Raw genomic sequence first — 113,962 nt, 5'->3', positions numbered from 1 at the left:
TGAGCTCCGCGGCCAGGATGACGGAGAAGGTCAGGAAGAACACGGGCCAGGTCGAGGCGGGTTTCCCGAACGCGGCCGCGCCCAGGTACACCACCGCCGAGGCGGCCAGCACCTTCGCCAGTTCGAGGCCCGTGGCCAGGTCCAGGATCATGAGTACGGCGGTCCCGACCCCGACCAGAACCGGCCAGTGCCGCAGCACCCGGCCGCCGAGTGGCGGGATCGTCTGTGTCGTCATCGTCGTTTACCGCCTCGGGGGATCGCGCAGTTGCGTTCATCCTCTATCCCGGCGAACTATCGGGGCCAGGACAGCAACCGGACATTTACCGGACATTGGGCCCGGACGTTTACCGGGCATCGGGCGGCATGCCCGGGAACGGGGGCGGGGTCGGGCTATGCGTCGTCGGCCATCGGGCTGAACTGGATGCCCGCCAGCCGCCACGAGCCCTCCTGCCTGACCCACGTCTGGGACACCCGTACCCGCAGCGCGACCGCCCGGCCGTGAGAGGTCGCCTGGTTGCTCTGCACGTTGCGCACGATGGCGGCGTCACCGTACATCCGGATGTCGATCTGGCTGGTGTCCAGGGCGTGGTACTGGAATTGGGCGTGGCGCCCGATCCACTGCTCCTTGTCGAGCACGTACCCCTTGGGCCCGATCGACTGGAAGTCGTCGGCCAGTAACTCGCGCAGGCGTCCGGCGTCGGCGGCCAGCTCTGCCGCGTCGAACTGCCGCTGAAGGCCGAGAACCGTCTCTTTCACCGTGGCCTCCGTGGTCTCCACGTTCTCCATGAGAGCAGAGCATAGGCGGGAGGACCGGAATGGTCACCGGACAAAATGCCCTCCTGAATTGTCCGGTTAATGTCCTGGACTACCTTCCTGGCGATGGCCGAAAATTGGCGCGCGTAACGTGCGTCAACCGAGGTCTCCCTGACCACCGCATCCCTGGCTGCGAGAGCCCCACAGCGTGCCGTAAAGTGCCACATCATGGTGGATTGGGGTATTCGGCGGGCTTTGGCGGTGGACATCGAGGCGATGGTCGAGCTACGCGCCGTGGTGATGCGGGCGGATCTGGAGCGGCTCGGCCGGTACGACGAGCACCGAGTACGGCAGCGAATGCGGGACGCCTACGAACCGTCGCACACCTGGGTGATCGAGGTCGGCGGCGAGTTCGCCGGCTGCGTGGCGCTACGGGAAGCCGAGGACACTCGCTGGCTGGAGCACTTCTACCTGGCCCCGCACCTACAGGGTTCCGGCATCGGCTCGGGCGTCCTGCGCGAGCTGTTGGACCGGTGCGACCGTGACGGTGTCCCTGTCCGGTTGAACGTCCTGCAGGGAAGTCCTGCCCGGCGGCTGTACGAGCGGCACGGGTTCACCCTGGAGTCCGAGGATCCGGTGGACGTGTTCATGGTCCGCGGCGTGTCTTGAGATCGGTGGTTCGAGCCACCGGCTGAGTCGTGATCATAGGTTGGCCTGATCGTGAGCATGCCCGTGTCCAGCGTCGGTAGGGCGCGTTTTCGTTGGGACACGCCAATGTCAAAACTGCGCGAAAACGGGGGCTCGTACGGCAAGGCCCCGTATCGTGCCAGGTAGAGGGCCTTCTCCTACTGGATCCACCCCGGACGGCGTCCACTGCGCACAGCGCGCATGGAGCCTGCTTCGGATGGGGTTCTTCGTCGGATAGGAGTTGGTTCGTATGGACTTGCAACGTGCGCTTCTTATAGCGCTCGCGATAGTCGCCTCCACCAGCATCGCGACCGCTCTCATGCTCGCGGACGGCTCCACGTGGCCCGCCGCACTCCTGACCGGTCTCGCCGCCGGCGGCGCCGTTCTGTGGGGGCTGCTCGGCTGTTTCAGGCACCACCTATAGACACGAAGGAAGGGACCCAGCCCTTCTCCAGGTTGGGCCCCTTTCTCGTCACCACAGCACGATTGGGGCCACCACGAACAGCCCTCTCCGGCAGTCGTCCTCAGCGGTGGCAGGACGCGGCCGACCGGCCGGTACCTTCGGCCGGCGGGTGACGCCGCAACGTCTATCACGCTGGATCGCCGAACCAATGGCCGGCGGCTCGTTCGAACGCTGCACGATCAGGGTCGCGATCGCCTGCCCAGGCGACTATGCCGTCGGGTCGGACGAGTACGGCCCCGAATCCGAGGTCGTTTCTCGCCGGGCCGGCCGCGTACCGTATCCGGCTCTGCCAGCCCATCGCTGAGTCGTGCAGGCGTCGGTCGGTGCTGAAATCGAGTGCGACGCCTCGCCCGTCCCGCATCAGGTCGCCGAGGCGAGTGCCGTCCTCAAGGTGCAGGTCCGGGGCGTTGCGGCCGACCAGGGGCGGCTGCTCGCTGCCGAGGTCGTAACGGAGCGACCATCCCGAGATCTTCTCGAACGCGTAGGTGGTTCCGTCACGGGTCCCGAGCAGGTCGCGGATCACTGCTTGGATCGCCTGGGCGTGCGGGTCCGGCCGCATGACCGCTGTCTGGGCGCGCGTCCAGTCGAGCACCCAGGCGCCGATCGGGTGGCGTTCGCGGGTGTAGGTGTCGAGAAGTTCGTCCGGCGCGTCTCCGTGTACGGTCGCCGCGAGCTTCCAGCCCAGGTTCAGGGCGTCGCCGACGCCGGTGTTGAGCCCCTGCCCGCCAAAGGGTGGGTGGATGTGGGCGGCGTCGCCCGCGAGCAGGACGCGTCCCTGCCGGTAGGTCGTCGTCTGCATCGCCCGATCGGTGAAGCTCGAGGCGAGATGGACATCTTTCAGCGTCACGTCGGTGCCGGACACCCGGCGCAGAACCGCCTGGAGATGGTCGCGAGTCGGCTGCTGCGAGCGATCGAAGGTGCCGCCGTCGAAGTCCAGCATGCCGATGTGCCCCTCCGCGGCCATCTGGATGTACATGCCGGTCGCGGTCGGGTTGAATCCGGGGCGTAGCTTCTCGGGATCGGCGATGGTGGCGAGCATGGTGTAGCCGGTGAACTGCGGTTCGGTGCCGACGAAGTCGAAGCCCGCGAGCCCGCGCACCGTGCTGCGGCCGCCATCGCAGCCGACGAGCCAGCGCGCCGCGTACTCGTGCTCGCCGGCTCGCGCGACCACGCTCTCATCGGTCTGCGCGACGGCTGAGACCGTGACGCCGCGCCTGATCTGCACACCGAGCTTGGCCGCCCGCTCGGACAGCACCGCCTCGACCGCTTCGAGGCTTGTCAACATGGACTCCGGTGCCGGGCTGGGCAGCCGGAACGGCAGGGCGGCGACGTCGACCTTGGCCGGATCGAGCATCATGCCGGCGAAGTGGCCCACGTTGCGAGGGGGTGACGGCTCGTCCGTGCCGGGGTTCCCGCCGGAAGGGACGCCTGAGGCCGTCAGGAGCGGGTGCAGCATCCCGCGGCGGTAGAACGCCTCCACCGACGTGGCCGACAGGCCCCGCATCCCGAGCGGGTACGCCTTCCACGGGGAGTGGCGCTCCGGCTCCCGCTCGAGCACCAGGACGGAGCAGCCCGCGAGGCCGAGCTCGCAGGCAAGGAACAGACCGACCGGGCCGGCGCCCACGATCACTACATCATGCACGAAAACTCCCCTTGCGCAGCCTGCTGCTGATGGACATCTGTACATGCTGGTCGCCAGCCATCACCTAACGGCTGATCTGGCGCGGAACCGCCACCGCGAGAAGTTTGTCTGGGTTGCGAATGGCGTAGAAATTGGTGATCTTCCCATCGGCGATCTCGATCAGGAAGACGCCTTCCAGACGCTCGCCGCTGAACGCCATCGCGGGCGTGTTGTTGCAGTTGACCATCTCGGCCCGCAGATCCCCTCGCCGCTCCTGGCGGAACAAGTTCATGATGACCGCGGCCACCTTCTCCGCGCCCACCACCGGCCGGCGCGCCGCCGTGACCTTGCCGCCGCTGTCGGCGGTCCAGGCGACGTCCGGCGCGAGCAGCCAGAGCAGCCCTTCCAGGTCGCCGGTGGACGCCGCGGTCATGAACTGCTCGGTGATCTGCGCGGTCGTCGCGGCGTCGACGGGCTCGAAGCGCTTACGCCGCGCCTGTACGTGCTCGCGGGCGCGGTGCGCCACCTGGCGCACCGTCGCCGCGGATTTGCCCACCGCTGTGGCGATGCCGCGGTAGTCGAAGCCGAACACCTCGCGCAGCACGAACACCGCGCGCTCATCGGGGGTGAGGGTTTCGAGTAGCACGAGCATCGCCATCGACACCGACTCGGCGAGCACCAGATCGGTCGAGGCGTCGTTCTCGTCGAGCAGCAGCGGCTCGGGCAGCCACGGGCCGACGTAGTCCTCACGACGGCGCGCGCTCGCCCGCAAGGCGTTGAGCGCCTGACGGGTCACCAGCTGTGCAAGATACGACTTGGTGTCCCGTACCGTCGCGAGATCCACGTTGGCCCACCGCAGATAGGCCTCCTGCAGCACGTCGTCGGATTCGATCGCCGAGCCGAGTATCTCGTAGACGATCGTGAACAGCAGCGGCCGCAACAGGGTGAACCGCTCGGCGTGCTCGTCGGTGTTCACGGGGAGGTGACCACCCGTGTGGCGGAGGCCGGCTGCTCGGGACGCGGGCCGCCCTTGGGCCAGCTCATGGAGCCCGGCTTGCGGGCCTCGCCGCGGATCCGCTTCGACACCACGAACTTGCAGGTCACCTCCTTGATCGCCGCGCCCATGCGGCCGCCGATGTAGATGTTCACCGCGGTGTCGTCCTTGCGGGCGAGCTGTCGTATGCCGGCGTGCCGGCCGAGGCTGACGCACGCCCCCGTGAAGGCCAGGTCGAGCACCGCCGGTTCGGTCCCCGCGATGCGGCTCAGCACGGTGTTGGCGGCCTGTGCCCCGAGCGGCCCGGCGGCGTAGCCGCTCATCCGCAGCGGCTGGCCCGACGGTGCGGCGGCGTCGCCGGCCGCGACAATGCGGTCGTCGTCGACACTGGTCAGCGTCTCGTCGGTGAGCAACCGGCCGAGCGCGTCGGTGCGCAGCCCACTCGCCGCCGCCAGCTCCGGCACACCGAAACCGGCCGTCCAGATGGTCAGCGCGCTCGTACGCACGGCACCGTCGGCGACGACGACCGCGTCCGGCCGCACCTCGCTCACCACGGCGTCCTGGAGCACCACGACACCGTGCCGGGACAGCCATTTGGCGATGTATCGGCGACCCGATGCGCTGAATGTCGGTGCCAGGGTCCGGCCGCACACGAGCGTGACCCCGCGCCCTTGCTCGGCCAGCTCGGCGGCCGTCTCGATGCCGGTCAATCCGCCGCCGACCACGGTGATCGGAGCATCGAGGGGCAATTCCTCCAGCCGGGCGCGCAGCCGCTGCGCGTCCTCGAATTCCGCGATGTCGAATGCGAATTCGGCCGCGCCGGGCACCGCTGGTCGTACGGCCCTGGTGCTGCCGACCGCGTAGATGACGTAGTCGTAGTCCAGGGTACGGCCGGACGCCAGCCGCACGGCGCGGGCGGCGGCGTCGATGCGCGTGACGCTGTCGACGACCAGGCGGATGCCCTCGCCGAGCAGTGTGCCGTAGTCGATCGTGGGGTCGCCGGTACGGGCCACGAACTGGTGCAGCCGGATGCGTTCGACGAACTCCGGGCGCGGATTGACCAGCGTGATGTCGACGTCGTCGCGCATCCGCAGACGGTTGGCCGCGAGCGTTCCGGCGTAACCGCCACCGATGACCACGACCTTGTGGGATGTGTTGTGTTCGGTCATGCCCTCAGGACACCGCGGACGGTTGAGGCGTGACATCACGCGACGTGACACGCGTCACCCTGCCGCTCAGGTCGAACGCGGTCCGCCGGTGGTTGCCTTCGTCGTCGATCCGCCTAGGTCATGACCGCCTGCGGTCATCTCGGCCAACTGGGTTGGTAGCAGCAGCGCATGCCCGTTTGTACGGTGGTGCTTAGTTCGTCGCCGATGATCGGATCGGCCTCCGCTATGCGGTTCAACGTACGCCTGATAGCCTTGCCCACCGCGACCCTGGCGCGTTCGGCGCTGCCGGTGAAGTGGCGGGTCCGCTCGCCGAGGCCGGTGGCCGCGGCCAGCTCGTCGAGCAACCAGTCGCGCTCGGCGCGTACCGCGGCGACCCGTTCCGAGTCGTTCATCGACTCGAGCTCGTCGATCTCGGCCCGCAGGTGCGACAGCCGCTGCATGTAGCGGCGTTTGGCCAGGTCGTCGAGTACCGGCTGGGCGCTCTCGCCGTCCCGGCCCGTCGATTGTCCGGGGAGCGCGGAGCCGGCGGCCAGTTCGAGGGCGGAGATCTCCTGGTACGGGTTGGCCAGCAGGAGCGCCAGGTGGTTCATGCCCACGCTGTGGTCGACGTAGGCGATCCGGCCGGCCAGCTCGATCCGCCATTGCCGTCCCCAGCGGTGGCAGGACACGGCCGACCGGCCGCTACCTTCGGCCGGCGGGTGATCCTGCCGTGCCAGCAGGGCGCCCAGTTCCAGCAGGCAGCGCTCGGCCCGCGAGTCCGTGGGCTCGACCAGGTCGATGATGCGCCGCAGCAGTTCCATGAGCAGGTCGGCGCGACCGTCGCTGGTGATCGGCCGCATGTCCATGTCCATGACAATCGGCCGCATGTCTATGACAGACGGGCTGGTACGCCGCGCCATGCCGTCCCCCTTATCGCCGTGATGAGTCCCCGTGCCGTGATGAGTCCCCGTGCCGTGATGAGTCCCCGTGCCGTGGTGAGTCCCCGTGCCGTGGTGAGTGCCTCGACCGTACGGGGGCGGGGTGGCGGTGGGGATCGGCGGCCGATCCCTATATTGCGGCGGGCGATACCTAACTTTCCGCCCTGGGTTCCCTTTCGGCCAGGCCGAGCCTGATGGCCTGGTCGGCGGCGGCGTTGCGGCTCGGGGCGCCCAGTTTGGCGAGGATGGACGAGACGTGGTGACCGACCGTCTTGGCGGAGATGAAGAGCTTCGCGGCGATCTCGGCGTTGGTGCACCGGGCGCAGAGCAGGGCGAGCACTTCGTGTTCGCGCCGGGTCAGCCCGAACGGATGCCCTCGGGTCGCCGCGCGCGGCCCGGCGGGGAGTGACCGGGCGCCGAGTTCGCGTAGTTTGCGCCTGACGACGCGGGTGGCGGAAAAGGCGCCGAGGCCGGTGAGGATCTCCAGGGCCTGACGGAGTTCCCGTTCCCGTGGGGCGTGCGCCAGGGCCAGCGCGGCGTCATACGGGGAGCGCAGCTCGGTCCAGGCATGCGCGGCCTTCGTGGCGTCCCCGCCGAGCTCCAGCCGGTAGGGCTCGGCGTGCGCGCCATGCGCCGGGCGGCGAGAGCCGGTCCGCCGCAGCCAGACGGCGACCGCGCCGAGATCCCACGCGTCGCACCCGTCGGAGGCGGCCGCGGCCAGTTCGGCCTCCCGGCGGGCGTGGTCCGCCTTCCCCTCCAGCCAGTACGCCTCGGCGCGGGTGAGCCGGACGGGCACGATCTGCTGCGGTTCGCAGGTACGGTCGGCGATCTCGGCCGCCTCGTCGAGATACTCCCAGACGCCGGGCTCGCCACGGCGGGCGTGGATCGCGCCGAGCTTGCGCACGATGCACAACCGGCTGCACGAGGAGAGCGGTGTGGTGGCGAGGATCTCGGCGCAGAGCGTCACCGCCTCGTCCCAGCGTCCCGTCCGCTCCAGCATGGTGGCCTGCTCGCTACGCAGGTGCATCGCGTACGTGGTGAGATCCCGCTCATCGCAATAGGCGAGGCCCTCGAGCAGTAACGGCTCGGCTTCGGCGAACTGCCGCTCGCTCACGTACGTGGCGCAGAAGTTCGCGAACGCCCGGCCCGCCTGATCTTGGTGGTGCCCGGCCAGAGCGAGGTCCAACGCCCGGCGCATGCCCCCCACCCAGTCCTCGCCCTTGGCCGCGGCCGACGCGGCCATGGTGTTGAGCACGTCGCTGAGTACGTCGGTGGCACCCAGACCCTCGGCGATCGTCTGCGCCCGCCGCGCCAGGCCGATCGCCGCGTCGTGCTGGGCCTGCAGCATGCGCCGGTTGGCGAAGATGGCGTACGCCCAGGCCAGCTCGACGCTCGGCCCGAGTGGTTCCAGGACGGACACGGCGGCTTCGGCGGCGGCGACCGCCTGATCCGCGCGGACAAGGTTCCACAGGGTGCGCGACAGCCGCCGCAGCGTATCGCCCTCCCGCAGCCGATCTCCCGCCTCGCGCCACTGCGCCAGCGCGTGCTCGCAGGCATCCGCCGCGTCCTCCCACTGGTCGAGCAGCGCCGCCTCGTCGGCCAGCCCCTCGTACAGCCTGGCGATCGTCGAGGCGTCCGCCCCGTCCGCGAACCGCAGTGCCCGCCGGAACTGCGCCGCGGCCTCACGGTGCGAGGCCAGCCACGCCGCCCGGCGGGCGGCGGCGGGGGCGTGACGCAGAACCGCCTCGGCATCGCCCGCCGCCTCGGCGTGGAAGGCCATCCGGGCCTCGTCATCACAGCCCAGGTCGGCCAGCGCGGTCAGGACGAGGCCGTGAATGGCCCGGCCGCGATGCGCCGAGACCGCCCCGGCCACCGCCAGCCGCGCGATCTCATGCCGGAACCTCAGCCACGGGCCGTCCTCGATCACCAGCCCACACCCGAGCAGCTCGTCCAGGGCGGACGGCGGGCAGCCGGTCACCGACTCCAGTAATCGCGACTCGACCCTGGTCCCGGTCAGCGCCGCCACGTCCAGCACCTGGCGGGACCCGCCGTCCAGGCGCGTCGCCCGCGCCAGCACCGCGTCCCGCGCCGACGGCGGCACCTGTGTCACCCCGGCCTGTACGACCTCGGTCACGTAGAACGGGTTCCCGCCGGTCAGCCGGTGCAGCGCGGACGCCTCCCACCCGCTCCCACGGGCCAGCAGCCCCACCGCGTCGGCGGACAGCGGCGCCAGCGCGATCCGCCGCGTCGGCCGCTGCGAAGCCAGATCGCCCAAGGCGACCCGGAACAGGTCATCCGCTGCCCGGCCCTCGTCCCGGTAAGTGGCGATGACCAGCACCGGAGCGCTCCACAGCCGCCGGCTGAGGAACCGCAGCATGTCCAGGGTGGCCTCGTCGGCCCAGTGGACGTCCTCGACCGCGACCACGTTCAGGGCCCCGGGCTCGCTGACCTCGTGCAGCAGCCCACGGAACAACTCCTCACGTCCGGCCCCCGCGCGACACAGCTCCAGCAGCGCGCCACGACGCTGGTCCGCCACGTCGAAGAGCGGCCCGAGCGGCCGCGGAGTGAACAGCCCGTCGCATATCCCCCACGACCAACGGGCATCCGGCAGCTCTTCCTGGAAGCGCTCCACCAGCGCCGACTTCCCGACGCCTGCCTCACCCGAGACCAGAACCAGCCGCCCGGCACCCTGCCTGGCCTCGGCCGCGTACTCAGCCAGCGCCGCCAGCGACGGTTCCCGCTCCAGCAACCGCATGCCCGCAGTATCCGCCATATCCCCGGAAACCGTAAGGCCGATCAGGGGCGGCCCCGTTCAGCGCAGTTCGACCTCGACCCGCTTCTCAGTGAAGATGCTGAGCAGGTACTCCAGAGTGATCGCCGGTCCCCACATCCAGCTAGTCGTCGGTCGGCCCTGTGGCGCGGAACGGGTCGTCGGCCGGCAGCCAGGCCGTGTCGGCGTCCAGGCCGAGCCTGCCGACGTCACGGGTCAGGGCTTCGACGGCGGCTCGTACGGCGGCGCGTTTCTCGACGTGGCGGCACACCAGGGCCCAGGTCCAGTACGGCGACGGGTCGGCCACCGGTCGCCGGACGAGATCGGGCGGCAGCGGCGTGGTCTGGCCTTTCGGTGAGTTGATGACAGGGCGGCGCAGCCGTCGTACGTGGTCGAAGAACGCCGGGCCGGTGATGCCGGCGTCGTCAATGTGGACGGTCTGGGATCCGGTGTCGCGGGCGAACTCCTTGGCGTAGCGGTTCCAGGAGTCCCAGGTGACGGTGTCGGCAGCCAGCAGCACCAGAGTGTCCCTGGCCCGGACCACGGACGTGTCGGCGCCTGCGGAGATCGCGTGGAGCCGATCCGCGCCGATCAGCCGAGCGTCGAGGTCGTAGGCGGCCAGGTCGTCGGTCTGAACCCAGCAGATGGCCAGATCGATGCTGCCGTCGGCGACCCGGCCGGCCTGGGTGTGTGACGGCATGACCCACGCGTCGACGTGCAGTTGCGCGATGCCGGACATGCGCGCGGCGAGGTCGGGGGGCCGCCAGTTGACGTACCCGAGCCGGACCGGTTCGGGGGCGGACAGGCGGGCCGCGGACCGGCGCAACTCGTCGGCCTGTTCGAGCAGCGCCCGGGTCGGGGACAGCAACGCCTCCCCGGCCTGAGTCAGCGTGACCGAGCGGCGGTCGCGGTCGAACAGCCGCACCCCCAGATCCCGCTCCAGCGCCTTGATCTGCTGGGAGAGCGACGGGCCGGCGATGCGCAGCCGGGCCGCGGCGCGGCCGAAGTTCAGCTCCTCGGCCACCGCGACGAAATAGCGCAGCTGGCGTAGCTCCACCCGCCCATCGTAGTGCGGTAGGAGGCTGTGCCTACTAGCAGAGAGCTAGCCCGTCGTGGCGCGACGGCGACCGCCGGGTGCACGATGGAAGCCATGGCCCCGGGGCCGGTCGGGACACGGCCGCCCGCTGTCTGAGCCACTCCCCCCACACCGGCGCCGCCCAGGAGCGGTGCGGGCGCCATAGATCCACCATCACTCACAAGGGGGAAACAATGAGTACGCCAAAGGTCGCCGTGATCACCGGCGCGTCCCAGGGCATAGGTGCGGCGCTGGTGACCGCGTACCGCAAGCTCGGTTACGCGGTCGTCGCCAACTCCCGGTCGATCGCGGATTCCGATGACCCCATGGTCCGGGCCGTCGCCGGCGACATCGCCGCCCCGGCCGTCGGGGCGCGCGTCATCGAGCAGGGATTGAAGGCGTTCGGCCGCATCGACACGTTGGTCAACAACGCCGGCCTCTTCGTGGCCAAGCCGTTCACCGACTACACCGACGAGGACTACGACCTGGTCACGGGGGTGAACCTGCGCGGGTTCTTCGAGATCTCCCAGCGGGACGTCGAGGCGATGCTCACCCAGGGCGGCGGACACCTGGTCAACATCACGACCAGCCTGGTCGATCACGCCAACAGCAAGGTACCGTCCGCGCTGGCGTCACTGACCAAGGGCGGCCTCAACGCGGTCACCAAGTCACTGGCCACCGAGTACGCCACCCGGGGCATCCGGGTCAACGCGGTCGCGCCCGGCGTCATCCGCACTCCGATGCACCCGGCCGAGACCCACGAGTTCCTGGCCGACCTGCACCCTGTGGGCCGGATGGGCGACATCAGCGACATCGTGGACGCGATCATCTATCTCGAGAACGCTCCGTTCGTCACCGGCGAGATTCTGCACGTCGACGGCGGGCAGAGCGCCGGTCACTGAGCCGGGGGGCGGCCGGTGACCCCGCCCCCGCCCCGACTGGGGACACCGCCCAGCCGGCGCCCATCACGATCCGCCCATCCGACAACTGACAGGAGAGGGCCATGACCAGTACCGAGGCCGAGATCCTCCGCACCGTCCTGGACCGATGGAAGAGCGCCGTCGACGCGCACGATCCCAAGCGCGTGGCGTCGTACTTCACCGACGACGTGATCTTCCAAGGTCTGCACCCGTACGGCATCGGCCCCGAGAGCGTCGCCGAGTACTACGACTCGCAACCGATCGGCATGACCGCCGCATACACCATCCTGGAGACCCGGCGGATGGCCGACGACCTCGTTCTCGGCTACCTGCACGTCGACTTCACCTTCACCGACCGGCCGGTCGTCACGGTCAACCTGTGCGTGCTGGCGCGGCGGGTCGGCGACGACTGGCTCATCGACCACTATCAGGTCTCACGGCTGCCCTGATCTGCCGAAGCGCGGGAGGCCGAGGGCGGCTATCGTCTTCCTGGTGACGTCTTCGTGCCCGAGGGCGAGGGTGCAGGCAGGGGCGGCCCGGTGACGGACACCCGGCGCTCGCAGCCGTTGCGCGGCCTGCGGATCGTCGAGATCTCCAGCTATGTGGCGACCCCGCTGAGCGGGATGACACTGGCCCAGCTGGGCGCCGACGTGATCAGGGTCGAGCCGGTCGGCGGCGCGGTCGACCGTACGCGCTGGCCGCTGGCCGAGAGCGGGACGAGCCTGTACTGGTCGGGGCTGAACAAGGGTAAGCGCGCCATCGAGGTGGACCTGTCCGCCGAGGAGGGTCGCGCACTCGTCGGCGAGCTGATCGTCAGCGGCGGGCCGCGCGGCGGGATCGTGATCAGCAACTCCGAGCGCTACCCGGAGCTGTCCTTCGAGGCGCTGAGCGCGCGCCGCCCCGACGTGATCCACGTGCTGCTCACCGGCCGCCGCGACGGCGGGGCCGCGGTGGACTACACGGTGCAGGCGGCGACCGGGTTCCCCCTGCTGACCGGCCCGGAGGACGTGGCGGAACCGGTGAACAGCCTGGTGCCGGCCTGGGACGTGGTCGCGGGTCTGTACCTGACGGTCGGGCTGCTGGCCGCGGAGCGGCACCGTCTGCTGACGGGGGAGGGGCAGCAGGTACGGGTCGCGCTGGAGGACGTCGCCCTGGCGACCGCCGGGAACCTCGGCTATCTCGCCGAGGCGCAGCTGAGCGGCACACCGAGGGAACGCGGCGGCAACTACGTCTACGGCACCTTCGGCCGCGACTTCACCACGGCCGACGGCGGGCGGCTGATGGTGGTGGCGCTGACCGCCCGGCACTGGCGCGGGCTGCTGACCGCGACCGGCCTGAGCGACGTGGTCAGCGCGCTGGCCGCCGCGCTCGGGGTGGACTTCGCCGACGAGGCGGCCCGCTACCGGCATCGTAAGGTGCTCGGCGAGCTGCTCGCGGGCTGGTTCGAGGGCCGTACCCTCGCCGAGGCCGAGTCGGCGCTGCGGGCCGGCCGAGTGCTGTGGTCGAGATATCGCAGCTTCACCGAGCTGGCCGCGCTGCTGGGCGAGAACCCGCTGATGGGAGCGGTCGAGCAGCCAGGAGTCGGCGGGCACTGGGCGCCCGGCTCGCCCGTGGTGATGGACGGGGAGCAGTCGCCGCCGCAGGCCGCGCCGCAGGTGGGCCGGCACACCGGCGAGGTGCTGCGGGCCGAGCTCGGACTGTCGGCCCAGGACGTCGCGACGCTGCGCAAGCATGGTGTCGTCAGTGAACCGGTAAATCCTGGGACGGCCGAATGAAGCGACCCACGATCGACGACATCGCCCGCCGGGCCGGTGTCTCGAAGGGCGCGGTGTCGTTCGCGTTGAACGGTCGTCCGGGTGTCTCCAGCGAGACCCGCCGCCGTATCCAGGCCATCGCCGCCGAGCTGGGCTGGCAGCCGAACAGCCTGGCCCGGGCCCTGTTCGACGGGCGGCCCGACGTACTGGGCCTCGTCGTGGACCGGCCGGCGCGCACGCTCGGGCTGGAGCCGTTCTTCATGCAGCTGATCTCCGGCATCGAGGCCACGCTGTCGGCGGAGTCCGTGGGGCTGCTGCTGCAGATGACCGAGGACCCCGAAACCGAGATCGCGATTTATCGGAAATGGTGGGCGCAGCACCGGGTGGCCGGGGTGTTCGTCGTCGATCTGCGGGCCGAGGACGCCAGGATCGCCGTGCTGGAGGAGCTGAAGCTGCCCGCCGTGGTCATCGGCGGACCTGAAGGGACCGGGCGGCTGCCCGCCGTCTGGAGCGACGACGCCGGCGCGATCGGCGTGGTGATGGAGCACCTGGCCGGGCTGGGGCACCGCAGGATCGCCAGGGTCGCGGGGCAGGAGGAGCTCAGGCACACCCGCGCCAGGACCGTCGCGATGCGGGCGGCGGCCGACAGGCTGGGGGTGGCGGCCGTCACCGTGTACGCCGACTACAGCGGCGAGAGTGGCGAGCGGGCCACCCTCGACCTCCTGCGCGGACCCGGGCGGCCGACGGCCATCGTGTACGACAACGACGTGATGGCCGTGGCCGGCACCGCCGCCGCTCGCGAGGCGGGCTTCTCGGTGCCCGCCGAGCTGTCCGTCGTGGCCTGGGACGACTCCGCCCTGTGCCTGCTGGCCCGCCCGCACCTGACGGCGGTGAGCAGGGACATCGCCGCGTTCGGTGCCAACGCCGCCCGGTCGCTGCTCAGCCTGGTACAGGGCCGGGAGGTGGCCGACTCGCGGCAGGCCGAGCCGCGCCTGGTGAGCAGGGGGAGTACGGCTCCCTGCCCTGAATCGGTTCAGTAACCGAGCGGAAATGTCCGCGACTAATCATTGCAACTAAACGGGTTTAGTGATGGCATGTCAGCCAATCCCCGCTGCTCAAGTCCGGAGGGTTGATGACCCCGCTCCACCCCTTGCCCGAATCCTGGACCGTCCGCTCGGCGAGCGGCGACGTGCGGGCTCCGGCCACCGTGCCCGGTTGCGTGCACACCGACCTGCTCGCCGCCGGGCTGATCCCGGATCCCTACCTCGACGACAACGAGACCCGCCTGGCCTGGGTGGGGCGTACGGAGTGGCGTTACGAGACGGAGTTCTCGTGGGACGGCACCGAGCACGAGCGCACCGATCTGGTCTGCGAAGGGCTCGACACCGTAGCCGAGATCGAGCTCAACGGCGTGCGCGTGGGCGAGACCGCGAACATGCATCGCTCGTACAGATTCGACGTCCGCCCCGCGCTGCGCACCGGGAGCAACCGGCTGGCGGTGACCTTCCGGTCGGCGCTGGAGTACGCCGAGCGGCTGAAGGAGGAGCTCGGAGAACGGCCGAGCGCCTATACCGAGCCCTACAACTTCATCAGGAAGATGGCCTGCAACTTCGGCTGGGACTGGGGGCCGACGCTGGTCACGGCGGGCATCTGGCGGCCGATCGGGCTGCACGAGTGGAGCGGCGCCCGGCTGGCCGCCGTGCGGCCGGTGGTGACCGTCGAGGACGGCGTCGCCCGGGTCGCCGTGCATGTCGAGGTCGAGCGGGCCGTAAAGGCCGTCCAGGAGGAGCTGCGGATCACCGCCACCGTCTGCGGCAGGTCTGTGGTGGGAGCGCTCCCATCGGACACAGGGGTACTCGAGGTCGAAATTCACCAGCCAGAGCTCTGGTGGCCGCGCGGGTACGGCGAGCAGCCGCTGCACGAGCTGACCGTGACGCTCGGCGACGACCTTGACACGTGGCAGGGGAAGATCGGCTTCAGGACGGTCGAGGTGGACACGGCCGATGGCGCCTTCACCATCGTGGTCAACGGCCGCCCGGTCTTCGCCAAGGGCGTCAACTGGATTCCCGACGACTGCTTCCCGGTCAGGATCGACCGCGCCCGCTACGCCGAGCGTCTCGCGCAGGCGTGCGAGGCCGGCGTCAACCTGATGCGCGTCTGGGGCGGCGGCCTCTACGAAAGCGACGACTTCTACGACCTGTGCGACGAACTGGGGCTGCTGGTCTGGCAGGACTTCCCCTTCGCCTGCGCCGCCTACTCGGAGGAGGAGCCGCTGCGCTCGGAGGTCGAGGCCGAGGCCCGCGAGAACGTCACCCGCCTCATGCCGCATCCGAGCCTGGCCCTGTGGTGCGGCAACAACGAGAACATCTGGGGCCTGTTCGACTGGGGCTGGCGCGAGCGGCTGGCCGGGCGCACCTGGGGTGAGGGCTACTACCTCGACCTGCTGCCCGGCATCGTGGCCGAGCTCGACCCGGGCCGGGCGTACTGGCCGGGCAGCCCGTACTCGGGGTCGATGGACGTCCATCCCAACGACCCAGGCCACCACAACATTCACATCTGGGACGTCTGGAACCAACGCGACTACACCGCCTACCGCGAATACCGGCCCCGGTTCGTCTCGGAGTTCGGCTTCCAGGGGCCGGCCACGTACGCGACCATCAAGCGGGCCATCAGCGACGAGCCGCTCGCGCCCGACTCGCCCGGCATGCGCTTCCACCAGAAGGCGGTCGACGGTGACCTCAAGCTGGCCGCCGGGCTCAAGCCGCACTTCGCGCCGCCCGCCGGCTTCGCCGACTGGCACTACCTCACGCAGGTCAACCAGGCCAGGGCGATCCAGCTCGGCGTCGAGCACTTCAGATCCTTGTGGCCGCACTGCGCGGGCACGATCGTGTGGCAGCTCAACGACTGCTGGCCTGTCACGTCGTGGTCCGCGATCGACGGCGACGGGCGCAGGAAGCCGCTGTTCCACGCGCTGCGCCGGGCGTACGCCGACCGGCTGCTGACCGTGCAGCCGCGCGACGGCGGCCTGGCCCTGGTGGCGGTCAACGACACCGACGAGCCCTGGGTGAGCGGCGCGGTGGCCGCGCGGCTCGGCGTGGACGGTACGGAGTTGCGGGCCGAGAGCTTCGAGCTCGAGGTGGCGCCACGCGGCGCGGTGACGGTGCCCCTTGGCGTGGGTGAGCCGGCCGACCCGGCGAGAGAGCTGATCGCGGTGCGCGCGGGGGAGCGCAGGGCGCTGTGGTTCTTCCTGCCGGACAAGGACCTCGACCTGCCCGAGGGGCGGTGCACGGTGACGGTCGAAGGGCGAGACGTCATCGTCAGCGCGCACACGCTGGTGCGGGATCTGGCGATCTTCCCTGACCGGGTGCACCCCGACGCCGAGGTGGACGACCAGCTCATCACCCTCCTGCCCGGCGAAAGCCATCGATTCACGATAAATCGGGAAATCGGGGCTGATGTGCCCATGAGGTGGGTGAACGACCGCTCATCGATCTCCAGCAGGGACACCACCTCCCTGCCCGACCCCCCTGGGAGAAGTGCATGAGAAGAACCAAGGCGATCGTGGCAGCGGCCGCGCTTGCCCTCCTCACCGCGTGCTCGGGTGGTGGGGTGCCGCTGACCGCCGGCAGCGCCGCCCCATCCTCCGGCCCGGCCGCCGCCTCCGGAGGCGGCGCCAAGGACACCATCGTGAACGTCATCGCCGGCACCGGTCAGTTCAACGAGAACCTCAACCCCCTGGTCCAGGGCGCGCCCAACCTCATGGGCACCTGGGGGCTGATCTACGAGACGCTCATGTTCTTCAACCAGTCGAAGTCGGGTGACGTCCAGCCCCTGCTGGCCACCAAGTACGAGTTCGGCGACGAGGGTAAGTCGATCACCTTCACTCTCCGCGACGGCGTGAAGTGGAGCGACGGCAAGCCGTTCACCGCCGAGGACGTCGCGTTCAACTTCCTCTACCGCCGCGACGAGAAGGACCTGAACGCGGCCGGCACCAACATCAAGGACGCCCAGGTCCTCAGCCCCACCTCAGTGAAGATCAGCTTCACCGAGAAGATGTACACCAAGCTGTGGGACGTGGCCGGCCATCAGTACATGGTGCCCAAGCACATCTGGGAGAAGATCGACAAGCCCACCAAAGAGACGAACACCAAACCGGTCGGCACCGGGCCGTTCATGATGGGCGAGTTCACGCCGCAGAGCTACACGATGGTCAAGAACCCGAACCACTGGGACACCGGCAAGCCCAAGATCGCCGGAATGCGGTTCTGGTCGTACAACAACAACGACGCCTCCCTCCAGGCGATGGTCACCGGGCAGCTCGACTGGGGCGGCATGTTCATGGCCGACCCCGACAAGCAGTTCGTGGCCAAGGACCCCGAGCACAACGCCTACAAGAACGAGTCCCAGCTCTACGTCACCAACCTGGTGCCGAACCTGACCAAGGCCCCCATGAACGACCTGGCCGTCCGGCAGGCCATCAACCTCGGGCTCGACCGCGACAAGATCATCGAATTGGCGTTCGCCGGGCTCGGCAAGCCGGCCAGCCCGGCGGGCATAGTGCTGCCGCTCTTCCAGGACTACCTCTCGCCCAAGTACGCCACCGCGAAGCTGGAGTTCAACCAGGACAAGGCCCGCCAGACGCTGGAGGCGGCCGGATACGCCAAGGACGGAGACGGCTACTACGCCAAGGACGGCAAGCGCCTGTCGGTGACCTGTCACCTGGTGAGCGGCTGGACCGACTACGTCTCGGCCGCCCAGGTCATCAGGCAGCAGCTCAAGGAGGTCGGCATCGAGTTCAAGTCGAAGGAGGTCTCCTTCAACGCCTTCGTCGACATGCAGCAGAAGGGCGACTTCCAGCTGATGATGTGGAACGCCTATGGCGGCCCGCACCCGTACTACATGTACGACAACATCCTCAACAGCAAGAGCATCCCCCCGGCCAACCAGAACATGGCCCGCTACAAGAACCCGGCCGTGGACGCCGCGCTGAAGGTCATCGCCGACACCCCGCCGGAGCAGACGGACACGATCAAGCAGGCGATCTACGCCATCCAGGACGCCGTCGTGGCCGACCTGCCCTACATCCCGCTCCAGCAGTCCAGCGCCCTGGCCGAATTCCGGACCGCCAACGTCACCGGGTGGCCCAGCGAGCAGAACCCCTACGCGCTCGGCCTGCCCTTCTCCCACCCCGACAACGGCATCGTGGCCAAGAACCTCCAGCCGGTGCAGTAGGAACGACGAGGACGCGACCGGGGCCGCGCGCCCCGGTCGCCCGGGGAGAATCACATGGCATACCTTTGGCGCAAGCTCGGCTTCTACGCGGTGGCGCTGTGGGCCGCACTCACGATCAACTTCCTCATCCCGCGCCTGATCAGGGGCAACCCGGTCGACATCATCCTGTCGCGCTTCCAGACCAAACAGCCTCCGCCGCCGGAGTTCCGCAAGACCCTGGAGGTCATGTTCGGGGTGAGCCACGACCCGCTGTGGGTCCAGTACTTCGCCTACCTCCGCCAGCTGGCCACCGGGAACCTGGGCACCTCCGTCACCTACTACCCCGCCCCGGTGGGCACCGTGATCGGCCAGGCGATGCCCTGGACGCTCGGGCTGGTGTCGATAGCGCTGCTGATCACGGTCGGGCTCGGCGTCGGCCTGGGCATGGTGGCCGGGTGGCGGCGGGGGAGCTGGCTGGACGGGCTGATCCCGACCACGACGTTCCTGGCCGCGATCCCGTACTTCTGGCTGGCGCTGCTGCTGCTGTACTTCCTCGGGGCCGGGCTCGGCTGGTTCCCGCTGAACGGCTCCTACGACTACGCCCACGTACGCATGGGCTTCACCGGCGACTTCATCGGCAGCGTGCTCTACCACGGCGCGTTGCCCGCGCTCACGCTGGTGATCTCCGGCATCGCGGGCTGGCTGCTCGGCATGCGCAACATGATGGTCTCGACCATGGCCGAGGACTACGTGGTCATGGCGCAGGCCAAGGGGTTACGGCCGCGCCGGGTGATGGTCGCGTACGCGGCCCGCAACGCCGTCCTGCCCAGCGTGACCGGGTTCGCGATCACGCTGGGCTTCTTCGTCGGTGGCCAGGTCGCCACCGAGGTCGTCTTCTCCTACCCGGGCGTGGGGTTCGCGCTGCTGCAGGCCGTCGGCAGCGCCGACTACCCGCTCATGCAGGGCCTCTTCCTGATCATCTCGGTGGCCGTGCTGGCCGCCAACCTCCTGGTCGATCTGCTGTACGGACTGATCGACCCCCGAGTGCGGAAGGCGGGCTGAGGCAGTGACCGCTGTTGTGACCCTGGCCGCTCCCCGGGACCGGGTGCTCGGCCTGCCCAGATCGGGCAAGCTCGTCGCCGGACTGGTGATCGTCGGCTTCTTCGCCCTGCTCGCCATCGTCGGCCCCATCCTGGCCGGAGACCCCGAGGCCCTCGTGGCCGGCCGGCTCGAACCACCCTCGGCGCAGCAGTGGCTCGGCTCGACCGACACCGGGCAGAGCGTACTGGCCCAGCTGATGCACGCCACGCGCGGGTCGATGCTGATCGGCGTGATCGCCGGGGTGCTGGGCACGGTGGGCTCGCTGTTCATCGGCGTCGTCGGCGGCTATTTCGGCGGCTGGGTGGACGAGGCGTTCTCCCTGCTCAGCAACGTAGCCCTGGTCATCCCCACGCTGCCGCTGCTGATCCTGGTCGCCGACTACGTCGAGGACAGCGGCCCGTTCACCTACGCCCTGATCATCTCGATGATCAGCTGGGCGGGTCCCGCGCGGGTCATCCGCTCCCAGGTCATGTCGCTGCGCAACCGCGACTACGTGGACGCGGCCCGGGTGAGCGGCGAGCCCGGCTGGCGGATCATGGTCTTCCAGATCCTGCCGAACCTCGTCCCCGTCATCGCCTCCGGCTTCGTCTGGGCGATCATCGGTGCCATCCTCACCGAGTCGGGACTGTCCGCGCTCGGCCTCGGTGGCGGCGCGGTCACCTCCTGGGGCGGGATGCTCTACTACGCCCAGAACGGCTCCGCGCTCTCCATGGGCGCCTGGTGGTGGTTCGTACCGCCAGGGGTGTTCATCGCCGCGCTCGGCACCGGGCTCTCGCTGATCAACTTCAGCATCGACGAGCTGATGAACCCGCGACTGCGAAAGGCGGCCGCATGAACGACACGGTCCTGTCCGTACGCGACCTGAGCGTGGCTTATGGGCAGACCCGCGCGGTCCGCGGCGTGAGCTTCGACCTGGGCCGCGGCCAGGTCCTCGGCATCGCGGGCGAGAGCGGCTGCGGCAAGTCGACGCTGGCGTACGCGATCAACCGGCTGCTGCAGCCGCCCGGCCGGACCACCTCCGGCGAGGTGGTCTTCCATCCCAAGGACGGCGACCCCATCGACGTACTGGCCCTGGAGGGTGAGGAGCTGCGGCGCTTCCGGTGGCGACGGGTGGCCATGGTCTTCCAGAGCGCCATGAACGCCCTCAACCCCGTGCTCAGCGTCCGGCGCCAGCTCCACGACGTGTTCACCACCCACGAGCCGTCGATGTCCAGGCGCGAGCGGGAGGAGCGCGCCCGCGAGCTCCTGGAGCTGGTCGGCATCGATCCGGGGCGCATCGGCGCCTATCCGCACGAACTGTCGGGCGGCATGCGCCAGCGGGTGCTGATCGCGATGGCCATGGCGCTCAACCCCGACGTGGTCGTGCTGGACGAGCCCACGACGGCGCTGGACGTGGTGGTGCAGCGCGACATCCTGGAGGAGATCGACCGGCTGCGGGAGATGTTCGGCTTCGCCGTCGTCTTCATCACCCACGATCTGTCGCTGCTGCTGGAGATCAGCGATCATCTCGCGATCATGTACGGCGGCCGCATCGTCGAGTACGGCACCAGCAAGGACACCCTCCTCCAGCCCCGCCACCCCTACACGGTCGGCCTGCTCAACTCCTTCCCCAGCCTGCGCGGCGAACGCCAGGCGCTGCACGGCATCCCCGGCAGCCCGCCCGACCTGTCGAAGGAGCTCACGGGCTGCTCGTTCGCGCCCCGCTGCCCGTACGCGTTCGAAGGCTGCCACACCCACGAGCCCGAGCTGGACCCGATCCAGGACTCCCTGGTGGCCTGCCTCCAGTACGACCGCAGGCTGCACCCCGCCCGCCCCGACCGGCGCCTGCGGGAGCGCCGGTTCGAACACGCCGAGCAAGCCGAGCAAGCCGAGCATGAGGTGACGTCATGACGCCGATGACGGTCAGCCACCTGAGCAAGACCTTCAAGCTGTCCAGGAAGGAGCACCTTCGGGCGGTCGACGACGTCTCCTTCGAGCTGCGCTCCGGCGAGACCACCGCGCTGGTGGGGGAGAGCGGCAGCGGCAAGTCCACGATCGCCCGCATGCTGGCCAGGCTCGCCAAGCCCACCTCGGGCGAGATCCGGCTGGAGACCTCGAACTACCGCAAAGACGTTCAGATGGTCTTCCAGGACCCGTTCGCCTCGCTCAACCCGGCCCACACGATCGGCTACCACCTGCGCCGCCCCCTGGAGATCCACAAGTCGCCGGGCACGGCCGAGGAACTGCTGGAGCGGGTCAACCTGCCCGCCGCCTTCGCCCGCAGGTATCCGCACGAGCTGTCCGGCGGCCAGCGGCAGCGGGTGGCGATCGCCCGCGCGCTGGCACCGCGCCCCAAAGTCCTGCTGGCCGATGAACCGGTCTCGATGCTGGACGTGTCGATCAGGTTGGAGATCCTCAACCTGATCGACCGGCTCAAGAGGGAGGAGGAACTGGCCGTCCTCTATGTCACGCACGACCTGGCCACCGCGCGCTACTTCGCCCGCGACATCATGGTCATGTACCGGGGCCAGATCGTCGAGCGCGGCCCGGCCGACGACGTCATCCTCGCGCCGCGGCACCCGTACACCCGGCTGCTGGCCGAGGCCGCCCCCGACCCCTGGGCGGCCCACGAGGACGGGCGGCCCGCCCGGCAGGAGCGCAGGAGCGGCCCGCCCGTCGCCAGCGGGTGCCTGTTCCGCAACCGCTGCCCGTACGCCGCCGACGCGTGCGTCGGCCAGATCCCCACCTACGGCGAGGAGCACCGCGTCCGATGCGTCCTTGGGGAGGGCGAGCCCGCGGCGTCAGGTGTCCCGGGCGACGGTGAGCCCGCGGGGCGAGGTGTCCTGGGCGACGGTGAGCCCGCGGGGCGAGGTGCCCTGGGAGACGGTGAACCCTTGGCGTGAGATGTCAGCTCGAGACCACGTCGCTTTGAGCCAGGATGCGCAGGTGTTCCAGCAGTTCGCCGCTGGTCTCGGCGAGCGGCTGGATGCAGACGTGGTCCGCGCCGGCGTCGAGGTGGGCCCGCACCCGCTCGATGATCGCCTCCGGGTCGCCCCAGGCGACGATGGCGTCGACCAGGGCGTCGCTGCCGCCGTCGGCGAAATCCTTGTCATCCCAGCCCAGATCGCGCAGGTTGTTGGCGTAGTTGGGCAGCGCGAGGTAGTGCGTGGTGAAACGGCGGGCGGTCTGCCGGGCCCGCTCCGGGTCGGTGTCGAGCAGGACCGTCTGCTCCGGCGCCAGGACCGGATCGGGGCCGAGGACCGCGCGGGCGCGCGCGGTGTGCTCCGGGGTGACGAAATAGGGGTGCGCGCCCTGGGCGCGCTTCGCGGCCAGGTCCAGCATCTTGGGCCGTAGCGCGGCCAGCAGTCGCGGGGCCGGCTCGGGCAAGGGGCCGCCGTACTCCGACGCGTCCATGGCATCGAGGTAGTCGCGCATCGCGGACACCGGCTTGCTGTAGTCGTGGCCTCGCGCCGACACCAAGGGCGCGTGGCTCACGCCGAGGCCGAGCACGAACCGGCCGCCGTACGCCTCCGCGAGGGCGTTGGCCCCGGTCGCGATGGCGGTGGCGTCCCGGGCCCAGATGTTGGCGATGCCGGTAGCGATCATCATCTGCCGCGTCCCGCTCAACAGGATCGCCGAATGGACCAGCGCCTCCTTGGCCTTCGGCCCCTCACCCACCCAGAGCGTCCCGAAGCCCAGGCTCTCGATCTCGGCAGCCGCGTCCCGCTCGAAGGAGGCCGACTCGCCGCCCAGCGTGCTGTTCCAGACCCCTACTCGGCCCATGCGCCGCTTCAGCGCCGCGACATCAATCGTCATCTCGGGCATCACAACTCCCCGCCTCGTCGTCACAGTGGATCTCACGATACGCAGCGGATCATCGGGGCAGGTTAATGCCCGATTCACGGGTTGCCGTATTCCGGCGGTCCGCGGCGTGCCTGAACCCGGGTGCCGTGGGAGCCGTACCTTCTGACGACTGTCTGGAGCGGAAAGTCCTGTTGCGTGCAGGCGTCAGCAGGGCCTGGCGCCTGTGCGTCCTTCTAGATGGGCAGGCGATGGCACACGGCACCAAGCACGGCGACACGGTGGACGGGACGATCGGCGGTGACCCCCGGCTGGTCGGCGGCCATCGCATCATCCGCCGGCTCGGCGCGGGTGGGATGGGCGTGGTGTACCTCGCCGAGGGCGGGGCGCGGACGCTGGTGGCGATCAAGGTCATTCACCGGCACCTCGCCGGCGACCCGGAGTTCCGCCGGCGCTTCCGCCGCGAGGTCGCCACCGCGCAGCGGGTCGCCCGCTTCTCCACAGCTCCGGTGCTCGAGGCGGATCTGGACGGCGACCTGGCCTACGTCGTGACCGAGTACGTTCCGGGGCCGACGCTGTACAGCGCGGTCAAGGAGTGGGGCCCGATGGCGGGCTCGGAGCTCGAAGGGCTCGCCATGAGCATGGCGGTCGCGCTGGGGGCGATCCACGCGGCGGGCGTCGTCCACCGGGACCTCAAGCCGTCCAACGTGCTGCTGTCCCCGGCGGGTCCGAAGGTCATCGACTTCGGCCTCGCCTTCGCGGCCGACTCCACCACCCTCTCCGTCACCAGGATGGGCACGCCGGCGTACATGTCTCCGGAGCAGGTACGGGGGCTGCCGCTGGCGACGGCCTCCGACGTCTTCGCCTGGGGCGGGGTCGTGGTCTTCGCGGCCTGCGGGCAGCCGCCGTTCGGCTACGGGGCGGGGCACGAGGTGCTCTACCGGGTGGTCCACGACGATCCGGTGCTCCCCGAGCTGGACGGGGTTCTCGCGGATCTGGTGCCTCGGGCGCTGAGCAAGGACCCGGCGGCGCGGCCCACGGCGGCGGAGCTCGTGGACGCGTTCGCCGAGGGCCCGACGAGACGCCTCCCGCCCGCCGCCGTCCCAGCTCCGGCCCCGGCCCCGGCCCCGGCCCCAGCTCCGGCCCCGGCCCCGGCCCCAGCTCCAGCTCCAGCCCCGGTCGACACGCTCGCGACCGAGCCCCGCCTTGGTGCACGGCCACCTGCCCCCGTGCGTGAGGCCCCGGTCGGCACGACCGAGCCGCCGGGCGGCGATTCCAGGGGCCAGGCGACCACCTCGGAGCCAGATGGCGTCGTCGCCGGGGCGGGCAGGGATCGGCGACGACGCCGCAAGGCCACGTCGAGACGGCGGGTGTGGGGCGGCGCCGCCCTCGCCCTGGTGACGGCGGGCGCCGTCCTGACCTCCCTGGCGATCACCCACCGCGACCCGCTGGCTCCCGGCCCCTCCACGCGGCCCGCCGGGGACCCGGCCGTGGCGCAGGACGCGGGCGCGCGGTGGCGGAAACTCCCCGGCCAGAACCCCCTGCGCGCCGCCGGCGTCCGCTTCTACGTACAGCCGGACACCGACGCGGCCCGCCAGGCGCGGACCTGGTCGGCACAGGGCAGGACGGCCGACGCCGCCCTGATGCGGGCCCTGTCGGAGGTCCCCCAGGCCATCTGGCTCAGCGGCGGCTCACCCGCCGACATCTCCCGTACGGTCCGCGAGACGGTCACCCAGGCGGACCGGCAGCGGACCGTCCCGGTGCTCGTCACCAACAACATCCCGGGCCGTGACTGCTGGAACGGCGGCGCCCCGAACACCGGCACCTACCGCACCTGGATCGACGCCGTCGCCGAGGGCATCGGAAACCGGCCCGCCGTCGTCGCCCTGGAGCCCAGCGCCCTGGCCCGGCTGCCCGGCAGCCCGGAGTGCCCGCAGGGCGGGGAGGCGGCCGCCGTCGAGCGGTACGCCGATCTCTCCTACGCCGTGGAGACCCTCACCGGCCTGGCCGGCACCGCCGTCTACCTCGACGGTGGGCTGGCGGGGTGGCCCGCGTTCACGCAGATAGCCGACCGGCTGGTCAACGCGGGGGCGGTCCGCGCCGACGGCTTCTACGTCAACGCGGTCGGTTACCGCCTGACCGACCGCTCGCTCGCGTACGGCGCGAAGCTGTCCAGATGTATCTACCTGAGGGCGGTGTCGCGGACGGCCTCGTGCGCCGACATGGCCCTCGCCGCCGTGCCGGACGACGCGCCCGGCCTGCCGCACTTCGTCGTCGACACGAGCCGGAACGGAACGGGCGAGTGGCAGCCACCGGCCGGGCGCTTCCCGGCGCCGGACGAATGGTGCAACCCACCGGGCAGGGGCGCGGGAGCCCGGCCGACCGCCGACACCGGCAACCCACTGGCCGACGCGTCACTGTGGCTCAACAGCCCGGGGTTCTCCAACGGCCAGTGCACACGGGGCACTTCGGGACCGGCGGACCCGGCGTACGGCATCGTCACCCCGGCTTCCGGCCAGTGGTGGCCAGACCAGGCCCTTGAGCGGGCGCGAAACGCGGTTCCGCCGCTGCGACCCGGTGCCCCATAGTGGCGGCCGCTCCACCGGTTGTGCGGGTCCATCGTGGCTCTTCGAGCTTGGTGGGGTTTGACCGCCGGGCGGCACCGAACTGTCAGTACCGTTGGTGTCCGCTTGGCTGTAGCAGGGAGTTGAACATGCAGGACATCGTTGTCGACCCCGTTGCCCATAATCGGGCAGCCTGGGACAAGTATGTCCATGAGGGCATCGAGTGGTCGAGGCCGGTGAGTGCTGAGGATGTCGAACGCGCCCGCATGGGCGACTGGTCGATTGTTCTCATCGGGCGTGAGCCAGTCGACCGCTCCTGGCTGCCGACGGACGTGACCGGCAAGGACGTGTTGTGCCTGGCCTCCGGCGGTGGCCAGCAGGGTCCGATCCTCGCTGCCGCAGGGGCGCGGGTCACCGTGTTCGACAACTCGCCCCGCCAGCTCGGCCAGGACCAAATGGTGGCGGCGCGCGACGGACTCGAGCTGCGCACCGTCCTAGGCGACATGCGCGACCTCAGCGCCTTCGGCGACGCAACATTCGACGTCGTATTCCACCCGGTCTCGAACCCGTTCGTACCAGACTTGGCACCAGTGTGGCGTGAGTGCTTCCGCGTCCTGCGGCCGGGCGGAACTCTGCTCGTGGGCTTCCTTAACCCTGATGTGTACTTGTTCGACCACGAGGCGCTCGACGAGCGCGGCGAGCTGGTCGTCGTGCACCAGCTGCCCTACAGCGATGTCACGCAGTACTCCGCTGAGGAACGCGCCACGAAGTTCGGCGCGGATGCCCCTCTTGAATACAGTCACACCCTCACCGACCAGATCGGCGGGCAACTCGCCGCGGGGTTCGTCCTCACCGGCTTCGCAGAAGCACCGCACCAATCCAACGCATCCGCTCCATACATGTCGCACTATTTTGCCACTCTGGCGGTCAAGCCGGGCTGACCCAGCGGGGGCCGGCCGAAATGGCCCTGTCTCCGAACGGCCAAGTGGAGCGCTGTGCCAGCCCGACCCCCACCAACTTCGCTGAGCCTCCATCGTTCGGGTGCGCGGGCTGAGGGTCGTACCGTGTGATCATGGGTTGATCCAGCGGTCGGGCAGGTCTCATGTGCGGCGGTCAGGATAGAGATGCGTTTGTCGCTCGCGCGAGGCAGCAGGCGGGCCTCCCCTTGTAGCGTGGTGCCGGTCCAGGCGTCCACGCAGGGGAGCAGCCGCATGCGTTGGCAGGTCCACTCGGAAGAACCGCTGTACACCGACCGCTGGCTTGACGTTCGGGTGGCCGACGTGGAGCTTCCGGACGGAAGACATCTCGATCACCGGCTCCTTCGTACCGCGCCCGGAGCGGGTGCTGTCGTCACCGACGATCAGAACCGTGTACTGCTCATCTGGCGGCACCGCTTCATCACCGACACCTGGGGTTGGGAAATCCCGATCGGCAAGATCGAGGAGGGCGAGGAGCCGATCGCTGCCGCCGCCCGCGAAGTCGAAGAGGAGACCGGCTGGCGACCGGGCCCCTTGCGGCCGCTGCTCTACACCCAGCCGACCAACGGCATCTCCGACTCCGAGCACCACATCTTCCGCGCCGACAGCGCCCAGCACATCGGGCCGCCCACCGAAGGATGGGAGGCGGAACGCATCGAGTGGGTCCTCCTGACGGACATCCGCCGCCTGATCGACAAGCGCGACATCGTCAGCGGCACCAGCATGAACGCTCTGCTCTACGTCCTCGCGGGGGTGTAGCGGCGCGCGGCCGCTGTGGGCCGGGGGCCTCCACCGCTCCGTGTCCTCTGGTGCTCTGCATGCCAAAGACCGGCACACCACAACAGGGTCATAGACTCGGCTGGAGACTGAGCCGAGAAACCGCACGTCGGAGTGGTACGAGGTGGGACCTGAATCCGCGACCAACGGATTATGCGGGCGCTCATCGGGCATGTGGGGCCGGAAAGAGTTACGGGCGACATCCGAAATCCCCTACGGTCTGTTGGTCACTACTCTAAGTTCCGCAACGGTGCGTGCTCCGGGAGGTGGCCGCGATCGGGAAGGTGGCATGGGTGACGGTCGGCGCTGAAACGCAGATCACGGATCTGACCATCAACGATCATGCCTGCCTGACCTTCGGCGAGCATGAGGAGTTGCTCGACCTCACCACGGCCTTCGTACGGGACGGACTGGCAGAGGGGCAGCGCGTCGTCTGGCTGGCGGAGGAGCCGGCGCGCAGCCTGGCGGAGCTGGACCGGCGGGGAGTGGTCGCGCGGGAGGCAACGACGGCTGGGCGAATAATGGTCATGACCTGCAAGGACGGGCTGCTGGACGGGCAGGCGTTCACCGCGGAGCACGCCACGCGGTGGCTGCGCGATCAGATGGTACGCACCGCGCGCGAGGGTTATCCCGGACTACGCGTGGCGCTCGACATGAGCTGGGCCTTAACGCCGGTGAGCGGCATCGAGCAGTTGCCGGCCTTCGAGGAGGAGATCGCGGCGACGCTGGCGGGCGGCGGCGCGGCGGTCCTGTGCCAGTATGACCGCGAACGCTTCGACCCGATCACCCTCGCCTCGGTGTCGGGCTATCACACCCATACGGTCGCCGCGGCCACTTATCATCACGACGCGCTGCTGCGCATCTGCCGGCAGTACGCTCCGCCGGGCATTCGGCTGGCCGGGCAGCTCGACCGGGCGGCCGAAGACGCGCTCAGGCTGGCCTTGAGCGAAACCATTCGGGTCGATGACGACATAACCGTTAACATGGCCGAACTCTCCTTCATCGACCTGTCCAGCGCTCGTATGATCATTGACGCCGTCCGCAGCCTGCCCGCGCCTCGCAAAGCGACACTGCGCTGCAGCCCTGCCATCCACCCGCGATTCGCCCTGCTGGGCGCTTCCGCGCTGCCCGGACTCAGCTTGGTGGCCACTCATGACGGGTAACCGGCCACCTGATCGTCCGGCGTCGTCCTCCGGCGAGCTGGAGGGTCAGCGGCACCTGGAGGATCAGCCGGCTGTACAGGATCAGCAGCGTCTGGAGGATCAGCGGCATGTGGCAGGGCCGGTCGAGTCGGCCGTCCTCCTGGACCAGCCCTTCGACCGCGGCTCGCTCTACGCGCTGCGGGCGACACTGGAGGCGCACGCGATCCAGGCGGGGCTGCCCGAGGGCCGAAGCGCGGACCTGGTCCTCCTCGGACACGAGCTGGCCAGCAATGTCATCCTGCACGGCTCCGGAAACGGATGGGTGCGCCTGGCGGTCGCGGACGGCATGCTGCGCTGCGAGGTCGTCGACAGCGGCGCCGCTCACCCGAAGCAGGGGACTCCTGGATGGCCGTACCAGTTCGGGCACGGGCTGTGGATAGCCCGCTTCCTCAGCGATTTCCACACCGTGAGCCATGGCCCCGGCGGCACCGTCGTCACCGTGGATTTCGCGCTGCCCAGCCCGCTCCGCCCGGCCTTCGAGCTGACCCGCCATTCCCAGAACGGCCGCACCACGCTGAGTCTGGTGGGCGACCTCGACCAGCGGACGGCTCCCGACGTCATCGCCACCGTCGAGTCCCTGATCTCGACGACCAAGCCCCTCCGGCTCGTCCTGGACCTGAGCGGGATGACGTTCTGGGACTCCACCGGCATCACCGCCCTCGTCACCTCACAGGAGCACGTCGCCGCCGCTCCAGGCGCGACCATGGCCCTGGCCGGGCTCTCGGCGGAGCACCAGGGGCGCCTTGACTCCCTCGGGTTCGTCTCCTTCACCTACGACAACATCAGCCACTAGAGCGGCGACCGCAGCGGTCTCCGAGGCCCGTCGTGTGCTTCACCTTTGTCACCATGCATGGACGGGTGGGTCCTGCTCGCCGGGCACCACCTGGGTGCGACCGGTTTCGAGGTCGAGGCGCAGCAGTTGCGAGCGGGCGCCGCCGCACGGAGGCGGTCCGGCCAGAGGCGGCTGGTCCATCTCCGCGCCCTCCCGGTCGACGCCGACCAGCACGTAGCGGCCGGTCGGGTTCAGCGCCAGCGATTGGATGTGGCCGCAGTCCACCGCCAGGACCTCCCTGACCAGCCGCGTCCCCTCATACAGGACCAGCGTGCGAGCCGGCCTGCCTGACGCCCGCAGTTGCCGCCCGCCGGGCAGGGACAGGAGCGAACGGGTCAACTCGGGGTCGGCCGGCACAGCGACCTCCCCGATCGCGCCCGTGCCCACGTCGAGGGTGGCCAGGCCGCTGGTCGGGACTCTGTGCTCGGGGAGCGCGAGGATCCGGGCGTCCAGCCACTGGAGACCATCGCCGCTGACCGGCCATTCGCGTTCCAGGGTGCCCGCGAAGTGGGTTTCGCCCGTGATACGCCCGTAGGCGATGCGGCCCTCGGCCGAGACGGCCAGACCGCTGACCGTGCCCTTGAGGGTGGGAGTGAGCCGCTCGCCGACCGTGATCCGGCCCTCGCCGTTCATGGACAGCCGGTAGAGGCGGGAGTAACGGCCCGACGGGCTGGTGAGCGCCGCTACATAGTGGCCGGGTTCGGTGTCGCGGACGATGCGATCGTACTGAAAGTAGGTGCGTGTCGCCTGGGGCAGCAGGCTCACCGGCGCACCGGACTCCAGGTCGAGCACGTACGGCCGGTCCACGCCGGCCACCGCGTAACGCGGGGTGCCGTCGGCGTTGACCGGCAGCCCGATCAGCGCGGCTGGCAGGAAGGCGGCCAGTACGACGGCTGCCACCGCCAGCCCGGCGGCGCGCAACTCGGTCAGACGCGGCCGAATTCCCGCGCCCGCGATCCCGGCCAGAAGGACCATGGTGGCGGGGGAGAGCAGCCACACCAAGATCAGGCGCGGCACCATGAACGACGGCGGCGGCGCCTGCGCGTACAGGCACTCCTGCCAGGCGAAGGGCAGGTCGGGAGACAGCCGGTCCTCGACCTCGGACAGCACGGCGGGGAGCAGGGCGACCGCCAGTCCCAGCGTGACGGGGAGCGAAGAGCTGCCCCGGCTCGCGTTGGGAACGCCCCGGGGCCGCGACCGGATCGCCCAGCACGCCGTCAGTGCCAGCAGTACGGGCTGGAGCCAGACGACCCAGTCACCGAGGAAACCGGCCACCTGGGCCGCCGGAACGGGTTGGGGCCAGTCCATCCACCCGTCACCGCCGCAGCGAACCATCACCGTTTCAGTGAGCAGCGGTTCGACCAGCAGTTTCCACAGCGACAGCGCCACCACTGCCGACCAGAAGAACTTCATGACGCGCATTTGGGGGGCTTTCCGCGCTCTTAGTAGGGGGCCGGAGTAGCCTAGCGGCCGCCGCGCCCGCCATGATCACCAATCCGCGCCGGGTCCGCCGAGTCGATGGTCAGCCCGCGGCGGAGTCGCGGGTGCGGCCGTGGGCGTCGTGCGGGAGGTCGGCGTAGTGCCACTGGTGGTCGCGGGCGTGCCGGCACGCGGTCTCCAGGTCGCCGTCCTCGATCGTGGCCAGCAGGTCGGCGTGGTCGCGGACGATGTCGTGCAGGTCGACCTCGGTGGCGACCATCGTGACCGACGTGCGCGCCTCGATCTGCAGGCCCTCCCATGAGAGCTTGAGCAGCTCGTTGTGCGCGGCCTCGACTATGCGCCGGTGGAAGGACACGCTGGCGCGCGCCGACGCCTCGCCGTCGCCGCTCTCGGCGGCGGCCCGCATCGCCGCCACGTCCGTACGCAGCTCCTCCACCGGCATGGTTCCGGCCAGCAGGGCGAGCCGGGTGGCCGTCTCCTCCAGCGCCGCCCGTACGACGTAGCTCTCCCGGAGGGTCTCCTGGACGAAGGGCCGGACGAAGGTGCCGCGGCGCGGCTGGGTCTCCACCAGTCGCATCACCTCAAGCTCGCGCAGCGCCTCGCGCACGGGCGCCTGGCTGGTGCCGTAGGTCGCCGCGAGCCGGGTCTCCACCAGCCGCTCGCCGGGCCTGAACTGGCCGGACACGATCCTGCCGACCAGCGAATCGCGGATCTGCCGGGCCAGGGTGAGGCGCGGCAGCTTGGAGGGCTCATCAGCCATGGAGTGATCCTACCGATTATCGATAGCCATCTTGACTCCTCACGCTTCGATAATCAATTATCGATAATTACGAGCCGAGCGCAGGGGAGGGCCGCGACATGGTGATCCAGGCGGTGCACGTGCCGGAGTCCGCCGAGGAGGTGGTCACCCGCTCCGGGCGGGGCGGCTGGATCATGGGTGGCGGCACCGTCGTGATGCCGCTGGTGAACAGTGGGGCGGCGCCCGCGACCGAGCTGGTCAGCCTGCGCCGGGCCGGGCTGGACGGCATCGAGGTGCGCGACGGCGTGGCCACGATCGGGGCGGCGGCCACCCTCGCCGCCGTCGGCGAGCATCCCGGGCTCGCCTTCCTTCGCCCCGCGCTGCGGACGATCGCCTCTCCGACCATCCGCAACCAGGCCACGGTGGGCGGCAACCTGTTCGTCGCGCAGCCGTACGGCGACCTGGCCGTGTGCCTGCTCGCCCTCGACGCGAGGTGCGAGATCGCCGGGCCGGCCGGGCGGCGCGACGCGCCGGTGGCCGACGTGCTGGGCTCCGGGGTCGGCTCGGGCGAGGTCGTCGTGGCGGTACGGGCCACGCTGCCGGAGCCGGGCACCTGGTACTACCACAAGGCCATGCGCCGTCGCCTGAACTCGGCGGCGATCGTGACCGTCGCCTCCGTGACCCGCACCGCCGATGGCACGGTCACCTCGGACGGCGTGGTCACCTCGGACGGCGTGGTCACCTCGGACGGCGTGGTCACCTCGGACGGCGTAGTCACCTCGGACCACGTAGTCACCTCGGACGGCGTAGTCACCGCCGCCACGATCGCGCTCGGCGGTGTCGCTCCGCGTCCGGTGCGCGCCGTGTCGGCCGAGCGCCTGCTGTTGGGGCGCCCGCTGACCCACGAGGTCCTCACCGAGGCGGGTGAGGCGGCCCGTGGCGACATCGACCCCTTCGACGACGCCTACGCCAGCGCGTGGTACCGGACGCGGGTCCTGCCCGTGCACCTGCGCCGCGCCTTCATCCCCGAGCCCGAGCCTCAGCCGTACCAGTAAAGAGGGGTGGACCGTGCCGTCACAGATCGTCTCGCTCGTCGTCAACGGTGAGCGGCGGGAGTTCATCGCCGCGCCGGGGGCCACGCTGCTCGCGAGCCTGCGTGAGTCGCTGGGGCTCACGGCGGCCAAGCGTGGCTGCGCGCAGGGTGCCTGCGGTACCTGCACCGTCCTGGTCGACGGCCGGCCCGAGGTCGCGTGCCTGGTCGCGGTGGAGACCGTGGCCGGCAGCGAGGTTCGCACGCTGGAGGGGGTCGCCGCCGGTGGTGAGCTGGACGAGGTGCAGAGCGCCTTCGTCGACTGCTTCGCCACCCAGTGCGGCTTCTGTACGTCCGGAATGATCATGGTCGCCGAGGCGCTGCTCGAACGGGATCCCGATCCGAGCGAGGAGGACGTCGTGGAGGCGATATCGGGCAACGTCTGCCGGTGCACCGGCTACCGGCCCATCGTGATCGCCATCCTGGAGGCGGCCAGACGCCGGCGCGCCCAGCCCCAGCAAGAGGAGGAGGCGGTCACGCGATGACCTACCGGCTGGCACCCATCGACACGAGCACGTTCGCCGCCGAGCGGGCCGCCGCGGGCACGGGGGTGGACGGTGGTGGCGACTTCACCGTGATCGGCTCCGTGGTCCAGCGGTCCGACGCGCGGGGGCACGTCACCGGGCGTACCGAGTTCTTCGAGGACGTGGCCCCGGCGCGGCTCGCCCACCTGAAGATGCACCGCTCGGCCCGGCACCACGCCAGGATCCGGGACGTGGACCTGAGCGAGGCCCTGGCCGTGCCCGGTGTCCTGCGGATCCTCACCCACACCGACATCCCGAACAACCTCTACACCCCGCTCAAGCTGATCGGCGTCGGGCCCGACGACGAGCCCATCCTGGCCGTGGACAAGGTGCGCTACCTCGGCGAGCCCATCTGCGCCGTGGTCGCCGAGACCGAGGCGGCCGCGCTGGAGGGCGCGGCCAGGATCAGGGTCGTCTACGAGGACCTGCCGCCGGTCTTCGACGTCGAGGAGGCGTTGAAGGAGGGCGCGCCGCTGGTCAACGACTACCACGGGCAGAACCACTTCATCTACGAGGGCCACCACTGCCGGCGGCTCCGGTTCGGCGACGTGGAGGCGGCGTTCGCGCGGGCCGATCACGTCTTCGAGTGGCGCTACCAGTCCGCGCCGATCGAGCAGGCTCCCGCCGAGACCACCGGCTGCGTCGTGGTCCCGCAGGCCGATGGGCGGCTGCGCATCCACTCCGACACCCAGGCGTGCTTCTTCACCCTGGACAACACGGCGCTGATCCTGGAGACGCCGTTCAACAAGTTACGCATCGTCGGCGGTACGGTCGGCGGCGGCTTCGGCGGCAAGGTGGACGTGGTGGTCGAGCCGGTCGCGTGCGTGGCCGCGATGGCGACCGACCGGCCGGTCAAGTTCGTCTACGACCGGGCCGAGGAGATGCAGGTCTCCTCGCCGCGCGCGGCCGAGCGCATCTACATCAAGGACGCGGTGATGGCCGACGGCCGGATCATCGGCCGCAAGGTCACGCTGTACGTCGACGCCGGCGCGTACGCCCGCCACACCCCGTACGGCACCACCAAGGCCGCCGCGCACCTGCCCGGCCCCTACTCGATCCCGAACGTGTGGGCCGACTGCCACTGTGTGTTCACCAACCGCACGCCGTCCAGCGCCATGCGCGGGTTCGGCGTGACCATCGCCGACTTCGCGCTGGAGTCGCAGATGGACCGGATCGCCCGCGCCCTGGAGCTGGACCCGCTGCGGCTGCGCCTGCTCAACGCCTACCGCGACGGAGATCTCAAGGCCCATCGCAAGGTCGCCGAGGGTACGGCCCTGGTCGAGGTGATCCAGAAGGCGGCGGAGATGGCCGGGCACGAGCTGCCCGAGGCGTACCGCCGCATGTCCTCCACGACCCGAGAAGGGCTGTAGCGATGGCGAAGCTGCGCGGGCGCGGATACGCGTCGGTCAACTACCCGACCGGCATGAACCTGGGTGGCGATCCCTCGCAGGCGCTGATCCACGCCACCACCACGGGCACGTTCGTGATCTCGCTGTCCTCGGTGGACCTGGGCCAGGGCATCAAGACGATCGCCGCCCAGTGCGCCGCGGAGACGCTCGGCCTGCCGATCGGGAACGTGCTCGTCGACACCGCCGACACCGACACCGGCCCGCACTGCATGGGTACCTTCGCCAGCCGCGGCACCCACCGCGTCGGCAACGCCGTCATCATGGCCGCGGCCGAGGCGCGCGGCGTGATGCTGGAGGTGGCCGCCGAGGAGTTGGAGGTGGACGCCGCCGACCTGGAGACCGACGGCACCGGCTTCATCAGACTCAAGGGCGCGGAGGAGAAGCGCATCCACATCACGGACCTGGCGCTGGCCGCGCACTTCAAGCACGGGCGGACGATCTCCGGCCGCGGCATCTATCTCAAGGAGCCGAGCGCGCCGGTGCCCGAGACGGGGGAGATGGACCCCGACTCCTGCCAGGCGCACGCGTGCACGGCCGCCGTCGTCGAGGTCGACGACGAGACCGGGGTGGTGGAGGTGCTGGAGCTGTACAACGCGTACGAGATCGGCCGGGCGCTCAACCCGGCCATGGCGACGCAGCAGGTGGAGGGCGGGGCCTGGATGGGCGTGTCGCATGCCCTGTTCGAGACCACCGAGCCCTATTACCCGTCGCGCGAGCACGGCCCGCGCGACTTCGCCGGGTACCTGATGCCCGGCCCCGCCGACATTCCCGTACAGCACAGCCTGTTCCTTGAGCGCCCCGCCGGAAACGGGCCGTACGGCGCGAAGGGGATCGGCGAGATGACGGCGAACGCCCCGATCCCGGCCATCGCCAACGCGATCTTCGACGCCTGCGGCGTGCGCCTGGAGTCGATGCCGTTCACCCCCGAACGCGTCCTGCGCGGGCTCGACGCCCTGCGCCTGAAAGTGGAGGAATCATGCTGAAAGTAGTCTCCCTGCTCAAGCGGGCCGAGGGCCTGTCTCACGAGGAGTTCGCCAAGTGGGTGGTGGAGGACCACGTCGAGTTCGCCAAAAGACTGCCCGGCCTGCGCAAGTACACGGTCAGCGTCACCACCGGCGACGGCGGGGCCTACGACTCGGTGAACGAGCTGTACTTCGACGACGAGGACGCCCGCGCCACCGCGTTCGGCTCCGAGGACGGCAAGGCCGCCGCGGCCGACGCCGCCGCGCACACCTCCCAGCGCGTCCACCTGCTGACCACCGAGCACGCCCAGCTGTGACCGCCGCCGCCGGGCTCTGGCGCGAGCGCGAGCTGGCCGCCGCGCTGGAGGGGGCGGGCTACTTCGCCGACGATGGGCTGTGCACGGCCATCCACCTGGCGTTGCGGCTGGGCCGGCCGCTCCTGCTGGAGGGCGAGCCGGGCGTCGGCAAGACCGAGGTGGCCGCGGTGCTCTCGCGCGTCACCGGCCTGGACCTGATCCGCCTGCAGTGCTTCGAGGGGCTGGACTCCGGCCAGGCGCTGTACGAGTGGGACTATCCCAAGCAACTCCTCCAGGTCCGGGTGGCCGAGAGCCGTGGCCAGGACGTCGGTGACCTGTATCGCGAGGAGTTCCTGCTGCGCCGGCCGCTGCTGCGCGCCGTACAGGCCGAACGGGGGGCGGTGCTGCTGATCGACGAGATCGACCGGGCCGACAGCGAGTTCGAGGCGTTCCTGCTGGAGTTCCTGGGCGACTTCCAGATCACGATCCCGGAGCTGGGCACGGTAAGGGCGCGTACGCCGCCGATCGTGGTGCTGACCTCCAACCGCACGCGCGAGCTGCACGACGCGCTCAAGCGGCGCTGTCTCTACCACTGGATCGCCTTCCCCGAGCCGGACCGCGAGCGGGCGATTCTGCGCGCGGCCGTTCCCGGGCTTGAGGAGCGGGCGGCGGAGGGGCTCGTACGGGCGGTGCAGCGCGTACGCCGGCTGCCGCTGCTCAAGCGGCCCGGCATCGCCGAGTCGGTGGAGTGGGCGCGCGGCGCGCTGGCGCTGGCCGAGGGCGGTAGCCCGTGGCCCGTGGCGCTGCGCCGGGCGCTCGGCCTGCTGATCAAGGACGAGGAGGACACCCGGCTGCTCCTCGGGCACGCGGAGGAGGTGTTCGACGATGCCTGACCCGGTGGCCGCCGGTGGCGGAACCCTCCGGCAGCGAGACGCCGCCGCCGTGCTCGCCGCGGACCATCTGTGGGGGTTCCTGACCGCGCTGCGCGGCGTGGGCGTGCCCGCCGCGCCGACCAAGCGCGCGGACCTGCTGCGGGCGATCGCCGAGTCCCCCCCGCCCGACCTGACCACGCTGTACTGGTACGCCCGGATCACCCTGCTCCAGGACGTGGGCGACCTGCCCGCCTTCGACCGGGTCTTCGACGCCTGGTTCCGGCAGGGCGGCCCCGCGCTCGCCGACCCACCGCCCGAAGGCGACGACGGCGGCGCGCCGTCCCCCGGCGGACCCGGCGAGGAAGACCCGCCGCGTGAGGTACGGCCGGGCGACGGCATCGAGGCCAGCACTCTGAGCACCTACGGCACCCGCGAGTTCGGCCGGACCGGCGAGGGGCGGCACGCGCTCATGCGCACACTCGAAGCCGCCTGGCCCGCCGTACTGCCCGCCACGCCGTCACGGCGGCGCCGCCCGGCCCGGTCGGGGGACCGGCTGGACGTGCGGCACGCGTGGCGGCGCGCCCATCGCCACGACGGGGAGATCATCGAGCTGCGCCGCCTCGGCCGCCCGCCGCGTCCGCGCCGCCTGCTGATCCTGGTCGACGTCTCCGGCTCGCTGCGGCTGCACACCCCGGACCTGCTCCGCGTCGCGCACACCGCGCTGCGCGCGGCCCCGGCCCGTACCGAGGTGTTCACCTTCGGCACCCGGCTCACCCGGATCACCGCCGCGCTGTCGCATCCGCACGCCGACCAGGCGCTGCGGGCCGTGTCGGGGCTGGTCACGGACGCGGACGGCGGCACGGCGATCGGCGCGGCGCTGGCGCGGTTCCTGGGCAACCCGCGCTTCGCGGCCCTGGCCCGCGGCGCGCTCGTGATCGTGCTGTCCGACGGGCTCGAACGCGGCGACTGCACCCCCATGGTGCGCGCCACCGCCCGTCTGTCGCGGCTCGGCCACCGGCTCGTCTGGTGGTCCCCGCTGGCCTGCTCGCCGACCTATCGCCCCGCCACACGCGCCATGGCCGCCCAGCTCCCGAGCCTGGACCACCTCGGCGGGGTAGGCGATCTGCCCACCGCTTTGGAGGAGGTACGCCGCCTCCCCGCCGTCCTGTCCGGCCCCCGCCACACCGCGGCGCGGCGCTGGTCCACCCCGCGACCCCTGGGAGCCGAGTTTTGGACGGATTAGATTTGGACGGATCAGATTTGGACGGAATCGTGGACGCGCACCACCACATCTGGCGGGCCGCCGACCTGCCCTGGCTCCAGGGGGAGATGATCCCGCGCATCTTCGGCCCGTATGAGCCGATCCGCCGCGACTACCCCGCTTCCGAGTACGCCGGGGAGGCCACCGCCTGCGGCATCACCTCGGCGGTCTACGTGCAGGCCAACTGGCCGCTCGACCGCTCCGTGGACGAGGTGCGGTGGCTGCGCGACGTACACGCCGAGACCGGCTGGCCCACCGCGGTGGTGGGTTCGGCCGACCTGTTCGACGAGGGCGCGGCCGACGTCCTGCGCCGGCAGGCCGCCGTGACCCCGCTCGTCCGCGGCACCCGGCTGCAACTGCACTGGCACGAACGACCGGAGTTCCGCTTCGCCGCCGCCCCCGACCGCATGAGGGACCCGGTCTTCCGGCGCAACATCGGCGCGCTCGCCGACCTGGGCTGGCTGTTCGAGCTGCAGGTGTTCCCCGCCCAGATGGCGGACGCCGCGGCTCTCGTGTCCGACTTCCCGGACGTGACGTTCGTGCTGGTCCACGCCGGAATGCTGGTCGGGGCCGAGCCGCCGGCCGTCGCGGAGTGGACCCGTGGCCTGAGCTTGCTGGGCGAGCGGCCGAACGTCGTGGTGAAGCTCACCGGCCAGGGCACCTTCGTGCACCGCGTGGACCGGTCGTTGATCGAGCGGGTGGCGGGCACGTGCCTGGAGCTGTTCGGCTCCGGTCGCTGTATGTGGGGCAGCAACTTCCCGATCGAGAAGCTCTGGACCGACCTGCCCACCCTGCTTTCTACGTGGCAGGACGTGCTCTCGGGCCGATCGGCTGAGGAGATCCGGGACGTGTTCGCCGCGACGGCAACTCGGGTCTACCGCCTCTGACTGACTACAACGACGCCCGCGGTGGAGATCGCGTAACGTACCTGAAAATCGGGATCTATCCCGTTAAGGTGCGTTGGGTCCGTTCCGGCCGTCACAGGAGTCACCCCACTCATGCCGAATGCCGAACCGCTGCGCCCCGGCGACCCCGAGGCGATCGCGGCCTACCGGATCGTCGGGCGTCTCGGCGAGGGCGGCCAGGGCATCGTCTACCTCGGTCAGGCCCCGGACGGGCGGCCGGTGGCCGTCAAGGTGCTGCGGCAGTCCGTCGGCGGCGACGACCGCTTCGCCAAGGAGATCGCCGCGGCCCGGCGCGTGGAGCCGTTCTGCATCGCCCAGGTGCTCGACGCGTCGATGGGCGGACGTCCGTACATCGTCAGCGAGTACGTCGAAGGCCCCTCCCTGCGGCAGGCGGGCCGCCATGGCGGCGGCGACCTGCAGCGCCTGGCGGTCAGCACCGCCACAGCGCTGACCGCCATCCACCAGGCGGGCATCGTGCACCGCGACTTCAAGCCCGCCAACGTGCTGCTCGGCCGGGACGGACCGCGCGTCGTCGACTTCGGCCTCGCCCGCGTCGCCGACTCCGCCGTCACCGTCACCAGCAGCGTCGTCGGGACGCCCGCGTACATGGCCCCCGAGCAGCTCGCCGGCGCGTACGTCGGCCCGGCGGCGGACGTCTTCGCCTGGGCTTCGGTCATGGTGTACGCGGCGACGGGCACGCCGCCGTTCGGCGAGGATTCGCTGCCCGCGGTCATCAACCGCATCCTGAGCCAGGAGCCGTTCCTGGGCGACCTGCCTGAGCCGCTGCGCTCGGTCGTGTACACCTGCCTGGCCAAGGACCCGGCCGCCCGCCCACGGATGCAGGACGTCCTGCTGCGCCTGCTCGGCGGGACCAACAGCGGCAGAAACCAGCACATGCCGCCAGCGGCTCAGTCCACCCCTCCCGGCTCCGGGTACGCCCCTCCCAGCCTGGGGCACGCTCCGGCCGGTGGCGGTCAGCGTCCACGCCGTCGCTTTCCGCTGGTCGCGGGCGTCTCCGGAGCGGTTGCCGTGTGCTTGGCGGCCGGCGTCATCATCTGGAAAGGCCCGCTGAACGGAGGCCAAGCCCTCTCGGCTCTGGCCGCGAACTCCAGCGAGGCATCCCCCTCCGCCACTACGTCCAAGCACAAAAAGACCGCAGCGCCCAAGAAACCGCAGACCTCACCGATCACTCCCAAGCCCACGCACTCGCGCCGCACCCCCGAGCCGTCGCAGGAGCGCACGCCCGTCCGCCCCACCCCCAAGAGCACCCCTAAGAGCACGCCCAGGAACACGCCCACGAGCACGGCGACGAAGAAACCGGCGACAACGCGACCGTCGCCGACCGCGAGCAAGAGGACCAAGGCCGCCTCCTTCAGCCTCGCCTACGTGCGGGTCGCCGGCTCGTCGAAGATCAACGACGCGGGCGTCACCTGCTACAGGGGCTCGTTGGGCTTCGGCGTCGGCATCGACTCCTCCGAGATGGGAGCCGCGTTCTCCTACCAGTGGCTCGTCGACGGCCAGGTGATCGAGAGCGGCTCCAGGCGGATCCCGTCCTACGGCCGAAGCGACTATTTCGGCTCGAAGAAGCAGATCACCCCCGAGCTCGGTTCGAAGCACACGGTCGTCTTCCAGCTCACCTCGCCGACCCAGCGCTCCAAGTCGACCTCATGGACCATGTGCTGACCCACAGCCCTCAAAGGCACCACGACGCCACCGCTGGACAATTCAATTCTTGAGGAAGTTAATTACCAGTACAATCGGTTGCACACCCCAGCCCTCTCGGGAGGCACCAGTTGCACTGGGTCATCACCGGCACACTGCTCGCCGGATTGCTCACCGTTCCCGCCGCCACCGCCCCTACCGACACCTGGACCGTCAAGGCCCCCACAGGTGGGCCCGTCGCCACCGTCCACCTCGACCCGCAGGGCCGCCCGTCCGTGGCCGTGTCGCGGGACGGCGCGACCGTACTTGAACCCAGCCCGGTCGGCCTCACCACGGAACAGGCCGACCTCACCACCGGCCTGAGCCTGACCGGCCGCTCCGGCCGCGTGGTCGTCGAGAAGTACACCACCACGGCCGGCAAGCGCCTCAACCGCCTGTCCGTGATGAACGAGACCCGCTTCCGCTTCAGCCGCGCAGATGCCAAGCTCGACCTGGTCGTCAGGGCCGCCCGCGACGGCGTCGCCTACCGCTACGAGCTGCCCGGCGCGGGCGCCGTCCTCAGCGAGGCATCGGCGTTCGCCGTCCCCGCCGGGTCCACCGCCTGGCTGGCCGGATATCGCCGCGACTACGAGAACCCGTTCATCCAGTACGCCGACGTCCCCCCGGCCGAGTACCAGATGCCCGCCCTGTTCGGGATCGGCCGCAACCACCTCCTGCTGGCCGAGTCGGCGCTGAACGGCTCCTACACCGGTCCTCGCCTGGTCCGCGACCAGGACACCTACAAGATCGCCCTCTGGGACGCGCGGGTCCCCTACGACCACGGCCTGACCACGCCCTGGCGGGTCATGGTGACCGGCGACCTCGCGACCGTCACCGAGTCCACCCTCGTCGACGACCTCGCCCCCGGATCCCAGGTCGCCGACACCTCGTGGATCAAGCCGGGCAAGGTGCTGTGGAGCTGGCTGGCCGGCGGCCGGAGCGTGCAGCAGAGCCTTGAGCGTCAGAAGGAGTTCGTCGACTACGCCGCGCGGCACCGCTGGCCGTACGTGCTGGTGGACGCCGGCTGGTACGACGATCCGGTCACCGGCGAGCGGGCCTGGACGGATCGGACGGCCGAGTTCACCTGGATCCCCGAGCTCGTCGAGTACGGCAAGGCGCGCGGAGTCGGCATCATGACCTGGCTGCGATTCTCCGACTTCGACACCCACGACAAGCGCGTCCAGCGCTTCGGACTGCTGCACCAATGGGGTGTCAAGGGTGTCAAGCTGGACTTCATCGACTCCGAGGCGCAGGAGCGGCTGCAGTGGTACGACGGGACGCTGCGCGACCTGGCCGACAACCAGCTCATGGTCAACTTCCACGGCTCGACCGTGCCCAAGGGGATCAACCGCACCTGGCCCCAGGTGATGAGCATGGAAGGAGTGCACGGCGCGGAGAAGTCGTCGAACCTGACCACCAGCCACCTGGCGGCCCTGCCGTACACCAGGAACGAGATCGGCTCGATGGACTACACGCCGATGGCCTTCCAGCGCCCCGGCCGGCCCACCTCCGACGCGCACGAGCTGGCGCTGTCGGTGGTGTTCGAGTCGGGGCTGGAGAACCTGGCCGGGTCGCTTGAGGCCTACCAGGCACGGCCAGAGGCTGAGCGCTTCCTCGGCCAGGTGTCCACGGTGTGGGACGAGACGCGACTGCTGTCCGGGAAGCCGGCCGACCACACGGTGATGGCCCGGCGCAGCGGCGACCGCTGGTTCATCGGCGCCGGAGTCTCCGGGGCGGCCCGGACGCTGCAGGTGCCGACGGGCTTCCTGCGGGGTCGGTGGCTGGTTGAGGTGACCGGGGACGGCGCCGACGGGCTGGTCCGTGAGGCGCACGTGGTGAACGGCGGCACGCTGCCGGTGGAGGTCAAGGCGGAGGGCGGGTTCGCCGCCATCGCCTGCCGCTGGCGCCCCGGCCTGACGACCTGCGCCCGCTGAGGCCGAGGAAACAGCACGGGCACCCCGGCCGATGTGCCCGCTGAGGAAACAGCGGCCAGGGACGCGGGCACCCAAGCCCGCGTCCCTGGCCGACCATGAACACGCTTCAGTAGTTCGGCAAGCGGTTGCAGAAGCCAGAAACTCGGACCTTTACCGAGCCTTGACCGCACGCCACGCCGAAAATACCGTCATGGTGCCTAACACCTCCGATCTATTCACGATGAGGGGCACCCTATGGATCGGCGAGACCTGCTGAAGGCCGGGGGCGTCCTGGCCGGGAGCGCACTGCTGGCCGGCGGCTTACCCGGACCGTGGAGACCGCCCACTGCCGGTGCCGCCTGCGTTGGATCATCTCTCCTGGCAGTTAGCGGACGTTCGTCGAATCTCGATTCTCCCGTGCCGACTCCTCCTCAGCAGTGTTGGTAGTTTCTCCTTGCGCGTCGCGCGTCTGAGTCGTCATGGAATGCAGGAGATCTGCCACGACGGTGGCTCTCTGGGCCTCAGGGAGAACGCCCACGGCGTTGAGGAATCTCTCGGCTGCGAGATATCGGGAGAATTCCAACGGCTGGTTGAAGTAGGCCCGCAGGTGCAGAGCTGAGGATTCTTGGGAGCGAATGAAGGTCCGGCTGATGTAGGCGCCGAAGGCGGCTGAGGCAGTGCCGAGCACCCCCGTCACGACGGTCGCGGACAGGGTGGACGCGTTTAGGGCAAAGTAGCCCAACACCCCGAGTTCAATGAATCCGGCGGCCATGGCCACCTGCGCCATCCAGAAGCTTCGGCGGGCTTGGCTTGTCGCGATCTGGTGGTAGTAGTCGAGTCGCTTGTGGGTCACGTCCCACAAAGCTGGTAGTGCTAGAGGATCTTCTGATTCTGCAAGCGCAGCCTCAGCGTCCCGTAACACCTCGCCTGCGTCTGCTCTCTGTTCCCACCGAAGCTCTCGCCTGTAGAACTGGGCGACCAACGTGCCAATGAATGGTAAGCCAAGCACCCATAGGTTTCCGAAAACCCATTGCCTTACTACGTGGTTGAGCAGAAGAACCGCAGCCATCGGAGGGGTGAAGAAGGCGATGGCGCGGAGTATTCGGCCTCTGTCATGCCAGAAGCCACGCGAACTGGCCGTCGAGCTGGAGGCAGGGCTCGGCTGATCGGCTTGGCCGCCCGATGGCTCTTGGGAATCCATGGCAGAAAGATAAGCTCCGCTTTCACGAACCGGAGGCGGTCTGCCTAATTCGCCCGACCGCCTTGCCCTGTGATCGAGGCGACGTTAAGACCCTGACTCGGCATCCTGCGCCCTCGCCCGCCACACTGAACGGGCGGACCCCGATCCGATGTCAGCTGCTGACCGCTGGGCCGCCGTTCCGCTGACCTCGGTGTCAGCCATCGCCCGCCATGGGCGCTGGTCGGAGAAGTCGCCAGTGGTCCACAGGCACATTCGGGCGGTCGACAACCCGATGTGCGGGGGTAGGACGCTGAGATCGCCCAAGGGAGGCGCACACCTGCGGTGCGGTAAAACAGGATCTTGCCCTGGCGGCGGTGGGCCCAGCGCAGTATGCGAGCTGATATCGGAAGCGATGAGGTCGCGTACTCGGGCTAGCAGCCAGGCCGGGGATCGCTTTCCAAAACCCGTCCGCGCAGACCCTCCAGCTCTCGCCGCAGTGCACATGATCCGACCAGCATCAAGGCATGTACGGCGCTCACTTCCCGGGCGGCTGCCCATATGCCCGATCCGGGGGTCTGGAACGGAAGAACCTCGATCGAGTGGACCCGAAAAGCGGCTGGCGCCAGGTATCGCATACCTCCGGTCCCGCACAGATAGGTCGCGGCGCCTGTCAGCCAGGCCAGGTCGGCCAGCCGCTGCGAGCGCTCACCACGCGCGAGCAGATCACTGCTGTGCAGGATCCGTCCCCGCCACCCGACTTCCTCCAGCAGCAGGCGCGTGGACAGCTCCGTCACGTCCGCCAGCCGATCCGTACGCGCGAACGCGGCGAGCACGGGTTCGAGCCGCCGCTTGAACGGCGGCCAGTGAGGGCTGTGCCGGTAGTGGTCAGCGAGAAGTTGGACGACGCGGCGGCGGCAGCGGGCGGGATCGGCCAGGCGCGCTCCGCGGATGGTGGTGGAGCGGCCATGCGGCAGATGGGCGGCGATCGACAGCCACTGCGGCTGTCCCGAACCGTCGAGCGAGGCGAGGCGTGCGCGGTGCTGGTAGTCCCTGCGGGCGAACTGCACGTCGTCCAGGACGATCCAGTAGTCGGCGGTGAACAGCTTCGCCAAGGTGGTCAGCCGTGGGAAGAGGTTGGGCTGGTGGATGGCACACACCTCGCCGTACGGCAGGTCAGGGCATAAGGAGCCTGCTGTCGAATCCGGCGCGGAGGAGAGCCTGGTAGGCGTCATGGACCTCTCCTGGGACGGGTTGCTCGATGGCGTAGCCGAGCTTGGGGTACTCGATCACGCGCTGGAGGTCGCCGACGAGCATGTCGATGACCAACTTCGGATCGCCGATCGAGCTGACGTAGTTGTCCAGCTCAAGCGGCTCGGAGGCGCACACCACCTCCACCTCGGGCCACATCTTCCGCGCCGTGGCGTACGCCCGGCGCTCCATGTACGGCTTGGAGATCAGGAGCACCGAACCAGGCTGGAGACCCGCGTCGGCCAGTACCTGGCGGGACAGGCCGATGTTCTGGCCGGTGTTGGTCGCGTTCGGCTCCAGCAGGATCGCCTCGTCGGGCACGCCGAGTTCCAGCGCGTGCTCGCGGTAGTGGACGGCCTCGCCCCGGGGGAAGCGAGCCGCGGTGGTGGGGCTGGTGGCGCCCGAGAAGACGAGCAGCGGGAACCGCCCGGCGTGATACAGCTCAGCCGCCGCACGCGCGACCCCGAGATCATGGCTGCCTAGGCCGATGGCCACATCGCACCGGCGCAGATCGTGATGCATCTGGTGGTAGTCCCAGATCGCGCGGGCGTGCCCCCACTGCTCGTCGGTGATGACCTGCTGCTTGACGCTCACTCGGCTGCTCCCTGATCGCCGTGGCAGAAGGAGACGGCTCTCCCCCTGCATGGTCCGCTGGATGCCCTCGATGCTGCGCAGTTGGTGCGCGAGCCCGTGCTGCGCAGCCTCGCGTGCGGCGCGGTCGAGGATCATCAGCCCATCATCCACGGTGGCCCGGTCGGAAAGCAGGATGTGCCCGTAAGCCGTCTCCAATCGGACCCGCTGCATGGGCGCATCGGTCACGGCGGTGGCGCGGGCGAGGTCGATCAGCCGTAGCGCCTCCGAGAGGTTGCCGGTGCCGCGGTGAGCCAGGGCGAGTTTCTGGTGCGCGACGGACCAGTCCTCGGGTTCACCGAGGCTCTCGAACTCGCGGATGGCGGTCGTCATCAGGCGGGCGGCGTAGTCGTTCTTGTCGTTCTTGCTCAGGGCGGTCCCGACCCACAGCCGGGCTCGCGTCCGGTCGCGTGGTGAGAGGCGGTCATCCACCGCCAGTGCCTCATACTCCCGGGCTGCCTCGTCCAACCGGCCCGACATCTCGGCGACCACCGCCAGCGAAAGGTCTAGCTGGGCGATGCGGCGGGGGATGTCGATCTGGCTGTAGATCGAGCGAGCGTTGAGGTAGGAGCGGCGGGCGGACAGGGGGCCGGCGACTGCGCCTTGGTCGCGTTGGAGGTCGCCGAGCAGTGTCGTGGATCGTGCGAACAGGTACAGGCCCTTGTCGTCCAGGACGTGTGGGTCGTAGCGGGTGAGCCATCGGTTCAGCAGGTCGGCGGCGTAGCTGAAGCTTTGGCGGCTAAGGGCGACCACGGCCCGGTCAAGGTCGTCGGTCCATGTCTCGTAGTCCCAGGCCCGTGGTCCCACGCGTGTGACTCGCAGCCCTTGGTCCACGTCCTGGCCGAGTTCCAGGAGTAGGGTCTCGAACCGCAGGTGGGTCGCCGAGTTCCCGCGAGCGAGTGCGGTGTCCAGGATGGCCTGGGTGTCGGGGCGTGGCCGAGTGGCGGGGCCGAGGTGGTCCCACTTCGCCACGGTGCGGGGAGCCACGCCGAGGTGCTGGGCGAACGCCCGCACGCTCATCCGCAAGGCAAGACGAAGTGCATGCGCTTCGAGCCCGGTCCACTCATGCACGGTCGTCACGTCGCTGCTCCCTTCCACGGCCATGGAAGCACGCAGCGGTACTGAGGACCTACGGAAGTGCAACGGAAGTGCGACAGCGGGTCGTATCCAGCCGGGCCGGAGCTGGTCATGCTCGAAGTGCGGGCCATCAGCCCCGACCACGGTAAGGACGGCTATCTTGTGGATACTCACCGAACAACACGAAGTGGACGGCCCGATCGTCTACGGGTACCTGCGGCTGCATCGCTCGACAACCGAGCGGCAAGCAGCGCTGACGGTGGCCCTTGCCCAATACTGCGAGCAGCACGAATTGCAGCTCTGCGGCATCTTCACCGATCGAGGTACCGAATCGGCGCACGCCCCGGCATTCGCCGGGCTGCTGGATGTCCTTCTCCTGTCCAACGTCTACGGGGTGGTCCTACCCACTGCGCACCACCTGGGCGGGAAGCACATCGCCGTTCGGCGGCGAGAACAGCTCAACGCGATCGGGGCGCGGCTGCTGTTCGTGCGTGGAGCTCTCCGTACGGCCGCCTCCTCCGCCAACTGGGACATTCATAACCCGGGCGTCATCCGGACCATCGACCGCGCTGAGGAGATGTCACGGCGTCCCGACCCGGACGTGCCGCATTTCCTCATCGACCTGGCGGACACCCCGCAGAGCGGCTGAGCCGGGCATAGCAGCCACCAGTCACAAAGACAGGCGTGCGGCACGCTGTGCTGCCACGCCGAGCGCGGGCGGCCCGGTGTAGTCGTCCCCGTCGCACCGCGCTTTTCCGGCGCAGGCCGGGGTCGGTCGCCTATCGCCCGGCCTGCGCCATCACATCGTCCCTGCTCTCGAGGAGGAACCCATGCGGGCCAGTGAGGCCGAGGCCGCTGCCGATGCGGTAGCGAGGAGGCAGGTAGCCGACCTTCAGCGTCGTGCCCGTGGCATGACGGTGGACAAGACCACCGAGGAGCTGAGCGACGAGAAGGCCCGGGTCCTGGCCGCGCAGTCGCAGGAGTCGTGGGGCGGCCGCTGGCAGGTGATGTGGGAGCCCTGGGGCCGCCGGTTCCGCGCGTTCCCCGCCTACGCGATGGACGTCAACACCCCGGTAGAGGGTCGCAGCCTCCGCGAGCTGCGGCGCAACGTCATCAACGTCGACCAGGTGTTGCTGGAGGCGATGGTCGAAGCCATCCCGGCGCACCCGCCCAAGGTCGTCCACCTACCCTCCGGCTTCCTCCAGGAGGTGTTCGGGTGAACAAGCGAGACGTGACAGCCAGGCAGGCGATCCCGTGCGCAGACGGGAATCCAACGCCACGTCTCAGCGCGGTCCGGCAGGCGGAGAGGGCTACCTCATTGGACGGCTGCGCACTCCGGCGCGGGCCAGGTCCCGAATCCAAGCGCCGTCAGACTGACCCGCGCCGCCTCAGCTCACCGGCCAAGACTCGGCCCCATCCAGTTGCGGGCGGTGAGAACCACCTCAGTGCCGTCCCCATCCCTGCGCGAGCCTGGCAGTCCGCCAGCAGGACGGCCGGGGCGAGAAAGACGGGCATCGCAGCCCTGCGCCCGCCGTCTTCCTCGCCCCTACTCACAGGGCGGACAACGTCCTACTGCACCAAAGGTCGACGCCGATGGACTCCATCATGCTCGCCATGCTCCGCATCGGTATCCCGCACCATGCGCCCGTCCCGGCCGGCTACGAGACTGCGCCGCCGGTTACCGCTCGATCGGCACCGTCCCAGGCCAGATCGAGCGCGGAGACAGCAGATGACACCACGAGCCCGCCCATCGCGCCGGGGTAAACCCGACGCGGCCCGGCCCGCCGAGTGGCAGCCCTACGCCCCGAATGGCAGCGTCCTGCGGTCCAGAGTCATGTCTTGCTGCGGCCTGTACGAGCTTGCGTCGGAGGGCGGCCAATACGTGGTGCTGCGCCAGGCCGCTGACGGCTACGAGGAGATCGGACGTGGCGTTCACCAAGCCGCGGTCACGGTTTACGTGGCTCTCGTGGAGGAGCATCGTGGAGAGCATCGGCGCCGGGGAGAAGTACCGGAGTACGACGCTCTCCTCGACGGCGCCGGTGCGGTGGATGCGTCATGACGAGCCCGCGACGTTCCTTCCCGCTGAGGGCCGACGACCATCGCCCTGATCCGACCCACGGCGGTTCCGCCTCGGCGAGCCCGGTCGGGGCGACGAAAGGCCGTGGAATGGCGTCCCCCCGCCGCCGTTCCACGGCCGCCCCATCGCAGCCGCGTGATCGGGGGGATCCCGGAGGATCCACATGGACCTTGTCTTGCTCGTTTACGGAGACCCCTGGGCGCCCGACCTACCAGCCGACGCCACCCTCCGTCCCGGGCTCGTGCGGCCGTTCATCGTTGCGGGACTGGTGCTGCTGCTGGTGTTCGGCGGCGCGAGGACTGTCGCGGGCAGCGTCCCGTTCTGCTGCTCACGCAGGCCGTCATCCGCGTGGGTGCGTGGTCGACCGAGACGCGCTGGACGGCAGCCTTGCCCCCAGGGGACGGCGCATCCCAGCGCCCGGCGTGTCCAGTGGACAGCGATTACCGGCCCCGGCCAGCGTGAACCCCGCCCCACCGACCCCTCCGTGAAGCCCCCGCCCGACCAGAAGACGAACAACAAGGAGATCACCGGTGAGTGACATGAACATCGACGAGGCTCGGGCCGCTGAACTGAGGGACAAGCTCGCCGACGAACTCAAGACGGCGGGGTACATCAAATCAGCCCCGGTCGAAGCGGCGTTCCGCACGGTGTCACGGCACGCGTTCGTGCCGGCCGACACCCCGCTGGACGTTACCTACCACGTCGATAGCGCGGTGGTGACCAAGAGGGATGAGCACGGCATCGCCATCTCCTCCGTCAGCGCGGCGTACATCCAGGTGGCGATGATCGAGCAGGCCGAACTGGAGCCGGGCATGACCGTGCTGGAAATCGGCAGCGGTGGTGTAAACGCCGCGATGATCGCCGAAATCGTCGGAGCGGACGGGCACGTGGTCAGCGTCGATATTGATGAGGCGGTGGCCGAGCGCGCCGCCGAGCTCCTGGACGCCAACGGGTACGCGGACCGGGTCAGCGTGATGGCGGTCGACGCTGAGCACGAGATCCCCACGTTCGAGCAGTTCGACGCGACCATTGTGACGGTCGGCGCGTGGGACCTGTCTCCGGCCTGGCTGCGCCAGTTGGCCCCTGACGGCACGCTCGTGGTGCCGATGCGGATGAACGGCGTCAGCCGCTCCATCGCATTCCGCCGCACGAACGATCACCTGGCCAGTACGTCCGCCGTGGTGTGCGGCTTCGTGCCGATGCAGGGAGCCGGTCGGCACATCGACCGGGAGTTCCGGCTGCCCGACGCGAACGGCCACGCGGTCGCGCTCCGGTTCGACGACGGGGCGCCAGACGATCCCGCACTGTTGGACGGCGTCTTGGCCAGCGAGCGCAGCGAGGTGTGGTCCGGCGTCACGATCAAGCACGGCGTGTCGTTCGCCGACCTTCACCTGTGGTTCGCGAGCTTCCTGCCCGGCTTCTGCCGGCTGGCGGTCGACGAGGGGACCGAGTTGGCCCAGGAGCGCAAGTCGTGGTTCCCGTTCGCCGGCGTGCGCGGCGACTCCTTCGCCTACCTGTCGGTGCGGCCCGCACTGGAAGGCGCAGGCGCGGAGTTCGGCGCCCGCGCCTACGGGCCGCACGGCCAGGAGGCGGCAACCGCGATGGTCGAACAGATCCGGGCGTGGGACGAGCAAGCCAGGAACCGGCCGGAGCCCACGTTCGCCTACTGGCCCACCGGCTACACCCCCGCCGACCTGCCCGAGGGTACGGCGGCCCTCCACAAGACCCACGGTCTTGTCACGATCTCCTGGCCCACCGGCTGATCGGCAGGTCAGACGGGCCAGGATGCCCCACGCCCAACCCGATGTGAGGAGTGTGAACCGATGGCTCCAACGCTGACCCTCGACGCCACCGACGTCCTGAACCCCGCAGACCTCGTGGCCGACGAGGAGTTCGAGCTGGACATGCGCGTCGTGGAAGCGGCAACGCCGCTGGTGATCATGATGTGCGACACCAGCGACGGGTGCGGCACCTCGTGCAGCACCAGCGCGTGCACCACCAGCTCCAACGACCCTTCCTGAACCACTCTCTGCCGCCGGCGCCCACGATCCCGTGTGGGCGCCGACCGCGCGGCTCACCACCGACCCAGCAGAGGGATCACAATGAGCGTCCCCCCGCGTTACCGGCACACCGGCTTGGTGATGGTGCGAGCGAGCACCGACCCGGGCAACCTCGAATTGCCCACCCACCTCAACCTGCGCGACCCCGCCGCCGTCCAGCAGGCAGGCCGGACATGGCTGGCGAAGGTGTGGACTCGCGGCGAGGTGCGCGAGGCCCTGCAGATGGCCAGTCCCGATCTCGGTGCCTGCGTCGACGGCCTGCTCATCGCTGCCGCGCCGCCCAGCAGCGACGTGCGCCGAGCCGTCATGTCCACCATCTCCTACCTGCTGCGCTGGCAGCGCCGCCCGACCCCGTTCGGGCTGTTCGCCGGAGTCGCCACCGCCGCCATCGGGCCCGCCAGAGCCGACATCGGCACCCAGCACCACGCGTTCGCGCGGGTGAACGCTGATTGGGTCACCCACCTGACCGATCAGATCGAGCGGCATCAGGGCCTGCGGCCACGCCTGACGGTGATCGCTGACAGCTTCGGGATCGCCCGCGACGGCCGCTTCATCGTGGCCAGCCGGGCACAGGGCGACGCCCGGCTCCCCGGCCCGATGCGCGAGGTGTCCGTGCGTCTGACCCGGCCCGTGCGGATCGCGCTCGCCGCAGCCGCGACACCGATCCGGTTCGACCAGCTCGCCGCCGAGCTGACCGCGCGCTTCCCCGACACCTCGCCGGGGAAGATCCTCGCCCTACTGCACACGCTGGTGGACCAGCGCATTCTGATCACCAACCTGCGTCCGCCGATGACGGCCGCCGACCCGCTTCAACACCTGATCGACGTCCTGCACGACGCGGGCGGCGGCGACCTGGCCGACGTCGCACGGCTGCTACGCCACCTCGAACGCATCCGCGACCTGCTGACGCGCCACAACACCACCGCCCCAGAGCGGGCCACCGCGCTCCGCACCGCGACCCGCGTGGAGATGGCTGCGCTCGCCCCGGGCGCCGGGCTGGTCACCGATGTGACCCTCGACGTCCGGATCGCCGTCCCCGAGGTCGTGCTGCAGGAGGCCGCCCGAGCCGCCACCGTCCTGCTGCGCCTGTCCACGGAGCCTTTCGGCCGCACGGCATGGATGGACTACCACGCGCGGTTCCTCACCCGCTACGGCCCTGGCGCCCTGGTCCCGGTGAAGGAGTTGGTGGCCGACTCCGGGCTCGGCTTCCCCGGCGGCTACCTCGGCGCACCCCGCGCCCGGCCCACCTGGCGCACGCTCACCGAGCGAGACGCCGCCCTCCTGGCCCTCATCCAGGAGGCCGCCAGGACGGGAGCCGACGAGGTCACGCTCACGGAGGCGGACGTCGCCGCGCTGACCGTGGGCGACCAGGGCACCGTGGTGCTGCCACACCGGATCGAGCTCGGTGTCGGCCTGACCGCCACCTCCACCGAGGCTATTGATCGCGGAGAGTTCGACCTGCGCATCACCGCCAACCCGCGCGCTCACACCAGCATGACCGGGCGGTTCGCCTACCTGCTGGACAAGGATGAACGTGCCCGGCTGGCCGCCTCCTACGGCACCGGCCCCGAGCACATCGGCGATGACGCCGTGGCGGTGCAGCTTTCCTTCCCGCCTCGCCGCTCCCGCAACGAGAACCTCACGCGGGTCCCGCCGCTGGTCCCCGACGTCGTGCATCTGGGCGAGCACTCCGGCAGCGGCGCGATCGGCGTCGACGACCTGGCGGTCACCGCCGACTCGGCCCACATGTACCTGGTGCAGCGCTCCACCGGCCGGCGCGTCGTAGCCCGCATCCCTCATGCGCTGGACACCACCGTCCAGACTCCGCCGCTGGCCCGGTTCCTCGCCGAGGCCGCCGATGCCCGCAGCGCCGTCTACAGGCCGTTCGACCACGGCGCCGCCCGTACCCTGCCGTACCTGCCGCGCATCCGCTACCGGCGAACCATCCTGGCCGCCGCCCGCTGGCTCCTCACCACCACCGACGTGCCTGGCACCGGGCAGGACTGGGATACGGCGCTGCAGGCGTGGCGACAGCGGTGGCGCATGCCGGCGCGTGTCCTGCTCTGCCACGAGGACCTGCGTCTCCCGCTCGACCTCGATCAGCCGATGGACCGCGCCGTGCTTCAAAGACGGCTGGAGCAAGCTGGACGGATCGAGCTGCAAGAAGACCACCCGCCGAACGGGTTGGACTGGATCGGCCGACCGGCCGAGCTGCTGATCCCGATGGCCGCGGTCAACCCGCCGCCATGCCGCCTCCCGGCGACTGCGGCCCCGGGCGCCGCCGCACTGCTGTGCGCCCACCTGGTCGGCAACCCGGCACGATTCGACGACATCCTGGCCCGACATCTGCCGCCCTTCGCCGACGAGCTTGCCAACCTGGTCACCTCCTGGTGGGTGCGCCGCAGCCGCGACATGATCCGGCTCGACGCCGACCAGCATCTCGCCGTGTTCCTGCGCCTGGCAGACCCCTCCCAGTACGGGCCGGTCGCGGCGCGCCTGGCCGCGTTCGCCGCCCGGTTGGAGGCGCTCGGCATGCCCGCGCAGCTCACCGTCGCCACCCGCCACGAGCAGCCCGGCCGGTACGGCGAAGCCGCGGCACTGGCGGCGGCCGAGCAGGTGTTCGCCGCCGACACCAAGGCCGCCATCGCGCAGATCACGATGGGCGACACGGCCCGGCTGCCTGGCCAGGCGCTGGCCGCCGCATCCATGGCGCACCTCGCCGCCGCGTTCGCCCCCGACACCATCGCCGGTTACCGGGCGCTGCTCCGCTGCCTGAGACAGCAGGCCGGCCCGCTCGATCGGACGCTCCGCGACCACGCGCTCTGTTGGGGCGACCCCACCGGCGGCTACCAAGCTGTGCGCGCTCACCCGGGAGGCGAAGCCATCGCCGCCGCGTGGCAGGCCCGCGACGCGGCGCTGACCGCCTACCACCGCGCCCTCGCCGAGCAGCGCGACCCGGCCACCGTGCTGCGAACCCTGTTGCACGACCACCACGTGCGCGCCCTCGGCGTCGACCCGGAGTTCGAGAAGACCACGGGCCGCCTCGCCCGCGCGGCCGCCCTGCGCTGCCTCGCTCTGGCAGGTGCTCTGTGAACAGCCAGCCAGCACCCGAACCGGTGGAGCTCAGCGAACACGAGATAGCGAGTCAATCCCTCACCAAGCCGACCGCCGCAAACGCGCTCCTGCACATCGAGCGCGCCCTGACCGGCACCGGAGACTGGGCGAACGCCCACGCTCACATCCGGCAGACCACCGCCGGACCCATCGACAGCGCACAGCACACCGGGCTCTACTACGGGGCGCCGGCCATCGCGTTCGTCCTGCACGCCGCCAACACAGGCAACCCCCGCTACCAGGCGGCGGTCCGCACCCTCGACAAGCACGTCGCGCGGCTGGCCCAACGCCGCCTGGCCACCGCCGCCGAACGGATGAGGGGACGAGCCCCCGCCGCGTTCGCCGAGTACGACGTGTTCCGCGGGCTGACCGGGCTCGGCGCGCTGCTACTCCTGCGGGCGCCCGGCAGTGACCTACTCGGCGCCGTCCTGAACTACCTGACCTGGCTGGCCAAACCGCGCCGCGTGGATGGCGTGGAGCTGCCCGGCTGGTGGGTCAACCACGACCCGGATCCGCTCACGCCTACCCCCGGCGGGCACATCAACCTCGGCCTCGCGCACGGCGCGGCCGGGCCGCTCGCCCTGCTCTCGCTCGCCGCCCTGCGCGGCTGCACGATGCCCGGCCAAACCGACGCCATCGAGGCATTGGGCGGCTGGTTCGACCGGTGGCGGCAAGACTCGGCAAACGGAACCTGGTGGCCGCAGTGGCTGACCCGCGATGACCTCCGCACCGGCCGCACCACCCAGCCCGGCCCTGGTCGACCGTCGTGGTGCTACGGCACGGCCGGGATCGCCCGCGCCCAGCAACTCGCCGCCCTCGCCACCGACGACCCGGTCCGGCGCGGGATCGCCGAGAAGGCCATGACCGAATGCCTGACCGACCAACACCTCCAGGACATCAGCGAGGCGGGGCTGTGCCACGGCATGGCCGGCGTATATCAGACCGCCTACCGGGCCTCCCTCGACGCCGCGAACCCGGCGATCGGCGACCGGCTCCCCGCACTCGCAGCCGCACTCACACAACACGCGGCCACCTGCCAAGACGACGCCGAAGGGCTGCTGGACGGGCCCGCCGGGGTGGACCTGGCCCTGGAAACCGCACGGCACAACACACCCCCACGCTCTGGATGGGACGCATGCCTCCTCATCACCTGACCACCGCCGCGCCGCACCAACTCGCCGCCGGCGTCCTCGCCCTCCTCACAGGGGCAGACCTGGACACCGCCGCCGCCGACGTCGGCGTGGATCCGGTCGATCTGGATGAAGCCGCCATCGTGTACCAGGCCGCCGGGCTCACTGCGCTCGAACGGCGCGCCGAGGCTGGCTGGTACCAGCTACGCGTCCAATTCCCCGGCTGGGACACCGCCGAGCTGGCCGGCGCCGACCAGCTCGCGCCGCGCCTGGAGCAGTTGCAAGCAGGCGGGGCGATCTCCGGGTGGTGGTTTCTGCGCAAGCCCCCTGGCTGGCGGCTGCGCCTGCGCGACGCCGACATCCCGACCGTGGACCAGGTGCTCGACGAGCTGACCTCCGCTGGGGCGCTCACCCGTTGGTGGCCGACTGTGTACGAGCCTGAAACCGCCGCGTTCGGCGGCTCGGCCGGGGTGCAGGCCGCGCATGACCTGTTCTGTGCCGACAGCCGCGGCGTTCTCGACTACGCCCGCCAGAGCACTCCGGATCTCGGCCGCCGTGAATTGTCCATTGTGCTGGTCAACGCTCTGCTACAGGCGGCGGGCCTGGACTGGTTCGAGCGCGGCGACGTCTTCGCCCGGGTGGCCGAGATGCGGCCCGCACCCACCGAGGCCGACACCGTCCGCATCGAGAAGTTGACCGCCAACGTGCGCACGCTGCTGGCCCTACCCGCACAGCCCGACAGCGAACCGTTCGCCCCAGGAGGTACTGCCGCGTTCGCCGCGCCCTGGCTCACCGCGTGGCAGACCACTGGCAACCAGCTCGGCCGAGCCGCCGCCGAAGGTCGCCTCGACCGCGGGCTGCGCGCACTCCTCACCCACGTCGTGATCTTCCACTGGAACCGGCTCGGCCTGTCGGCCACCACGCAAGGCATCCTCTCCCGCGCGGCCACGGCCGCCTTCCTGCCCGAGAGCTGACCATGGACCCCACCACGCTGCGCGCCGCCGTCCGCCGCTTCCCTCTCGTTGGCCTCGCCCGGCCCGGCCACCCGCCGCTGCCCGAACGGGTCAAGGAGATCGCCGACATCGCCGAAACCGCCGCACGGCCAGGCGCGGACACCCTGCACGAGGGGGCGCACGCACTGAACAAAGCCGCGCTGCTGGCCAGTGACTGCGGCCTTCCGGACCTGGCCCGTGACCTGTGCTGGCAGCACATCAACATCTACCGTGGCGCCGGCCACCCGCTGACCGTGCTCCAGGCCCGGTACATGCTCGAACCCGCCCTCAACCTCGCCCGGCTCCAGATCCGCGCCGACGCCGGGCAGCACGCGCTACGGCTGCTGGACGCGATGTACCAGGCGGTCACGCACGGCACCGACCTGGTGATCGAGAATCGCACCCTGCCGCTGACCAACCTCACCGGCACCCCGAAGGAGCGCCACAAGCTGCGCGAATGGATCTGGCTGCAGTACCTCGCGGACGGCATACGCGCCCTGGCGCTCGCCGACCGCTGGGACGAGGCCGTCACACATGCCAGAGCGCACCAAGGCATCGGGCTGCACCTCATGGAAGGACGGCAGGCCGCGATCATCGCCCCCTGCCTGCGCGACACGCTTTCGGCGGCGCGGGCCGTACTGGAGGAGAGCATGGCCACGGAGCCGTGGGAGCAACAGGTGGCTTCGTGCCTGCGTGTGATGTGCGCGGAGCCGGACGGAGCACCGCCAAGCCGGGACGCGGCGGCGATGGTCGAACAGTTTCTCGGGCACGGGCTGATGCCCGGCTACGTGGTCTTCCGGACCCGGTTCGGGCTGACCGTCGCCACCCTCGCCGACACCACCGAGGCCGCCAATCGTGTTTACGCTCAACTGGCCGCCGAGGTGATCGCGTCCGGAGACGGGTACGCCGCGCGGGACATGCTCAGGCACCGCCCCCTGGCTGGGGTGTCGGATACGCACCGCCAGGCGCTGACCGACCTAGTGGTGTCCTCCGGCTTGAGGGCAGGGGCGCTGTCGGCGCCGCTGCTCGATTCGCTCACGTACTCGATGAAGACGGCGAGCGAGGCGTTGGCCATAGCTGTGTGACTATCCGGTGGCCGGGGGGACGCTGGTCTCCCCGACCAGCGCGGGGACCGCGACACGCGAAGGAGGAGCCTCCTTGTCCTGCAAGGGGATAGCGGTCGACTATGGCGACACCCTCACCGCGACGCACTCGTCGACCCCGAGCTCGGGCAACGGCCCGTGGATCCCCGCGCAGCTGGCGCGCTCCGGAAGCTGCACGGCCTCGGCTTACTCCTGATTCTGTCCAGTGACAATCGTGCAGATCAGCTCCGCGAAAAGGCGCTACGTGAGGCCGGGCTCGCCCTCCGCCGCCTCGGCGAGCCCGGCCGCCGACTCGCCGCACTCGACCCCGGTCAACTCGACATCCTCGACGCGACGTTAAGGCCACAACCTTGACCTCATCCCGCAAACAATCGGGAATCCGAGTCAATCTCGACTTGACCCGCTTCAGGTATGCAAAGTCCGATTTGCGAAGATTTTTTAAAAGGCCACGCGAGCGCGGTTCCGCTGGCCACAGCGAGCATGCCCAAAACGATCTGATGAGCGGCGGGTACCTCGCCAAAGTTTGAGGCGATGCTGCCAAGCAGGGTGTACACCAAGGGCAAGACGTACATGAAGGGCACCGATGTCGAGGCGTGGCAGACCCTCCTCGATGAGCTCGGCTACGACATCGACGTGGATGGCCTGTACGGGCCAGGCTCCGCCGACGCCACCCGCAAGTTCCAGTACAAGGCCGACGTGCTCAAGACTGGCACCGTGGACAAGACCACGTGAACGGCCGCGCACGAGAAGAAGGCCGCGAAGAAGTAAAACGGCTGGACCGTAGCCGATCTCGAACGCGAGCTCGGCACTCGGCCGTGACGCGCCGATGGCGGCCGCCTTGGAAGGACGGCCGCCAGCGCTAGATGACGGGGAACGGCTTAGATCAAGGGCGACCCTTGATCAGCACCGCGAGGAACGAGGGATCGAACCCGTTCACGATGAGGAAAGCCCCGATGACCGCCAGAGCGATCGTGACAAGGGCGGCCGTCGGACATGAGATCGTGAGCATGAACCTGTCATGGTTCGTACCCCCGGGTGGTTCATCTGGTGGGCTCTTGGCCACCTGACCTCCTGTAAGGCATGCGGATTTGCCGCACGCCGGTTCCAGGAAGGAGCAGGTCATCGCGCGTTTTCTTGCGCGCGATCTTCGCGAAAAGTATTCTGGCGTAGCTAGTGCAATAGATACTCACCGCGTTGTCCCTCCCCGGAGGTCCGGCGTGCTGCGAACTCGGGTCTCGGTCGGTGGCACGACCGGGACCTTTGTTCGTAAAGCCCAAGAGTAGTAGTCGTCATCCCTCTTGCGCCGCACTCGCGGAAATAAAGTGGCGGCACGTCCGAAGTGCGAACAAAGGCCCACAGCAGCGCGGCCAACGTCGCCGCCGTGCCGACCGCTCCCGCCTGAGCAGGGTGCACCTCCTGGCCCTGCTTGGCCCGCATCTGACCGGCGAGTCCGTCTTCTTTGATGGCTGCTTCACACTGAGACATGAGTCTGATCGTGGGTCAGCCCAGCAGATGGGGCGTCGTCCCGGTGCACCGGATGATGCAGCGTTTGCGCAACAGGAGGATCGCGGACGTCACCCAGGTCGCCCGCGAGCGCGTGGCCGACCGCGAGATGCGGCTCGCGCAGCGGGACCAGCGGTTCGCCGAGCTCGAACGCGAACTCGGCATGCGTGAGTGACATGCCGCTGGCGGCCGCCTTGGGGGACGGTCGTCAGCGCTGGGGGATACCGGCGTGAGCTACTTCGGCAGGGAACTCACGAGCAACTCGACCAGCGGGGCCGGGTCGTACTTCAGCGCGACGAGCACGATGCAGCCGACCATGATGATGACCGTCACGCCGTTCGCACTGGTCCGCTTCGTGCCGGCACGGGCGGTGAGTTTCCGGGTGATGACGGCCGCGACCGGCGTGGCGGCGAGGACCGACCGGCGACCCGTCGCAGGGGGAGTCCACGACCCGAAGGCGGGGACGACGTTCGTCTCCTGGGGCGGGACGAACGAGGACAGCTACGTCCAGGCGTTCCGCCACGGCCGCTGGTCGGCGCCGCTGAAGATCATCGACGGGCGGGGCGACTCCCACAACTACCCGACCATGGTGCAGGCCGACGACGGGCATCTCGTGGTGGTCGTCGGGATGTACAACGGCGAGACCGTGGTCGCCAGGTCCCCGCAGCCGCACACCATCGACGGCGAGTGGAGCTCCCGGGTCGTCGCGGAGGGCGCGGCGGCCAGCTATCCGATGCCGTTCAAGGCGGCCAACGGGCACCTGTTCGTGTTCTTCCGGGAGGCCACCCGGACCGTGGACCCGAGCGCGCCGACCGACAACCGGCCGATGCTGTTCATGAGGTCCACCGACCACGGGGTCACCTGGCAGAGCTCCAAGCAGCTCACTGGCCTGCCGTACGCGCTCGGCTCGACCGACAGGGCGGACAACCTCAACGAGATCTACGTCGGGCAGCTGAGGTACCAGCGGTGGCCCGAGCGCGTGCACCTGGTGTGGACGCTGGCCGGCGGCGGTCCCGCCCAGCACCGGCACGACTACTACCACAAGGACATCCACTACGCCTGGTTCGACCCCAACGCGCTGATCTTCTACGCCGCCGATGGCACCGACCTCGGGCCGCAGCTCACCAACGACGAGATGGAGGGACCCTGCAAGGTGGCGGTGACGCCGCTTGAGCGCACGGCCGACGTCGTCTCGCCCGACTACATCCAGTTGGTCGGCTGGCTGCGGAACGGGCGGCCGTTCGTGGTCTGGTTCACCAGGGACGCCGCCCTCGGATTCCACGACTTCGCCTCGGTATGGACGCCGCGCGGCTGGCGGACCAGCGAGGTGGCCACCGGGCTGCGTACCAGGGAGATGGAGCAGATCGGGCCGGACACGTGGCGGGTGTACACCACGGCCGACGGACAGCCCGGCATCGCGACCCATCGGCTGGAGCACGGCCGGGGGTGGACGCCCGAGACCGTGATCCCCACCCCCAAGCCGGTCGCGCGGATCGAGCTCATCACCCGCTTCCGCGACCCGGCCAGGATCCTGGCCACCGGAGCGTCGAGCGCCCGCGAGGTCACCGTGGCCGACGGCGACGTCTACGTGGCGGGCCAGGACTGAGCCGGCCGTCCGGGCGAGGGCGGAGCCGGTCGTCCAGGCGGGCGCGGCTCGGTGCCATGTTTCCCCAGGTCAGCGCCACTGCGATGCCATCTTTTCCGCATATCACCGAGAATGCGCATTTATCCGCAGTTGAACCCCACAAGGGAGGTAGCCGTACCAGGCCGAGAGAGAACGGAAAGGGTAATCATGAACATGCGCACCCTCATTGTCCCCGGCCTTGCTGCCTCCCTCGTACTGATCGCCACCTCACTCAGCCCGGTTTCCGCACAGGCGACCACCCCGGTTTACCTGGCCGCGTCGCTCAAAGGCGCGAACGAAGTGCCCGCCCAGGGCATGAAGGTAGGTGACGTGGACGGGAGCGCGCTCGCCGTGTTCCGGATCCATGGCAACCGGGTCGACTACGCCGTCCGGTGGAGCAAAGTAGACGCGCCCAGCGGGTTCCACATCCACCGTGGCGAGGCGGGTGAGAACGGCGACGTCAGGGTCCCGTTCTTCGGCGAGGCGCTGCCCGCCACGTTCCACGCTGTCAAGGGCGCGGTCAAGGTGGACGACGTCGCTCTGCTCGGCCGCATCGTCAACAACCCTGGCAAGTGGTACGCCAACCTGCACAACGCCGAGTTCGGCGGTGGCGCCGTACGGGCTCAGCTGTACCGGATCCGCCCGGTGGAGCTGGAGTCGGTGCTGGCGCACGGGTTCGGCGCCACGCTCACCACACGGGCCGACGGGCGCCAGGAGATACCGGCGCCCGGCATGAAGGTCGGCGACCGCGACGGGCGCGCCGGGTGGCTGGTGCAGCCGGAGGGCAACCGGGTGTGGTTCGCCGCCGCGTGGGCGGGGGTCGGGCCACCGGTCGGCGCGCACATCCACCGCGCCCCGAAGGGCAGGAACGGGCCGGTGGTCGTGCCCTTCTTCGCCGCCGAGAAGGGCCTGCCCGCCAGCGTCAACGGCATCGCCGGCAGCACGACCACCTCTACCGCGGTGGCCCGCCGCATCTGGAAGAAGCCGAAGAACTGGTACGCCAACCTGCACACCGCCGCGTTCCCGGGCGGCGCGGTACGCGGCCAGCTCTACAAGGGCGACTGGTAAGCCGCCCCACCCCTGTAAGGAAAGGCTCACGCGCCGTGCGAGCACGGCGCGTGAGCCTTGTCCGGGGAGCGCTCGACCACGTCGTGGCTGATGGCGGCGGCAGCGAGCACGCACAGTTCTTCTTCCCGTCAGTCTCTCCATGCACACCGTTCACACGCGCGCTCCAACGTGTCCGCTTGAGGGAAACCGGCCTGGCCGGTTGCCCGTGCGAGCATGCAAGTGAAGGGACTGCGCCTGATGCGGCCAGCAGCAAGACATTTATTCGGCGGCGTACGGAGCCGGGGGCGCCTGGCCGCCGTCGGCACGGCCGTGGCGCTACTCGTGAGCAGCCTCGTGACGGCGGCGTACGCCGACCCCGGGCCGACGGAAACGGATCGGGGACGGCCCACCCCGACGCCGACCAGTTCCCAGAGCCCTCCGACGCTCACCCCCATCAGCGGGTCCTACCTCGAGGGCAAGGTGAAGGTCGCCGCGGCCCCGGTCGCGGCCGGAGACAGCGTCACGAAACTCGCCATCGACGGCGGCGCGCTCAACGCCACCAAGACCGTGGGCGTCTCCAAGCTCCGCTTCGACGTGGGCTCGAACTCCACGGAGGCGCAATACCACAGCTACGTCCTCGTCAACGGCGCGCACCGCAGCGACATCGGCGACTACGTGAACGAACGAGCCACGATCGACATCCCCAACGAGCAACTCGTCAAGGGCGAGAACACCGTTGAGATCGTCGTCGGCACCATCCAGTCCTCCTGCGGCACCAACTACGACGACTTCGTGCTGTCCGACGTGGGCCTCGAACTGCTCGGCGAGGTCGCGGACGGCGAGGACAACCCCTACACCCTGTCCTTCGGCGACGGCAGCTGCGGCACGAACACCTCGCTGCTGAAGCGCGCCACGCTCAAGTTCTTCGTCCAGGTCGACCCGCAGGGCACCACCGGTCTCGCGGCGGACGTGGACACGACGACGCTGACCAACGGCGAGCACGCCATCACCGCCACGACCGCGGCCGGGGCGAGTGTCAAGAACACCGTGACCGTGAACAACGCCCCGGCCGGTGCGCCGCGGCTGATGCCCACGGACGGCACGCTCGTGGCGGGCACCAAGCCGGTCTTCGCCACCGTCCCGGCCACCGGCGAGGGCGGCGTCAAGTCGCTCACCGTCGACGGCGCCGAGCCCGTCACGAAGGCCACGCTCGGCAACGGCGCCGCGAAGCTCAGTTTCGACGTGGGCGCGGACTCGATCGACGACAAGTACGACAACTTCCTGCTCGTCAACGGCAAGCGCGTCGACCTGGGCGGCTCCTGGGTGAGTCAGCGGGTGACCGTCGCGGTCCCGGCCAGGTTCCTGGTCCCCGGCGACAACACGATCAAGCTCGTCACCGGGGACTACAAGGAGACCTGCGGCAACGGTCGCGACGACTTCACCATCGCCGACCTCGACCTCGCCCTGGACGGGGCCACCGTCAAGGGCCAGGACATCAAGTCGTCGTACGAGATGGGCGACGGCACCTGCGGCAGCGACCAGAGCGCCCTGCGCGAGGCCGAGCTGCGCTACACGATCGACGCCCCGGCGGTGCACGTGGTCGAGACGCTGGGCTCGGGCGACGCGACCCTCAGCTTCAACGTGGGCACCAACTCGATCGAGGCGCGCTACCAGAATTACCTGCTCGTCAACGGCCAGAAGGTCGTACTCGACGGAGACTTCGTCAGCCGCCGCGTCGATTTCACCATCCCGAACGAGTTCCTGGTGCCCGGCTGGAACACCATCGACTTCGTGGCCGGCACCTTCCCGACCTCGTGCGGCAACAACCGCGACGACTTCGCGATCTCGAACATCGCCCTCACCCCGGTGGGAGGCACGGCGACCGGCCAGATGATCAAGACCTCGTACGGCATGGGCGACGGCAACTGCGGCGACAACGTGAACCCGCTGACCGAGATCGACTTCGAGTTCCTCGTGGACGCCCAGGCCCGCGGCCTGCGCGCGGACCTCGACACCACGGCCGTCAAGGACGGCAAGCACACGCTGGAGGCCACGTCGGCGGCGGGCAAGGCCGCCACGCGGCTGCTGGTCACGGACAACTCGGCGCCGAAGGTCGCCAAGAGCGTCCCGGCCGCGAACGAGAAGATCACCGCCTCGGTGGTGCTGGACGTCAAACTTGAGGACGCCTCGGCCGTCGTGTCCGGGCCGGACGTCAAGCTCGACGGCCAGCCGATCGAACTGGGCGCCAAGGTGGGGCCCGGACTTCGAGCCGGCAAGCACACGCTGGCCGTGACCGGCGCCGACGGGCTCGGCAACACCGCGACCCGCGAGATCGTCTTCGACTCCGCGGGCATCCCGGACGTCCCCGCTGAGCTGACCCCGGCGCTGGGGAGCGTAGACGTGTCGGACCCCGTCAAGCTCTCGGCGAAGGTCGCCGAGCCCGATGGCGGCCGGCTGACGGCGACGTTCTCGGAGGCCAAGATCCTGGCTCCTGAGCAGGCGTATCAGGGCACGACCCAGTCGATCCCCACGACGCTGCAGGTTCCCGGCGAGAAGCGCGTCGGTACGGACGGGCTCGACCCGGCCGACGGCAAGACGCTCGACGCGCCCACCGGTCAGGACCTCACGTACCAGCGGTTCGACGTCAAGGTGGAGGGGCACGTCGACTCCCCGGTCCTGCGGTGGGAGGGCGTCATCGACCCCGAGCGCCTGGCGGCGCTGCGGGTGTGGAACACCAAGGCCAAGACGTGGGACCTGCTGACGAGCGCCCGCGGCGCCGCCACGGGCAAGACCACCCTCACGGCCGTCGTCGACACCAAGTACATCGACAAGCGGCAGGTCCACGTCATGGTGACGGGTGAGGACCCGTTCGCCGACGACATCGAGCCCGGCGACCCGAACGGCTTCGCCGACCCCGCCACCTACGACTTCTCGATCGTCCACTTCACCGACACCCAGTACATCTCCGAGGGCGCGGTGGAGCAGGAGACGCCCGAGGAGCGCGCGGTGTGGGAGCGTGCCTACTTCGGCATCGTCGACTGGATCAAGGCGAACAAGGACCAGCGCAAGATCTCCTACGTCGCGCACACCGGCGACATCATCGAGAACAACATCCGCAAGCCCGCGGACGAGGCCACGCAGAAGGAGGTCGTGGGCGAGTTCGAGGTGTCGTCGAAGCAGCAGCGCGTGCTGGACGAGGCGAACATCCCCAACGGCGTGATCGCCGGCAACCACGACAACCAGTCGGGCACCGAGGACGGACCGGAGGCCATTTACAACAAGTACTACGGCCCCAACCGGTACCAGGACGCCTCACAGGGCTGGCAGCACGCCAAGTACGGCGGCCCGTGGAAGGAAGGCGACAACCAGAACCACTACGACCTGTTCTCCGCCGGCGGGCTGGACTTCGTCGTGGTCGGCCTGTCGTACGGCGTGACGAGGGACGAGGCCGAATGGGCCGACTCCATCTTCAAGAAGTTCCCGGGCCGCAACGGCATCCTGCTCTCCCACGACTATCTCGTGCCGAGCACCAACCCCGACGGACGCGGCGCCGGATTCTCCGCGCCCGACGGCTCGATGCTGTACAAGACCGTGGTCGAGAAGAACCCGAACGTCTTCCTGATCCTCGCCGGTCATGAGCACGGCGTGGGCACCAACGTGAAGCCGAAGGTGGGCCAGGTCGGCAACGGCGTCGTCGAGCTGCTGGCGGACTACCAGTTCTACACGGTCTCGGCCGACCGTCTCGGGCTCACCGAGATCGGCGGGTACAAGCCGGACGACCAGCTCCAGTTCGGCGCGAGCTTCTTCCGGCTGCTGTCGTTCAACGTCAAGCGGGCGGAGCTGAGCGTGGACACCTACTCGCCGCTGCTCAACGACTTCGGCGCCACCGAGTTCGATCCGCTGCGCCGCTACAACGGCAAGGAGGACAACATGGTGCTGCCGGTCGATCTCACCTCCCGTACGACGAGCTTCCAGACCGACTCCCTGGCGCTCTACAAGCCCAGCCGGATCATCGGCAAGAGCACGGTGACGTCGGGCGAGGTGGCCTCGGTCACCTGGGACCGGCTCAAGGACGACACGGCCTACGCCTGGTTCGTCACGGCACGTTCGGCCGGCGGCGGCGTGACCGCGTCCGAGCCGAGCGTCTTCGTCACGAAGGACAAGGACGGCCGTCCGGGCAAGTGGGGACCTGACTCGCCCATGTACCACTGGTTCAACCGCTGATCCATCCGCCGCCCCGGACCTGGTCCGGGGCGGCATCCACCTCTTGGAGACACGAGACATGCCCCATATGCGGCGGCTGGCCACCCTCCTCCTCGCTGTCGTCCTCGGCGGCGTGCTGGCCGGCCTGGTGCGTCCCGCCCCGGCATCGGCGCACGACGTCACGACGACCGCCCAGGCCGAGGTGTTCGGCACGGGGACGAACGGGGCGAACGTCAAGGTCGTGCTCGAGCTCGAGTACGACCTGCTCATGAAGTCGGCCTGGCTGTACGCGGAGGCCTACGAGGCCAAGGAACGGGCCGAGCAGCTGCGCCAGCTCACGATCAACCGCGACGCCGTGACCACGTACGTCACGCGCCGCTTCGCCGTGGCGTACGAGGACAAACCGTGCGCGCCTACGCAGGTGGGCGCGGCGGACATACGCCTGCGCGACAAGGTGGCCTTCGCCGTGCTGACCTTCGCCTACGCCTGCCAGGGCGACGGCGGGGGAGCGCACGCGATCTCCAGCGCGCTGTTCCCCGACGCCGAGAGCTTCGTCCACAGTACGAAGACCATCGTCCGCTACGACGTCGACGGCGAGAAGGGCTCCGCCGTCCTGGCCGCTGCGAACCCGACGCTGCGGGTCGGCGAGCATCCGGCGCCGAACCAGATCGGGGAGTTCTTCCTGCTCGGCGCCGAGCATCTGCTGTTCGGCCTGGACCACGTCCTCTTCCTGCTCGCGCTGCTCATCGGTGCGCGCCGCCTGCGGGACGTCGTCATCACGGCCTCCGCCTTCACCGCCGCCCACAGCATCACGTTCCTCCTGGCGGCGATGGGGATCGTGGACGTTCCCGGTCAGATCGTCGAGCCGATCATCGCGGGGTCGATCATCGTCGTGGCCCTCGCCAACCTCCTGGGCCGGGGCGAAGACCGGCTGGGCAGGTGGCGGCTGCCCATCGTGTTCGCCTTCGGCCTGGTGCACGGGCTCGGCTTCGCGGGCGCGCTGGACATCGACCAGAGCGGATCGTGGGAGCTGCTCCTGTCGCTGCTGAGCTTCAACCTCGGCATCGAGGCCGCGCAGCTCGCGATCATCGCCGTGCTCTTCCCGCTGCTGGTGCTGCTGCGCCGCACGCCCGCCGCCCGCTGGGGAGTGGTCGCGCTGTCGGTCCCCATCGTGGCGGTCAGCCTGTACTGGTTCGTCGATCGCATCCCGCCGCCCCTCTGAACAGGAACCGGCATCGGAGCGATCAGAAAGCCGGAGCGATCAGAAAGCCGGAGCGATCAGAAAGCCGGAGCGATCAGAAAGCCGGGGCGATCAGAAAGCCGGAGCGATGAGAAAGCCGGGGCGATCAGAAAGCCGGGGCGATCAGAGGATGGTGAGCGGGTCGGCGGCGCGCTCGCGCAGCGCGGTGATGACGCTCGCGAGCGGGCCGCGGCGGTCCGCGGCGCCCGCGGGCCAGACCACGCCGAGCCGGAAGTGCAGGTCCGGGTCGTCCAGCGGCACGAGGACGAGCCCGGACTCGGTCAGGACGCGGCCCGCGATCGTGTTGGGCGTTATCAGGGACAGAGCGCGCGAGTGGGTGATGTGCGCGGCGATCTGTACGACGTCGCTGTGCGGCATCTCCCGGATCCGGGTCACCCCGCCCTCGCGCAGATGGTCGCGCAGCCCCTTCATCACCAGCGGGTGCACCTTGAACGAGGTGAGCAGCATCTGCCGATCGGCCAGGTCGCCGAGCGTGAGCCGGTCACGGCCGGCCAGCGGGTCGTCGGCCCGCATGGCGATGGCGAAGCGGTATTCGGCGAGGGCCAGGCTGTCGAGGCCGGGGGCGTCCACGGGCAGGTGGACGACGGCGATGTCCAGCCGATGCGCTGCCAGCAGGGCGAGCAGCCCCGCCGACGGCTCCAGACTCACCGGCAGCTCGATCCCGGGGCTCATCCGCTCGAACGTCTCCAGCACCAGGTCCAGGACATGGGTGGGGGCGAGCGGCGTGGCCCCCACCCGCACGGCTGGGGCGACGGCGACGGGCCCGGCCGCGAGGTCCGCCAGCGCGTCGAAGCGGGCCAGCACGTCGCGGGCCGGCTCCAGGAACGCCCGCCCGAAGACGGTCAGCTCGACCTGGTGGTAACCGCGGTCGAACAGGTCCTCGCCGAGCTCCTTCTCCAGCTCCCGGATGCGGCGGCTGAGCGGGGACGACGTCACGTGCAGCCGTTCGGCGGCGCGCCCGAAGTGGAGCTCCCCGGCCACGGCCACGAAGTAACGGAGCTGCTGGATGTCCATCCCGCTCAGCGTAGCGACGGCCCCCGGCGATCAATCACCCGCACTGATCACGACGGCGCCAGCAACGAGACGAGATCGTCCCATCGGGCGAACAGCAGCCCCAGAGTGGCGCCGAAGACGCCGACCACCACGCTGAGCGCCGGGTCGAAGGAACCGCTCACCAGCGACCCCGCCAGTCCGAGCAGGGCGATCACGACGAGCACCACGTTGCGCACCACGTGCCCCGCGCCCAAGGGCGTCTGGGTGGGGCCGAAGCAGCGGCAGGCCACGGTGTTCCCCCGCCGGACGACCAGCGCGACAGCGACGGCCAGGCACCCGAGCAGCCCGGCCGCGAGGACGAACGACGCCGATCCGGCCCAGCGAAGGGGAACCGCGGCCAGCACGATGACCCCACCCTCGGCCGCCACCGTGGCGACCGCCGCCGGCACCTTCGCGCCGCCGACCAGCCCCATCGCCCCGACCGAGACGACGAACTCGTCCCAGGCCCGGCGGCTGGAGATCTTGCCCACCAGCGCGAGCGTGAACATCGTGAGCAGCAGCAGTCTGCTCGCCACATCGACGTACTGCATGATCACAAGGTAGCCACGGGCGAGCGGATCCGGCAAGAGGGGCCTCGTTACGCTCGAAGATCCACAAGCAGGGAGTAGACCGTCGTGCTGATTCGGTTGCTCGGACCCGTCGAGGTGGAGCGTTCGGGCCAGACCCGTCCCGTACGGCCGCCGCAGGTCGCGCTCGCACTTGCCGCGCTCGCGTGGGAGGTCGGCCGGGTCGTGTCCGTCGAGACGCTCCTCGCCCGGGTCTGGGGCGAGCAGGTTCCGCCCGGCGCACGGCGCACCCTGTACACCGTCATCACCCGCATCCGGCGCGACGTACTGGCCGGTGACGGCGCCGTCGTCCAGCGGCTCGGCGGCTACCTGCTCGACGTGGACGAGTCCGCGGTGGACGTGTCGCGCTTCCGGAGCCTCGCCTATCAGGCGATGGCCGAGCCGGATCCGGCGCCGTTGCTGGGCGAGGCGCTCGCGCTGTGGCGCGGCGACCCGCTGACCGGGCTGGCCGGCGAATGGGCCGAGCGTGCCCGTCACCGTCTGAGCGACGAGCGCAAGGCGACCATGCTGCGGTGGGCGCGTACGGTGACCGGCCGCGACGCGGCGGCAGCGGTGGCGGCGCTGACGCCGCTGGCCGACGAACATCCGCTGGACGAACTCCTGGCCGCCGCGCTGATCGAGGCGCTGCACACGTGGGGGCGGACCGCCGAGGCACTGGCGCACTTCGCCCGGGTGCGCCGGACGCTCGCCGACGAGCTGGGCGTCGAACCGGGTACGGCATTACGGCGCGTCCACCGGATGCTGCTGCGCTCCGGCGATGTGGCCGAGACCACGCAGGTGGTCCCGGCCCAGTTGCCGGTCGACCTGCGGGGCTTCGTCGGGCGGACGGCGGAGCTGGACCGGCTGGCCGAGGCCGCGACCGGTGACCGGCCGGCGAGCGCGGCGGTCTGCGCGATCTCGGGACCGGCCGGGGTGGGCAAGTCGTCGCTCGCGCTGCGCTGGGCCCACCTCAATCGCGACCGCTTCCCGGACGGGCAGTTGTACGCCGACCTCAGCACGGTCGATCCGGCCGACGCGGCCGTGGTCCTGCCCCGGCTCCTCGGCGCGCTCGCGGTCCCGGAAGCCCGGATCCCGTCGGACGTCGAGGCCCGGATCGGGCTCTACCGCAGCCTGCTGGCCGCCCGGCGGGTCCTCGTCGTGCTCGACGACGCCCGTGGCGCCGACCAGGTACGCCCTCTGCTGGCCGGCGCGCCGGGATGCCTGACGCTGATCACCAGCCGGGCCGAGCTGACCGGTCTGGCGGTCACCTCGGGCGCCTCCCTGGTGCGCCTGGACGTCCTGCCGGACGACGACGCCTACCGCCTGCTGGCGGCGAGGCTGGGCGAGCCGAGGCTGGCTGCGGAGCCCGAGGCCGCCGCGCTGATCATCCGCCGATGCGGCCGGCTGCCGCTGGCCCTGGCGATCGTCGCGGCGCAGCTGGCGCGGCGCACCGACCTCCCGCTGGCGGAGGTCGCCGTGGACCTCGCGCGGGCCGGCGCCGATCTGGAGCCGTTCGCCCACAGCGACCCGGCGATCGACCTGCGCAGAGTGTTCGGGCGGTCCTACAGGGACCTGCCCGAGCCCGCGATCCGGCTGTTCCGGCGCCTCGGGCGGCACCCCGGACCGCACGTGCCGCTCGCCGCGGCGGCGAGCCTGGCCGCCCTCCCGCTGGACCGCACCCGGGAGCTGGCCGCGCTGCTCGACCGCGTCAACCTGGTCGACCTGCGCGCGCCCGGCCGCCTGCACCTGCACCTGCACGACCTGCTACGCGTGTACGCGTCGGAGCAGGAGCGGGCCGCCGACAGCCGGGCGGTACGGCGGTCGGCGACGAGGCGGCTGCTGGACCACTACCTGCATTCGGCGTGCGCGGCCAGCGAGATCTGCTACCCGCACCGCGAAAAGCTCCAGCTGGAACCCCGGGCACGAGGCGCCGTGACGGAGCGGTTCGCCGGTCAGGCGGAGGCCCTGCGCTGGTACGCCGACGAGTCGGTGGCATTGCCCGCGTTGCTGACGGAGGCGACCGAGGCCGGGCTGGACCGGCACACGTGGCAGCTGGCGTGCGCGTTCGCGGAGTTCATGCAGCGCAGCGGCTCATGGGAGCAGCTGCTGCGCGTTCAGGCGGTGGCGTTGGACGCGGCCGAGCGGCTCGGCGACCGGCTGGCCCAGGCCCGCTGCCACAACAGCATCGCGCGCGCCCACGCCAGGCTCGGCCGCGACCTGGCGGCCATCGAGCACTATCAGCAGGCGATCGAGCTACTTCGCGACCTCGACGAGCCGGTCTTGGAAGCGCACATCCACCTGGGCCTGACGGTCTCGCTGAACCGAGTGCGACCCGCCGAACAGCTGGTGCACACGCTGCGCGCGCAGGAGCTGTTCCGGCAGGCTGGCGATGCCATCGGCGAGGCGCGGGCGTTGAACAACGCGGGCTGGTGGCGGGCCCAGCTCGGCGAATACGACCAGGCGCTGGCCGACTGCCGCCGGGCACAGCGCATCCTGGCCGAGTTCGGGTACGCCCAGGGCGAGGGGCACGCATGGGACAGCATCGCCTGCGTACTGGAGGCCAAAGGCGACCTCACGCAGGCCGTGGCGTCCTACGAGCGGGCGGTGGAGCTGTTGCGCGGCTGCGATGACCTCCACCCGGCCGCCGAGACGCTGGTCCGGCTGGGCGAGACGCACCTGCGGGCGGATGACACCTCCGCCGCGCTCGACGCCTGGAAGCGGGCGGCGGAATGCTACGACGCCCTCGGCGACGCGCAGGCTGACAAGGTGCGCGACCGCATCGCCTCCCACGACCAGGACAAGGTGCGCGACCGCATCGCCTCCCACGACCAGGACAAGGTGCGCGACCGCACCGGAGACCCACGACCAGGGCAGGTAGGCCGTTAAGAATTCATTGAGAAATCGCTCAGAGCCCGGGTGCAGGCTGCGACGAGCGGCGAGTTGGTCGGCGTGGGCCGGCCGTGCTCTGCCGTGCCGGCCGGGCGAAAGGCCCGCCGGGACCCGCCGATATGGAGGTTCGATGCGCGCCGTGACCAGAATGGCTGACCGGCTCCTTGAGCTGGTCGTGCCGCACACCGTGGCCCGGGCTACCGACTGCGGCTATGAGTGCTGCAGCTTCCCCGCGTTCACCGCGAAGTACTGCTGCTACTACCCGAACGGTCACGTGTCGTGCGGCGGGTGCAAGAGCTACATCTACTGCTCGTGACCGCTCGCCCCCGAGCACGCTCATGTAGCGCGCGCGGGCCTTCACGGTGACGAGTACGCCGCGATGACCGGTGCCCGGCGGTGGTCGGCCGCGGCCGGGCACACCCTCATGAGCTTTCGACACGGAGATGTCCAGTGCCTTACCTGATCGCCATCGTGGTCCTCGTCGGTGCCCTGTGCCTGCTGGACCTGCTGCTGACCCTCGGCGTGGTCCGGCGGCTCCGGGAGCAGACGAAGCTGATCGACGCGCTGTACGAAGCCGTCGGCACGGGCGTCCTGGCCGGAGCGGGCGACGGTCTGTCCGCCGGAGAGGTCGTCGGCGACTTCGCCGCGACGACCGTGGACGGCGCCAGCGTGACGCGCGACCTCCTGCCCGAGGGGACGGTCGTCGCGTTCCTGTCGCCGGACTGCCAAGGCTGCCATGAGCAGCTTCCTGAGGTGGCCTCCTGGGCGGCGGGCCAGGACCGGGCGCGGGTGCTGGCGGTGGTCGACGGACGCTCGGGTGATCCCGCGTCCCTGGTCACCACGCTGTCGCCCGTCGCCCAGGTGGTCGTGGAGGAGGCGCCTTCCGGGGTCGCCACCGCGTTCCGCGTCCAATCGTTCCCGACCTTCTTCCAGGTGGCCGCGGGCGGCAGGCTGCTCGCGCGGGCGCCCCGGATCTCTCGGTTGCCGGCCGGTTCGCCCGCCGTGGACGTCGCCGGTTCGTCGGCCGTGGACGTCCACGGGTCGCCGGCCGCGGGCATCGCCGGTTCGTCGGAGTGGCAGGCCGAAGAGCAGCCGGCGTGAGCGGTCGCCGGCCGGGGACGGCGCCGACGCCCCGGGTCCTGGCGGGATGCGCGCTGCGCGCCGCCGGGATGGTGTGGCGGTCGGCGCCCGCCCACGTCCTCGGATACCTGGTGGTCACGCTCGTGGGCGCGGCCGCCCCGATCGCGCTGGCGTGGCTGACGAAGGCCGTGCTGGACGGCCTGGCGGACCGCCGGACCACCGTGCTGCTCGGCCTGGCGGTGACGATCGCCGTCGTGACGACGGCGGCCGTGGCGGCGACGCACGCCGCGCACTACCTGCGGGCCGAGGTGGACCGCCGGGCGGCACAGCGCGCCAAGGACGAGCTGTTCGCGGCGGTGACCCGCTTCACGGGACTGGCCCCGTTCGAGAGCCCCGCCTTCCTCGACCGGCTGCGCCTGGCCCAGCAGAGCGCGAGCAATCCGGGCAGGCTGGTGGACACCGCGGCCTCCGCCGCGCGCAGCACGATAACCGTCGTCGGGTTCGTCGGCTCCCTGGCGCTGATCAGTCCCGCGTTCACCGTCCTGGTGCTGCTGTCGGCCGTACCGGCGCTGCTGATCGAGCTGCGGCTGTCACGACAGCGGGTGGCGATGATGTGGCGGATCGGGCCGGCCGAGCGGCGGGAGCTTTTCTACGCGCACCTGATGTCGACGGCGGACGCCGCCAAGGAGATCCGCCTGTTCGACCTCGGCGCCTTCCTGCGTCTGCGCATGCTGGCCGAGCTGCGGACCGCCAACGCCGCTCGCCGGCGGATGGATCGGCGGGAGTTCCTCGTACAGGCGAGCCTGTCGGGCACGTCGGCGGCCGTGGCCGGCGTGGGACTCGTCTGGACGATCCTCGCGGCCGGCCGCGGGCAGCTCAGCGTGGGCGACGTGTCGATGTTCGTGGCGGCCGTCGCCGGTGTGCAGGCCGCGCTGAACGTCATGGTGTCGGCCGGCGTGATGGCCTACGAACAGCTGCTGACCTTCCACCATCACGTCACGATCGTGACCGCCGGTCCCGACCTGCCGACGCCGGACGAGCCCAGATCGCTCGCGCCGCTGCGCCGGGGCATCGAACTGCGGGACGTCTGGTTCAGGTACAGCGACGACCATCCGTGGGTACTCCGCGGCGTCAACCTGTTCATCCCGTACGGCCGGACGGTCGCGCTCGTCGGCCGCAACGGCGGCGGCAAGAGCACGCTGGTGAAGTTGCTGTGCCGCTTCTACGACCCGACGCGCGGCGCGATCCTGTGGGACGGCGTGGACCTCCGCGACGTGGCGCCGGAGACGCTGCGCGCCCGGATCGGCGCGGTCTTCCAGGACTTCGTGGCCTACGAGCTGACCGCGACCGACAACATCGCGTTGGGCGACCCGGCCGCCACCGAGGACCGCACCCGGGTCGAACGGGCGGCACGGGACGCCGGCGTCCACGACACCGTCGCGGCGCTGCCGCACGGCTATCGCACGCTCCTGAGCCGTCAATTCACCCCGGAGGAGGAAGGCGAGGAGGGGGCGGGCGTGCTGCTGTCGGGCGGGCAGTGGCAGCGGGTGGCGCTCGCGCGGGCGTTCCTGCGCCGCGACCGCGACCTGATGATCCTCGACGAGCCCAGCGCCGGCCTGGATCCCGAGGCCGAGTACGAGGTGCACAGGCAGCTCGCCGGCCTGCGGTCCGGGCGTACCAGCGTGGTGATCTCCCATCGCCTCGGCGCGGTCCGCGACGCCGACCTGATCGTGGTGCTGGCCGACGGCGTCGTCACCGAGGAGGGCACGCACGCCGCCCTGCTGGCGGACGAGGGCACGTACGCGCGGCTGTTCACCCGGCAGGCCACCGGTTACCGGGACGAGGTCCACCCGGCCTGTCAGGCGGAGGTCCACCCAACTTATCAGGCGGAGGTCCACCCGACTTATCAGGACGAGGTTCACCCGAACTATCGGGACGAGGTCCGCCCGACGGGTGCGGCGCGTTGATCGGCGCGCTCGCCGGTGTCGCCGTGGTGGTGCTCGTCATCCTGTGGTTGCGCAGGCGGTATGTGGTGGTGACCGTTCATGGGGAGAGCATGCTGCCGACGTATCGGCCGGGCGAGCGCCTGGTCGTCCGGCGGACATCACCCCGTTCACTGCGTACGGGGCAGGTCGTGGTGCTCGCGGGAGTGCCGAGAGGGTCGCGCGCCGGAGCGGTGGGAGGGTCGGTCGCGGGATTGGTGGGAGAGCCGGTCGCTGGAGCGACGAGAGGGTCGCTCGCGGAGGAGACGGGCACGGGCTGGATCGTCAAGCGCGTCGCGGCCGTCCCGGGTGACCCAATACCGAGGGACACGGTGCCCGCGCTGCGGACCGCGCCGGGTACCCGCGTGCCCGCCGGCCATCTGGTCGTGCTGGGGGACAACGCGGACCGTTCATACGACTCCCGCCGTTCCGGATATATGACGACGGACCGCTTGCTCGGTGTGGTGCTCCGCAAGGTCGGTCAGCCGCTTCGCTGATTCGCGGTCGCTATTGAATACGCGAAGAATAGGCCAGATATTTCTGGCCGAAAAGCGGCCCATCTTTTCATCGGCCCCGATCGTTTCACCATTGTGGCAAAAAGCGGTCACCAGCCTTGTTGGGCCGGTCACGCGGGCGCACAGTCAAGGCATCGCCTACTGGAATGGAGCGCCATTTATGGACAGAACGGTCGCACCACATCGCCGCGCGAAAATCCTCGTACGGCGTCTCTTCTCCGCCGGCATCGCCATGTTCGTCGTGGCCTTCCTCGTCGCGCCGCCCGCGCAGGCACTGGTCCTGCCGACGCCGAATGCATTCGTGACGAACCTCGACCTGGAATGCTTCAAGACCACCCCGTACCAACCGCCGCCCACCACTCTGAAGCTGCGGCACCTCAACCCCGTACTCGCCAATCAGCCGAACCTGGCCGTCACGCTCGGACAGCGCGAGCAGCTGTGCGTCCCGGTGGCCAAGAACAACGTGATCCCGCCGCCGAGTGTCCTCGATTTCATCAGGTTCGTCGACCTGTCGTGCTATCGGGTCACCGGCCCCTCGCTCAACCTGAGCCTGGCGCTGCGCCACCTCAACCCGGTGCTGCAGAACGTACCGGGCATCGGGGTCGTCCTGAACGTGCCCGAACATCTGTGCGTCCCGGTCTCCAAGAACGGCGTGGTGCCCTCCGCGGACGTCCTGCGGCTCATCTCCCACATCGACCTGCTGTGCTACGCCCACACCCCGAACCCGGCCATGAACGTCGGCCTCAACCTCACCCAGCTCAACCCGGTGCTGACCAACCAGATCCCGACCTCGGACGCCAAGGTCACCGCCGCCCGCCAGCTCTGCGTGCCGGTGCAGAAGTCCGGTGACGCGATCCCGGCGGACGTGATGAACATCGTGCGCTGGGTCGACCTGGAGAAGTTCGACATCACCGCCTCGACCATCACGCCGGTGCCGCTGACCCTGAAACACCTCAACCCGGTGCTGGCGAACCTGCCGGCCGAGGATGCCAGGCTGACCGGCGCCGTGCAGCTGGCCGTACCGGTCTCCAAGAACGGAATGATCCCGCCGAACTGAGCCATCGATGACGCCCGAGGAGAGCGACGACCGCGCACCGTCACCCTCCTCGGGCGCGGCCTTGTCATCGCCGGGTGATCGAAGTGCGACAGACGTCCGCCGCCTGGCCGGCCTGCTCCACGCCGACCCGCAGGTGGGCCCGTCCTGAGCTTGTCCATGCCGTTGACCAGGACTTGACGCCTTCCTTGCCTGGCAGGTGCGTCCCCGGATCTAGCCTTGAGCTGGAAGGGGCACGCCATGATCATAAATATCGTGCTCGGGCTGATCGTCCTGTTGACGGTCTGGGTGGCCGTCAGCGCCATCAGGGTCGTCAACCAGGTGGAGCGCGGTGTGGTCTTCCGCTTCGGCAAGGCTCAGCGGGAGGTCCGCCCGCCAGGGATCACCCTCCTCATTCCGGTCGTGGATCGGATGAAGAAGGTGAACATACAGATTGTCACGATGCCGGTGCCCACGCAGGAGGGCATCACCCGTGACAACGTCTCCGTTCAGGTCGACGCCGTCGCCTATTTCCGCGTCGTGGAGCCGCTGCGGGCGGCCATCGCGGTGCAGGACTATCTGTTCGCGATCGAGCAGGTGGCGCAGACTTCACTACGCTCGATCATCGGCAAGAGCGATCTGGACGACCTGCTGTCCAACCGCGAGCAACTGAACAAGGGCCTGGCGCTGATGATCGACAGCCCTGCGCTCGGCTGGGGCATCCACATCGACCGCGTGGAGATCAAGGATGTCCATCTGCCCGAGGGCATGAAGCGATCCATCGCCCGCCAGGCCGAGGCCGAGCGGGAACGCAGGGCCCGGGTGATCACCGCGGACGGAGAGTTCCAGGCCGCGCGGAAGCTCTCCGACGCCGCAACCATCATGACCGAGGCGCCTGGCGCACTTCAGCTGCGGCTGCTGCAGACCGTGGTGGAGGTGGCGGCCGAGAAGACCTCCACGCTGGTCATGCCGCTGCCCGTGGAGCTGCTGCGCTTCTTCGAGCGCTCCGCGAGGAGTGAGCCGGCCGTGGGCGCCGCCAGTTCGCCGGAGCAGCCGGCCGTGGGCGCCGCCGGCTCGTCGGAGCAGCCCGCTGTAGACGCTGCCAGTTCGCCGGAGCGGCCAGCTGTAGACGCCGCCGGTTTGCTGCCGCGGCAGGCCGGACAGCAGTCGGCCGTGGAGGCCGCCGATTCAGCGGCGCGGCAGGCCGAAGAGCAACCGGCCATGCCGGACTCCGCCACGCCCGAGCTGGCTTCGCCAGGGCCCTCCTTCGAACGCTCCGCAGCGAAGAACGGGGCCCCGCGCGCTACATAGGCACACAGACAAGGCTCCAGGCCCCCGTCGCTGGGGGTAGATCATCCGTCTCCCGCAGAATGTCCTAGGGATGATCAATACTGGCGCCATGGGATGGATCGGGATCGCGACGGGCCACGAGCTCACCGTCGAGGGGACGCGGCGGCCGGTGCTCGCCTGCCGGACGGCCGCGGGCAGCTCGGCCGCTGCGCGCTCCTGCGCGAGGGCGCGTGGACGGGCGCGGGCGCCTTCGCGATCCCGCACCCGCTGCTGCTCGGCGACGAGCTGCCCATCTGGCGGGGACGGAACCTCACGCAGGTTGTCGAGCAGGAGGCCCGCGCCGCCGAGGACGCGCACGCGCTGCCGGTCGACGAGGCCGCGCTCGTCGCGGCGCACCTCGCCGCGGGACCGGACGCCGCCGGAACGGCCACGCTCAAGAGGCACGGCAAGCGGCTCGCCGCCCGCCATCCCGCCCCTGGCGCCTACCGCTGGCACCGCAGCCTGCTCACCGAGTGGTGCGAGGAAGTCCCGGACGGCGCGGACGGCGCGCTGGCCCTGGCCGACGGCGCGGGCCTTTCGCCCCGTTCAGCATGTTGCCCGGGGCGGTGGTCAAGGATTGGCTCGGCCGCTTCCTGAAGCTGTACGCGGGGCTCGCACTCCCGGTCGCCGGTCTCGGTGACCTCCTGCACGACGCCGGTACGCGGCTGCGCGCGGAGGGCCTCACCTGCGACGGCCATGAGGCGGTACTGGGAGTGGACGAGGACGAGGTCAACCGCTGGGAGGAGACCGCCGCGGACCTCCCGCTCCTCGATCTCCTCCTGGACCGCGGCGTCCCGCTCGCCCGGCCCCGGCTGCTGCACACGTTCAAGCTGTACGACCGGCTCGCCTCCGGAGCGGGCACCGATCTGGCCGCCGTCGCCGCCGACCCGGACTGGGCTCCGCTGTTGCGCGACGCGATCGTGGGCAACGTGACCAACCAGCTCAACGTCACGTGCCGCCCTGGTCATGGAGGACCTGCGCTTCCTCCGTTCGTCCGAGCCGCTGGAGGCCGCGGCCCGGCTGGAGTGAGGTTCCCGGAGGTGCGGGGGTGGTGGCAGGCGAAGGGAGGCCGGATGGCGTGCGAGCGATCACGCCATCCGGCCGGCCCGCTCAGGTCGGGGTGTGCTGTGGGTCAGGTCTTGTCGGCGCCGTTCTTGGGGTTGCCGAGGCGAACCCCTTGGCGGTAGATGAAGGCCCATCTCCTGCAGGCGGGACGGACGAGGATGAAGTAGGCGTTGCAGGTCCAGTTCTTGAGCGTGCTGTAGAAGACGTCGTCCACCTGGGACTTGCGGTACCTGTCGAGGTAGTACTTGTAGTGCTTGTAGGTGTTGCCGATCAGGCCGTACCCGTAGTCGTGCATGTCACAGGCGGGCCGGAAGTCGAAGCCCGTCGGCCGGTCGGGGGCGTTGGTGCAGTGGTCGAAGGTGATGCCGACGACATAACGCTTGCTGGGGAGCTTCTTCCACAGCGGCTTGTGCCAGCCATTGTGCGCGACCCAGGCCGAACAGCCGGCCCGCTGGTAGTACAGCCACTTCCAGGCGTCGTTGCAGTACGACGGGTACGCCTGGGGGGTGGAGATGTCGCCGGGCAGGAAGTCGCCCGGGGACGGCGCGGTGGCGTTGGGGTCGTTGATGCCGCTCGCGCCTTGGAACGGGTCGCCGGCGGTCGGCTGGGCGGTGCCCGTGGCGGTCGCGGTGGGGGCGGCGGTGCCGTTGGCGAAGGCCAGTTGCCAGCTGCCGTCGGTGGGGGAGTCGATGGAGGTCAGGCGGCCGAGCTGGTCGTAGCCGTAGGTGGCGGCGGGGGAACTGCTCTGGCCGGGGTCGGCCACGGTGCGCAGCAGGCCGTTGGGGTCGTATCCGTAGCTGGCCACGGTCTGCGGGGCGGCCGAGCCGGAGGTGAGAGTGATGTCTTTGAGCCGGCCCGCGAAGTCGCCGAAGGAGGCGGTGGTGGCGGTGGTCGTGGCGGCGTAGTGGATGGTGAGGGTTTCCTCAGGAGTCTCGCCGCCGGCCGGTTCCTTGATGGTGCTGATGCGGCCCTGAGGGTCGTAGGTCACCGATGAGGTGCCGTAGGCGGTGTTGCCGGTGCTGGTCGCGCGCCAGGTGTCGGCGCCCTGCAGGCCGTCGATCTTGTTCCAGGTGTAGGTCAGGCTGAGGTCGGCGTTGCTCTGGCTGAAGGTGTCGTCGCCGGCTTCCGTGGCGCCCTTGTCCATCGCGATGGTTTCGGTGATGGAGGTACGCATCGCTCCGGCGGTGGTGTCCCACCGGGTCGTTTCGGTGATCTTGGAGCCGTCGGTGCTCTCGTACCGCTGGACACCGCCGCCGTCGGGGAAGGAGATGCTGCTCTTGAGGTCGTAGCGGGCGGTGGTGCCGCCGTCGAGTTCGGTGACCACGATGGCGCCGTTCTGGGTCTCCAGTTTCCGGTCGACCATCCCGCCGAGGAACTCCGCCGTCCAGCCGGGCCCGAACACCGCCATCTCAGGGCGGGAGGCCAGGGCCGACTGCGGCCGGGCCAGGTCACCGCCTCCGGTGGCCACGCCGTGTGAGCGGCCGATCGCCCCGGCCGGCACGTCGGTGTCGCTGATCTTGAAGGTGTCGGTGTCGGTGAAGTACAGCCCCGGACCGACCTGCTGGACGTTGTCCGGGTCCGCCTCATTGGTGGCGCTGGTGGTGGTGGTGACGGCGGACGCCATCGGGGAGAGCAGCGGGAGCAGCACTGCCGCAACGGCGACGGTGAATGTTAATCGACGCAACCGGTCCTCCTCATTAAGAGAGCGAATTGATCCCCTGGACAGTAAATGATCGAAAGTCGCCCAACAAGGGTCTGGACAGATGTTTAAGTCGATGTTCAAATCACGTACGAAGCCACGCCTGAAAGGCGATTTCAGAAAAGCGCCACGATGATCGTCCGTCTGTCGACTAATATGCATCAGCGCAGGTGAGACTACCTGTGTGGCGAAAATGTAGTGATTATATGGCATCTTCGCCGATAATGCTTTATGTGTAACGTAAAAGGCGGGCCAGTGCGGCAGGCGACGCAGCTGTGGGGGGCTGTTCAAATTCAGATGATGACGGGGCGGCCCGTTCTTGCTCTCCCTCGGAGGGGGTGCCGCTCCATGGGACCTCTGCCGCGACGGACCGTTTCGTCTTCTGCGCCGAAGGGGTGTCTCTCCAATGGTCCCCAGCTACCACGGTCCGTCACAGGGATTGAGACGGTCGCGTAACGGGCCACCCGGGGAAATCATTGTGTTCGCCGCACTAGATCGTCTGATTTCCGTCATGGACGCATTTCTTTCGACATGATCGGAACATGAACGCATCGCTGAGGGCCGCGCTCGTAGGGGCAGTGGTCGGACTGGCCCAGTTCGTCCTCCTCTGCTTGCGGGGAGACAACATAGGACTGCTCGACCTGCTGATGACGGTCGTCCTGTCCTCCGGCCTGGGGTTCTTCCTGTCCTGGTGGGGCAGGCTGCCGCGCTGGTGGGGGGTGGGCCTGGTGGGTCCGGCCGTCATCGTGGCGTTCCTCCTCGCCGATCTCCCCCTCGTAAGCGCCACCGAGACCATGGACTCCGGTGACTGGCAGATGGGCCTGTCCCTCATGGCCCTGGGCGCGACCGCCTACCTGGCCGCGGCCGGTCTGTTCATGTCGGTGCACCGGGCACTCCGCGTCCTGATGGTCGCGGGCGTCGCCGTGGCGTACCTGGCCGTGTGGTCGGCACAGGACGTGCTCGCCGACGCGACGCGAGCTCACAGACTGGCCCGCTCCGGGGTCCCGCTCGTCGCGCCCACGCTGCCGAGTTACCGGCTCTGGTCCGTGACGGGCGTGGATGGACGGTTGGAGCTCAGGTACGAGCGTGAGGACGGAGTCTGGCAGGTCGACGTCGCCGTCGAGCCAGTGGGCGCGGTGAGTCCCAAGGGCGCCTGCAAGCATGCCGTGCCGTACGACGGCCTCCCGGAGCACGCGGAGTGCCGGCAGGTGTCACCGGGCGCATGGCTCCTCCCCGGCGACTCCCAGAAGATCCTCTGGGCATGGTACGGCGACGCGTTGGTGCGGGTCGAGAGCCTGACGATGGGCGAGAAAGAGCTGATCGCCGTGCTGCGCTCGTTGCACCCCGTCGAAGCCCGGGAGTTGGCCAGGCTTCACGAGGACTGGACCCCATCACTGTCGAGCTGAGGTCACCGGCCCGACCACAGTACGGCCCGGCCGGTGACCACTTCTCAGCGTTCGACTTCGACGTGGTAGCGGCCGTCCTCGCCGCGGTGCGCGCCGTGGATGTCGGTGGCCAGGTCAGGGAAGCAGCGGTCGAAGTCCTCCAGGGCGTGCAGGTACGCCATCAGTGGACCGTCGGCGGGCCCGGTCGCCTCCCCGGGCATCAGCATGGGGATCCCCGGCGGCGTGACGACGACGGTGGCGGCGGAGATGCGGCCGGGCAGGTCGGCGAGCGGGACGCGTTCGGTGCGTGAGCGGATCAGGGCCTGGTAGCTGTCGGCCGGGGTGCGGACGGGCTGGGGGAGAGTGGTGAAGATCTGGTCGAGGAGCGCGCCGAGTTCGAGGGCGCGGAGCTTGTCGTGTACGTCGGCGCAGAAGCGGCGCAGCGTGGTGGCCGGCGGCCCGAAGCCCGGCAGCACCTCGGCCAGGGGCAGGTCGTCGTCGTAGGCGCGTTTGAAGTCGGTGAGCGCGTCGATCAGCGTGCCCCACTTGCCCTTGGTGATGCCCATGGAGAACAGCACCAGCAGCGTGTGGTCACCCGTCTTCTCCACGGCGATGCCGCGCTCCCGCAGGTAGGTGGCGACGATCCGAGCGGGAATGCCCCAGTCGAGCGTGCCTTCGGCGGCGTCGGCGCCTGGGCAGGTGATCGTCACCTTGATGGGGTCGAGCAGGCAGTAGCCGTCGGTCAGACCCTGGAAACCGTGCCAGGCGGCGCCGGGCTCCAGCGTCCAGCACGCCGGATCGGTGCTCAGCAGGACGGGGTCGGCGTCGGCGAAGGGGACGGACAGGCCGGTATGGGGGTCAGTGACATGCGTGGGCTGCCAGACGCCGAAGTACCAGTCCGGCCGCCGGCCGTCCTCCCGGATGCGCGCGGCCAGCCGGACCATGGCCTGGCGGAACCTGACCGCCTCGATGACGGCCTCGCCCGTCAGGTACGGCCCGGCCGGACCGTCCATCATCCCCGCCGCCACGTCCAGCGAGGCGATCATCGGGTAGAGCGGAGAGGTGGAGCAGTGCATCAGGTACGTCTCGTTGAGCCGCTCGTAGTCAACCGGGGCACGATCGGCCGACCGGACGTGCAGCATCGCCGACTGCGACAGGGCCGCCAGGAGCTTGTGCGTGGACTGGGTGGCGAACACGGTGGGGCGCTGCGGCCCCGGCAGCGTCCGCTCGTCCACGGCCATGCCGTAGCGGCGGGCGTACAGCGGGTTGAAGCGGGCGTAGGCGAACCACGCCTCGTCGAAGTGCACGCGGGGGACGCTCTCGCTCAGCAGTTCGGCGACCCGTACGGCGTCGTAGCAGAGCCCGTCGTACGTGGAGTTGGTGATCACGGCGTAGGCCGGGTCGGTCTGTGCGAGAGGGTGGCCGGCCAGGCGGTCGCGCAGGGCGTCGGCCTGCAGCGCGGCGGGCGGGATGGGGCCGGCCAGGCCGAGGCCGTTGCGTTCTGGCACCAGGTAGACGGGGCGGGCGCCGCTGATGGTCAGCGCGTGCTGGAGGGACTTGTGGCAGTTGCGGTCCACCAGGGCGGTCTCGTCGCGGGCGATGGCGTGGTGGCCGACGATGCGGTTGGCGGTGGCGTTGCCGTTCATCACGAAGAAGGTGCGGTCGGCGCCGAAGACGCGGGCGGCATTGCGTTCGGCGTCGCCGATCGGACCGGTGTGGTCCAGCGGTGAGCCGAGCTCGGGGACGGAGATGGACAGGTCGGTGCGCAGCAGGCGCTCGCCGTAGAAGTCGAAGAACGCCCGCCCGACCGGCGACTTCAGGAACGCGACGCCGCCGGCGTGCGCCGGGGTGTGCCAGGAGTACTGGTGGTGGTCCTGCAGCTTGCGCAGCGCGCGGAAGAACGGCGGCAGGATCCGCTCGGAGTATTCCTCGGCGGCGTGCGCGATGCGGCCGGCGATGAAGTCGGGGGTGTCCTCAAGCGGGAACACATAACCCTGGATGACCTCGTACACCCATAGGGGGAGCTCCTGTTCGGCGGTCATGAGGAAGACCGGCAGGCCGCGGAAGCGCTGGGTGACCGCGCCGAGCACCTGATCGGCGCCCGGCGCGTCCCAGTCGGCCAGCATGCCGGACAGTGAGGCGTCCGAGCCGATCACCGCCAGCGCGTCCTGCGTGCGATGCGTCCAGCGCACCTGAACGCCGAGGTCGTCCATCGCCGCGCCGACGCGGCGGATCTGCTCGGCGAGTGCCGTGTCGGCGTCGGGGCGCTCGGCGACTGCGGCGAGAACCGTACGTTCCATGCGAAACTCCATGGCCAGGGGGACTGTCGCTCCGCTCTTTACCCTGAGTCGTTGATCGTCACTCAGGGTGCCCGGCCGGCGAATCGCCTATAGCAGCGCGGAATCCGCGGTCCCGACGGCGGGACTCTCCGCTGCCGAACGATCAAGCAGGTGTCGGCGCAGGAAGGACAGCTCGGCGTCGACCGCCTGCTCGTGCGCGTCCATGAAGGGCGCGTAGTGGGAGCCGGGCAGACGAACCACCTCCGCGCGGGGCGCGCGCCGCGCGGCGGCGAGGGCCTGTCCGGGAAGCGCTGTCTGATCCTGGTCGCACACCAGAACGAGCAGCGGGCACCGTACTCGGGAGGCGTCGCGGCCCGGCCGGTAGAAAGCCAGGCGGAGCGCGGAGCGGGCGGCGACCGCCTGCTGCCAGTCGGGGTGTCTGTCGCCGGGGTTGAGCGCCCGGTCGCCATCGACGCTGTCCGGTGTGGTGAGCAGCGCGAGCGTCCCCGGCGCACCGGCCAGCGGCACCAGCAGCGGCGGGCGGCCGATGAGCCCACCGACGGCATCGAGCAGGCCCCTGCCGGTGAAACGCAGCATCGCCAGCGGCTTCTGGTGACGCGCGGCGTTGCGCGTGCCGTCGAGGCCGTCGACGTTCGGCGTCTGCGCGATCACCGCGGCGATCCGCGGGTCGCGCGCCGCCACCCGCATGACGTGACCGCCGCTGGTGGAGAAACCCCAGACGGAGAGCCTGGCGGGGTCGACTCCGGGCAGGGTCGCGGCGAAGGTGATCGCCGCCTGCCAGTCATCGAGCTGATCTTTGACGGGCAGCACCAGACGCGGTTGCCCCCCGCTCTCCCCGATGCGGCGATAGTCGAAGGCGAGTACGCCGAACCCGGCCTCGTGAAACCGCCGGGCGAACACGTCGGTGCCCGGCTCCTTCGTCACCGCGAACCCGCCGGCCATGATCACCAGGGCGCCGTTGGTCCCCGGGTAGTGCCAGGCGGCACATTCGGCGTCGCCGCTGACGAAGCAGACCTTCTCCCGCTCCACAGGAATGGGCACTAGGACCTCCGAGCGATCTGGATCAACACTGATGGCAAAAGTGAACCACGTGGTTCGCAAAATCGCAACGGAGCCCGCGGAGCACCGCGCTACAGCGCGGAGAACTCCCGGATGACCTGGGCGAGCCTCGCCGGCTGGTCGAGGGGGATGAGGGTGTAGGTGTCCGCTATCTCGACCAGCCGCCCGTAGGGGAGGAGCTCCGCCAGGCGGCGGCCGTGCTCGGGCGGCATCACGCGGTCGCCGCTCGCCCAGACCACGAGGGCGGGGCGGTCGAAGCTCGGCAGGGACTTGGCCGCGGCGAGGAGAAGGCCGGTGTCCGCCGCTGCCGCCCGGAGCACGCGTACGGCGTCGCGGCGGATCTCGGGCTGTCTCATGACCGGCTTCGTCCAGCGGGCGGTGGCGGCGTCTCCGCGCATGGTGAGCCAGCCGAACGTGATCGGCAGCCGCCGGAGCGGCCGGAGTCGCATCTGCTGCATGAACAGCCCGAACATCCGGGGCGAGAGCCTGCCGCAGAGCACGAGCGTCTTGCCTGTCAGCCCTGGCGGGAAGTTGTCGAACGCGTCGCAGGAGGCGAGCACGACCCGTCCCACCCGCGCCGCGCCCTCACCCATGATCAACTGGACGAGCGCCCCTCCGGTGTCATTGCCGACGAGAGTGACGTCGTGCAGATCGAGGCGGTCGAGCAGCTCTGTGACCAGCCGGGCCACCCCGGCCAGTGAAAGATCGGCGTCGGCGTGCATCGCGCGCCGATGCGCGCCGAGCGGCAGTGTCGGTGCCACGCATCTATGGTCCACGGCAAGATCGGCGATCGGCCCGTCCCAGAGCGAGGCGTCCATCATCAGCCCGTGCAACAGAACGAGCGTGGGGCCGCTGCCGCCCGTGTCCGCGTATTCGACCGTCCCGGCGGACAGTTCGATCTCCTTCATGGACATAGCGGGGCACCCTCCCGATCGGATGTTCGTCGGGGGAAGTGAACCATGCGGTTCGCAAACTGTCCACGGCTACTCGTCGACCGCCTCCTCGCGCTCCAGCATCCGGATCAAGGTCTCGACTCCCACACCGACTCGCTCGACATCGCCACCGATCAGCCGCTCCAGCAGGAACCCTCGCAACGATGCGAGGATCATCTCGGCGACCGCGCGCTTGCGCCGGCCGGACCAGTGCTCCGGGCAGAAGGACGTCAATACGGGCAGGTACTGCGCCGACGCCTCCTCCCCGAGTTCCGTATAGCGGTCGGGGTCGTACATCGCCAAGCCGATCGCCTGGTCGAGCACGCGCCGCAGGCCCGGTTCCTCTGCCATGAGGCTGGCCCACGTGGCGCGTACCTGGGCCGACAGCGTCCGGGTGGAGGCCTCCCCGGCGGTGGCGGCCAGCGCGTTGCCGATGCGCCTTTCGCGCAGCCGGCCGATCGCCTGCCTGAGCAGGTCCTCGACCCCGTCGAAGTGGTAGAGCAGCACCTTGTGCGTGGTGCCTGCGGCCCGCGCGGCCCGCCGGAGCGAGAAGTCCACGAGCCCGTTGACCGAGAGGTCGTCGGTGACACGATCGAGCAGTTCGCGGCGTCTGGCCTCGCCGCGCGGGGACCCCGCCGATCGCCGGTAGCCCGCTCGTCCTGGTGTGCCGTCGTCGGCGGGGGTGTTCACGTCGGCGGCTTCCACGATCGTGCGCCGGGACAGTGGTCTTCCGAGGTCATCGGACGATGGTAGCCAGGCGCGAGGGGTCTGCCGGTAATGGTCGGGCCGGAGGTCAGTCGATGCGCTGGCAGATGGTGACCGGCAGCTTCGGAGACCAGGTCCTGGTGGCCTCGTCATAGGCGCGCGCGTAGCCGTTGTTGCCCGGCGCGCACGGAGCCGCGATCGTCGTCTCCACATAAATGGCCCCGCCGGGAGTGATGGGGTGCGTCCGGGCGATCTCCCACTTGGAGAACGCCACCCGGCCGGTGTTGAACTTGACGACCAGGAAGACCCGCTGATTGACCGTGAAATTGCCGCCGGCGACCTTGAGATGGCCGTTGAAGGTGTAATTGAACAGGAAGGACTGAGCCTGTCGGAGACCGGCGGACGCGGTGGCGGACGTGGTGGACGCGTTCGCGGCGCCGGTGAAGGCCGGGACGCCCAGGGCGAGGATGCCGGCGGTGGCGGCGACTCCGAGCACGGTACGGATTCTGCGGTTCATCGGATCTCCTTGGTGACGGTGTGCACCGTATGCGTAACCATTGACGGGCACGCCGCCTGCAATGCGCTTTCAGCGCTCTGACGGGCCGCTGGCGATTGCCCTATGTGCCATCCGGAAACCGCGATTCCGCGAATGACGGAAAGGAAAGCGATCACCAGGAGTCGCTTCTTTCGCGGAGGATGCACATGGACGATCCGTCGGTGGGGGAATGCACGCAACAGATCGTCGCCGGCCGTGCGGGCGAACTGCCGGCATGGCTGCTCGACGGTATGTTCCGGCTGCGTCACGAGGTGTTCCACGAACGCCTCCGCTGGGACGTCCACAGCCTCCACGGAAGGGAACGCGATTCCTTCGACGACTGCGATCCGGTTTATGTGATCAGTTACGCGGAACGCTGCCGGGAGATCACGGGGTGCTGTCGGCTGCTGCCCACCGAGGGCCCTTACATGCTCCGCGATGTCTTCCCTGAGGCGTTACGTGGTGACCCGGCTCCGTACGATCCGGCTGTCTGGGAGCTCAGCCGTCTGGCCACGGCTCGAGCTTGGTCCCGTTCCGTGGTGGCGGGGTTCGGCCCTCGCGCCCGTGCGTTGCTGTGGGAGGCGTTCCGCTGGGTCGACCAGCGCGGTGACACGATCGTCGCGGTCTCCAGCGTGGCCGTGGAACGCAGCGTGCATGCCATGGGCGTTCGTACCCGGCGTCTCGGCGACGGCAAGGCGACGCGCTTCGGCAAGCTTCTCTGCTCGGCCTACACCACCTCGACCAGGGATTTCCTGGAGAACGCGCTCCCCGCGCCGGAAGGGGAGCCGCACTGCCAGAACGGGCGGCGCTGAAGGCGCTCCAGCGGGTCCCATCTGCGAAAAGCTGTACAAAACGGACGTGAAGGAATAATCTCGACATGCCTCAGTCGGGGGCCCTGAGGCACCAAAGCGCATGGGCTAAGACGCCCCGGTCCCACTGGAGACCGGGGCGTCTTCACGGGCGAATCCAGCGGTCACGCGGACGCCGCAGGTCGCGAGGGATCAACGCCGCGAACGCCCTCTTGTTACCGCATCGTGTTGGTGTGATCGCTGGTCGTGATCAAGAGGTGGCATGCACACTTGAGTCGGGATCGCCCCGACGGGAGGTTCGGCGTGCACGATGAGGCCGTGGCACTGCTGCGCGAGGCTCTCGGCTGGGAGCTGCCCGCGGCGAAATGGGCGAATGTGGCCGCGGCCGTGACCAGGCTCGCGGCCTCGGCCGACCCGGACGCGGAGCTCGGCTACCTGGAGCTGGCCGGGCCCATGCGGATCATCACCAGATATCCCGAAGAACCGGTGGCTCCGATGCCCGAGCAGATCCGCGAGCGCGTCAACGAGCTGATCCACAGCCTGTCGGCCTCCGTCGCGGACCGGGCCGATGAGGCTGGGTGAGCCTGCCGCTCCAGGGCTGATCGTCCACGTGTTCGTGGCCGCCGCCGGACCGGAGGCGGCCGCGGGTGAGCGGCGGCTGCGCCAGGTGTGGGACGCGCTGGGCGACCGGTTACACATGCCGGCCTCGACCGTGGGCACGGTCGAGGTGCGTACGGCGCGGGGCCTGCCGCTGCGCCAGGCGGTGCTGCGGCAGGAACACGACATGCGCTGCCTGAGCGTGGCCTTGACCGGTGGTTCGTGGAAGGAGCTCGACGCCCTCTGGGCCGGATGCGCCGGTGCGGACATCGGGGAGTGGGCGCTCGGTGAGTGCCGGTTGTTCGTCGCCTACGGCCGTACGCGGCGGGCGGATCGGATCGTGGCCGCCCTGCCGCAGCCGTACATGCCGCGCACGAAACCGGAATCGTACACGACGAGCCGGATGACCACCCGAGACGGCCTGGCTCTGTGGGAGGTCGGCCACGAGCAGGACACGCGGAGCCGGCGCGTGTTCGCGGTGATCGCGTCGCGCAGGCTGGAGACCCGCCTGGACGCGTGGGCGTGGACGGCGGGCGACGACCGGATGGCGCCGTTCGCCCGTTACCTGATGCACGCCGCCAAGGTCCGCTACCACCTGCGCGTCTATGCGGACGGGGCGAGCGTGCGGGCGGCGCGCCGCCGGGTCGACGAGCAGGTCGACGCGACGATGGCGCTGCTCGGGGACGACGGGCTGACGTCGGCGCGGCGCGAGCTGACCGAGCGGCAGACGGCGGCGGCCGGGCTGATCTGGGCCGCGACCCGGCTGCGCGAGATGCGGCGGAGCGTGGAGATCGCGCTGCACAACATGCGCGCGCAGGCGCTCGAGGACGACCTGGCGTTGACCGAGTGGTTCCTGCGGCGCCTCGACGACGACCTCGCCTACGCCGAGGCGGCCAGGGAGCGGGCCCGCGAGATCGCCGCGATCGCCGACATCGTGCTTGCCGAGCGGCTGCAGCTGCGGGCGGAGAAGACCGAGCGCCGCTGGGAACGCTTCGGCGTCCTGAGCGCCGCGGTCATCGGCAGCCTGGTCATGATGCTGACCGCGGTGCAGTCCCTGAACTACCGCGTCCCCATACCCGATTCCGTGAAGCCCTTCATCGTGGCCGCCCTGGCCCTGACGGCCTTCGGGGTGACCGCGTTCGGCGTCGTCAGATGGCGGAGGAGCCGATGAACCCGGCCGAGCTCATCAACCGATACCTGTTGACCGGCGACACCAAGGCCCTGGAGGACGGGGTGGCCGCATACCGCCAGGCGGCGGCGCGCGACCCGGACCCGCTGCTGCTCAGCGAGTACGGCAACGCCATGAGCATGCGCTATGACTGGCTTCGGGACGAACAGGACCTCCTCCAGGCCATCGACCTGCACCGCCGCGCCGTGGCCGCCTTGGCCGGGCGGCCGGAGCTGGCCGAGGCTCAGGCGGCGCTGGCGGGCGTGCTGGGCAACCACGTGAAGGCCGGTGGAGGGGTGCTTGGGGAAGCCCTGGAGCTGTACGAGGTGGCGCTCCGCGGTCAGCTCCAGGACCGGCCGCTGGTGCTGGCCAACCACGGCATGGCCTTCATGCTCAGCCACATGCGGACCGGCGACCGCGACCACCTGGGCCGCGGGATCGACCTGCTGCGCCAGTCGGTGCACGCCACCGACCGCTCCAGCGACAGGTACCTGTGGCGGCTGGCCAAGCTCGCCAACGCCTTGGTGCTCGTCGCCCACGAGGACCCGGCCAGGGCCGAGGAGCTGAAGGCGACGCTCGACGAGGTGCGCGCCCGCTACGCAGAGGCGTCCGAGCCGGTCAAGCAGGAGATCATGGTCCTGCTGGGCGCCATCATGGCGGCGGACGAGATCCCGGTCATCACCCCCGAGATGATGGACCAGCTGCGGAACACCGCCGTCGGTGAGGAATTCCTGGGCCCGGACGGCCGCTCGCGCTACCTCGCGGGCATGGGTGGCACACTCATCGAGGACGTCCGTACCTCCGGCGCCCTGGACCGCGCCGACCAGGCGGTGGAGATGCTCCATCAGGCCGTGGCCCAGGCGCCGCCGGGCCATCCGGAGTTGCCGCAGCTGCTGATCTCGCTGGGCGCGGTGCTGGGCATGCGCATGGAGTTCAGCGGCACCGTCGATGACCTCGACGAGATGATCGACGTCCTGAGGCGAGGGGTGGCGCTCGTCAGCCCCACCGACCCGCATGTCGGGATGTACCGCTCGGATCTGGGCAATGCGCTGATGTTGAAGTTCCGGTTCGGTGGCGGTCCGAAGGTGATCGACGACGCCATCGGCTGCTACCGGCGGGCGCTCAAGGACTCGCCGCAGCACCCGGAGCGCGCGATGGCGCTGACCGGCCTCGGATCGGCGCTCTTCTTCCGGTACGAACTCACCGGCAACCTGGCGGAGCTGGACGAAGCAGTGAAAAGCCACCGCGCGGCCAGCTCCATAACGGGCTCCGAGCACCGCAACTACGCCCTGATCCTGGCCAACCTGGGCGGCGCGCTGCAGCAGCGCTACGAGCGGACCCGCCGGAGCGAGGACGCGGAGGAGGCCGCCTCCGTCCTTCGGGACGCGGTGGCCGCCACGCCGCTGACCAGCCCATACCGTCCCAGTTATCTCAGCAATCTGGCCGCCGTGCTGGTGGAGCGGTACAAGTACGCCGGTCAGACGCCGGCGTTGCTGGAGGCCGTGGAGCGGATGCGCGAAGCCGTCCGTACGGTGCAGCCCGGCAACATCCAGCGGCCCGGCGTCCTCAACTCCTTCGGTACGGTACTCATGCAGGCGGGCGACGGCCTCGACGAGGCGATCGACATGTTCCGCCAGGCCAAGGCCGCCTCTCCGCCCGGCACCGCGATGCGCACCCGCGCGACCGTCAACCTGGGCGGCGCCCTGCTGATCAGGGCTCTGTCGCCACGGATCAGCCGGGCCACGCTGGCCGCGATGATCGCCGAGGCGCTGGGGGAACCGGCCCCCAAGGGCGCCGTCGAGCAGATCCCTGACCTGGACGAGGCCATCGAGCAGCTCACCGAGGCCATCAGGGCCAAGCCGCCGGGTGGCCCGGTCGCGTACAGCCAGCTCGGGGGCGCCCTGCGCAAGCGCTACGCGATGACCGGGCGGGGCGCGGACCTCAGGAGGGCGCTGCGTACGATGCGGACCGCCGTGGCGACCTGCCCGCCCGACGCGCCGGCCGCCTCGATCGCGCTGTACCACCTGGCGGGGACGCTCACCGACCAGTGGGAGATGACGGGCGCGCCCGCGCCGCGCGACGAGGCGCTCGCCCGCTACCGCGAGGCCGCCCAGGTCGAGACGGCGTCGGCGGACTGGCGGGTCACCGTCGGGCAGCGGTGGGGCGAGTTCGCCATGGAGGCGGGGCCGGCCGAGGAGGCGGTCAGGGGGTTCGCCACGGCGGTGGCCGCGCTGGACGAGGCGGCCTGGCGCGGGCTCGGCCGCGCCGACCAGGAGCGGGTACTGCGGGACTATGAGGGGCTGGCCCGCGACGCGGCGGCGGCCGCGATCCGGGCGGCCGACCCGGGCACCGCGCTGGAGCTGCTGGAGCAGGGTCGAGGCGTCATGCTCACCCAGGTCATCGACAACCGCAGCTCTCGCGACGTCCTGCACGCCGCCGCGCCCGAACTGGCCGACCGGCTCGCCGAGGTGCAGGACGCCATCGACGCCGCCGAGCGCATGGACCTGGCCGACGCGCCGGCGGACGGGTCCGACGTCCCCGCCTTCGACCGTGAACGCCGCCTCGACCAGCGCCACACGTTGCGCCGGCGCCGCGAGGAGATCCTCACCGAGATCAGGGCGCTGCCGGGCTTCGCCGGCTTCTTGCGGCCGCCACGCCACGAGAGCCTGCTGCGGGCCGCCGACGCCGGGCCCGTCGCGATCGTGAACGTCAGCCGCTACGGCTGCGACGCCCTGCTCGTCACGACCGAGGGCATCCGCGTCGTGCCACTGGACATCACTGCCGCGCAGGTCGAGGAACGGGCCGCGGCGTTCGCGGCGGCGGTGGACACGAGGGCCAACGAAGCGGTCGTGACCTGCCTCGACTGGCTCTGGGAGCACATCACCGGCCCGGTGCTGGACGCGCTCGGCGAAGCGCCGTCCAGGATGTGGTGGTGCCCCACCGGCCCGCTGACCCTGCTCCCGCTGCACGCCGCCGGCCGGGCGCCCGACCTGGTCATCTCCAGCTACACGCCCACGCTGCGGGCCCTGCTGCACGCCCGCGAGCAGTCCGGGCCGACCGCCGGCCGGCAGGTGCTGCTCGTCGGCGTCCCCGCCGTGGACGGGGCGCCCGTGCTGAAGGGCGTGGAACAGGAGCTGTGGGCCGTACGCCGGCACCTGCCGCGACGGCTGGAGCTGACCGGCGCCGACGCCACCCGCGACCGGGTGCTCGCCGCGCTGGACGAGAGCGCCTGGGTCCACTTCGCCTGCCATGCCGTGCAGCAGCCGACCGACCCCTCCAGCGGCCGGCTGCTGTTGCCCGGCCCGCCGCTGACCGTACGGGATCTGGCGGCGCGCCGCCTCGACCGGGCCGAGCTGGCCTTCCTCAGCGGCTGTGAGACCTCGCGCGGCGGCGACATCCTGACCGACGAAGCGGTCAGCATCGCGGCGTCGGTCCAGCTCGCCGGGTTCCCGCATGTGATCGGCTCGCTGTGGCCGATCAGCGATCTGCACGCGCCGGCCGTGGCGGAGGAGGTCTACACCGTGCTGACCGCGGGCGGCACCCGCGAGCCGCATCCCGGCGCGGCGGCCATGGCGCTGCACCTGGCCGTACGCTCGCTGCGCGGCCGCCGCCCGGGGTTTCCGATCTTCTGGGCGGCGTACGTGCACGTCGGCCCCTAAATGACCGACCCGGCCCAACCTTTCGCCCGCCCGACTGCGTCGCTAACGGCGAGAGGAGTCGTCTTGGACCACAATGACAGCTTCCGCGAGTTCATGGCCGCCCACCAGCAGTCGCTGATGCGGACGGCGTATCTGCTCACGGGGGATGCCCACCTCGCCGAGGACCTGCTGCAGAGCGTGCTGGTCAAGCTGCTCGGCCGCTGGCCCAAGCTGGCCAGCCCGCAGGCGTACGCCCGTAAGGCGCTGGTCAACCAGTACATCTCCTGGCGCCGGCGGCTTGTCTGGACGACTGAGCTGCCGAGCGCCGAGCCGCCGGAGCGGCCCCACTCCAGCGAGGAGTCCACGATCGCCCGGCTCGCCATGGGGCAGGCGCTCGCGCGGTTGCCACCCAGGCAACGGGCGGTGATCGTCCTGCGCTACTACGAGGATCTCACCGAGCACGAGACCGCCAGGCTGCTGAACTGCTCGCTCGGCACCGTCAAGAGCCAAGCCCACGACGCGCTGGCCCGGTTACGGGCGCTCGCGCCGGAGCTGGCACCGAAGTTCGCCGAGATGGAAGAGCTGAAGGGGGCACACCGATGACCTGGCTGCGAGATGCGCTGAACGATGTGGCCGACGACGCGCCCCAGGTGGACCTGACCGAGCGGACGATCAGAACCCGCGAGCGGCGGCGCAGGGTGACTCCGCTCGTGGCGGCCGCCGCGGTCATCGCCGCCGCGCTCGCCGCGACTGCCGCCGTACGATTGCTGCCGGCGGAGCCGGAGGCGGCCACAGACCCCAAGGCGGTGTCCGACCTCCCGGCCCGCGGGGTGGAGCCACTGAGCCACGCCTACATGACGTTCTGCCGGCCGCAGGGCGGCGAGGTGCCGGCCGGGTGCGTGGACGGTGGCTGGCGGGTGGTCACCCGGGACGGCAGGACCTACCGGGTGGCGCAGGCCCTGCGCGGTACCCAGTCCGGGCTTGTGACCAGCCCCCTGGCGATCAGCCGGGACGGCGGCAAGATCGCCTACTACGACATCGGGGCCCGCACCTTCGTGGTACGCGATCTCGCCTCCGGATCCGTGCTGACGGCCCCGGCGAAGGTGCCCAAGGCCCAGCTCGGCAGCATCGCCCATCTTCTGCTGTCGGACGACGGCCGCTTCCTGGCCTTCACCAAGAGACCGCCGCTGAAGGACCCGGCCATGCTGTTCGACATGCGCGAGCACAGGGTCCGGTCGTTTCCCAACGGCGGGAATCCCATCGGCCTGTCCCCGGACGGCGACACGATCACCGTGGCGGAGTACGCGGGCAAGACGCGGCTGCAGACCATCACCCGCCTCTGGCAGACGTCCAAGGCGATCAACGTGAGGACCGTCGACGTCACCGGCCACTACCTGGCCGGCGGCCTCGGTCCCGATGGAAAGACCGTCGTCGCGGTGGAGAGCGAAGAAGTTCCCGGCACCGGATGCTTCAAAAGCGGCCGGGATCTCGTGCAGCTGGACCGGGAAACCGGCAAGGTGGTCCAGAGGGTCCCCATACGGGGCCTGTTCACGACCAGTAATCGCGTCTATCTGCGCAGTTGGACCGGCCTTCAAGAGATCACCGCCCTTGCCCAGCCCCTTGTGTGCAAGAAGAGTCGCGACTCCGACCCTGCCCCGACCCTCGACCCTCCGTACGCTCCCTTCACGGCCTACGCGGTGAACGTCAAGACCGGCCAGGCCAGGAAGCTCGCCACCTACACCGCCCAGGACTTCTTCTCCCTCGTGCTCCCCGGCAACCCCGGGACCCTGTGACGGGTGGACCCTATGGCTCTCGGCCGTCAAGGCCGGGCAGTAACGTGCCCGATGCGCGACCCCGCCTCCCGGCCGTCCGGGAGGCGGGGTGTTCGTCTACTCTTGCCCCTCTTCCGGCAGGCCGTTATCGAACTGCTTCGGCTGTACCTGCTCGCGCGGCTTGCCCTGCTCCGACTTCGCCAGGGCGGCGGTGTCGGGATAGTCGGTGACGAAGGCGTCCACGCCCAGGTCTATGTGCGCCCGGTATTCCGCCAGCGCGTCACCGTGGTCCGTCGGGGTCTGGCCGCGGCGCAGCTGCAGGGGCAGGTACTGGTTCTCGCTGCGGAAGGTGTACACGCCGATCTTCAGCCCCGCCTTGTGCGCGTCGGACACCAGCGTCGTCGGAGTGCCCGAGCTGCCGTCCGGGTTGAGCGGGATCGCCGATGACTTGTCCGGCCCGATCCACTTCGCGTACTGCGCGATCTTCGCCAGCCCTTCGGGCTTCATCATGTCCGCGTAGGTCGTCGGGTCCCCGGCCGCGGTCAGGTCGTACGGCTGTCCGCTGGTGCCCAGAGCCTGCCACAGCGGCACGCGGAGCTCCTTCGCCACCCGCTTCAGGCTGGACGGCTCGAACGACTGCACCACCACCGGGCTGTTCGGCCGGTTGAGCCCGTTGCGCTTGACGGTCTCGATCAGCGGCTCCTCCAGCGGCAGCCCGATCGACCTGAAGTAGGTCGGGTGCTTGGTCTCGGGAAAGACCCCGACCTGCTTGCCGTACTGGCGCGAGAGGCGCTTGGCCAGGTCGAGCACCTCCTGGAAGGTGAGCACCTGGTAGTAGCCGTTGTAGACGGTGTTGCGCTGCCGGATCGCGGGCAGCCGCTCGACCGCGCGCAGCGTCTTCAGCTCGGCGAGGGTGAAGTCCTCGGTGAACCAACCGGTCACGTTGCGCCCGTCGACGACCTTGGTGGTCTTGCGCGCGGCGAACTCGGGACGCAGCGACACGTCGGTGGTGCCGGAGATCTCGTTCTCGTGCCTGACGACCAGCTGGTGGTCCTTGGTCGGCACCAGGTCGGGCTCGATCCAGTCGGCGCCCACGGCCACAGCCAGCTCGTAGCCGCCCTGCGTGTGCTCGGGACGGTGGCCCGCCGCGCCGCGGTGTCCGATGATGACGACCTGGGACCGGTCGGGTGCGGACTCGGCTGCCGCTGCGGCTGGAGCCGTGGCGGCTCCGGCCCCGGCTCCGGCGAGGGGGGTGAGGATGGCGAGGGTGGTGGCTGCGATCTTCCGCACGTTGAAACTCCCTGCGGCATCTGTACCGGAGACTCTCACCGATGATCACCGCGGCAATTATGGTAATGACCGAAATCTAGCCATGGGCCAATAACGGCGGAATTTCCGGTGACGAGCCCGGATGATGTGCCCGCCGCGCAGGGCGGCGATCTTTGAGCGCGGCGATCAAGGCTGTCCGCCGTGGCGCTCCCGGGCGCGGCTCTGGCCCCGACGTTCCCGGTGCTCCTCGTGCTCCTCCGCACACGCGGACACCAAACGCTGACCTCCGGCCCAGCCTCCCACGCTCCCACCGCAGCACCACCGCCGAGTGCCCGCACCTGCTCACGGCCCGAGGCGGGCCTGTCTTTACGGCCCCCGATGGGATTTGTCAGGGGCCGCATGGTCGATGGCGCTAGAAGTCGAATATTCCGTTCTTCGCGCCTGCTACGAACTTATCCCAGACGGCCCGGCGGACCACCCAGGGCTCGGCATCCGGTTGCTCGGTGTCGCGCAGGGCGACGCGGCCGTCGGACAGATGCTTGGCTTCCAGGCAATCACCGCCTTGACCGCTCGATGCGGTGATCCATCCGATCGGGTTTGCGATCTCCTTGATAACGCCCTCATTCAACTCCACGCTGCCACTCTCTCCTTGATTCGCTGCACTGACAGATACTCGGGGAGCGCCGCGCTGCGTATGAGTTCGAGTCTGTCCACGAGCCGCTTGATGTCGCTGGTGGAGTCAACTACGCGACCGTGGATGGCTGATTCGACGTAGGCGGCGATCGGCACTCCGTTTTCCCGCGCCAAGAGAGCCGAGCCCACCAGCACCGCTGTGCACCGGGCTGCATAGGGGAGGAGCTGGACGGTGAACCATTTTCTCTCGGCCATGGCGATCAGGTGTTCCAGCTGACGGCGGGTCACGAAGTCATCTCCAATCGGACGATACAGGACGCCCTCGTCCACCACAGCAAGGAACTGAGGGGGATTCAGCCGGTCGAAGATGGTTTGCCGCTCTATTCGGGCCTGGACCGCTTCTTCGGCCTGCTCCGGCGTCGTGTGAGGCTCCCCTTGGAAGATCGCGCGAGCGTACTCCTCCGTCTGTACCAGCCCGGGCACGATAAGGGGAGCCCAGGTGATGAGCTGGTCGGCCTTCCGCTCAATCGGTGGCCACTGCCGGAACCAGTCGGGCATCCGGTTGCCGCTGATGGCCGGCCAGTGGGTGAGCAGCGCGCCGTCCAGCCCCAGCGCCTTTTCGCAGAGCTCGATCAGTTCGCGCGTGGGCTTCTCGTCTCCGCGTTCTACGTTGCCAATACGACTCTTGCTGTAGCCGATGCGCTCGGCGAGCTGCGCCTGAGTCCATTTAGCCGCGTATCGGTATTTCCGTAGATCGGCACCGAAACGTGCCATTGGGCCGACGGTTGGATCGAGCTCTTTGGGTGCTGGCATCAATACCCCTGTGACCGCGACTGTTCCAGCTCTTCTGGTTTGGTGCCAGGAGAAGTCTGGGACCGCTCTGGGATTGTTTCACCACACAATGTAGCCCGTTGCATGCAGTGTTTGAAATGGTAATCGGAAGCTGGGCGCCGCCAATTCGTATAACAGAACTCTGGCGCGAGCGACAGTGGCATGCGCCAGGCTGCAACGGTGGGAAATGGGTGGTAAACATGGCAGAAGCCAGTATGCGGCTCGTCGGCGAGATGCGGTTTCCCGGATGCCCCGAGGTCGTCAGCGATGTACGGATCTATGCTGCTAGCTGGCTTGTCAGGGAGCTGCCTGAAGCCGCCGACGATGCGAATCTTCTGGATAATGTGCGGCTTCTGGTCACCGAAATCGCCACCAACGCAATAAGGCATACTATTTCTGGCCGCTGGAGAAAAGGGGCTTTTCGCGTCCGCATGTGGCTCGGCAGCGGCGGCCGCATCCGTGTTGAGGTCAGGGACCAGGGCTGGTGGTCGGGGCCGCGACTCCGCGACGACGCGAACGAGACCGGCGGGCGAGGGCTGCAGATCTTGGCGGCCGTGGCGACGAGATGGGGTGTCAGAAGGCACTGGCTCGGCCGGACCGTATGGTTCGAACTGCTTGTCCAGGCCCCTGTCGCGGGGGGCACGGCGTACCTGGACGAGCCAGAGCAGAGAGATCTATTTCCCAGGCAAGCGCACGCGTGATCAGGGGTTGCGGCTGAGGAGCCGGCCTATCCGGTCCGCGACGAGGTGCGGTTGCTCGGCCTGGATGAAGTGCGCCGAGTCGACGGCTTCGTAGCGCCCGTCGGGCAGGGTCTCGGCGTAGCGGCGCTGGTGCTCGCGGATGGCGGCGTTCTGGCGCTCCCGCCCTTTGGCGGCGCGGGACGCGGACAGCACGATCGTCGGGCATTTCGGGAGCTGGGGCGGCTGGGCGCGGAACCGCGGGATGGCGGCGGCCACCGCCTGCATCTCCTTGCGGGTCTGGGCGGTCCCGGCGGGGGTGAAGTTCTCGGCGAGCATGGCCTGGTAGGTGTCGGCGGAGAACAAGGGCCGGACGTTGCCACTGAACAACCGCGCCAGGGGGCGGAAGCGGCTGAGCGCCTGCGTCACAGCCAGCATGCGGTCGATCTTCTTGGTGGTCTGGTCCCACGCGTCGTACACCGGGGCGGTCTCCGGTGTGGGGTCGACCAGCAGGAGTCCCCGCAGCCGGGATCCCAGACGCTCGGCGGCGCGGCGGGCGACCAGCCCGCCCATGCTGTGCGCGACGAGGACGAACTCGCCCGGGACGACGGCCTCGGTCATCGCGATCAGGTCGGCGGCCAGGTCATCGACGCTGAGCTGCTGGGTGGTGGGGCCGCTGAGCGCGCGCCCGGCGCGGTCGTAGGCCACCAGCCGCGCCTGGCCGGTCAGCGGTGGCAGCACCGGGTCCCAGCAGGTCCGGCCGCAGCCGCTGCCCGCCTCGAAGACCACCCAATCCTGCCCCTGGCCGGACTCCTCGACATAGACGGTTCGGCCGTTGACGGGCACCTGCTGTCCGGGGGCGTCTCGCATGGCTCCTCCTTCAACGTTTTCATTTTGGATAACGGTATCGCATATGAAATCGTTGGGCCATGGATCCTGTCGAGCAGCTGTTGCACCCGGTGCGGCTGCGCATCGTGCACGCCCTGTCCGCAGCGGGCGCGCTGACGATCGCGCAAATGTGCGCCCGCATGCCCGAGGTACCGAAGATCACGATGTACCGGCAGGTCGCGCAGCTGACCGACGGAGGGTTCCTGAAAGTGGACGGCGAGCAGCGGGTACGCGGCGCCGTCGAGCGCCGCTACCGGCTGCGTCAGGACCGGCCCAGGATCGGCGCCGGCGAGGCCGCCGCGATGTCGCTCGACGATCATCGCCGGGGATTCGCCGCGGCCATGGCCGTCCTGATCGCCGAGTTCAACGCCTACCTGGACCGCGACGGCGCCGACCCGGAGGCCGACTCGGTCTCCTACCGGCAGGGCACCCTGTGGCTCAGCCCGGACGAGCTCACCGCCATGCTGACCGACCTGCTCGCGGTGCTGCGCGACCGGCTGCCCAACACTCCCGCACCAGAGCGCACACCGTACCTCCTCAGCGCGATCTTGTTCCCTGCCGAGCAGCCGCCCGCGCATGAAACCGGCGGTCCCGCCTCGCGATGATCGAGGCGCATGTTCGTAGCAGTCGGCCACGACGCCCCTCGATGGCGATCAGGCCGATATTGTGCGGCCATGGCCGATCATGTCCAGCGCCCACTGCTGTTCCTGGACGTCGACGGGACGCTCCTGCCCTACGGCGGCGGACGGCTCCCATCAGCCTTCGATGAGTGGGCGGCATGGCAGGACCCGGCCAATCCGCAGCTGGCGAAGATCGATCCCGCGCACGGCCCGCGACTGCTGGCGCTGTCCTGCGAGCTCATCTGGGCCACGGCGTGGATGCACGACGCCAACGCCCAGGTCGGCAAGATCGTCGTCACTGTCCAGCGCTGACCACCAGGAAAGGAACCTCCGGTGGGTTATTTGTAGTACTGCACCCAGTACTCGACGGTGTGCTTCTTGTTAAGGGTGAAGGTCGCGTAGTACGTCGAGTGCCCCGCGTTGCTGATGCGGACGATGCCGTACCTGCCGTTGCAGGCCCACTTGCCGGACTTGGCGGTCTTCCAACCGAGGCCGCCACGGCGCTTGTACACGAGGTTCACCTTCATCTGCGAGTTGTTGCCCCAGCAGCGGGCCTTGACCTGCATCACGCGGACACCCGAGCGCCGCTGCCAGTTCGTGGTCTCCAAGTACTTGCCTGGGCCCAGCGACTCGTGCCGTTGGGTGTGCCAGCTGGCCATTGCCGTTGCGACGCTCGCGTGGGTCGAGACTTCACTGTGCGCGGCCGGGGCCGCGACGGCCGGTGCGGCCGCCGCCAGGGCCAAACCGGAGGCGGTGGTGGCGAGGGCGAGGGAGATGCTTGCGAGACGCATGATTACCTGCCTTTTCGGGATGAGACGGGGGTCTGTTTCCGAATGAGAAGGTAAGGCGGAGCGTGTTGACTATCTGTTGAGCCTGTGTTGAAGGCCCTCGTTGAGAGCTGCGCTTCTACGCCTGTCAACCTCCGTCGGGAGAGGCGAGCGGAGCCGCAGACCGGCGGGACAGGCGGGTGCGAAGCCGGCCGAAGACCGAAGGCCCGCCCGCGAAGCACCACAGCGCTATCACCGGGTCGCAGATGGCGCAGCCGAAGAAGGAGAGTCGAGGACAACCTCGCCCGGGAGATGACCCTGACCTAGATGGCCAGGCGCGGCGGGCTCAGCGAGCGGACCTTCAGCCGCCGCTTCCGGGAGCAGACCGGCACCACTCCGCTGCAGTGGCTCCTACGAGCCCGGGTACGCCGGGCGCAGCTCCTGCTGGAGACCACCGACCACGGTGTCGAGCGCGTCGCGACGCAGGCCGGGTTCGGTTCGCCCACCGCCTTCCGGGAGCGGTTCAAGCGCGTCGTCGGTGTCACCCCGCAGTCCTACCGCGCCTCCTTCCGGAGTGTTCCGGGTCGCGGACCGGCCTAAATCTCCAGCCGCCAGTCCGTTTGCTCGTCGAAGAGCTCGAAGCCCAGGGCCTCGTTGATGGCCAGCATGTGGGCGTTGGAGACGGCGTTCCACGTGATGACGCGCTCGATGTGGGGCTCCCGCTCGCGCAGCCAGAGCAGGTTGCCGATCTTGAGAAGCAGGCCCAGGCGGTGGCCCCGGTGCTCGCGCAGTACGGTCGTGTCCGTCTGATGACCCCAGCTGTCGGAGCGGTCCTCGTCGACCAGGATGCGCGTGTAGCCGGCGGGGGCACCGTCGGACGTGCGCCTGACGATCATGGTGTACGGGAGGCGGCCGATGGCCGGAAGGGCCTGCTCGCGGGCGCGCAGGCGGTCGATGGAGAAGTTCACGTCCTCGATGTCCGCGTCGCGCGGGGCGTCGTTCATGCCGCCCATGAGCGTGGCCAGGTCCCGCAGCAACTCGGGGGCCGTCGGGCCGACCCAGCGCTCCAGGTGGTAACCGTCCACCTCGGGCCGCATCCGCTCCAGCGCTGCCCAGTCGATCGTACGCAGGTCGAGCGTGCGGCGGGCCTCCGTGATCGAGACCGTCATCCCGCGCGCGGCGGCGAAGCGGGCGCCCGAGCCGGTGGCGGGCGTCTCGGCCAGGACCAGGTTCCGGCCATGGGCGCGCAGCCGCTCGAGGGCGTGCTCGAACAGCGCCGAGCCCAGCCCCCGGCAGCGCCGCTCCGGCCGCACCACGAGGGTGAACAGCCGGCCCGTGTGGGTGTTGTCGTGCTGGGGGAGCGCCAGTGCGTACCCGCCGACCACCCTGCCGCCCTCGGTCGTCACCCACGCCTCGGACCGCTGGCCCGGCCCGCCTGTACTGACGACGTAGGAGTACCAGGGCAGGGACGGTACGGGGCCCAGGTCGTCGCCGTTGGCGGCCACGAACGCGTCGTACAGATCCGTGACCAGGTCACCCGGCTGGTCGAAATCGATCGGCTGGATCATCCGCTGCTCATTTCGCACTGAGCCTCCCCGAAAGCCAGTCCATGTCGCCATCAACCTACAGAACCAGCCTCGCTCGACGCCGCTGAGATGTCCTGATGACTAGCCTTCGCCGGATGTTGGAATCGGGCTCCAAGGAAGCGGTGTCCACAGGTTCTGCGCGTTCACGCACCACGATCACGCGGGCGCTACTGTGCCCTCATGCTGAAAGGACGCCGCCTTGAGCGGAGTCGCCTGGAGCGGTTGCTCGCGGAGGCACGGGACGGGCGCAGTGGCGCGCTGGTGCTGCGGGGTGAGGCGGGTATCGGCAAGTCCGCGCTTCTCGACGAGGTGGCGTCGGCCGGGCACGGGATGCGGGTGCTCCGGGGAGTGGGCATCGAGACCGAGGCCGAGTTGCCGTTCAGCGGCCTGCACCTGCTCCTGCATCCGTTCGTGGACCGGCTGGAGGTGCTGCCGAAGCAGCAGGCGGGGGCCATGCGGTCGGTGTTCGGGCTGGCGGAGGTCCCGGTGAGCGACCCGTTCCTCGTCGGCGCCGCGACGCTGACCCTGCTGTCGGATCTCGCGGGGGAGCGGCCGCTGGTCTGCCTGATCGACGACGCCCAATCGCTGGACCGGGCGTCCTCGGACGCGCTGTTGTTCGCGGCGCGGCGGCTTCATGAGGATCCGATCGTGATGGTCTTCGCGGTACGGGACACCGCGCAGCCGTTCCCCACGCCCGGGATCGAGGCCATGCGGCTGGACGGGCTGGACCGCGACTCCGCCATGGAAGTGCTGGCGGACTGCGCGCCCGAGCTGACCGTCCCGGTGCGCGACAGGCTCCTGGACGAGGCGGGCGGCAACCCGCTGGCCCTGACAGAGCTCGCGCGCGTGTCACGGGACGGCCTGGTCGCGCCGGTCGGTCCGCTGCGGGTCACCGGGCGGGTGCAGGACGCCTTCCTGGCCCAGTTGCGCGAGTTACCCGGCGCCACCCGCCTGCTCCTTCTCCTGGCGGCGGCCGATGGTACGTCCGAACTCGGGGTGGTCCTGCGGGCGGGCGTGACGTTCGGCGCCTCACCCGTCGATCTCGGCCCGGCTGAAGAGGCCCGTCTCGTCGTCACGTCGGGAGACGAGATCAGGTTCCGTCATCCGCTCATCCGCTCGGCCGTCTACCAGAGTGCCCCGCACCATCAGCGCATCGCCGTACACGAGGCTCTGGCCCGTGCGCTGTCGCCCGCGGCGGACGACGATCGCCGGACCTGGCATCGGGCCGCCGCCGCCGGCGGCCCCGACGAGGAGGTCGCCGCTGACCTGGAACGCACAGCCGAGCGGGCCCGGCATCGCGGTGGGACAGTGGCGGTCGCCTTGGCCTACGAGCGGGCCGCGCGGCTCAGCGCCGACCAGGAAGGCAAGGCCCAGCGGATCGTCCGCGCGGCCCGGTCGGCCTACGACGCCGGGCGTCCGGAATGGGCCACCCGGCTGGCCACCGAGGCCGCCGCCTTGACCGACAGGCCCGCCGTCGTCGCCGAGGCGATCTACGTGCGGGCGCAGGTGGCCTACGAAAGCACCTCACCGGCCGCCGACGCGGCTCTGGCGTCGCAGGGCGCCATGCTGATCACTCGGACCCATCCGGAGCGGGCGGTCTCCATGCTGACCGAGGCCGTGTGGGCGGCCCGTGACGCCTGCGCCCACGATCTCCTCAGGGGCGCCGTCGCCCAGCTTGAGACCGTCCGGCTGCCCGCGGATGCGGCGCTGGCACCCGTCGTCGCGGCGCTGATCGGGTACGGCAGGCTCGCCGACGGCGACCCCGGAGCGGCGGTCGCGCCGATGCGCGCGCTGGTCGAGGCCGTCCAGGCCGGAACCGTCCAGGATTTCGTGGAGCGGGTGATCGCTGGGTTCATGGGGCTGCTGACCGCCGACGACGAGGCGGCGACGGACGTGCTGGAGTCGCTGGTGGCCGACGTCAGAGCGGCGGGATCGCTCGGCTGGCTTCCGTACGCCCTGGAGCCCCTGGCGATCGGGCGGCTGCTACGCGGTGACTTCCGCGGCGCTCAGGCCGACGTCGCCGAGGGCATCTCGCTGGCCTCCGACATCGGCATGGACATGCAGGTGACCGTGCTGAAGGCCATCTCGGTATGGCTCGCCGCGGTGACCGGCGACGTCGCCCAGTGCCACGCGCTGGCCGGCGAGGTGCGCGAACACGCGATCCTGCATCCCACCAACGCGGCCCTCGCGTCGTGGGGTGTGGGGTTGCTCGATCTCGCCGACGGGCGTTTCGAGCAGGCGCTCGACCGGCTCGACGAGGTGTGCGGGGGACCCGCCCGACACGATCTGCTCATCAGGGCCGTGCCGGACCAGGTCGAAGCCGCCATTCGCGCCGGACGCGCCGACCTGGCCCGGCGGCACCTGCCGGCTCTGGCGGCGTGGGCCGAGCACAATGTCGTCGGCAAGGCGCTGGAATCGCGCTGCCAGGCCATGCTCAGCGACGGGGACCAGGCCGAACAGCACTATCGCGCCGCGCTGCGGCTCATCCCCGGCCGGCCGTACGAACTCTCGCGCACCAGGCTCGCCTATGGTGAATGGCTGCGCCGCCAGCGCCGCCGTTCGGAGGCACGCCTCGCTCTGACACAGGCGGAGGACACCTTCGCCAGGCTCGGCGCGGTGAGGTGGGCCGAGCGCGCCCGCGCCGAACTGGCGGTGCTCGGTGACCGGCCGGTGGCCCGCGCCCAGGCCGACGACCCGCTTCAGCGACTGACTCCGCAGGAACTCCAGGTCGTACGGCTGGCCGCGGCCGGGCACAGCAACAGGGAGATCGCGGCGCGGTTGTACCTCAGCCCGCGGACCGTGGGCCATCACCTCTACCGGGCCTACCCGAAGATCGGCGTGACCCGCCGGATGGAGCTCGCCAAGTTCGAGCTGTGAGCCCGTATCAGTCAACGTACTTACCTCCTGACCGCGACCGCACCCACCGCGGACCGCGATCAGGTACGGCGGCGTCTTCGCCGTCCGCCCTGATCAGCGGATCCGCCGAAGCAGTCATCAGTCCGATGCCCGCCGTACCGTGCCGTTCCTAGAGTCGAGCCATCGAACCGACGGACGGAGACAGTCATGCTTCTGGAGAACAAGACCGCGGTGATCTACGGGGGCGGCGGCGCCATCGGCGGCGCGATGGCACGGGGTTTCGCCGCCGAGGGAGCGAGGGTCTTCCTCGCCGGCCGTACTCCCGGCAAGCTCGACGTGGTCGCGGAGGACATCCGGCGCGACGGCGGCCTGGCCCAGACGGCCATCGTGGACGCCCTGGACGAGAGCGCCGTCAATGGCTGGGTCGACTCCATCGCCGCGCAGACGGGCAGCGTCGATATCTCGGTGAACGTCATCTCCCAGGACGCGCTGTTCGTGCCGCTGCTCGACATGCCCGTCGCCGACTTCGGTCTCGCGATGGACAAGGTGGCGCGCTCGTTCCTGCTGACCGCCAAGGCCGCCGCACGGCACATGGTCAAACAGGGCTCGGGAGTCATCCTGCACTTCGGCGGCTCCGATCCGGCCAACTCCATGCCCGGCCTGGGCACCGTACAGGTCGGCAACGACCTGGTCGAGGCGCTGCGCCGCCAGTGGGCCTGCGAACTCGGCCCGCACTCCGTCCGCGTCGTCTCGATGCGGACCGGCGGCATCCCCGAGTCCATGCCCGACGTGCCGGAGATGGCGCCTTTCAAGCAGAAGATGATCGACGCCACGCTGCTCAAGAGGGCGGCGACGCTGGCGGATGTCGGCCGGGTCGCCGCCTTCCTGGCGTCGGAGCAGGCCGGCAGCATCACCTCCACGCAGGTGAACATCTCCTGCGGGGCCCTCGTCGACTGAGACCAACCGAACGCACATCAGGAGACCGGCATGAATGACGAAGTCACCCAGTACATCAACAACACCGCACCATGGCAGCTGGCCGTCTGCGAGAAACTGCGCGCGATGATCCACGAAACCGTTCCCCTGATCGAAGAACGGTTTCAATACGGCAAGCCGCACTTCTTCAAGAACGGTCAGTACGCGGCCGTCATAGCCGTTTCCCGAAACAAGGTGTCGTTCATGGTGTTCAACGCGGAGGACATCCCCGTGGTCAAGGGATTCATCCGGGCGCTGGGCAAGGGGGACCGCAAGGCCACCGACATCGAAGAAGGGCAGGAGGTCGACTACGACGCACTCGCCGACATCCTGGAAAAGACCACGACCGCCTTGTAGCCGCCAGTGTTACGTATTTGCTGCGCGGCGAAGGCGGAGTAGCTAAACGTCGCCGGACTGATTCAGCCGGCGGCCGGCAGGAGAGCGAGCGTCCGGGTGAGCGCGGCGCGACCCCTGCGTAGAGCAGCGGTCCGATCGGTTCCGGCTGGTCCCTGCCATCGGAGATAAACCATGGTGGTGCCATGACGCACGGCCACCGAGACATTCGCCACCAGGTGATGGGCCGGCCGGGACGACGGGTCGCGGCGTCGTATGACGAAGGTCTCGATCTCGCCGGTCCAGGGTCCTGCGGTGAAGGGCCTGACCAGGTGACTGCCCCTCACGTGTGACTTGTCTTCGGTCTCGCAATTGACCCAGTCGCCCCAGCTGAGCGGGCGGGTGCGCGCCTGTTCGGCGGCCTGCTCGTCGGGCAGGAGCAGCACGTCCGTACGTATGGATACCTCGCCGGCCAGGCGGCGCCTGATCGTGGGAGCGCCGCCGTAGACGTTCTGGTCGAAACCGGCGGACGGGCAGACGGTGTCTTGCTCGGGATCGAAGGTCTGCCACGACTTCATGTTCTTGCCGTACGTGGACGGCGCGGGCAGGGCCGCGGCCATCACGCTCAAGGCCGATCTTGGCGAGGCGCCGGCCGGGGCAGGGCTGCCGGGGTCGCCGCCGACGGCGGCCAACACGGACGCTGCCGCGGTTTCCTGGCTGAGCGGGAGCGCACGCGGGTCCATCGCTCTCCATGACACCTCCGCCAGCAGCCCCCCTCGGGCGGCCACGATCGTCGACATGATGTCCGGGTCACTGTCCTTGATGAACTCCTCTTCCTTGGCCGCAGCCTGCACCCCGTGCCATCCCCAGCGGTCGAAATCCGCCAGATCGCTGCCCGAATAATGGGATCGGGGCTGGCGGGCGCAGTCTTCCGCGCCGCGACGGGCCTCTCGGACCACGCGGCTCGCCTGGCCGGGCGAAGTGATCCAGAACCTGACGTCCAGCGCTGAGGACACCTCCGGGGCGCGTATCCGGCCGGTGTAGGCCGGAACCCCCTCAGGGGGGCAGCGCATCGAGGCCGCGATCCGGCCAACAGGAAAACAGAAGGGGGACGTCCAGGTTCATCCCGGCGGGAGCGATGGTGAGGCTCATGTTCTCGGGACGGCGGTGGGCGTCGTCATCCACGCGGCTCCGCAGCCGCTCGGCGATCTCCTCCGCCGAGGTCGCCGCCTGTACGGGTATCGGCAACAGGGGCGGCATCGGCCGGTCGGTGACGCCTGAGATCAACAACAGGGCGACAGCTGTGGCCGCGACACGAAGCCCACGACGCCTGGCAAGATCCACAAGGGGTACGACGCCGGGATTCCGAGAAAGGTTCACCTGGAGCGAGGGCCTCGAAGACCGGTCCATGTCGCCGGCAAGGGCCTCGCCCGCCGCCGCTGAGACGTCTTGTTGGCTAGTCGCCCATCCATGATCATCGGTTCGGGCCCTGCACGCTCCCCGACGAGATCACCGCCGGCAGCGCGTCCCTGAGTCACCGCACAAGCGGCTGTTACTGGCGCGCCAGCGACCACTACTGGTTCGATTGCGGTGGTGGCGAGGGCGGCCGGGAATGGTACTCCTTCCGGCGCGAAGGACGCCGCCGCAGCCGTCGCCAGGCGCGCCGCGAATTGCGCGCCCATCACGGCGAAGACTGACGGAAAGTCAGGGCGAACAGTGACGGAAAGCGGGAGTGCCGGGTATCCGGCCCTCCCGCTCGTATTTCCGCGACCAAGCGCGATGCGGCTGTGAAGTGCTGTCACGCTGCGATCAGCCGTCGCTCACCAATTGCGCCTGAACCGTTTGAGTCAATCGATTGGATCGATTGATTGAATCCCCTGATCCGCCGCGCGCGGATGATGCGGGTCGACCTCGAGGCGGAGCGGTTGGGACACCGAAGGCCGGCGGCTGGTGGCGTGAAGTCGCCTGGGTGGCGCCCTGGTGCAGGCTCGATTGTGCTTATCGTCAGGCTCGCCCATCCCGAGTCGGAACGATCAATCGGCCCCGCAGAGCAGCAGGGCGCTTCTGGCCAGGTTGTCGCTGGCCTGCTGGGGTGTCATCCGTCCTGCCCGCACCTCGTCTCCGGCGGCGTGGCCGAGGGTGGCGACCGCGGTGACGAGCCAGGGTACGGGAAGGTCGGAGACGAACTCGCCGGACTGCCGGCCTCGGCTGAGCACCCGTTCGAGGTGGTCAAAGACCGACTCGTGCCGCTTGTCGTCGGCGGCGGAGTCGCCGGCGGGGGTGGAGACCGTCAGCAGGAGCGGATATCGCTGGAGGGTGCGCCAGCTGATGTCGAGCAGGCGCAGGAGCGCGTCCACGGCGGATCCCCGGTCCAGCTGGGCTGCGTCCATCTGGGCCGCCGCCTCTGCGGCGATCTCGTCGAACACCGCGCCGATCAGCGCCTCCCTGGTCTTGAAGTGGGCGTAGACGGTCTGGCGGCTCACGCCGGCCGCGACGGCGATCTCCTCGACGCTCGCGTGCGGCTGCACGGCGAGCAGATCCTTGGTCGCCCTGAGGATTTCGCTGGCGCTGCGGTCGGCGTCGGCGCGGCGGCGTCGGCGTCTGGAGGGCGTTATCTCGGACACGTTGTCAATCTTAGCCACCTCCGCTATGTTTGACAGCATGTCAGAGTTAATGAAGAGGCGTGACGCGCTGAAGGCGGGCGCGATCATGGTGATGGCCGGGACCGCAGTGGGCATGGGTCAAGCCGCAGCGGCATCGCAGGCGCGCTGGATCGCGCTCACCGGAGTGACCGTTGTCGACGTCACCGGGCGCCCGCACCGGCGCAACAGCACCGTGCTCATCCGTGGACAGCGGATCGTCTCGGTGGGACCGCGCCCTGAGATTCCAGAGGGCACGCAAGTCATCGACTTGCCAGGCAAATTCGTGATCCCGGGCTTGTGCGATGCCCACGTGCACAGCATTCCCGCCGAGCGCATCTCCCCTCCGCTGTACCTCGTCAATGGCGTCACCACCGTGCGCGAGATGTCCGGCAGCCCGCTGCTGCACGAGTGGCGCGAGCGGATCGACCGGGGCGAGTTGCTCGGGCCGCGCTCGGTCATCGCCAGCCGGATCATCGACGGCGCGCCGACCATCGGCGACCCGTCGACCTTCGCCGAGGTCGCGACCGAAGCCCAGGCCCGCGAAGCGGTCCGCCAGGCGAAGCGGGACGGCGCGGACTTCGTCAAGGTGTATTCCAGGCTCTCTCCCGAGCTGTACCGGGTGGTCTCCGACGAGGCGCGCAGGCACCGAATGCCGCTGGCCGGGCACTGCCCCGACGGGGTCGCGCTGACCACGGCCAGCGATCTCGGCCAGTGCAGCGTCGAGCACCTCTACTCCACCTGGTACGACACTTCCACGCGGGAGCGGGAGCTGCGGTCCCGGATTGCCGACCTGGAGTTCGCCCAGAGCGACTACGTCAGCTGGATGCGGGAGATCCACCGGCTGGAGTGGGAGGCGGTCGCCGGCTACAGCGCCCGCAAGGCGGCGTCGGTCTTCGCCACGCTGGCGCGCAACCGAACCCGGGTCGTGCCGACCCTGACGGTCTACCAGGTGCTGGACCGGCCGGACGAGGTGCTGGACGACGGGCGGCTCAAGTACGTGCCCGCCGCCGTGGCCGAAGGCTGGCGGTGGGCGCTGGCCAACATCATCAAGGCGGGCCGTACGCCCGAGGTCACCGCCCAGCGGTACGCGCTGTTCGAGCGCCGCAAGGCGTTCGTGAACGAGCTGGATGAGGCCGGAGTGCCGGTGGTGGCGGGGACGGACGGCGGCGACGTGCCGTTCGTCGTGCCCGGCTTCAGCCTGCACGACGAGCTGGCCAACCTCGTGCGCTCCGGCCTGTCGCCGCTGCGCGCGCTGCGGGCCGCGACCCTGGAACCGGCGCGGCTGCTCGGGCTGGACGACTCGATCGGCGCCGTCGCGCCCGGCAAGGCCGCCGATCTGGTGGTCCTGGACGCCGACCCGCTGGCCGACATCCGCAACACCACCCGCATCCACACCGTGGTGACCCGTGGCCGCGTCATCTCCACGGAGCAGCGGGCCCGGATGCTCGCCGAGATCAAGAGCGCGGCAGCCGCATGAGGGCTCCGGATATGGTGATACGCCTCGTCACCGCGCTCTGTCTGCTGTCCACCGGACTGCTCGCGGGCGCCTTCGGCTACGGCGCCGTCAACGTCGCGACCACCTTCAACGCGGTGCCGCTCGACGTGCGGCTGACCTTCCACTCCGCCCTCATGCGCATGAACGGCCCCGTCATGCAGACCATCATGGCGCTGGCCGCCCTGAGCTCGCTGGCCCTGGCCCTGCTTGCTCGGCGCTATCTGGCCGGGCTGGCGGGCGTGCTGGCCGTGCTCTCGTTCCTGATCACCCGGTTCGGCAACGTGCCGATCAACGGCCAGATCAAGGTGTGGGCCGTCGGCACGCCCCCGGCCGACTACGCCGAGATCCTCCAGCGGTGGGAGATGTTCAACGTCATCCGCACGCTTACAGCCTTCGTCGCCTTCGTCCTGATCATCACCCTCACCGTTCGAGCTCGGCAAGGAGATCGCTAGTGCGTTTCGTCAGGATTCTCGTGGCGCTGCTCCTCGCCACGACTCTGGCCGCCCAGCAGCCCGCCTCGGCGGAGCCGGGGCTCGGCTGGAAAGCCGCCTGGTCGGCCGCGCCCCAGCGCCCGGGCGCCAACTTCACCCCCAATTGGTCCGAGCAGGGCTTCGCGGGCCAGACCCTCAGGCAGGTGGTGCGGACCACCGTCCCCGGCGCCGCCGTCCGGATCCGGCTGACCAACGTGTACGGCACCGCCCCGCTGACGGTCAGCGCCGCCACCGTGGCCCGCAGCTCCGGCGGCGCCGCCGTGAAGACGAGATCGCTCCGGCGCCTGACGTCCGGACGCGCGGCGAGTTTCACCATCCCGGCCGGCGCGGAGCTGGTCAGCGACCCGGTGGCCCTGCCGGTCTCGGCACTGGAACGACTCACGGTCACGCTGCACTTCGCCAAGCCGACCGGGCCGGCGACCTACCACGCCCAGGCGATGGCCGCGAGCTTCCGCGCCGAGGGGAACCACGTGGCCGACCAAGGCTCAGCGGCCTTCACCGAATCCAGCGTGTCCTGGTACTACCTGTCCGGCATCGACGTTCGGGGCACCTCACGGAGTCGCAACGGCGTAGCGCTGTTCGGAGACTCGCTCACCGACGGCTACGGCTCCACTCCCGGCGCCGACAACCGCTACCCCGACGAGCTCGCAGAACGGCTGGTGGCCGGCCGCCGGCCGCGTGCCGTACTCAATCAGGGCATCGGCGGCAACCGCCTGACCGTCGACTCCGCCTGGCTCGGTGACAAGGCCACCGCCCGGTTTGACCGTGACGTCCTCGGCAGCCCCGGCGTGAGCACGGTGATCGTCCTGCTGGGTGTCAACGACATCGGCATGAGCGTGGCGCGTCAGCCCATGGCCGCACCGCACACCGAAGTCTCGGCCGCCGAGATGATCGCCGCGCACCGCGAGCTGATCCGCCGGGCGCATGCCAAGGGCCTGCGCGTCATCGGTGGGACGATCCCGCCCATGAAGGGCTCGCGGTACTACACACCGCTCAGCGAGGCCAAGCGCGACGAGGTCAACGCCTGGATCCGTAGAAACGGCGAGTACGACGCGGTGGCCGACTTCGACCGCGCGCTGGCCTCGCCCGCCGACGAGGATCAGCTTGACCCCGCCTACGACAGCGGCGACCATCTGCACCCCGGCGATGCGGGATACCGTGCGATGGCTGATGCCGTGGATCTCACAGATCTGGGATGAGCCATCATCCTTCGGGCGCCGCCGGTCTTCGGCTTCCCCGGGATCGCCGAGGCGCGCACCTGGTGGGACTCACCCGCGTACCAGGAGATCGCCCCGCTGCGCTCGCGGCACATCGAGGGCGACATCATCCTGGTCGAAGGCGTCCCCGAGGGCTACGACCCGACTCCCGCCGCGAAGGCGGTGCGGGAGGCGCTGGCTGCCGAGTAGCCCCAGCATCGCCTGGGTGTGGTGCCGGCCGTTGACGAACAACGGCACGGCCGTGCCGAGCGCGCGCCGTCCTTCCGGGCGTCGGTGGACTGCTCGTTGTACGGCGGATGCGAAACCATTCGTCTGAGCGCCAGGATCCGTAAGGAGCCGTGCCTCGAAAAGTGCGAGGGTGGCCGCGTCGGTCGGCTGGTCTCGCTCGTCGACGGTCGAATGCGATGACCAAAGCGTATTCCGGCCTCAGGAAGGGCGATTCTCTGGTCACGGTCGGAAAGATTCACCGCCACGAGAACCGCGTCTTGGCCGTCACCGCGGCGGTAGACGAGATGGTCCGGGTGGGCGGACAGCACGGTGATGCTGCCTTCGCGCAGTGCGGCCAGCTCTTTTCGGAGCGTCAGGAGTTCGCTGGCGAGGGAGAGGACCGAGCGAGGGTCGAGTTCCTGGCTCTCGACGCTGAACTCAGCGTGGTCGACGAATCGGCGCTCATCGCGGCGCTGGAGGACGGACGGATCGGTTTCGCGGCCCTCGATGTGTTCGAGGTCGAGCCGCTGCCCGCCGGGAGCCCGCTCTGGACCATGCCGAACGTCCTGATCAGCCCGCACACCGCGGCCCTCGCCGTCGACGAGGAGGCGGCCGTCGTCGAGCTGTTCGCCGACAATGCCACTCGTCTGCTCGACGGGCATCCGCTGGTGAACGTCGTCGACACGGTCGAGTTCTACTGACGTGCCGGGTTCACGGAAGGAGTGACACGGAAGGAGTGACACGGAAGGAGTGACGCCGTCCCCGTCTCGATCACCCGGCCGCGCCGGGGCCGGGCAGCAGGTCGACGTCGCCCGCGTGCATCGGCTCGCCGCAGTGGGCGCAGCGCAGGTCGACGCGGCTGATCTCACCGCACGCGTGATGGCGGTAGAGCACCGGCGGGCCGGCCTCGCCCGCGAGCCACTTGTCCCCCCAGCCGGCCATGACCATGAGCAGGTCGACGAGCTCGGCGCCCTTCGCCGTCAGGCGGTATTCGTAGCGCGGCCGCATGTCGTAGGCGTGCCGATCAAGCACGCCCTGGTCGATGAGGTGGTTGAGCCGCTCGGTCAGCACCTTGCGCGAGATCCCGAGGTCGGCCTGGATCTGGTCGAACCGGCTCACCCCGGCCCACACGTCACGCAGGATCAGCGGCGACCACGGCTCTCCGATCACGTCGAGGGTGCGCGCGATGGAGCAGGCCATCTCCCTGAAGTTCGTGCGTTGCATGAAGGCAGTCTAGCAATTGGGGTTCCCTTAGGGAACTTCGAGTGTTACGCTCATGGAGTCTCTTCAAGGAACCCTAAGACCGCCATCAGGAGATGATCACCGTGCTCAACCCCGACGTACGCCGCGTGCTCGACGGCACCTCGCTCGCCCACCTCGCCAGCGTCCTTCCTGACGGCGCTCCCCACTCCGTTCCGGTCTGGATCGGCACGTACGGCGACCAAGTCGCCATCATG

At 69.8% G+C, this 113,962-nt stretch carries 105 protein-coding genes and 1 pseudogene (2 of these 106 cut by a window edge); 71 read left to right on the top strand and 35 right to left on the bottom strand.

Translation table 11 applies throughout. The annotated features are described in order from the left end of the window. Positions 1–235: the beginning of a hypothetical protein gene (locus AB0H88_RS04315; protein ID WP_357641126.1), read on the bottom strand. It extends 350 nt beyond the left edge of the window; only the first 235 of its 585 coding nucleotides appear in the window; its start codon is at positions 233–235; the stop codon falls past the left edge of the window. Between the two features lie 155 nt (positions 236–390). Then, positions 391–786 carry a nuclear transport factor 2 family protein gene (locus tag AB0H88_RS04310; protein ID WP_357641124.1) on the bottom strand — a complete coding sequence of 132 codons (396 nt, stop codon included), beginning with the start codon at positions 784–786 and terminating at the stop codon, positions 391–393. A gap of 195 nt (positions 787–981) precedes the next feature. Between AB0H88_RS04310 and AB0H88_RS04305 the strand changes: the two genes are divergently transcribed. Together AB0H88_RS04305 and AB0H88_RS04300 are read left to right on the top strand one after the other, a co-directional pair. Further along, positions 982–1,422, top strand: a complete 441-nt coding sequence (locus tag AB0H88_RS04305) for a GNAT family N-acetyltransferase (RefSeq protein WP_357641122.1) — start codon at positions 982–984, stop codon at positions 1,420–1,422. Between the two features lie 268 nt (positions 1,423–1,690). Next, positions 1,691–1,864, top strand: a complete 174-nt coding sequence (locus AB0H88_RS04300) for a hypothetical protein (protein WP_357641120.1) — start codon at positions 1,691–1,693, stop codon at positions 1,862–1,864. Between the two features lie 166 nt (positions 1,865–2,030). On the opposite strand, the gene AB0H88_RS04295 is transcribed toward AB0H88_RS04300, so the two are convergent. From AB0H88_RS04295 to AB0H88_RS04270, 6 genes are all read right to left on the bottom strand, one after another. Then, positions 2,031–3,545: an FAD-dependent monooxygenase gene (locus tag AB0H88_RS04295; protein WP_357641118.1), complete on the bottom strand. Its 1,515-nt coding sequence runs from the start codon at positions 3,543–3,545 to the stop codon at positions 2,031–2,033. A gap of 64 nt (positions 3,546–3,609) precedes the next feature. Continuing rightward, positions 3,610–4,500 carry an RNA polymerase sigma factor SigJ gene (gene sigJ / locus AB0H88_RS04290; protein WP_357641117.1) on the bottom strand — a complete coding sequence of 297 codons (891 nt, stop codon included), beginning with the start codon at positions 4,498–4,500 and terminating at the stop codon, positions 3,610–3,612. Then, the gene (locus AB0H88_RS04285) at positions 4,497–5,687 is read right to left on the bottom strand and encodes an FAD-dependent oxidoreductase (protein ID WP_357641115.1); all 1,191 of its coding nucleotides are present in this window, start codon (positions 5,685–5,687) and stop codon (positions 4,497–4,499) included. The genes sigJ and AB0H88_RS04285 overlap by 4 nt, the downstream gene beginning before the upstream one ends. Positions 5,688–5,821: 134 nt before the next feature. Continuing rightward, on the bottom strand, positions 5,822–6,586 hold the full coding sequence (locus tag AB0H88_RS04280) for a hypothetical protein (RefSeq protein WP_357641113.1): 765 nt from the start codon (positions 6,584–6,586) through the stop codon (positions 5,822–5,824). Between the two features lie 169 nt (positions 6,587–6,755). Then, positions 6,756–9,377, bottom strand: a complete 2,622-nt coding sequence (locus AB0H88_RS04275) for an AAA family ATPase (RefSeq protein ID WP_357641111.1) — start codon at positions 9,375–9,377, stop codon at positions 6,756–6,758. 121 nt (positions 9,378–9,498) lie between these two features. Beyond that, a complete protein-coding gene (locus AB0H88_RS04270; RefSeq protein ID WP_357641109.1) occupies positions 9,499–10,431 on the bottom strand; it encodes a LysR family transcriptional regulator in 933 nt (310 codons plus the stop codon). Positions 10,432–10,643: 212 nt separating this feature from the next. Here AB0H88_RS04270 and AB0H88_RS04265 point away from each other — a divergent pair, with 212 nt between their 5' ends. From AB0H88_RS04265 to AB0H88_RS04220, 10 genes are all read left to right on the top strand, one after another. After that, positions 10,644–11,351, top strand: a complete 708-nt coding sequence (locus AB0H88_RS04265) for an SDR family oxidoreductase (RefSeq protein ID WP_357641107.1) — start codon at positions 10,644–10,646, stop codon at positions 11,349–11,351. Between the two features lie 101 nt (positions 11,352–11,452). Beyond that, positions 11,453–11,818, top strand: a complete 366-nt coding sequence (locus AB0H88_RS04260; protein ID WP_357641105.1) for a nuclear transport factor 2 family protein — start codon at positions 11,453–11,455, stop codon at positions 11,816–11,818. 90 nt (positions 11,819–11,908) lie between these two features. Then, positions 11,909–13,144: a CoA transferase gene (locus AB0H88_RS04255; RefSeq protein WP_357641102.1), complete on the top strand. Its 1,236-nt coding sequence runs from the start codon at positions 11,909–11,911 to the stop codon at positions 13,142–13,144. Continuing rightward, a complete protein-coding gene (locus AB0H88_RS04250; protein ID WP_357641099.1) occupies positions 13,141–14,163 on the top strand; it encodes a LacI family DNA-binding transcriptional regulator in 1,023 nt (340 codons plus the stop codon). Before AB0H88_RS04255 ends, AB0H88_RS04250 begins: the two co-directional genes overlap by 4 nt. 92 nt (positions 14,164–14,255) lie before the next feature. Then, positions 14,256–16,667 carry a glycoside hydrolase family 2 protein gene (locus tag AB0H88_RS04245; RefSeq protein WP_357641097.1) on the top strand — a complete coding sequence of 804 codons (2,412 nt, stop codon included), beginning with the start codon at positions 14,256–14,258 and terminating at the stop codon, positions 16,665–16,667. Continuing rightward, on the top strand, positions 16,664–18,355 hold the full coding sequence (locus AB0H88_RS04240) for an ABC transporter substrate-binding protein (RefSeq protein WP_357641094.1): 1,692 nt from the start codon (positions 16,664–16,666) through the stop codon (positions 18,353–18,355). The genes AB0H88_RS04245 and AB0H88_RS04240 overlap by 4 nt, the downstream gene beginning before the upstream one ends. 54 nt (positions 18,356–18,409) lie before the next feature. Further along, on the top strand, positions 18,410–19,396 hold the full coding sequence (locus AB0H88_RS04235) for an ABC transporter permease (protein WP_357641091.1): 987 nt from the start codon (positions 18,410–18,412) through the stop codon (positions 19,394–19,396). 4 nt (positions 19,397–19,400) lie between these two features. Further along, positions 19,401–20,270 carry an ABC transporter permease gene (locus tag AB0H88_RS04230; RefSeq protein WP_357641088.1) on the top strand — a complete coding sequence of 290 codons (870 nt, stop codon included), beginning with the start codon at positions 19,401–19,403 and terminating at the stop codon, positions 20,268–20,270. Next, on the top strand, positions 20,267–21,325 hold the full coding sequence (locus AB0H88_RS04225; RefSeq protein ID WP_357641085.1) for an ABC transporter ATP-binding protein: 1,059 nt from the start codon (positions 20,267–20,269) through the stop codon (positions 21,323–21,325). Before AB0H88_RS04230 ends, AB0H88_RS04225 begins: the two co-directional genes overlap by 4 nt. Then, a complete protein-coding gene (locus AB0H88_RS04220; protein WP_357641082.1) occupies positions 21,322–22,317 on the top strand; it encodes an oligopeptide/dipeptide ABC transporter ATP-binding protein in 996 nt (331 codons plus the stop codon). Before AB0H88_RS04225 ends, AB0H88_RS04220 begins: the two co-directional genes overlap by 4 nt. A gap of 4 nt (positions 22,318–22,321) precedes the next feature. Here the strand turns inward: AB0H88_RS04220 and AB0H88_RS04215 are convergent, their stop codons facing one another. Then, entirely contained in the window at positions 22,322–23,230 is a 909-nt protein-coding gene (locus AB0H88_RS04215) for an LLM class F420-dependent oxidoreductase (RefSeq protein WP_357641079.1), read from the bottom strand. 236 nt (positions 23,231–23,466) lie between these two features. Here AB0H88_RS04215 and AB0H88_RS04210 point away from each other — a divergent pair, with 236 nt between their 5' ends. The 5 genes from AB0H88_RS04210 to AB0H88_RS04190 all read left to right on the top strand — a co-directional run bounded on the left by AB0H88_RS04210 (position 23,467) and on the right by AB0H88_RS04190 (position 29,528). Further along, on the top strand, positions 23,467–25,803 hold the full coding sequence (locus AB0H88_RS04210) for a glycoside hydrolase family 6 protein (RefSeq protein ID WP_357641077.1): 2,337 nt from the start codon (positions 23,467–23,469) through the stop codon (positions 25,801–25,803). A gap of 125 nt (positions 25,804–25,928) precedes the next feature. Next, positions 25,929–26,720: a class I SAM-dependent methyltransferase gene (locus tag AB0H88_RS04205; protein WP_357641074.1), complete on the top strand. Its 792-nt coding sequence runs from the start codon at positions 25,929–25,931 to the stop codon at positions 26,718–26,720. Positions 26,721–26,990: 270 nt separating this feature from the next. Continuing rightward, positions 26,991–27,515: an NUDIX domain-containing protein gene (locus AB0H88_RS04200; RefSeq protein WP_357641071.1), complete on the top strand. Its 525-nt coding sequence runs from the start codon at positions 26,991–26,993 to the stop codon at positions 27,513–27,515. A gap of 311 nt (positions 27,516–27,826) precedes the next feature. Next, on the top strand, positions 27,827–28,696 hold the full coding sequence (locus AB0H88_RS04195; RefSeq protein WP_357641068.1) for an MEDS domain-containing protein: 870 nt from the start codon (positions 27,827–27,829) through the stop codon (positions 28,694–28,696). Further along, complete coding sequence (locus AB0H88_RS04190) at positions 28,686–29,528, top strand: STAS domain-containing protein (RefSeq protein ID WP_357641066.1); 843 nt, start codon at positions 28,686–28,688, stop codon at positions 29,526–29,528. The genes AB0H88_RS04195 and AB0H88_RS04190 overlap by 11 nt, the downstream gene beginning before the upstream one ends. A gap of 48 nt (positions 29,529–29,576) precedes the next feature. Here AB0H88_RS04190 and AB0H88_RS04185 read toward each other — a convergent pair whose 3' ends face one another. Together AB0H88_RS04185 and AB0H88_RS04180 are read right to left on the bottom strand one after the other, a co-directional pair. After that, positions 29,577–30,980: a hypothetical protein gene (locus AB0H88_RS04185; RefSeq protein WP_357641063.1), complete on the bottom strand. Its 1,404-nt coding sequence runs from the start codon at positions 30,978–30,980 to the stop codon at positions 29,577–29,579. A gap of 109 nt (positions 30,981–31,089) precedes the next feature. Then, complete coding sequence (locus tag AB0H88_RS04180; RefSeq protein ID WP_357641060.1) at positions 31,090–31,767, bottom strand: GntR family transcriptional regulator; 678 nt, start codon at positions 31,765–31,767, stop codon at positions 31,090–31,092. 98 nt (positions 31,768–31,865) lie between these two features. Here AB0H88_RS04180 and AB0H88_RS04175 point away from each other — a divergent pair, with 98 nt between their 5' ends. The 11 genes from AB0H88_RS04175 to AB0H88_RS04125 all read left to right on the top strand — a co-directional run bounded on the left by AB0H88_RS04175 (position 31,866) and on the right by AB0H88_RS04125 (position 43,126). Then, on the top strand, positions 31,866–32,801 hold the full coding sequence (locus AB0H88_RS04175) for an FAD binding domain-containing protein (RefSeq protein ID WP_357641058.1): 936 nt from the start codon (positions 31,866–31,868) through the stop codon (positions 32,799–32,801). A 13-nt stretch (positions 32,802–32,814) separates the two neighbouring features. Further along, the gene (locus AB0H88_RS04170) at positions 32,815–33,321 is read left to right on the top strand and encodes a (2Fe-2S)-binding protein (protein WP_357641056.1); all 507 of its coding nucleotides are present in this window, start codon (positions 32,815–32,817) and stop codon (positions 33,319–33,321) included. Then, positions 33,318–34,730, top strand: coding sequence for a molybdopterin cofactor-binding domain-containing protein (locus AB0H88_RS04165; protein ID WP_357641054.1), 1,413 nt, complete (start codon positions 33,318–33,320; stop codon positions 34,728–34,730). Before AB0H88_RS04170 ends, AB0H88_RS04165 begins: the two co-directional genes overlap by 4 nt. 2 nt (positions 34,731–34,732) lie before the next feature. Continuing rightward, a complete protein-coding gene (locus AB0H88_RS04160) occupies positions 34,733–35,752 on the top strand; it encodes a molybdopterin cofactor-binding domain-containing protein (RefSeq protein WP_357641052.1) in 1,020 nt (339 codons plus the stop codon). Further along, positions 35,746–36,048: an EthD family reductase gene (locus AB0H88_RS04155; protein ID WP_357641049.1), complete on the top strand. Its 303-nt coding sequence runs from the start codon at positions 35,746–35,748 to the stop codon at positions 36,046–36,048. The genes AB0H88_RS04160 and AB0H88_RS04155 overlap by 7 nt, the downstream gene beginning before the upstream one ends. Next, on the top strand, positions 36,045–36,920 hold the full coding sequence (locus tag AB0H88_RS04150) for a MoxR family ATPase (RefSeq protein WP_357641047.1): 876 nt from the start codon (positions 36,045–36,047) through the stop codon (positions 36,918–36,920). The genes AB0H88_RS04155 and AB0H88_RS04150 overlap by 4 nt, the downstream gene beginning before the upstream one ends. Next, entirely contained in the window at positions 36,913–38,142 is a 1,230-nt protein-coding gene (locus tag AB0H88_RS04145; RefSeq protein WP_357641044.1) for a VWA domain-containing protein, read from the top strand. Before AB0H88_RS04150 ends, AB0H88_RS04145 begins: the two co-directional genes overlap by 8 nt. A 17-nt stretch (positions 38,143–38,159) precedes the next feature. After that, positions 38,160–39,047 carry an amidohydrolase family protein gene (locus AB0H88_RS04140; protein ID WP_357641041.1) on the top strand — a complete coding sequence of 296 codons (888 nt, stop codon included), beginning with the start codon at positions 38,160–38,162 and terminating at the stop codon, positions 39,045–39,047. Positions 39,048–39,158: 111 nt separating this feature from the next. Next, positions 39,159–40,748 carry a protein kinase gene (locus AB0H88_RS04135; protein WP_357641038.1) on the top strand — a complete coding sequence of 530 codons (1,590 nt, stop codon included), beginning with the start codon at positions 39,159–39,161 and terminating at the stop codon, positions 40,746–40,748. Between the two features lie 110 nt (positions 40,749–40,858). After that, positions 40,859–42,700 carry a glycoside hydrolase family 97 catalytic domain-containing protein gene (locus AB0H88_RS04130; protein WP_357641036.1) on the top strand — a complete coding sequence of 614 codons (1,842 nt, stop codon included), beginning with the start codon at positions 40,859–40,861 and terminating at the stop codon, positions 42,698–42,700. A 234-nt stretch (positions 42,701–42,934) separates the two neighbouring features. Continuing rightward, entirely contained in the window at positions 42,935–43,126 is a 192-nt protein-coding gene (locus AB0H88_RS04125) for a twin-arginine translocation signal domain-containing protein (RefSeq protein WP_357641034.1), read from the top strand. On the opposite strand, the gene AB0H88_RS04120 is transcribed toward AB0H88_RS04125, so the two are convergent. The 3 genes from AB0H88_RS04120 to AB0H88_RS04110 form a co-directional block, all read right to left on the bottom strand. Then, entirely contained in the window at positions 43,065–43,532 is a 468-nt protein-coding gene (locus tag AB0H88_RS04120) for a hypothetical protein (protein ID WP_357641031.1), read from the bottom strand. The genes AB0H88_RS04125 and AB0H88_RS04120 overlap by 62 nt on opposite strands. Positions 43,533–44,290: 758 nt before the next feature. Further along, positions 44,291–45,091 (bottom strand): WbqC family protein, encoded by an 801-nt coding sequence (locus AB0H88_RS04115; protein WP_357641028.1) that lies wholly within the window; start codon positions 45,089–45,091, stop codon positions 44,291–44,293. Next, positions 45,033–46,817, bottom strand: coding sequence for a YdcF family protein (locus AB0H88_RS04110; protein ID WP_357641026.1), 1,785 nt, complete (start codon positions 46,815–46,817; stop codon positions 45,033–45,035). The genes AB0H88_RS04115 and AB0H88_RS04110 overlap by 59 nt, the downstream gene beginning before the upstream one ends. Positions 46,818–46,974: 157 nt before the next feature. On the opposite strand from AB0H88_RS04110, the gene AB0H88_RS04105 reads away from it, so the two are divergent. The 9 genes from AB0H88_RS04105 to AB0H88_RS04065 all read left to right on the top strand — a co-directional run bounded on the left by AB0H88_RS04105 (position 46,975) and on the right by AB0H88_RS04065 (position 58,022). After that, positions 46,975–47,463 carry a hypothetical protein gene (locus AB0H88_RS04105; protein WP_357641024.1) on the top strand — a complete coding sequence of 163 codons (489 nt, stop codon included), beginning with the start codon at positions 46,975–46,977 and terminating at the stop codon, positions 47,461–47,463. 181 nt (positions 47,464–47,644) lie between these two features. Then, positions 47,645–48,034 (top strand): hypothetical protein, encoded by a 390-nt coding sequence (locus AB0H88_RS04100; RefSeq protein WP_357641021.1) that lies wholly within the window; start codon positions 47,645–47,647, stop codon positions 48,032–48,034. A gap of 1,396 nt (positions 48,035–49,430) precedes the next feature. After that, positions 49,431–50,654 carry a methyltransferase, FxLD system gene (gene fxlM / locus AB0H88_RS04095; RefSeq protein ID WP_357641996.1) on the top strand — a complete coding sequence of 408 codons (1,224 nt, stop codon included), beginning with the start codon at positions 49,431–49,433 and terminating at the stop codon, positions 50,652–50,654. A gap of 60 nt (positions 50,655–50,714) precedes the next feature. Further along, on the top strand, positions 50,715–50,912 hold the full coding sequence (locus AB0H88_RS04090) for an FxLD family lanthipeptide (RefSeq protein ID WP_357641019.1): 198 nt from the start codon (positions 50,715–50,717) through the stop codon (positions 50,910–50,912). 81 nt (positions 50,913–50,993) lie between these two features. After that, a complete protein-coding gene (locus tag AB0H88_RS04085; protein ID WP_357641016.1) occupies positions 50,994–54,044 on the top strand; it encodes a lantibiotic dehydratase in 3,051 nt (1,016 codons plus the stop codon). After that, positions 54,041–55,219, top strand: coding sequence for a lanthionine synthetase C family protein (locus AB0H88_RS04080; RefSeq protein ID WP_357641013.1), 1,179 nt, complete (start codon positions 54,041–54,043; stop codon positions 55,217–55,219). Before AB0H88_RS04085 ends, AB0H88_RS04080 begins: the two co-directional genes overlap by 4 nt. Further along, positions 55,201–56,169, top strand: coding sequence for a thiopeptide-type bacteriocin biosynthesis protein (locus tag AB0H88_RS04075; RefSeq protein WP_357641012.1), 969 nt, complete (start codon positions 55,201–55,203; stop codon positions 56,167–56,169). Before AB0H88_RS04080 ends, AB0H88_RS04075 begins: the two co-directional genes overlap by 19 nt. Before the next feature lie 2 nt (positions 56,170–56,171). Then, positions 56,172–57,272, top strand: coding sequence for a hypothetical protein (locus AB0H88_RS04070; RefSeq protein ID WP_357641010.1), 1,101 nt, complete (start codon positions 56,172–56,174; stop codon positions 57,270–57,272). A 549-nt stretch (positions 57,273–57,821) separates the two neighbouring features. Further along, on the top strand, positions 57,822–58,022 hold the full coding sequence (locus tag AB0H88_RS04065) for a peptidoglycan-binding domain-containing protein (RefSeq protein ID WP_357641007.1): 201 nt from the start codon (positions 57,822–57,824) through the stop codon (positions 58,020–58,022). 151 nt (positions 58,023–58,173) lie between these two features. Here AB0H88_RS04065 and AB0H88_RS04060 read toward each other — a convergent pair whose 3' ends face one another. Beyond that, positions 58,174–58,299, bottom strand: coding sequence for a hypothetical protein (locus tag AB0H88_RS04060; protein WP_357641004.1), 126 nt, complete (start codon positions 58,297–58,299; stop codon positions 58,174–58,176). A gap of 474 nt (positions 58,300–58,773) precedes the next feature. On the opposite strand from AB0H88_RS04060, the gene AB0H88_RS04055 reads away from it, so the two are divergent. From AB0H88_RS04055 to AB0H88_RS04035, 5 genes are all read left to right on the top strand, one after another. Next, positions 58,774–58,968, top strand: a complete 195-nt coding sequence (locus AB0H88_RS04055) for a hypothetical protein (RefSeq protein WP_357641001.1) — start codon at positions 58,774–58,776, stop codon at positions 58,966–58,968. Positions 58,969–59,022: 54 nt separating this feature from the next. Next, positions 59,023–60,399, top strand: coding sequence for a BNR-4 repeat-containing protein (locus AB0H88_RS04050; RefSeq protein ID WP_357640999.1), 1,377 nt, complete (start codon positions 59,023–59,025; stop codon positions 60,397–60,399). 186 nt (positions 60,400–60,585) lie between these two features. Then, positions 60,586–61,485, top strand: coding sequence for a CHRD domain-containing protein (locus AB0H88_RS04045; RefSeq protein ID WP_357640997.1), 900 nt, complete (start codon positions 60,586–60,588; stop codon positions 61,483–61,485). A 237-nt stretch (positions 61,486–61,722) separates the two neighbouring features. Beyond that, positions 61,723–65,688 carry a metallophosphoesterase gene (locus AB0H88_RS04040; protein ID WP_357640995.1) on the top strand — a complete coding sequence of 1,322 codons (3,966 nt, stop codon included), beginning with the start codon at positions 61,723–61,725 and terminating at the stop codon, positions 65,686–65,688. Between the two features lie 58 nt (positions 65,689–65,746). Beyond that, positions 65,747–66,889 (top strand): HupE/UreJ family protein, encoded by a 1,143-nt coding sequence (locus AB0H88_RS04035; protein WP_357640993.1) that lies wholly within the window; start codon positions 65,747–65,749, stop codon positions 66,887–66,889. A 141-nt stretch (positions 66,890–67,030) separates the two neighbouring features. Here AB0H88_RS04035 and AB0H88_RS04030 read toward each other — a convergent pair whose 3' ends face one another. Continuing rightward, positions 67,031–67,942 (bottom strand): LysR family transcriptional regulator, encoded by a 912-nt coding sequence (locus tag AB0H88_RS04030; RefSeq protein ID WP_357640990.1) that lies wholly within the window; start codon positions 67,940–67,942, stop codon positions 67,031–67,033. A 47-nt stretch (positions 67,943–67,989) separates the two neighbouring features. Further along, on the bottom strand, positions 67,990–68,511 hold the full coding sequence (locus AB0H88_RS04025) for a MauE/DoxX family redox-associated membrane protein (protein ID WP_357640988.1): 522 nt from the start codon (positions 68,509–68,511) through the stop codon (positions 67,990–67,992). An 84-nt stretch (positions 68,512–68,595) separates the two neighbouring features. On the opposite strand from AB0H88_RS04025, the gene AB0H88_RS04020 reads away from it, so the two are divergent. The 9 genes from AB0H88_RS04020 to AB0H88_RS03980 all read left to right on the top strand — a co-directional run bounded on the left by AB0H88_RS04020 (position 68,596) and on the right by AB0H88_RS03980 (position 78,541). Further along, positions 68,596–71,412 carry a BTAD domain-containing putative transcriptional regulator gene (locus AB0H88_RS04020; RefSeq protein ID WP_357640985.1) on the top strand — a complete coding sequence of 939 codons (2,817 nt, stop codon included), beginning with the start codon at positions 68,596–68,598 and terminating at the stop codon, positions 71,410–71,412. A 142-nt stretch (positions 71,413–71,554) separates the two neighbouring features. Next, on the top strand, positions 71,555–71,731 hold the full coding sequence (locus AB0H88_RS04015) for a hypothetical protein (protein ID WP_357640982.1): 177 nt from the start codon (positions 71,555–71,557) through the stop codon (positions 71,729–71,731). Between the two features lie 134 nt (positions 71,732–71,865). Beyond that, positions 71,866–72,516: a hypothetical protein gene (locus tag AB0H88_RS04010; protein WP_357640979.1), complete on the top strand. Its 651-nt coding sequence runs from the start codon at positions 71,866–71,868 to the stop codon at positions 72,514–72,516. Continuing rightward, positions 72,513–74,462, top strand: coding sequence for an ABC transporter ATP-binding protein (locus tag AB0H88_RS04005; protein WP_357640977.1), 1,950 nt, complete (start codon positions 72,513–72,515; stop codon positions 74,460–74,462). Before AB0H88_RS04010 ends, AB0H88_RS04005 begins: the two co-directional genes overlap by 4 nt. Then, entirely contained in the window at positions 74,459–74,974 is a 516-nt protein-coding gene (lepB, locus tag AB0H88_RS04000; protein WP_357640975.1) for a signal peptidase I, read from the top strand. The genes AB0H88_RS04005 and lepB overlap by 4 nt, the downstream gene beginning before the upstream one ends. 178 nt (positions 74,975–75,152) lie before the next feature. Further along, positions 75,153–76,049: a hypothetical protein gene (locus AB0H88_RS03995; RefSeq protein WP_357640973.1), complete on the top strand. Its 897-nt coding sequence runs from the start codon at positions 75,153–75,155 to the stop codon at positions 76,047–76,049. A 237-nt stretch (positions 76,050–76,286) separates the two neighbouring features. Next, positions 76,287–77,336, top strand: a complete 1,050-nt coding sequence (locus AB0H88_RS03990) for an SPFH domain-containing protein (protein ID WP_357640971.1) — start codon at positions 76,287–76,289, stop codon at positions 77,334–77,336. A gap of 93 nt (positions 77,337–77,429) precedes the next feature. Then, entirely contained in the window at positions 77,430–77,951 is a 522-nt protein-coding gene (locus AB0H88_RS03985) for a hypothetical protein (protein ID WP_357640968.1), read from the top strand. Then, the gene (locus AB0H88_RS03980) at positions 77,921–78,541 is read left to right on the top strand and encodes a hypothetical protein (protein WP_357640965.1); all 621 of its coding nucleotides are present in this window, start codon (positions 77,921–77,923) and stop codon (positions 78,539–78,541) included. Before AB0H88_RS03985 ends, AB0H88_RS03980 begins: the two co-directional genes overlap by 31 nt. Here the strand turns inward: AB0H88_RS03980 and AB0H88_RS03975 are convergent. Beyond that, positions 78,487–80,103, bottom strand: a complete 1,617-nt coding sequence (locus AB0H88_RS03975) for a phospholipase A2 (protein WP_357640962.1) — start codon at positions 80,101–80,103, stop codon at positions 78,487–78,489. The two genes, AB0H88_RS03980 and AB0H88_RS03975, sit on opposite strands and share 55 nt — an antisense overlap. Positions 80,104–80,660: 557 nt before the next feature. On the opposite strand from AB0H88_RS03975, the gene AB0H88_RS03970 reads away from it, so the two are divergent. After that, positions 80,661–81,524, top strand: coding sequence for a hypothetical protein (locus tag AB0H88_RS03970; protein ID WP_357640959.1), 864 nt, complete (start codon positions 80,661–80,663; stop codon positions 81,522–81,524). Between the two features lie 44 nt (positions 81,525–81,568). Here AB0H88_RS03970 and AB0H88_RS03965 read toward each other — a convergent pair whose 3' ends face one another. The 5 genes from AB0H88_RS03965 to AB0H88_RS03945 form a co-directional block, all read right to left on the bottom strand. After that, a complete protein-coding gene (locus tag AB0H88_RS03965) occupies positions 81,569–83,803 on the bottom strand; it encodes an Orn/Lys/Arg decarboxylase N-terminal domain-containing protein (protein ID WP_357640956.1) in 2,235 nt (744 codons plus the stop codon). An 87-nt stretch (positions 83,804–83,890) separates the two neighbouring features. After that, positions 83,891–84,844: an alpha/beta hydrolase gene (locus AB0H88_RS03960; RefSeq protein ID WP_357640953.1), complete on the bottom strand. Its 954-nt coding sequence runs from the start codon at positions 84,842–84,844 to the stop codon at positions 83,891–83,893. Between the two features lie 89 nt (positions 84,845–84,933). Next, on the bottom strand, positions 84,934–85,776 hold the full coding sequence (locus AB0H88_RS03955; protein WP_357640951.1) for an alpha/beta hydrolase: 843 nt from the start codon (positions 85,774–85,776) through the stop codon (positions 84,934–84,936). A gap of 69 nt (positions 85,777–85,845) precedes the next feature. Next, positions 85,846–86,499 (bottom strand): hypothetical protein, encoded by a 654-nt coding sequence (locus tag AB0H88_RS03950; RefSeq protein WP_357640948.1) that lies wholly within the window; start codon positions 86,497–86,499, stop codon positions 85,846–85,848. A gap of 88 nt (positions 86,500–86,587) precedes the next feature. After that, entirely contained in the window at positions 86,588–87,016 is a 429-nt protein-coding gene (locus tag AB0H88_RS03945) for a hypothetical protein (RefSeq protein ID WP_357640945.1), read from the bottom strand. A gap of 185 nt (positions 87,017–87,201) precedes the next feature. Here AB0H88_RS03945 and AB0H88_RS03940 point away from each other — a divergent pair, with 185 nt between their 5' ends. The 6 genes from AB0H88_RS03940 (at position 87,202) to AB0H88_RS03915 (ending at position 95,039) form a co-directional block, all read left to right on the top strand. After that, on the top strand, positions 87,202–87,846 hold the full coding sequence (locus tag AB0H88_RS03940) for an acyl-homoserine-lactone synthase (protein WP_357640943.1): 645 nt from the start codon (positions 87,202–87,204) through the stop codon (positions 87,844–87,846). Positions 87,847–88,146: 300 nt separating this feature from the next. Further along, complete coding sequence (locus tag AB0H88_RS03935; RefSeq protein WP_357640940.1) at positions 88,147–88,425, top strand: CATRA system-associated protein; 279 nt, start codon at positions 88,147–88,149, stop codon at positions 88,423–88,425. Then, positions 88,412–89,611, top strand: a complete 1,200-nt coding sequence (locus AB0H88_RS03930) for a CATRA conflict system CASPASE/TPR repeat-associated protein (protein ID WP_357640937.1) — start codon at positions 88,412–88,414, stop codon at positions 89,609–89,611. Before AB0H88_RS03935 ends, AB0H88_RS03930 begins: the two co-directional genes overlap by 14 nt. Beyond that, complete coding sequence (locus AB0H88_RS03925) at positions 89,608–93,267, top strand: CHAT domain-containing protein (RefSeq protein ID WP_357640934.1); 3,660 nt, start codon at positions 89,608–89,610, stop codon at positions 93,265–93,267. Before AB0H88_RS03930 ends, AB0H88_RS03925 begins: the two co-directional genes overlap by 4 nt. Before the next feature lie 63 nt (positions 93,268–93,330). Next, positions 93,331–93,849, top strand: coding sequence for a SigE family RNA polymerase sigma factor (locus AB0H88_RS03920; protein ID WP_357640932.1), 519 nt, complete (start codon positions 93,331–93,333; stop codon positions 93,847–93,849). Continuing rightward, positions 93,846–95,039, top strand: coding sequence for a hypothetical protein (locus AB0H88_RS03915; RefSeq protein WP_357640929.1), 1,194 nt, complete (start codon positions 93,846–93,848; stop codon positions 95,037–95,039). Before AB0H88_RS03920 ends, AB0H88_RS03915 begins: the two co-directional genes overlap by 4 nt. A gap of 96 nt (positions 95,040–95,135) precedes the next feature. On the opposite strand, the gene AB0H88_RS03910 is transcribed toward AB0H88_RS03915, so the two are convergent. From AB0H88_RS03910 to AB0H88_RS03900, 3 genes are all read right to left on the bottom strand, one after another. After that, on the bottom strand, positions 95,136–96,308 hold the full coding sequence (locus tag AB0H88_RS03910) for a glycerophosphodiester phosphodiesterase (protein WP_357640926.1): 1,173 nt from the start codon (positions 96,306–96,308) through the stop codon (positions 95,136–95,138). A 391-nt stretch (positions 96,309–96,699) separates the two neighbouring features. Then, the gene (locus tag AB0H88_RS03905) at positions 96,700–96,921 is read right to left on the bottom strand and encodes a DUF397 domain-containing protein (protein WP_357640924.1); all 222 of its coding nucleotides are present in this window, start codon (positions 96,919–96,921) and stop codon (positions 96,700–96,702) included. Further along, the gene (locus tag AB0H88_RS03900) at positions 96,912–97,694 is read right to left on the bottom strand and encodes a helix-turn-helix transcriptional regulator (protein WP_357640921.1); all 783 of its coding nucleotides are present in this window, start codon (positions 97,692–97,694) and stop codon (positions 96,912–96,914) included. The genes AB0H88_RS03905 and AB0H88_RS03900 overlap by 10 nt, the downstream gene beginning before the upstream one ends. Before the next feature lie 272 nt (positions 97,695–97,966). Here AB0H88_RS03900 and AB0H88_RS03895 point away from each other — a divergent pair, with 272 nt between their 5' ends. Beyond that, positions 97,967–98,452 (top strand): ATP-binding protein, encoded by a 486-nt coding sequence (locus AB0H88_RS03895; RefSeq protein ID WP_357640919.1) that lies wholly within the window; start codon positions 97,967–97,969, stop codon positions 98,450–98,452. Here AB0H88_RS03895 and AB0H88_RS03890 read toward each other — a convergent pair whose 3' ends face one another. After that, complete coding sequence (locus AB0H88_RS03890) at positions 98,453–99,298, bottom strand: alpha/beta hydrolase (protein ID WP_357640916.1); 846 nt, start codon at positions 99,296–99,298, stop codon at positions 98,453–98,455. Between the two features lie 59 nt (positions 99,299–99,357). Between AB0H88_RS03890 and AB0H88_RS03885 the strand changes: the two genes are divergently transcribed. Continuing rightward, positions 99,358–99,921, top strand: a complete 564-nt coding sequence (locus AB0H88_RS03885; RefSeq protein ID WP_357640914.1) for a helix-turn-helix domain-containing protein — start codon at positions 99,358–99,360, stop codon at positions 99,919–99,921. Positions 99,922–99,990: 69 nt separating this feature from the next. Continuing rightward, complete coding sequence (locus AB0H88_RS03880; protein WP_357640911.1) at positions 99,991–100,248, top strand: hypothetical protein; 258 nt, start codon at positions 99,991–99,993, stop codon at positions 100,246–100,248. 26 nt (positions 100,249–100,274) lie between these two features. Here the strand turns inward: AB0H88_RS03880 and AB0H88_RS03875 are convergent, their stop codons facing one another. Both AB0H88_RS03875 and AB0H88_RS03870 read right to left on the bottom strand, forming a co-directional pair. Further along, positions 100,275–100,727 (bottom strand): hypothetical protein, encoded by a 453-nt coding sequence (locus AB0H88_RS03875; RefSeq protein ID WP_357640909.1) that lies wholly within the window; start codon positions 100,725–100,727, stop codon positions 100,275–100,277. 124 nt (positions 100,728–100,851) lie between these two features. Beyond that, a pseudogene (locus tag AB0H88_RS03870) lies at positions 100,852–100,983 on the bottom strand (DUF6010 family protein); the annotation flags it as partial. 47 nt (positions 100,984–101,030) lie between these two features. Between AB0H88_RS03870 and AB0H88_RS03865 the strand changes: the two are divergent. Beyond that, the gene (locus AB0H88_RS03865) at positions 101,031–101,303 is read left to right on the top strand and encodes a helix-turn-helix domain-containing protein (RefSeq protein ID WP_357640907.1); all 273 of its coding nucleotides are present in this window, start codon (positions 101,031–101,033) and stop codon (positions 101,301–101,303) included. Here AB0H88_RS03865 and AB0H88_RS03860 read toward each other — a convergent pair. After that, positions 101,300–102,271: a GNAT family N-acetyltransferase gene (locus AB0H88_RS03860; RefSeq protein ID WP_357640904.1), complete on the bottom strand. Its 972-nt coding sequence runs from the start codon at positions 102,269–102,271 to the stop codon at positions 101,300–101,302. The genes AB0H88_RS03865 and AB0H88_RS03860 overlap by 4 nt on opposite strands. Before the next feature lie 198 nt (positions 102,272–102,469). Here AB0H88_RS03860 and AB0H88_RS03855 point away from each other — a divergent pair, with 198 nt between their 5' ends. From AB0H88_RS03855 to AB0H88_RS03845, 3 genes are all read left to right on the top strand, one after another. Next, positions 102,470–105,166, top strand: a complete 2,697-nt coding sequence (locus AB0H88_RS03855) for an AAA family ATPase (RefSeq protein WP_357640902.1) — start codon at positions 102,470–102,472, stop codon at positions 105,164–105,166. Positions 105,167–105,352: 186 nt separating this feature from the next. Then, positions 105,353–106,102 (top strand): SDR family oxidoreductase, encoded by a 750-nt coding sequence (locus tag AB0H88_RS03850; protein WP_357640899.1) that lies wholly within the window; start codon positions 105,353–105,355, stop codon positions 106,100–106,102. 30 nt (positions 106,103–106,132) lie between these two features. After that, positions 106,133–106,477: a DUF1801 domain-containing protein gene (locus AB0H88_RS03845; protein ID WP_357640897.1), complete on the top strand. Its 345-nt coding sequence runs from the start codon at positions 106,133–106,135 to the stop codon at positions 106,475–106,477. Positions 106,478–106,539: 62 nt separating this feature from the next. Here the strand turns inward: AB0H88_RS03845 and AB0H88_RS03840 are convergent, their stop codons facing one another. The 3 genes from AB0H88_RS03840 to AB0H88_RS03830 all read right to left on the bottom strand — a co-directional run bounded on the left by AB0H88_RS03840 (position 106,540) and on the right by AB0H88_RS03830 (position 109,077). After that, positions 106,540–107,526, bottom strand: a complete 987-nt coding sequence (locus AB0H88_RS03840) for a hypothetical protein (RefSeq protein WP_357640894.1) — start codon at positions 107,524–107,526, stop codon at positions 106,540–106,542. Beyond that, positions 107,510–107,713 carry a hypothetical protein gene (locus AB0H88_RS03835; protein WP_357640891.1) on the bottom strand — a complete coding sequence of 68 codons (204 nt, stop codon included), beginning with the start codon at positions 107,711–107,713 and terminating at the stop codon, positions 107,510–107,512. The genes AB0H88_RS03840 and AB0H88_RS03835 overlap by 17 nt, the downstream gene beginning before the upstream one ends. 773 nt (positions 107,714–108,486) lie before the next feature. Then, a complete protein-coding gene (locus AB0H88_RS03830; protein WP_357640888.1) occupies positions 108,487–109,077 on the bottom strand; it encodes a helix-turn-helix domain-containing protein in 591 nt (196 codons plus the stop codon). Positions 109,078–109,114: 37 nt separating this feature from the next. Between AB0H88_RS03830 and AB0H88_RS03825 the strand changes: the two genes are divergently transcribed. Genes AB0H88_RS03825 through AB0H88_RS03810 form a run of 4 tightly spaced genes read left to right on the top strand, consistent with a single transcriptional unit; the run spans position 109,115 to position 112,487 of the window. Continuing rightward, positions 109,115–110,572 carry an amidohydrolase family protein gene (locus AB0H88_RS03825; RefSeq protein ID WP_357640886.1) on the top strand — a complete coding sequence of 486 codons (1,458 nt, stop codon included), beginning with the start codon at positions 109,115–109,117 and terminating at the stop codon, positions 110,570–110,572. An 11-nt stretch (positions 110,573–110,583) separates the two neighbouring features. Then, positions 110,584–111,042 (top strand): DUF1772 domain-containing protein, encoded by a 459-nt coding sequence (locus AB0H88_RS03820; RefSeq protein WP_357640883.1) that lies wholly within the window; start codon positions 110,584–110,586, stop codon positions 111,040–111,042. Next, positions 111,042–112,280, top strand: coding sequence for an SGNH/GDSL hydrolase family protein (locus AB0H88_RS03815; protein ID WP_357640880.1), 1,239 nt, complete (start codon positions 111,042–111,044; stop codon positions 112,278–112,280). Before AB0H88_RS03820 ends, AB0H88_RS03815 begins: the two co-directional genes overlap by 1 nt. A 3-nt stretch (positions 112,281–112,283) precedes the next feature. Next, positions 112,284–112,487, top strand: coding sequence for a DUF1330 domain-containing protein (locus AB0H88_RS03810; protein WP_357641994.1), 204 nt, complete (start codon positions 112,284–112,286; stop codon positions 112,485–112,487). On the opposite strand, the gene AB0H88_RS03805 is transcribed toward AB0H88_RS03810, so the two are convergent. Beyond that, complete coding sequence (locus AB0H88_RS03805; protein WP_357640878.1) at positions 112,433–112,834, bottom strand: hypothetical protein; 402 nt, start codon at positions 112,832–112,834, stop codon at positions 112,433–112,435. The genes AB0H88_RS03810 and AB0H88_RS03805 overlap by 55 nt on opposite strands. Here AB0H88_RS03805 and AB0H88_RS03800 point away from each other — a divergent pair. Next, positions 112,811–113,206, top strand: coding sequence for an NAD(P)-dependent oxidoreductase (locus tag AB0H88_RS03800; protein WP_357640877.1), 396 nt, complete (start codon positions 112,811–112,813; stop codon positions 113,204–113,206). The genes AB0H88_RS03805 and AB0H88_RS03800 overlap by 24 nt on opposite strands. Before the next feature lie 70 nt (positions 113,207–113,276). On the opposite strand, the gene AB0H88_RS03795 is transcribed toward AB0H88_RS03800, so the two are convergent. After that, on the bottom strand, positions 113,277–113,729 hold the full coding sequence (locus AB0H88_RS03795) for a helix-turn-helix domain-containing protein (RefSeq protein ID WP_357640874.1): 453 nt from the start codon (positions 113,727–113,729) through the stop codon (positions 113,277–113,279). Positions 113,730–113,821: 92 nt separating this feature from the next. Between AB0H88_RS03795 and AB0H88_RS03790 the strand changes: the two genes are divergently transcribed. After that, positions 113,822–113,962, top strand: the 5' portion of a protein-coding gene (locus AB0H88_RS03790) for a PPOX class F420-dependent oxidoreductase (protein WP_357640871.1). Its footprint extends 246 nt past the window's final position; 141 of the gene's 387 nt are visible here — the first part of the coding sequence; it begins with the start codon at positions 113,822–113,824; its stop codon lies beyond the right edge, outside the window.

Source organism: Nonomuraea sp. NPDC050680, assembly GCF_040654555.1.
Classification (GTDB): Bacteria; Actinomycetota; Actinomycetes; order Streptosporangiales; family Streptosporangiaceae; genus Nonomuraea.
Note: the sequence above shows the minus strand (reverse complement) of the source record. Positions and strands in the feature narration are given on the sequence as shown.

Excerpts from the sequence above, each read along its gene's own strand:
- AB0H88_RS03990 (WP_357640971.1), top strand. The coding sequence starts at position 76,287 with ATGATCATAAATATCGTGCTCGGGCTGATCGTCCTGTTGACGGTCTGG.
- AB0H88_RS03880 (WP_357640911.1), top strand. The coding sequence starts at position 99,991 with ATGGCCGATCATGTCCAGCGCCCACTGCTGTTCCTGGACGTCGACGGG.
- AB0H88_RS03855 (WP_357640902.1), top strand. The coding sequence starts at position 102,470 with ATGCTGAAAGGACGCCGCCTTGAGCGGAGTCGCCTGGAGCGGTTGCTC.
- AB0H88_RS04065 (WP_357641007.1), top strand. The coding sequence starts at position 57,822 with ATGCTGCCAAGCAGGGTGTACACCAAGGGCAAGACGTACATGAAGGGC.
- AB0H88_RS04260 (WP_357641105.1), top strand. The coding sequence starts at position 11,453 with ATGACCAGTACCGAGGCCGAGATCCTCCGCACCGTCCTGGACCGATGG.
- AB0H88_RS04235 (WP_357641091.1), top strand. The coding sequence starts at position 18,410 with ATGGCATACCTTTGGCGCAAGCTCGGCTTCTACGCGGTGGCGCTGTGG.
- AB0H88_RS03925 (WP_357640934.1), top strand. The coding sequence starts at position 89,608 with ATGAACCCGGCCGAGCTCATCAACCGATACCTGTTGACCGGCGACACC.
- AB0H88_RS04025 (WP_357640988.1), bottom strand. The coding sequence starts at position 68,511 with ATGCAGTACGTCGATGTGGCGAGCAGACTGCTGCTGCTCACGATGTTC.
- AB0H88_RS04100 (WP_357641021.1), top strand. The coding sequence starts at position 47,645 with ATGCGGGCCAGTGAGGCCGAGGCCGCTGCCGATGCGGTAGCGAGGAGG.
- AB0H88_RS04040 (WP_357640995.1), top strand. The coding sequence starts at position 61,723 with ATGCGGCCAGCAGCAAGACATTTATTCGGCGGCGTACGGAGCCGGGGG.
- AB0H88_RS04210 (WP_357641077.1), top strand. The coding sequence starts at position 23,467 with ATGGCACACGGCACCAAGCACGGCGACACGGTGGACGGGACGATCGGC.
- AB0H88_RS03840 (WP_357640894.1), bottom strand. The coding sequence starts at position 107,526 with ATGCGCTGCCCCCCTGAGGGGGTTCCGGCCTACACCGGCCGGATACGC.
- AB0H88_RS04265 (WP_357641107.1), top strand. The coding sequence starts at position 10,644 with ATGAGTACGCCAAAGGTCGCCGTGATCACCGGCGCGTCCCAGGGCATA.
- AB0H88_RS03945 (WP_357640945.1), bottom strand. The coding sequence starts at position 87,016 with ATGAACCGCAGAATCCGTACCGTGCTCGGAGTCGCCGCCACCGCCGGC.
- AB0H88_RS04145 (WP_357641044.1), top strand. The coding sequence starts at position 36,913 with ATGCCTGACCCGGTGGCCGCCGGTGGCGGAACCCTCCGGCAGCGAGAC.
- AB0H88_RS03825 (WP_357640886.1), top strand. The coding sequence starts at position 109,115 with ATGTCAGAGTTAATGAAGAGGCGTGACGCGCTGAAGGCGGGCGCGATC.
- AB0H88_RS04085 (WP_357641016.1), top strand. The coding sequence starts at position 50,994 with ATGAGCGTCCCCCCGCGTTACCGGCACACCGGCTTGGTGATGGTGCGA.
- AB0H88_RS04215 (WP_357641079.1), bottom strand. The coding sequence starts at position 23,230 with ATGACGATTGATGTCGCGGCGCTGAAGCGGCGCATGGGCCGAGTAGGG.
- AB0H88_RS04160 (WP_357641052.1), top strand. The coding sequence starts at position 34,733 with ATGGCGAAGCTGCGCGGGCGCGGATACGCGTCGGTCAACTACCCGACC.
- AB0H88_RS04155 (WP_357641049.1), top strand. The coding sequence starts at position 35,746 with ATGCTGAAAGTAGTCTCCCTGCTCAAGCGGGCCGAGGGCCTGTCTCAC.
- AB0H88_RS04285 (WP_357641115.1), bottom strand. The coding sequence starts at position 5,687 with ATGACCGAACACAACACATCCCACAAGGTCGTGGTCATCGGTGGCGGT.
- AB0H88_RS04275 (WP_357641111.1), bottom strand. The coding sequence starts at position 9,377 with ATGGCGGATACTGCGGGCATGCGGTTGCTGGAGCGGGAACCGTCGCTG.
- AB0H88_RS04220 (WP_357641082.1), top strand. The coding sequence starts at position 21,322 with ATGACGCCGATGACGGTCAGCCACCTGAGCAAGACCTTCAAGCTGTCC.
- AB0H88_RS03795 (WP_357640874.1), bottom strand. The coding sequence starts at position 113,729 with ATGCAACGCACGAACTTCAGGGAGATGGCCTGCTCCATCGCGCGCACC.
- AB0H88_RS04070 (WP_357641010.1), top strand. The coding sequence starts at position 56,172 with ATGGACCCCACCACGCTGCGCGCCGCCGTCCGCCGCTTCCCTCTCGTT.
- AB0H88_RS03985 (WP_357640968.1), top strand. The coding sequence starts at position 77,430 with ATGGATCGGGATCGCGACGGGCCACGAGCTCACCGTCGAGGGGACGCG.
- AB0H88_RS04055 (WP_357641001.1), top strand. The coding sequence starts at position 58,774 with ATGAGTCTGATCGTGGGTCAGCCCAGCAGATGGGGCGTCGTCCCGGTG.
- AB0H88_RS04245 (WP_357641097.1), top strand. The coding sequence starts at position 14,256 with ATGACCCCGCTCCACCCCTTGCCCGAATCCTGGACCGTCCGCTCGGCG.
- AB0H88_RS04225 (WP_357641085.1), top strand. The coding sequence starts at position 20,267 with ATGAACGACACGGTCCTGTCCGTACGCGACCTGAGCGTGGCTTATGGG.
- AB0H88_RS03835 (WP_357640891.1), bottom strand. The coding sequence starts at position 107,713 with ATGCCGCCCCTGTTGCCGATACCCGTACAGGCGGCGACCTCGGCGGAG.
- AB0H88_RS03915 (WP_357640929.1), top strand. The coding sequence starts at position 93,846 with ATGACCTGGCTGCGAGATGCGCTGAACGATGTGGCCGACGACGCGCCC.
- AB0H88_RS04185 (WP_357641063.1), bottom strand. The coding sequence starts at position 30,980 with ATGAAGTTCTTCTGGTCGGCAGTGGTGGCGCTGTCGCTGTGGAAACTG.
- AB0H88_RS03930 (WP_357640937.1), top strand. The coding sequence starts at position 88,412 with ATGAGGCTGGGTGAGCCTGCCGCTCCAGGGCTGATCGTCCACGTGTTC.
- AB0H88_RS03820 (WP_357640883.1), top strand. The coding sequence starts at position 110,584 with ATGGTGATACGCCTCGTCACCGCGCTCTGTCTGCTGTCCACCGGACTG.
- AB0H88_RS04175 (WP_357641058.1), top strand. The coding sequence starts at position 31,866 with ATGGTGATCCAGGCGGTGCACGTGCCGGAGTCCGCCGAGGAGGTGGTC.
- AB0H88_RS04115 (WP_357641028.1), bottom strand. The coding sequence starts at position 45,091 with ATGACGCCTACCAGGCTCTCCTCCGCGCCGGATTCGACAGCAGGCTCC.
- AB0H88_RS03845 (WP_357640897.1), top strand. The coding sequence starts at position 106,133 with ATGAATGACGAAGTCACCCAGTACATCAACAACACCGCACCATGGCAG.
- AB0H88_RS03860 (WP_357640904.1), bottom strand. The coding sequence starts at position 102,271 with ATGATCCAGCCGATCGATTTCGACCAGCCGGGTGACCTGGTCACGGAT.
- AB0H88_RS03885 (WP_357640914.1), top strand. The coding sequence starts at position 99,358 with ATGGATCCTGTCGAGCAGCTGTTGCACCCGGTGCGGCTGCGCATCGTG.
- AB0H88_RS04030 (WP_357640990.1), bottom strand. The coding sequence starts at position 67,942 with ATGGACATCCAGCAGCTCCGTTACTTCGTGGCCGTGGCCGGGGAGCTC.
- AB0H88_RS04300 (WP_357641120.1), top strand. The coding sequence starts at position 1,691 with ATGGACTTGCAACGTGCGCTTCTTATAGCGCTCGCGATAGTCGCCTCC.
- AB0H88_RS04045 (WP_357640997.1), top strand. The coding sequence starts at position 60,586 with ATGAACATGCGCACCCTCATTGTCCCCGGCCTTGCTGCCTCCCTCGTA.
- AB0H88_RS03890 (WP_357640916.1), bottom strand. The coding sequence starts at position 99,298 with ATGCGAGACGCCCCCGGACAGCAGGTGCCCGTCAACGGCCGAACCGTC.
- AB0H88_RS04060 (WP_357641004.1), bottom strand. The coding sequence starts at position 58,299 with ATGCTCACGATCTCATGTCCGACGGCCGCCCTTGTCACGATCGCTCTG.
- AB0H88_RS04280 (WP_357641113.1), bottom strand. The coding sequence starts at position 6,586 with ATGGCGCGGCGTACCAGCCCGTCTGTCATAGACATGCGGCCGATTGTC.
- AB0H88_RS04165 (WP_357641054.1), top strand. The coding sequence starts at position 33,318 with ATGACCTACCGGCTGGCACCCATCGACACGAGCACGTTCGCCGCCGAG.
- AB0H88_RS03965 (WP_357640956.1), bottom strand. The coding sequence starts at position 83,803 with ATGGAACGTACGGTTCTCGCCGCAGTCGCCGAGCGCCCCGACGCCGAC.
- AB0H88_RS04180 (WP_357641060.1), bottom strand. The coding sequence starts at position 31,767 with ATGGCTGATGAGCCCTCCAAGCTGCCGCGCCTCACCCTGGCCCGGCAG.
- AB0H88_RS04135 (WP_357641038.1), top strand. The coding sequence starts at position 39,159 with ATGCCGAATGCCGAACCGCTGCGCCCCGGCGACCCCGAGGCGATCGCG.
- AB0H88_RS04305 (WP_357641122.1), top strand. The coding sequence starts at position 982 with ATGGTGGATTGGGGTATTCGGCGGGCTTTGGCGGTGGACATCGAGGCG.
- AB0H88_RS03800 (WP_357640877.1), top strand. The coding sequence starts at position 112,811 with ATGGTCCGGGTGGGCGGACAGCACGGTGATGCTGCCTTCGCGCAGTGC.
- AB0H88_RS03900 (WP_357640921.1), bottom strand. The coding sequence starts at position 97,694 with ATGGCACGTTTCGGTGCCGATCTACGGAAATACCGATACGCGGCTAAA.
- AB0H88_RS03850 (WP_357640899.1), top strand. The coding sequence starts at position 105,353 with ATGCTTCTGGAGAACAAGACCGCGGTGATCTACGGGGGCGGCGGCGCC.
- AB0H88_RS03875 (WP_357640909.1), bottom strand. The coding sequence starts at position 100,727 with ATGCGTCTCGCAAGCATCTCCCTCGCCCTCGCCACCACCGCCTCCGGT.
- AB0H88_RS04125 (WP_357641034.1), top strand. The coding sequence starts at position 42,935 with ATGGATCGGCGAGACCTGCTGAAGGCCGGGGGCGTCCTGGCCGGGAGC.
- AB0H88_RS04200 (WP_357641071.1), top strand. The coding sequence starts at position 26,991 with ATGCGTTGGCAGGTCCACTCGGAAGAACCGCTGTACACCGACCGCTGG.
- AB0H88_RS03995 (WP_357640973.1), top strand. The coding sequence starts at position 75,153 with ATGGACAGAACGGTCGCACCACATCGCCGCGCGAAAATCCTCGTACGG.
- AB0H88_RS04240 (WP_357641094.1), top strand. The coding sequence starts at position 16,664 with ATGAGAAGAACCAAGGCGATCGTGGCAGCGGCCGCGCTTGCCCTCCTC.
- AB0H88_RS04090 (WP_357641019.1), top strand. The coding sequence starts at position 50,715 with ATGGCTCCAACGCTGACCCTCGACGCCACCGACGTCCTGAACCCCGCA.
- AB0H88_RS04250 (WP_357641099.1), top strand. The coding sequence starts at position 13,141 with ATGAAGCGACCCACGATCGACGACATCGCCCGCCGGGCCGGTGTCTCG.
- AB0H88_RS04205 (WP_357641074.1), top strand. The coding sequence starts at position 25,929 with ATGCAGGACATCGTTGTCGACCCCGTTGCCCATAATCGGGCAGCCTGG.
- fxlM (WP_357641996.1), top strand. The coding sequence starts at position 49,431 with ATGAACATCGACGAGGCTCGGGCCGCTGAACTGAGGGACAAGCTCGCC.
- AB0H88_RS03865 (WP_357640907.1), top strand. The coding sequence starts at position 101,031 with ATGGCCAGGCGCGGCGGGCTCAGCGAGCGGACCTTCAGCCGCCGCTTC.
- AB0H88_RS03970 (WP_357640959.1), top strand. The coding sequence starts at position 80,661 with ATGAACGCATCGCTGAGGGCCGCGCTCGTAGGGGCAGTGGTCGGACTG.
- AB0H88_RS04075 (WP_357641012.1), top strand. The coding sequence starts at position 55,201 with ATGCCTCCTCATCACCTGACCACCGCCGCGCCGCACCAACTCGCCGCC.
- AB0H88_RS04310 (WP_357641124.1), bottom strand. The coding sequence starts at position 786 with ATGGAGAACGTGGAGACCACGGAGGCCACGGTGAAAGAGACGGTTCTC.
- AB0H88_RS04190 (WP_357641066.1), top strand. The coding sequence starts at position 28,686 with ATGACGGGTAACCGGCCACCTGATCGTCCGGCGTCGTCCTCCGGCGAG.
- AB0H88_RS03955 (WP_357640951.1), bottom strand. The coding sequence starts at position 85,776 with ATGTCCATGAAGGAGATCGAACTGTCCGCCGGGACGGTCGAATACGCG.
- AB0H88_RS03895 (WP_357640919.1), top strand. The coding sequence starts at position 97,967 with ATGCGGCTCGTCGGCGAGATGCGGTTTCCCGGATGCCCCGAGGTCGTC.
- AB0H88_RS03940 (WP_357640943.1), top strand. The coding sequence starts at position 87,202 with ATGGACGATCCGTCGGTGGGGGAATGCACGCAACAGATCGTCGCCGGC.
- AB0H88_RS04035 (WP_357640993.1), top strand. The coding sequence starts at position 65,747 with ATGCCCCATATGCGGCGGCTGGCCACCCTCCTCCTCGCTGTCGTCCTC.